This is a genomic window from Caballeronia sp. ATUFL_M2_KS44 (assembly GCF_023630965.1).
In the GTDB taxonomy this organism is placed as follows: Bacteria; Pseudomonadota; Gammaproteobacteria; order Burkholderiales; family Burkholderiaceae; genus Caballeronia; species Caballeronia concitans.
On record NZ_JALQEA010000014.1, the window covers coordinates 1 to 100,659 of the forward strand.

A 100,659-nucleotide genomic window follows, 5' to 3' on the forward strand; every position below is an offset into this window, starting at 1 on the left:
GCGTGAGCGCAAAAATCCTGGATAGATACGACATCTGTATTTGGCCCGCACCCCGACATTTGTATTTGGCCGTGACATAGTAACGGCTGACTACATGACTGAAGCGGCCTCCCAAGCGCGGCCGCCTGCGCTCGAACGCTTTACGCCGGGTTCGTCGGTGTGCGGGTGTTGCCGTCATCGGCTTCGGTGAGCGGCAAGTCTTCGTTGGACTTCTCGGGCGTCGGCGCCGGTTGCTTCGCCTTGTCAGTATCGACGACATCGGTGCCGGGTTCGTTCTGCGGAATCGTCATGATGATCTCCAATCCGTGCGTAAGTGTGACAGCCGCGCTCGATCGCGCACGACACGGACAGCACGAAGAATGCCCGCGACGGAACGCGATTTGCTGAACTGGACCATCCGCAAGCCTTTCACCATGACGTTCAGAAACCGGAGCCGCTCATGTCCGCTGAAAACAGCAATCCGCCTCAGAACCCGATCGATTCGGAAGGCCTGACCGACCTCGGTCCGGCGCAGCCCGAAGATCCGCCGCACCGTCCCGGCGAAGACGCCGAACTGCGCGATCCGCCGAGTCCCGCGGGCGTGCCGCCGGTTGACGAGAACGGCCGCTAGCAAGTACGGCGCGGTTTTCCGTCGCCCGATTGTCCGCACCGAACCTGCGAAACGGGCGCGCAACGCCTTGCCGTTCACGCGCTCGCGCGATTCAAAACGCCATCCGCATGAGATTACGTCCAGTCTCTCGGCTTTTTGTCACCGATTAGGCATGATTATCTGCGTCAAATCCAGCGAATGGTTCAATAAGCATGCAAATCTTTAAAAATTTATTGAGATTTTGTTTTTAGAGTGCAATATCAAAAGAAATTAATAGTACATGAGCATTTCCTCAGTTATCCTCGGTTTGGGGATCGGGATCATCTTCAAACACTCCGTGAGGCCACGAATGAAACAGGGACATGTTCATCACCGCATTCTCATTGCTGAACCGATGCCGATAGTTGCTGAGCCTATAAGGAATCTGCTCAGCGCTGGTTCGCCTGACAGTCTGGTCGAAATTGCAACCGGCAAATCCCAGCTCCTTTCTTGCCTGGAATACAGCATCGTCGATCTGGTGATCATGAATCCCGCGTTTGTACAGCCTGACCTGGATATCGGAAACGTGCAATTGCTCGTTCAGTTTCGACGGCGGTTTCCCACCGTCCCCATTTTGCTCGTTACTACATTGCGAGATCCGCTCATTCTCGAGGAAATCGCCTTGCTGAACCGTATTGGAATCGGAAGCATGAGCGACCATTTAGATGATTTGATCGATCTGGGCAAGCGTTTGTTGGATGGCGCTTTCGGCAGTGTCTCGCCGCAGATCGATGTAATGTTCCGCGCCGCACGCAACATGCGCAATCCGGTCTAGACAAGCACCAGCCTCCGAGCGCGGCGTCCGCCCGGCGCACCGGAGCCCGTGAACGATCACCCTGCCCTCCACACGGTCAGGCGCATAATCCGATAATCGTCAAATTTTTTCGACAATCCATCCCGCAGGTGCAACTCTCCGATCAGCGTGCCATAGTCGCACCTCATCGCGCGCAGCGATTCTTTTCCGGGGTCACACCATGATCGGGCAATACGACGACCTTAATCAAGCGCTTTACGCAGGCAATATCGATGAATGTTTCCGGTTTCTCGATGAACGCCTCGCTTCAGACGGTCATTCCGCCGATTACTGGCATTGGCGCGCCGTTACGCATTTACGCGCCGGTCAGTTTCACAAAGCGCTCGATATATGCTTTAGGCTCACGCATGAATTCGACATATTCGCTTTTCACATTCACTGTCTATGCGACATTTGCGCGCACCTCGGATTAAAGGAAGTCGCGCTTGCTGCCATTGAATCTTTTGCGCAGAAACCCGCCACCGCACCAATCGCCGCCTATTTATGGCGCGTATATGGATGGCATTATCTCGGTGAAGACGACCGGATTATCAGTCTTACGGCCGAAGGTCTCGACGAGCATTCGACTTATGTCCTCGGCCATCATCAGGCGCGCAGTGTCATGCGGCGCGACGGCATTGCGCACGGCGTTTCCGGCATGCATCGATACTGGTCGTCGAACGAATCGCGTCGCGTGCTTTTTCCGCATCTCAATCTGGAGCAATACTGGACCGGCCAGCGCGCCCTGCCCGCACGCATGCACGTCCAGCCGGTCGCATCGGGCTATGGCGACCTGATCAACTGGGCGCGCTATATCGCGGCGCTCGAAGCGATGGGCGTCGAGGTGCATTACGACACGCGCCTCTTTCGCCTCTCGATGCCGCAGCCCGAGCGGGCCGAGTTTGCGCGCGCCATGCACGACGCCGGTTTCACCGCGCCGTCCGGCGATAGCGTCATGTGGACCGATCCGTTCACGCTCTTCACCGCGCTCTTTCCCGCGCTGGGCTACGCGCCATCGCGCCGGTACATCGAGCCGGCCGATCCGTCGAGCGTCGATGCCGTCGTCGATGGCATCTGGCAGCGCGCGCGTGGACGGCGCTGCGTCGGCGTGTTCTGGTCGTCGTGCGAATCGGCGAATAACTTCGCCAATCGCAGTCTGAGTCTGCCCGATCTCGACCCGCTATTCGACAGCCCCGGCGATATCCACTGGGTCATCATGCAGCGCGGCTTCGAGCGCCGGCGCTGGCTGAACGATCCGCGTTCGGCGGATCTCGACCGCTTCGCCACGCTCGATCTCGACCTGACGCTCGGCCAGTCGGCGGCGGTCATCGACAGATTGGATGCGTTCGTCGGCAACGATGGCGGGTTGAGCCACATCGCGGGCGCGCTCGGCAAGCGCAGCTACATGTTCCTGAATCAGGTCGCCGAATGGCGCTATGAGCATGCAGCGACGTCCACGCCGTGGTATCCGAGCATGCGGCTCGTGCGCGCGCCCGAACTGGGCGGTTGGAGCGATGTCGTCGCCACGTTGCAGCGGCTGTTGCATGCAGACGTGTGAAGGGCGGTCCGCTGAAACCGCCGGACCGCCCTTCCCGTTCACCGCTTATTGCTTGACGCTTATTGCCTATGCTTAACGCGCCACGGCCCTGAACCCGTACTCCTCGCGCGCGCCGTAACGTCCCGGCGCGAAGCCGTTGAACACGTGACCGCCGACCTTCGCGCCCACGTTCTCCAGACGGCGCAAGGTTTCCTCCAGTTGCCGCGCACCGGTGCGATCCGCACGCGACACGAGCAGCACCAGGTCGCAGTTCTGCATGGCGATGGATAACGCATCGCTGACCGGCAGCACCGGCGGCGAATCGATCACGATGTAGTCGTAGATGTCGCGCAGCATCGTGAGCGTCTCCTGGAACGCAGGGCGGCCGAGCAGTTCCGCCGGGTTCTCCGGATACGCCGCGCCCGCATCCATGATCGACAGCCCGCCGTTGCCGAGCGGCACGATCGCTTCGTCGACGCGCGCGCTGCCTTCCAGCACTTCGGCGAGACCCGGACCCGTGCGGCCATCGACGAGATGACGCAGCCGCCCTTGGCGCATGTCGGCGTCGATCAACAACACGGATGCGCGCGTTTCGGCCAGCAGATACGCGAAGTTCGACGACACGAAGCTCTTGCCCACGCCTTGCGTCGGACCGGTGAAGAGAATCACCTTGCCGCCGGGCTGATTCGGATCCGCGATGTACGACGGATTCATCACGCTCGTGGTGCCGTTGAACGGCATCGCGTTGATCTGACTGAACGGGTTCATGCCGCCCAGACCCATATGATTCATCGGGACCGGCGCGCCGCTCAGCATCGCACGCACGCTGCTGCGCAGCGACCGCAGCGCTTCGATGCTCGGATCGGTCGGGCTCGTCATCGCGAGCAGCTTGGCGGGCGCGGCGTTGTGCGTGAGCGCGCGCACGTCCTGCTTCAGTTGGGCGGTCGAACGGGCGATGACAGCAAGACGCGGCAGTTGCGAGAAGTTGTCGATTTCTTCCGGACTCCGAAGTTCCTTGCGATTCAACGCGATCAGATAGATCGACACCGTGCTCACGAACAGGCCGCCGAAAATGGAGCCGAGCAACACGATCCATCCGCGCGGCCACGACTGCTTCTCGGGCGCGACCGCCCAGTCGACCACGGCAATGCCCGGCGGCGTGCTGGCGGCGGCGACTTCGAGCTGCTGCGCGTTGGTGAGCACGCTCGTGTAGAGCTGCGTCGTGACGGCGACATCGCGTGCGAGTTCCACGTATTGACGTTGCACGGTCGGCAGGTTCGACGCGATCTTCGACGTCTCCGCGATCTCATGCTTCACCTGATTGAGCTGCGTGAGCGCGCTCTGATAGTTCTCGTTGCCCGGCTGATACCGATGCTGCGCGGCATCGAGCGCGAGCTGCAAATTCGTCTGCTGCTCTTCGAGGCGGCTCATGCGCGTGATGAGCGCGGTGTTCTGCTGCGCGATATCGACGGTGCCGGTCTGCGTGCGGAACGTGTTCAGGCGGCTTTCCGCGGCCTCCAGATCGCTCTTCAGCGCGGGCAGGCGCTTCTTCAGGAAGCCGAGGCTCGTCTGCGCTTGCGCGGCGCGGCGCTCGACATCGCGTTCCTGATAGGTCTTGATGATCGCGTTGACCATCGCCTGCGCGACGAGCGGCGATTCGGCCTGATAGCTGAGGCGGATCAGCGCCGGATCGTGCAGCGTCGAATCGCGCGGCGGAATGGCCGTACGCAGACGCGCGAGCACGTTGTCGAAAGTCGTTTGCTGCGAGTATTTGCGCAGCTCGAAGCTCACGCCGGGACGCGCGCGCAACGTGTCGATGCGCAGCTCGCCGGGCGCGCGTCCTTCGGGCGTATCGACCTGGAAGGACACCGTTTCGCCGACGCTTCCTTGCGCGAGCGCGTTGTCGTCCTTGTCGTAGAGCGTCCAGCGTCCGCCCTGTCCCGCGACCACGTGGAACTTCGCCTTCAGCGCGGCCTCGGGCACCGTGAAGACGCCGGGCTTGAGGCGCTCGCCGCCCCATGCGTATTGATCGAGACCGAACAGCGCGGGCGCGAGTTCGTTGTCGGTTGCGTGGCGCGAAGCCAGGTAATTGCCGATCAGCGGGAAGTGGCTTTGAGTCTCGACGACGGTTTCCGCGCCCGTCGCCGCGATCGCCGCGCTCACGACCGAACGCGAGGTGAGCACATCGCTTTCATCGCTGGCGGAAGCGTCGGCGGCCATGGAGCCGGAGACGTCGGACAGCGCGCTGATCGACGTGCCCGCCTTGCTTTGCACGCGCAACAGCGCTTCGGCGCGGTATTGCGGCGTGGCGAGCAGCACGTAGAGCACGCCCGCTGCGCAACACGTTCCGGTGACAGCGCCCAGCAAGGTCTTGTGACGCACGACGCTGCGCCACAAGTCGGCCAGGCCGTCGCCGCGTTGCGGTACAGGCGTCATGACGGGGCGCATGTTATATGAAAGCATGTTATATCCCTAACAAAGAAATAAAAGACCTGAGACGTCGGTCGCAACCGACGACGGCGCGTTCCCTCGTGCACGCCGTTTGACGCTTTTAATCGACCGTGATGAACACCGGTCCCTGCGCTTCAGTGACTGCCAGCACGTTGCGCTCGTTGCGCCGCGCGCCGTACACATCCGTGATGACCGCGCCGGCCGGTAAGCGCGATACATCGAGATTCATGACATTGCCCGCGCCATAGCACCAGACGACATACTTGGTGCGATGCGCGTCGTCGAGCTTGAGCACCGCCGTTTGCTCTTTCTCGTCGATGAAATACCGCGCGTTCTTCGCGTTGGCCGTGAATGCGAAGAGATGCTTCACGGCGTGATACGCGGGCAGCTTGCCGTTGGCTGCATCGAGCAGACCGAAGTTGTGTTCCATCTCCTTCGGGTCGGTGCCGTCGTTGCGCATGTCGTAGTACGACGTCAGCCCGACTTGCGCGATCCAGTTCATCAGCAGCAGGCGCACCGCATGGTTCGCTTGCCGTGCGCGCGCTTCACTCGAATGACCATTGCCGATATCGGCTACATAGTGATATCCGACGCTCGGGTATGACCATTCGGTTGCCCACACTTGCGGACGTTTCGCATAGCCCGACAAGTCGTGGCGCAACTCGCGATAGTCGGCGAGCACGGTCTCCGGCTCCTCTTGCCGATACGGATGCACGCTTACTGCATCGGGGCCCGTTTGCGTCGCGCTGATGTCGCCGACCGCGCGAATGAAGCCGCGATCGACCTGCTGCACGCCGCCCGTCGCAATGACCACGTTGGGATTCGCCGAGCGCGCCGCTTTTACGGCGCTTTCCAGCAACGCGCGATACGCCGATGGCGATGGCGTCGCGAGCCAGTAATCCTTGTGGTCCTGCTCGTTCCAGACTTCGAAGCGCACCGGCGCATCGCGATAACGCCAAGCCGCCTGGTAGACATACGTGCGGAACGCGGCGAGCTGCGGCGGCGACGTCGGCGGCTGATTCGGGCTATACGCGTAATGCTTGTAGCCGAGTATGAAAAGCGCGCCGAGGCCGCGTGCGCGCAGGTTGTTCACGAGACCGTCGAAGCCCGCGAAATGCCAGCCATCCGGCGCCTGCACGGCTTCCCAGAACAGGTCGGTGCGCACGAACGAAAAGCCCACGTCCTTCACGGCGTCGAGCAGCTTCGTATCGCCGATCTGGTGGATCGCCACGCCCGTGTTCGCCCTCGCCGATGCAAACGCCGGCACCGCGACATACGCACGTTCCAGCGACGATGCGGAGCCGTCAAGCGCGATCGTCGGCGTCGCCGATGCGGGCAGCATGGCGCCGCACATGGCGAGCAACGCGGCCACGGTCAGCCGCCGCCTGAAAGTGCCGCTCGTTCGCATGGCGTCAGAGACCCCGCAGGCCGTCGTGCTGTGTATCGATGACGGTCATGGCCGTCGTGCCCGGCGCGCCCATGTTTCGTGCGCGCCATCCGGCCGGCATGAAGCGCGCCGGCATGCGCCAGATGTGCGGTTGCGTGAGCGTCGCGTTCTCGCGCAGATAGCTGATCGTGATGCCGAGGAACAGCAGGCAGCCGATCGATTCGCAGATGTCGGTCGTCGCGCACGCGAAGAGCAGGAACAGCATCATCGCCCACGACGGCCGGTCGTTGGCCTCGGCGCGCACCATCAGCCGCACGAAGAATCCCACGAGCAGCACCGCGCCGAAGAAGCCGAAGCTCGCGAGCGCATAGAGCACCGTGTTGTCCGCATACGCGACGTTGAAGCCGAACGCGCTCTCGTAATACGTCGTCGCCGATCCGAAGCCGCCCGGCCCGAGCCCGAGCCATATCCGGTTATCTTTCAGCAGCCCTTCGAGCAGGATCGGCCACGTATTGAACATGCGGTCCTGGAACGAAGCGAGCGTCGTGAAACCGGTGCCGGAAAGATTGAACATCAACTCGGCGATGAACGAAGCGAGCGGAAACACCACGGCGAACGCCGCCGCGCACAGGCACGCGCGCTTGAAGGTCATCGTCGAGAAAAGGCAATGCACCGCGACGACGAGCGCGAGCGACACGGGCGCCGTCTTGTTGGTCGTCGCGTGAATGGCCGCGCCGGCGGCTATGAGCAACGCGCACTGCATCCAGCGCTTGGGCGTGCGCATGAGCAGCCACGTGGTGAGAAGGCCGGCCATCAGCCCCGTGGATGCGCTGTCGCGTCCGAATCCCGAGAGCCGCGACGCCATGCCCACATACGACGCCACCGCGGCTCGCACGTTATGGCCGCCGACCGACACGCTCACGCCGACCCAGGGCATCGGCATGAAGGTGTTCGCCAGAATGCCGATGCCGCATAGCGCGGCGAGCACCGCGAATGCCGTCGTCGCCGCGCGCCCGTTCAGCATCATGAGCGCTTGCGGCGAAGCGGTGAGCGCGAAGAGCATCGGCATGATGGTCCATAGCCAGAAGCCGACCGCTTCAGGCGCCACGCCATGCGAAAGCGACACGCACGATTCCGCGAGCATGTACAGCGCGATGAACGCATGAGTCGCTTTGGGACGCCGGAGAAGCGTGTACAGCACCCACGCGAACATCAGCGCCTTGGGAAGATACGCGGCCTGCGGCACGCCTACCATTGAGGTGTAATAGCGGACGACACCCGAGAGCACGTCGCTGCCCACGGCGGCGATGAAAGTCGCCACCCACAGCTTGTCTTCGAGCGAAGCCCTGTTCGATACCCTGTTCATTGATTACCGTCGCATGTCGTTGGGCGCCGTCGTTTGCGAAATGCAAGCATCGACCGCCTCTTGTTGTTTGCACGCTCGGGTGACTGCCGACGAACCTGGCCAGGCTCATCCCCGTTCCCGCAAATTTACCTATGCGGTTCACGGCGATCCGTGCGCATACGCACGAATCTCGTCCGGCGCGAACCCCTGTTCGCGTCCGCTTTGTCCGCTTGCGCGCATATGGAAGCCGCGGCTTGTGCGCACGATCGCCGCTACGAGCGGCAGCGCACATAAGCCGCGCTGAAGACGCAGGAATCGGTGTTTGCACCATGTCGGCGTGACTAAACGCACGTGCGTGCGTCGTCGTACATTGCGGCGCAATCGTCACGCATAGGATTGCCTAACAAATGCGCCGAGACGTGGGAAACCGGTGCGGGCGGGACAAGCCGACAAAACCAAGAACGAGAATCGCCATGAGCGAGACCGGAAGGCACGCGTGGACAACACGGCGGACGTCATGCACGAACGCGCATCGATTCATTTCGACGCCCGACCCGCCCGCCTTCGCATGAGCTTTTCTATCGAGTCTCGCGCGTGAGCGAATCGCCGTTTATCCACGTCATTTCCGAGAGCGCTTTATGAATGCACAGGACCGTGCCGCACTGACGCAGGCATCGCGAGGAGGGATCGCGATTTTCGAATCGATGGTGTCGCAGCCGACGCTCGAAGCCATCAACCGCAATCTCGACGCCGCCTATGCCGCGACGCCGGATCACGAGCAGTTCTTCGGCTACGCGAAGGACATCGTGCGGACGTTGCGCGACGACGTCGCGTTTCGGGAGCTGGAAAGCGAGGCGGTGCGCACCGCTTCGAACTGGCTGTCGTCGACGATGCATGTGGAAGGCACCGTGGGACCGTGGTTCGGTCTGCGCGTGGGAAGCAGCACGTCGCCATCGGGCAGTCATTGCCGGCATTTCGATTCGCAAGTGCTCACGCTCGTGATCGTGCTGCAAACTGCAAGCGACGATGACCGCAGCGGCGATCTCATCGTCTATCCGAAGCCGCGCGGCATTCCGCGACGCCGCGACAACGTCCTGCGCAAGAGCGTGCAATGGGGCGAGCGCGCGCTGCCCTTCCCGCTTCGCGCGGCGCGCACGCAACGTCATCTGGAACGCGGCCAGTGTTATCGCATTCGCGGCACGGCGGGCAGCGTGTATGTGTTCAACGGCTTCCTGATGCAGCACTGCAACCTGGACGTGCTGCAGGGCGAGCGCCGCAGTCTCGTCATTCATTACCTCGATCCGGGTCTCTCGCTCGGACTCGCGCAGGTGAATCGGCTGCGCCGCAACGAGAAGGCGTTACCGAAGGAAGCCGTGCGTCCCGTCGAGCCGGCCGCCGAACTCGACGTGACGTGATGCCTGCTCGTGACGTCTAAACGAGGCGCGTCGCGAGTGTCTGCGGCAGCGGACTGCGCCGCGTGAGCGCGCATGTCGGCGCTTCATGGTGCGGCCCGCGCACGTAGCTTTCGAGCTGATCGATGGCGAACTGCTGCTCGTCGATGAGATGCCGCACCATGTCGCCGATCGACAGCATGCCGACGAGCCGCCCGTCATCGATGACCGGCAGATGACGGATGCGATGGTGCGTCATCAACGCCATGCAATCGTCCGTGCGCGTGGGGAGACTAATCGACGTGACGGGCGACGTCATGATTTCGCCGACCGTCGTCGTGCGCGACGCCTTGTCCTGCAGGATCACCTTGCGCGCATAGTCCCGCTCCGTCACGATGCCGCGCACCGCGCCGTTCTGATCGCCGCTCGCCGTCACGACGAGTGCGCCGACGCCCGCGTGCGACATCATGCCGATCGCCTCGAAGACGCTCGCCTGCGCGCCGATGGTATGGACCGACTTGTCGGTCTTCGCTTTCAGGACTTGCTTCACCGTTGCCATGCCGTTCTCCCGTTGCATGATTTGCGCTGCATCAATCGAAGTCGAAGAGTTCGCCGAGAAAGGACTTCTTGCGGCGCGGATAACCGTGCCGGCCTTTCGAGTCGCCGTAGTGGTGATCGTCGTGACGATAGTGCTGATGCCGGTCGCGATCGCGTGGGTAAGGCTGCGCTTGCTGCACGGAAACCTGCTCGTCGCGCCGGATGAGGTGATCGAGTTCGCCACGGTCGAGCCACACGCCGCGACAGTTCGGGCAATAGTCGATTTCGATGCCTTCGCGCGCGGTCATCAGCAGATCCGTCGCGGGGCAGACGGGGCATTTCATGTCGAATCCTTTCCGATTGCTTTCAATGGAGCCAATCTAACGGAACGATCGACGGCGTGAAATGCACGAATCCGGGTGCATTGGTTCGGAAAAACCGAAGTGTCGGTGCGCGATGCGCAGGCGGCATCTTATGCATCGACTCATGCAACGACTCAGCCAGCGGATGACGCGCACCACTCGCGCCACATGCGGCGGTACGCGTCTTCGAGATGGCGCGTGAAGCGCGGGGCGTTCATCATCGGCGATGCTTCGAGGCGCGCTCTCAGCGATGCGCGCAACTCGGCAAGACGCGGACGATCGTTCGCAAGACGCGTCACGATATCGACGTAGGCGTCGTCGTCATGCGCGACGAGTTCGGGCACGCCGAGGTTCATCAACAGGCTGAGTCCGGCGCGGCTGCACGACGTCTCGCCCGCACGCTACGGCACGGGCACGCCCATCCAGAGCGCGTCGAGACTCGTGGTGTGACCGTTGTACGGAAACGTATCGAGACCGATGTCGATGTCGCGATACGTCCGCAGATACGCCACCCGGTCCTGATAGCCGACGAACGTCACGCGCGACATGTCCACGCCGAGCGCGCTCAGGCGTTCGCCGAAGCGCTCGCGCGGCCCCGCTCCGGCCAGCAGAACGAAGCGCGCATCCGGCACCGCCGCGAGAATTGCCGCCCACATGCGCAACGTGCGCGCCGACGCCTTGCATGGATTATTCAGGAATCCGAACGTTACATGGCCGTTGCGTTCGGCCGGCAATGGTCCGACGCCCGGCGCGTCGGGCGACGTCACACGCGGGTCGAAACACCAGAACGTCTCGGGCAGCCAGACGGATTCCTCGCTATAGCGCTCGCTCGTCGATCGGCCGGGCGGATCGATCCACGGATCGGTCAGGCGATAGCGAATCGCGCGGCTGCCCGTCGTGCCCGGATACGCGAGCCATTGCACCTGCACCGGCGCGGGGCGTCGCGCAAACAGCAGCGGGCGGCCGGACGCCATGTGCATCGTCAGATCGACGAGCACGTCGATGCCATCGTCGCGAATCGTCTGTGCGAGCTGCGCGTCGTCGAGCGCATGGACGTCGCGCCAGACGTCGGCCATCGGGCGCATGAACTGCGTGATCTCGTCGGGCTGCCTGACGCTCGCATAGCAGACGATTTCGAACGATGCATGATCGTGCTGCGCGAGCACCGGCGCCGTGAACATCGACTGGCAATGCGCGCGAAAATCCGGCGCGACGTAGCCGATCTTCAGCCGCCGCGCAGGCGAGCGGTCATTCGCGTAGCGCGCGTGCGCGTCGAAGAGCGGCGCTTCGTGTCGCGCGGCAAAGCGCAGGCATTCGTCGAGAATCTCTTTCGGCGTCTCGGCGTGATAGGTCAATGCATAGTTGAGATTGCGATGCACGCATTCGTTGCCCGGGGCGCACGCCACCGCGCGGCGAAACGCGTCGATGGCTTCGTCCATGCGGCTCATGTCCTTCAGCACGCTCGCGAGATTGTTGTGCGCTTCGGCGGAATCCGGGCAGATGGCGATCGACCGGCGCAGCAGCGACTCGGCCTCGGCCAGCCGGTCCAGATCGCGCACGACGCGGCCCAGGTTCGTAAGCGCATGCGCATGATCGGGGCGAAGCGCGATGACCCGTCGATACGCCGCTTCCGCGTCAACCAAACGCCCCTCCGCGCCCAGCAGCACGCCGAGGTTGTAATGCCACTCGGCGTTGTCCGGGCGCATCGCGAGCGCCGCGCGGTACGCCGCTTCGGCTTCGTGCGGCCGTCCTCGCGCGTGAAGCGTATCGGCGAGGCAGGCGCGCGCGTCGGCATTATCTGGCTGCAAAGCGATGACTTTCCGATCCGCGCGCTCCGCGTCGTCGGGCCGCCCGAGTTCCCGCTGCACGCGCGCCAGTCCCATGATGGCGTCGGCGTCATCAGCGCGAATGGCGAGCGCCGCGCGGAACGCGGCTTCGGCCTCCGCGAACCGGCCAAGCGACGTCAGCGACCGGCCGAGCCCGCAATGCGCCTCCACGTAGTCGGGGCGCAGTTCGGTCGCGCGCCGGTGGAAAGCCAGCGCCCGCGCGTACTTGCCGCTCTGTTGCAGCAGCAGTCCCAGATTGTGATGCGCCAGTTCGAAGCCGGGGCGCGCCCGCACCGCGCGACGCAGCGCCCCGCGCGCCTCGTCCAGCCGGCCCTGTTCGCGCAGCATGTTGCCGAGATTGTTGTGCGCTTCCGCGTAATCGGGACGTGCGGCCGTCGCATCGCGATACGCGGCTTGCGCTTCGGCGAAACGTCCTCGGGCCGACAAAAGGTTCGCGAGGTTGTAATGCGCTTCGGCGAGATCCGGACGACCGCGCAGCGCCTCGCGCAAACACGCTTCGGCCTCGTCCGGCCGCCCGAGCTGGCGCAGCAGATTGCCGAGGTTGTAATGCGCTTCGGAAAAATCCGGCCGAATGAGAATCGCCCGCCGATAAACCGATTCCGCGTCCGCGACGCGCCCTTGCGACATCAGCAGATTGGCGAGATTGCCATAACTGCCCGCGTGATCCGGATAATCGTCGATGGTGCGGCGCCAATGACTTTCCGCATCGTCGAGCCGGTTTAATCGATAGCAGCAAATGGCGGCCAGATTGAGCGCTTCGGCGTTCGCAGCCGATACGGCGATCAAGGGATTCAATGCGTGCAGCGCTTGCTGAAAATCGCCGTTCGAATAAAGGGCGACGGCGGTATCGTAAGGATTGGAATGGAATTGCATGAGCGAAGCGCGAACGACGCGTGTTTCGATGATTGCCAAAGGGTAAAACTAGCAGACGCGCCAGGCGGAATCGTCAAGAACTATAAAGCCGTGCAAAAGGCGAAACAGCGGTGAAACAGCGCGAAAACGCGCCGCATTCGCGCTTCGCCACGTTCAACGACTTGCACATCATCTCAAAACCCCGCAAGCTCTCGATTGGCGGCGGGCGGCTGCTCGCCAATCCGCGCCAATCCGCACTTCAAGGGCCCCCATGTCCGATAAATCCACGATGACCGAAGAACGCGAAGGCTCCGATCGGCCCGACCTGCTCTACCTTTTGCAAGGCGCCGAAGATTTCAGCCGCTTCGTGTTTCCCGACAGCGAAGCGCTCTTCAAGAGCCTCGCGCACCGGCAGACGCCGCATACGCTTTTCATCACCTGTGCCGACTCGCGCGTGTCGCCCGAGATGATCACGCAGACGCGACCCGGCGAGCTGTTCGTGTGCCGCAACATCGGCAATATTGTGCCGGCGTACGGCGAAATGCTCGGCGGCGTCTCGGCGGTGGTGGAGTTCGCGGTGCTCGCGCTGAACGTGCGGCAGATCGTGATTTGCGGCCACTCGGACTGCGGCGCGATGAAAGGCCTCGCATCGGGCGCGACCATCGCCGATGAAATGCCGACGGTGCACGCCTGGCTGCGCAACGCGGAAGCCGCGCGCAGCGTCGTGATGGCGCGAAAGCTGGAAGAAGCGCGCGTCGTGCAGGCGATGGTCGAGGAGAACATCCGGCTGCAGCTCACGCATTTGCGCACGCATCCGGCGGTGGCCGGGCGGCTTGCGCTAAAACAACTTCAGGTGCAGGGCTGGGTCTACGACATCGGGCAAGGTGAAGTGTCGATTTTCGACGAAGGCGGCGGCGGCTTCGAATCGATTCCCGAAGCGCGCGAGCGTCTGCTGCGCCAAGGCGCGGCTTAAGCGCGTTCATCACGGCGCGGCCTGCCGCCGCGCCGTTCACCGGCTGCTTACTGCACGCCCTTCTTGGCCGCGAGATCCTGCGCCATCTTCAAGTGCTGCTGGATGGTCGGCAGCGCCTTCTGAGCCGCCTTCTTCAGGTCGGCGTTCTGGCCGTCTTGCGCTTCCTTCTGGAACGCCTCGACAGCCTTCTGGTGACCCTCGACACCGACCTTCTGGATATAGGCCGTATCGAATTCCTTGCCCTTCAGGCCCTTCAGCGAATCGAGCACGGCGGTATCCGAGTTGTCCTTCGGAACGGTCACGCCATGGGGCGCAGCCATCTTGAGTTGCAACGTGAGCTTGGTGTGATCGAGCATCATGTGATGCGCGAAGTTCTTCACGTCCTTGTCCTGCGACTGCTTCGTCGCGAGCTTGGCCGCATCGATTTCGGTCGAGCCGGACATCGACGCCGCCTGCACGAATTCCTTGTCCTGCGCGGGCAAATCGTTGGCCATCGTCGTGCTGGCCGCCTGCGTCTGCGCGAGCGTGACGGACGGCGCCGCGGCAAAGAGCGCCGATGCCAGCGCGGTGAGCAGAACTGCATTGCGTTTCATTGAGGCCTCCTTTGGCGTTGATTACCCGCTCATTCAGCAATAGCGATGCCACGCATTCGTTCGAGCGGAATGCCTCTTGCTGCGGATACGGCTTGCTACACTGTTCTCATTCCCTTCCGCGATAAAAAAATCCCATGCCCGTTTATGACTACGAGTGCGCGCGATGCGGCACCTTCGAAGCAGTGCGACGCATCGCCGAACGCGATGACCCCGCTTCCTGTCCCGGTTGCGGCGAGATTGCCGGACGCGTGACGATCGGCGCGCCGACCGTGGGCGGCAGCGGCAAGGACTCGCTCGCATCCGAGAACGTCGGCGGCTACGGCATGCGTCACGTCGGCGGCTGTTCCTGTTGCTGAAACGGCCATCGCTTGCGAACGCGCGGCCATGTTTCGGGCGCGGCGGGCATGGCCGTTGCAAACCATCCGGAACGCGCCGCGCGGCGTATCATGCAAATCGGCACTTCGCTCCACGCTCAAAGGCCCGCGAAGACATTGCGCTTCATGCGCCGGCTTGCAGGTTCGTCGCACACACTGCGGTCAGCGTTTCCCCAACGAAAACAGGAGGTGAAGGATGGCGATTGAGTTCAGCGGGCGGCGTCACGTCGTGGCGGCGGCGCGAGTCGCATTCGAAGCAACCGTCGACGGACGCGAAGTCTGGTGCAGCGTTTCTCTCGACGCGCTCAACGATCACTTCGGCAACGCCGGTACGTCGTCGCATTCGATGCTGAGCGCGTTCGAAGGCGGGCGCGTGGAAATCGAGGAAGCCGCGCGGCGGACGCTCGAGCGCAATGGCGGCCAATCCGTCGAACTCGAAACGAACGATTTCAATCGACGCAGTTAACGGCTGTATCGGCCGGACCGCGTTTGGCCTTCGCGCGCCCGTTGCGGCGCGTGATTCAACTGGCCGACGCGACCGGCTTTTTGCGATCGGCGAAACCGCGCTCGCCGATAAGTTCATCTAACGATAGAAAGCGCTATGCAGTAACGCCTTGCTTCAATGCACCGCGCATGCATTCACCGTTGCTTCAGTTCATGCAGTAGCGACAATCAGCCTACCCACACACAAGCGCAATCACCGCGCATAAAACCGCGTCAACACATCCACGAGCCACCATATCGGACACGGCTTGCGGCACACGCCGTCGTAACCGGCTGTTTGCAGCACATCCGGCGGATCGCGCACCTCGTCGCCGCCGAACGCGATGACCAGCCGCTGCTGCGTATCGGCTTGCTCTCGCAGCATGCGCACGAGCGCGTGGTCGAACGTTCCGGGCCGCGCCTGTCCGCCCGCCACCCTGCCGAGACGCGTATCGACGAACACCGCTTGCGGGCGCCACGTCGACGCCAACTCGATGGCACGCTCCTCATCGCTGGCCTGCACGGCTTCGAAGCCGCGCATGGCGAGCAATAGCGCGAAGGAGTCGCCCACGTTGGGTTCCGCGTGCACGATAAGCACGCGCCGCGGCTGAAGCATCCCCGCGGTGCGTTGCGTCCAGATTTCGCGGCGGCCCGTCCGCGCCCAGTTCGATTCTCCATCCATGTTCGTTCGGCACGGCGATGAGCGCCGCTGCCTAACCAACTATGAGCAAGGACGAGGCCCGCCGCGCGCGTCCGGTCGTTTTAGCGCTGTTCAGCGCGAGATCAGCAAGCCGACGATCAGCCCGCCGATCGCGGCCATGGTGATCGCCTTCCACGGGTTGTCGTGGACGAAGTCGTCGGTGCCTTCGGTGACGCGGCGGTATCGCGCGGCGGCGACGTCCTGTGCGCCGGAAATCACGCGCTTCGCCCGCACGCCCGCCGATGCAGCGTCCGGATGAAAGCGGCTGCCCTGCCCTTCCGACGCGGCGGATGCCGGCTGCGCGAGCACGGCGGGACTGTCGCCGCCTTCCAGCGCGCTGCCGTGCACGTGCGCGGGCGAGCGTGTCGGCACGTTCCTGACCGGCCGATGCGCCGCGCCCGGCGCAAGCGAGCTCACGTTGCCGTCGTTGCCGTGTTCCATGCCGGGGCCGAGGGCCGCTTCCATCGCGTTGGTCACCGTGCTGCGCGATAGCGGCGGTTCGGGCGGCTGCGCGGCCGATGTTTCGGCGCTGCCGTTCGGCGCGCTACCCGATGCCATCCCCGATGCGTTGCCGTTTGCTTGAGCCATGACTTCCTCTCCTGTATGCGTCGTTTGCCGCATTGGCGAATCGATGCGCGTCATCACGACGCAAGAGTCGCACCGGAGCGCCGCGCGCGCCAGTCATCCGTTCGGCATAGGCGAAATGCACGGCGCGGCGGCGCGCATATCGCAATTTCTTTCACATACCGGTGAGAATTGCTCGTTTGCCGCGTAACGCCCGCCCGCCTACGATGACTCTCCTGTCAGGCGAAGCATGTTTCGTTTCACGCCGCGCCGAAGCATTCGCGCCGCGCCCGCCCCTACCATGGCTTCGCTCCCGACTCTTTTGCAAAGCCCGCCATGAACCCTGTCAATCTCGCTCAACTGCTCGTTCTCGCCGCGCTGTGGGGCGGCTCGTTTCTGTTCATCCGCGTCGGCGTGACCGATTTCGGCGTTGCGCCGCTGATGGCGCTGCGCGTGGGCATCGGCGCGCTGTTTCTGCTGATCGTGCTGGCGCTGCGCGGCTCGCCGCGTGCGGCCTTCGCGACGATGCGGCAACGCGCGTGGCCGCTCATCGTCGTCGGCGTGTTCAATTCGGCCGCGCCGTTCTGTCTTTTTGCTTATGCCGAGCTGACGCTGTCGGCGGGCGTCACGTCCGTCATCAACGCGACGACGCCGCTCTGGGGCGCGCTCGTCGCCTTCCTGTGGCTGGGCGACCGGTTGAGCCGCCTGCGCGTCGCGGGACTCGCGATCGGCTTCGCGGGCGTGCTCGCGCTCGTGTGGGACCAGATGTTCGTCCACGATGCGAGCGCCTCCGCCATCACGCCTGCGAGCACCGCGCTCGCCGCGCTGGCGGCCCTTGCGGCGACGCTCTGCTACGGCATCGCGGCGAGCTACACGAAGCGGCATCTGATGGGCGTGGATTCGCTGACCGTCGCCGCCGGCACGATGACCGCCGCGACGCTCGTGCTTATGCCGTTCGCGCTGGCGTCGTGGCCGGCGGGGCCGGTGTCGATGAATGCGTGGGGTGCGGTGCTCGGGCTGGGCGTCGCATGCACGGGCGTCGCGTACATGCTGTTCTTTCATTTGATCGCGGTGGTCGGGCCGGCGCGGGCCATCACGGTGACCTTCGTGATTCCGATCTTCGGCATTTTGTGGGGCGCGCTGTTCCTCGCCGAACGCGTGTCGATCGGCATGGCGGCGGCGTGCGGCGTCGTGCTCGCGGGCACCGCGCTCGCGACAGGCGTCGTCAGCCGCGTGCCTTCGTGGCGCGCGCGTCGGCGGGAATGCGTGAAGCAGTGAGCGCGTTCGCCGCGCGCGATACGCCGATCAGCGCCACAGCCGCGTAAGCGGCCCGTCTTCGCCGCCGACGGGATCGCTATCCGGAAACGGCAGCGCCTGCATGGCGCGGAGTTCGTCGTCGTTAAGGGCGCTGCGCCGGATGTCCCATTGCTGATCCGGCGGATACGCGCCGATCACCTGGAAGCGGCGACCGCTCGTCAGCAGGCAATGGCCGGTGCCGGCGGGCAGGATGAGCGCATCGCCGGCGCGCACGGCAATCACGCGTCCGCGCGGACCGCCGATGATCAGCTCCGCTTCCCCCGACGCCACGCCCAGCGCCTCGTGCGCCGTCGAGTGGAAATGGTGATAGTCGAAGACGCCGTCGCGCCACTGCGGCGGCCAGCCGTTCTGCGCGAAGAGCGCTTCGAAGCGGCTGCCGCAATCGCGTCCTTCGGGATCGACCGCGCCCCGCCACAGCAACACCGGCAAGCGCGCGTTGTTCGGCACCCAGTCGTTGGCGGCGAGCATGAAGTGCTCGCAATGGGCGTCGGCTGCCAGAAGCGTTTCGGATTGCACGGCCATGGTAGGTTCTCCGCGAAGGGTTACCGTGGCGCAGCAACGGCTGTTCCCGTCGCGATTCCGCACATTGTTCGAGCGTCGTGTGCGCAAGCACCGACGCACCGACGCCCTCCCGATTACCGCCCGTGCCAGTGCCCGTAACCGCCGAACCCGACGCCCACCGAAACCGACGGCGCGTAATACGCCGGCCCGTACGCATAACCGTAAGCGGGCGCGTAGCCATACGCCGGTGCGGGCGCATAACCGTAAGGCGGCGCATAGACGCAGCCGCCGAGCGCCGCCGCGAGCGCGAGCGTGACCGGCAGCACCAGCAAGCGCCCGACGCTGCGCCGGGGTCGTATCGTTGTTGATCGCTTATTCATGAAAGGTCTCCCGCCTGATTCTGGCTTACCAGTGCCGATATCCATAGCCGCCGTGATGCGCGTACCAGTCGCGGCGGTTCCAGTAGCGCGCGCCGTCCCAGTACCGGTCGCCATGCCAGCCGATGACGATCGCCGGCGCGGGCGCCACGACCACCGGCGCGGGCTGATAGACGACAGGCGGCGCCGGCTGATACACGACGGGCGGCGGCGGAGGCGGCGCGGGTTGCTGCTGCACGTAAGCCGGCTGCTGCTCGACATAAGCCGGTTGCTGCTGTTCGACATACACGGGCGGCGGCGCGGCATAAACCGGCGCGGCGGCGACAACCGGCACGCCGAGATCGACCCCGATGCTCACGTGCGCCATCGCTGCTTCGCAAGCCAGGCCCGCGCACGCAACGATCGAAACCCCGATGAAACCCTTGATTTTCATTTCTTCCTCTGCCGATAAAGCCGCCATGGGAATGCGGCCATGAATCCATGTTATTCGCGGCCCGCCGGGCTTGCGTTACAACGCCTGTAACAGATGTGAACGCTGAAACGAACGGTCGCGCGGAGCGGCGCAAGACGGCATGGAGGGCGCACGGCGTTGCGCCTGCGCATCGGCTCGTGGGATAGTGCGGGCTTCGTCGAAAGCGGATGGCCGAATGGACCTGTTGCGGAGCATGCGGATTTTCACGCGCGTCGCGGAAGCATCGAGCTTCACTGCGGCGGCGCAGCAGTTGGACATCACCACCGCGCAGGCGTCGCGCGCGGTCACGGAACTGGAGACGCATCTGCGCACGCGGCTTCTGAATCGCACGACGCGGCGCGTCGCCCTGACCGATGCCGGCAATCGCTATCTCGCCCGCTGCAAGGAGGTGACGGCGCTCGTCGATCTGTCGGAAGCCGAGGCCAGCAACGCGCAAGTGTCGCCGAGCGGCGTGCTGCGCATGCACGCGCCGATCACCTTCGGGCAGCACTATGTCGTGCCTGCGCTCACGCGCTATCTCGACGCGCATCCGCAAGTGCGCGTGGAATTGACGCTCTCGCAGAACGTGCCCGACATGCTCGACGAAGGCTACGACGTCTTTCTGCAGATCACGACATCCACGTTGCCGGATTCGGCGCTCGTCTCGAACCGCATCTGCTCGATGCCGAGCGTGCTGTGCGCGTCGCCGCGCTATCTGGAGCGCGCGGGCGTGCCGCGCACCATCGACGATCTGCCGAAACACGCCTGTCTTCAACTCGTAACCGCGTTTTTTCCAGTCGATCGCTGGTTCTTCGACGGGCCGCAAGGCAGCGTCGAAGTGGAATTGCCGCCTGGCCGGTTGCGCGTGAATGCCGCCGATGCGCTCGCCGTCGCGGTCACTGACGGCCTGGGCATTGCGCCGCTCCCGGCGCTTTCGGTGCAGCCGTTGTTGAAGAGCGGCGCGCTCGTGCGTGTGCTGCCGGAATGGGAACTGCAGACCATGACGATCTACGCGATGTACGCATCGCGCCAGTATCTCGACGCGAAGATCAGGACGTGGGTGGATTTCCTGCGCGTTTTCGTCGATGGAACGCTGCGGACCGAGCGGGCCTGAAGCATCTCAAGCACCCTTCCCCACGATTCCGATCACCGGCATCAACCGCCCCTTCATCGCCGCGCGCACCGTGCCGACGACCAGCATTCCGATGACGATGTTCGCCGCGACGAACGCCATCGGCGCGATCCACTCGACGGGGCCTTGCGCGCCGCGTTCGAGCATGCGGATGGCCATCGTCGGCAGCGCGGCGGCGCCGAAGCTGAACGCCCAGTAAGACGGCGTGAAATCGCGCTGACGAATCCACGGGACGAGACGCGCGAGCATCAGCGCCTGATACAGCCCGTAGCCGAGCAGCATGTAGGCGAAGAGATCCGGCGCGCCGTGCGTGATCGCGAGATACGACACGCCCCCGACGACCGGCGGCGCAAGCTGGATGCCGAGGGTCGGGCGCAACGCCTCGGGCAGCGGATCGTGCGTCGCCGCGCGATGCAGCACCATCGATTCGATGGCGAGCCACGAAAACACGCCCGCGCCGAAGAACAGCGCGCCGGCTTGCGTCCAGCCGAGGCCCGCGGCCGCCGTGCCCGCGACGAAGCTCGGCGCGACCGTCGGCAAATAGACGGCGGGCGTCGTCAGTTCGGGCTTGCGGCCGCCTTGCCAGAAGCGTCCGTGGAGATACGCGCCGAGCGCGAGCTGGCTCGCCACGCCCGCGAGGAAAAGCGCGACGGCAAGCCCGCGCGAATAGTGCTGAACGGCTTGCGCGGCGAGCATCGTCGAGACCGGCGCGAGCGCCGCAAACGACGATTGCACCGGATGCCGCATCTCCGCGATGGCATCGTCGCGTCGCGTGAGCCACTTGTGCGCGTAGGCGGCCATCAGCAGTATCCAGACGGCGAGCGCGGCCACGGTCAGCAAGGCCGGCACGGATTGCGGAATCGCCCAGACGTTCGCAGCCGCACGCCACGCGCCCGCGAGCGCGAGCGAACCCACCGCGATGCCGAAGAACGCGGCGGGCATCGGTGCCTGATGGTGCGCGGAAAGATCGGTGTTCATGGTGCCCTCTCCTGTTCGAAGGACGCGGCAAACGCGGATGCGTTCGTGCGTCGTTGAAGAGAGCTTAGGGGCGAAGGCCGCCGGCGCGAATGTCGCGGCGTCTCGTTCGAATGCTCGAACGTCTCAATCGCCGCCGCGCATCTTCACCGCGATGTCGTGCCAGTCGCGCACGGCATCTCTGAGTTCGTGGCACAGATCCGCATCGAGCGCGTGAAGCCGCGTCCAGAGGTTCGCGAGCGCGTTCTCGCGCGCCTGATAGACGGCCGCCGCCGCGAGCTTGCTCGCGCCGCGCAGACGCGCTTCGGCATCGACGCAATCCATGTAGAGATGCGCGACGTGCTTATCGGCAAGTTCGGCGGGCCGCAGTTGCACGGCTGTAAAGCGTGGCTTCATGGCGTTCCCCGGTGTCGTGGCTTTGTTTTTATGCGCTTTCGCGGCGACAGTATGCGGGCGGCGCGTTTCGTCTGACAAGCGGCATCGCTTGCGCAGTGTGTGCGCGGGAACGTCAGGCGTTTGGCGTACTCATTTCCGCCGCGCGACACGCATCAGCACCACATACAACAGCGCGCCCGCCGCCGCGCCGATCAGCCAGCCGAGATTGTTCGCGGGCAGAAGTTTCAAAAGCTGCGTCGACAATTCCCAGCCCACTGAAATCACGCCCGATATGACGAGCGCCGCGAGCCCGACCTTGTTCCATCCGCCGTCGTAGTAGAAGCGCGCGCCGGGCTGCATCGTGTAGAGTTCGGCGGCGTTCACCTGCTGGCGCTTGACGAGGTAATAGTCGGCCATCATCACGCCGTACATCGGCGCGAGCACCGCGCCGAAGACCGAAACGAAAATGGTGATCGCCTTCGGGCTGTCGACGAAGATCCACGGACACACGAGCACCGCGAGTATCGACGCGATCAGCCCGCCCTTCTTGAAGTCAACGTGCTTCGGAAAGAGATTGGCGATGTCGTATGCCGGCGAAACGAAGTTGGCGACGATATTGATGCCCATCGTCGCGATGATGAACGTGATGCTGCCGATGGCCACCGCCACCTTGTTCTCGATGCGCGAAACGATTTCCACCGGGTCCATGATCATCGCGCCGAAGACCTTCTCGCTGCCCGCCGTGACGATCACGGTGATGATCGCGAATGCGAGGAAGTTGAACGGCAGGCCGAGAAAATTGCCGATCTTCATCTGCCGCTCGCTCTTCGCGAAGCGCGAGAAGTCGCCGAAATTCAGCAGCAGCGCCGCGAAATAACTCACGACGAGCAGCGTCGCGTTGACCATCGCGTGTAGTTGCTCGTCGCCGGGCAGCACCTTGCCGGACAGCGTGAGATCGAGACTGCCGAGGCCCGCGCGATACAGAATCCAGCCCATCAGAAAGAACATCACGACATACACGGCCGGCCCGCAGAAGTCGATGAACTTGCGGATGATCTCCATGCCGCGCTGAAAGATGATGAGCTGCAGCAGCCACATGAAGAGAAAGCTGATCCAGCCGAGCATGTCGAGCCGCAGAAAGCTCGAATCGCGCAACGCAATGGCCGACGGCACGAAGAGCAGCAGGAGCGTCGCGACCGCCTTGGAAGCGAAATATGTCTGCACGCCGTACCACACGATGCCGACCACGCCGCGAATGAGCGCGGCGAGATTCGCGCCCATCACGCCCATCGAGACGCGCGCCATGACCGGGAACGGAATGCCGTGCACGAGGCTCGGCTTGCCGACCCAGTTCATCAGCACATAGACGATGAGAATGCCGATGGTCATCGCGAGCAGCACTTGCCAGCCCGACAGTCCGAGCAGGAAGAGGCTCGCCGCGAACGTGTAGCCGCCGACGCTGTGCACGTCCGACATCCACATCGCGAAGATGCTGTAGCCGGTCCACGTTCGGCGCGTGCGCGGCACGGGCGCGAGGTCGTGGTTATAGAGGCGCTCGTCGGCATTGACGACTTCGATGTCGGCGCCTGCGCCGAGCGCGGAGGAATCGGCTACGTGCGAAGCTGGCATGACCGTCTCCCTGGCCGAAGCGTCATGCGCGATGCATCACGTTCGGCAGACAAAAGAAGCCGCGATGAACATTCGGAAACCGGACGGCTCGCTCCTTCACGCGCTCACGACTCGTCGCGCCAGCCGTCGATTCAAGAGTAATGCATGACGCCGCAAAGGTGAACGAAGCGCGCGCGCTCAAGTAAAGCCGCGTCGCTGCCGATATGCGGGCTATGAGAAAAAAACGCCTATCCTCCCGCGATTTGGGACCCGCGCCGAAAGAACTGCCACAGGCCGTTCTGGGGGACGCGTTCGCCGCCGCCGCCGAAGCCCTCGCGCTCTTTTGCCGGCTGCGTAACATCGAAGCAGCGGCTCTGCCCGCCGGGGAGATCGATACGCTCCTCGATATCGCGTTCGAAGAAGCCGCGCAGCAGGCCGCCGCGCGCAACACGTCGCAGCAACACCCTTAAGGTCGACTGAAGCCACGCCTCAGGCGCGCAATTTGCTCCGCGACGCACTATCTTTCCCCCAATGAGGCAGGCGGGCAGGACATCGCGCCCATCGCCGCAATAGCGCGCGTCGCGGAGGTCCCATGTCGAAGATTCTCGGCCCCGTGCTCGGGCCTCAGCTTTACAGCGTCGCGCGCGATCCGTTCGGCTTTCTCAAGCGCACGATCAAGGCGTTTCGCGCGAACCAGGGCATGCTGCTCGCGGGCGCGGTCGCGTATTACGCGCTGCTGTCCATCGTGCCGCTTTTGATCCTGATCGTGATCGTGCTGTCGAAGTTCGTCGGGCAGCGCGAGTTGCTCGAAACGCTCGCGCATCTGCTCGAATGGCTCGTGCCCGGCCAGGCGCGCGCCATCGTGAACGAACTCGCCAACTTTCTGACGCATCGCGCGGTCATCGGCTGGCTGCTGCTCGTCACGATGATCTTCTTCAGCTCGCTCGCGTTCACCGTGCTCGAGAACGCGATGTCGGTCATCTTCGTGCATCGCGTGGCCGTCCGGCGACGGCATTTTTTGCTCTCCGCGCTCCTGCCTTACTGCTACATCCTCTTTCTCGGCGTCGGCATGCTGATCGTCACGTTCGTGTCGAACGGCCTTCAGGCGATGGGCGACAACAGCGTCATGCTGCTCGGCGTCGAAGTGTCGCTGAAGGGCGCATCGCGCTTGCTGCTCTATCTGCTCGGCGTCGCGGGCGAAATCTTCGTGCTGACGTCCATCTATCTCGTCATGCCGGTGGGACGGCCGTCGTTCCGGCTCGCGCTGCTCGGCAGCGTGACGGCCGCGATACTGTGGGAAATCACCCGGCACGTGTTGGTCTGGTACTTCGCGACGCTCTCGCAAGTGAGCGTCGTGTACGGGTCGCTGACGACATCGATCGTCGTGCTGTTCAGCCTCGAAGCGCTCGCGACGCTGCTGCTTTTCGGCGCGCAGGTCATCTCGGAGTTCGAGCGCTTCGGCTTGCCTCAGCCTGAAAAACCACAACCGTTCACCACCGATCAAGCGCCGCGATAAACGATGAAATACCATGTCGAGTCTGTGCGGAATGCAACCAAACGCGCGATGCCTGCTCTGAGGAATATCTCGGATGTCCGCTGGCCTGGTCGATGCTACGGTACTATTCGATATTTGCACGAACGCGCATCGCCGGATCTCATAAGCGATGCCACACGTGGCCACGCAGGCCATCACGTTCAGTCATTTTTGCCCTGTTCGAGCACGCTGCAACGAGTCGTTTTTTCCGGCTTGCAACGTGAGTTACACGCGCGAGGCGGAGTCAAAAGCATTCGCTTCGCATCACGTCATTCATTCGAATGGCATGCGCCGCGACACGCTCGCCTGTGCGAACGTTGCCGTCCGGCGCTTCACCTGTATTTTGCGGCGGGCCGCATTGCGCACCGGATGAATCGAGCGCCTGCCGCCGTCGACGAACATGTTCTGGAGCGCTGCCATGCCTCAACACGCTGAGCTACCCGAAGAGCCGTTCGCAGGCGGACTCAGTCCTGCGAACGATCCGTCCGTGCCGGCATCGCCGCCCGAATTCCTCGGCGATTTCGACGAAGACGCCCAACCCGCGCGCACGCCGTTGCGCTTCGGACGGCTCGCGTTGTGGATGGCGTCGGCAAGTGCGCTCGGCATCGGCGTGCTCGGCACCGTCGCGTACAGCATGTGGTTCAACCACGACCAGCGCGTCTACGCCGAAGCGATGACGAGCGCGCGCCAGACGCTCGGCATCGATCAGCCGGTGCTGGCGGCCACGCAATCCTCTGGCGTGGTCGAAGCGGCCGCGACGACGCCGCGCATCGAAACCACCCCGCTCGCCGACAACCCGCCAGCCGATACATTGGACCGGCCAAGGCTCAGTCCCGTCGCGGCAGCGTCGACGGCCATCGCGCAGGACGATGGCGCGCAGCGCCGTGCAACACCGGCGGCCAGTCGCGCGAGCCGTGCATCGGACAAGCCGGTACGCACGGCGCAAGCGAACCACGGCGCCCGGCGTCATGCGCAAGGCGAACGGGCCGAGCCCGGACTCTTCGCGCGCGTGGGCGCGTTCTTTCATCGAGTGAGCTATCGACGCAATGCCACATCCGGTCAGCGAGAGGAATATTCCCGTCCGTGACGACGACGCGTTCACGGCGCGCGCACGGCACGCCCTACGCGCCGCACGCGCCTACGCCCGGCGCGTGCGCATTCCCGGCCCCGCGCCGATAGCCGGCGTCGCGCTGGTCTGTCTCCTGATCGGCCTCTTGTTTCTCGCGTATCAGGTCCGCGCGATCTTCTCCGCGCAACTTCAACAGGAATACATCGGCCTCGTGCTCGAAGCCGTCGAACGCGCGGATACGGCGCGTGCCTCGACGCTCGCGCTGCAGGACGCCCCGCCCGACGATACCCCGCATCGCGCGGCCTATCGCGATGCGCGCGCCGAGTTCGCCGCGCGGCTCGCGAGCCTGCATGCGCTCATCGCGTCGAGTCCCGACCCTGCGCCCGCGCTGCCCGCCGAGGTGCTATTGCCCACATCGGACTTTCAGGCGGCGAGCAGCGCGCTCGATTCCGCGTACCTCTTCTGGCGCAACGAACGCGATCGCGCCAGCGCCGATGTGCGCGCGCGCATCGTCAGCGTGTCGCATACGCTGATCGCGTTGTCGTCGATCGTATTCGGCGTGTTGATCACCGCGCTCGGCATGTATGCGAAGCGCAATCGCCAGCTCGTCGGCATCTCGAGCGAATTCGAGCATGCGTCCCTGCACGATGCGATGACCGGCCTGCCCAATCGCCGCAAGCTGTTCGCCGCGCTCGAAGAGACCGCGGAGCAGCTCGGCCACGGCGCGACGGCCAAGCGCATCGCGGTGCTGTATATCGATCTCGACGGCTTCAAGCGCGTGAACGATACGCACGGCCACCGCATCGGCGATGAGTTCCTGATCGCGGTATCGCGGCGCTTTCGTCAGACGGTGCGCAATAGCGATGTCGTCGCGCGCATTGGCGGCGACGAATTCGCGGTACTGGTGCGGGAGTTTTCGAGCGATCTGGAACTGGCCGCGATCGCGCAGCGCATCATCACGTGCGTGGCGGAAACCGATGGACGCATGGACTTGTCGCTCGTGCGCGCGAGCATCGGTATCGCCACGTATCCGGATCGCGTGACGGATTACTGGCGGCTCGTCGCCGCCGCCGACGACACGATGTACGCCGTCAAACGCAACGGCAAGAACGCCTTCGCGTTCGCATCGCCTGCGGCGGAAGCTGCATGAAGCGGTGTGAAGCTGCTTAGGCCGCCGCGCGCAAGTCCTCTTCGCCGCCGAGCGCTTCCGTAAGCGCCGCAAAGAGGCGCGCGAGTTCGCCCGTCATGAGCAGGAAGTCGGATTCGAAGCGCTCGTCGTCATTGGCCGCGGTGGGATCGGCGGCTTCCTTGATGACGTCGAGCGGCGTCACGCGCTTCAACATGAGCGAAGGCGTGAGCACGAACGACACGCGGTCGTCCCATGTCATCGCGAGACGCATGCACTGCTTGCCCGCTTCGATATGCCGGCGCATGTCCTCGGCCTCCAGCGCGTGGCCGACATAACGCACCGTCGCGTTGCCTTCGCCGGCCGAACGCAGTTCGGTATCGCGATCGAGCGTGAAGCCCGCGGGGGCGTCGCCCGTCAGGAGCCATTCGGTCATCGCCGACACCGGCGAACGCGCGGGCCGCACGCTCGCAAGCGGCAAGTCCGTGACCGACTTCACCAGCAAGCCGATGATGTCGTCCGCGACCGTCGCCGACGCCGCGTCGATGGCGAGCCATCCATTCACCGGATCGATCCACACGCGCGTATCGCGGCGAATGCTGAAGGCGCGCGGCAGGAGTTCATCGGTCACTTGCTCCTTCAGTTCGCGCATCTGCTTGCGGCCCGGCTTGAAGCCCTGCTGCTCTTCGAGTTCGAGCGCGCGTTCCTTGGTGAACTGCGTGACGACCGACGCGGGCAGCAGCTTCTTCTCCGCGCGATACGTGATGAGCATCTGCTTGTTGATCGTGTAGACGAGGGCATCGTCGCCGCGCGGCGAGACCCAGCCGCGCCGCTCGTTCTCGACGCTCGACGCCGCGCTGAAGGCGAGCGGCGCGAGCCATTGCTGCATTTGATCGGCCGTGACGGACCAGTGAGCGGGAAGACGATGAAGCTGAAGATTCTTGAACCACATGGCGGCGCTTTCGATGTTGTTCGGAAAAGCGGGCCATTCTATACGACGCGCGCCGCATCATGCAGCGTCATTCTTCGACACGCCGGCGCGCCGGCACGATGCGCCATTTCAGGTTCACGCCCGCTGCCGCGAGCAGAATGAGCGCCGCGCCCGCCACTTGCAGCCACGCGAGACGCTGCCCAAACGCGAGCCAGTCGACGACGATCGCGACCACCGGATAGATGAACGAAAGCGCGCCGGTCGTGGCCGTCGGCAGCTTCTGGATCGCGCCATAGAGCAGCACGTACATGAGGCCCGTATTCATGATGCCGAGCACGATGAGACACGCCCAGCCGCCGATGCTCGCAGGCGCGGCATCGAAGCGCGCGAAGGGAGCGAGCATCGCGATACCGAGCAACACATGCAACATGGCGATGAGATGCGGCGGCGTGTCTTTGAGGCGCTTGGTGATGATCGACGATATCGCGTAGAGAAAGGCCGCGCCGAGCGCATACGCAATGCCTTCGAGATAGCGCCCCGGCATGGCCAGCACGGCGGGCTCCACGCGCACCACCATCACGAGTCCGACGAATGCAACGCCGAGCCACGCGAGCGTCGATGCCGATATGCGCTCGCGCAATACGAGCGCCCCGAGCGCGACGAGCATGAAGGGTTGCGTGTTGTAGACGGTCGTGGCCATGGAGATCGACGCGCGCGAATACGCCGCGAAGAGCAGCAGCCAGTTGCCGACGATCGCGACGCTGCCGAGCGCGACCCACGCGAGCATGCGCCACGAGAAGTAGCGCTTCTTGAGGAAGCCGAGCATGGCGCACACGGCGACGAGCGTGGCCCCGCCGAACACGCAGCGAAAGAACACGACGTTCCATGTGGACTGTCCCGACGATACGACGAGCCAGCCGATGGTCCCCGACATCAGCATGGCGAGTGTCATTTCGATGGCGCCTCTGCGATGGTCGCTGGCAGTTTGCGTCTGGCTCAGTGCGCGAGTGTTCATGGCGGCGATGCGAATACGGTTTCAATGACATGAAGTCTATCGATGCGCGCAACCGAAAACCATGCCTAAAATAAGGCACTTTGTGTTTATCACCTTGCTTTCGAAGGCCGACATGCAGAAAAACCTCAGTGGGCCGCAACCGGGCATCGACGCGATCGATCGGGCGCTGATCGGCGTGCTCGCAAGCGACGGTCGCATCGCCGTGAGCGAGCTTGCGAAGCGCATCGGCTTATCCGCGCCGAGCACGGCCGAGCGCATGCGCCGGCTCGAAGCGCAAGGCGTGATACGCGGCTTCACCGTCGAGATCGATCCATCCGCGCTCGGCTACACGCTGCAGGCCATCGTGCGCGTGCAGCCGTTGCCGGGCCAGTTGCATCTCGTGGAGGAATCGATACGGCGCATTCCGGAGTTCGTCGAATGCGTGAAGGTCACGGGCGACGACTGCTTCGTCTGCCGCCTGTATCTTCGTTCCATCGAGCATCTCGACGATATCCTCGCGAAGGTCACGGATCGCGCCGCGACGAGCACCGCCATCGTGAAGACGACGCCCATCGAGCGCAGGCTGCCGCCGCTTTGAAGAGATCACATTCGACGCATGGAACGGCGCTACACTAAGGGCTGCCTCATGCTCTAGCGAGGGAGCATCCGATGATCGAGTACGACGCCACGCACACGTTTCGCGGCCTGCCGCTCACGCCCGAGCAGGATGCCGAAGTCAGGCATTACATCAAGAAGAAAAAGCAGCGTGGCGAGCCCTGGGACACGCCCGAACTCGCGGCGATGCTGCACGACATGCTGGAACCGCCCGACGACGACGCATCCGGCGAAGACGCCGACGACGACACGCGCGCTTTCGCGGAGCGCGCGTCCGCATCCATCGATGAAGGTATCGACCCTATCGAACACAGCGAGGAATGGCACGCGGCGATGGAAGCGGAAGCGATGAAAGGGCCAAGACGCTGAACAAAAAAACACGCCGGTGAAAACCGGCGTTTCATGCACGCAAGCCAACTTCGATTCAACGCCTGTGATGCATCCAGTCGCGCGGCGGATGCGTGTCCAGCCAGCGCGCTTTGGGCGGGTGGATATGCGGGTGCCTGTGATGCATGATCAGAATCACGACGGCGCATAGCACCACCACGACTCCGACCATCAGGCTGATCATCGGCTCGGTCATCGCAACCTCCTTCGGGTCCAAGAGGACGACGCTTTCATTGTAGATGCTTCGGCGTCGTCGATGCGCGTTGCATCGGCGCATGCTTTGTATTGCGTAATCCCTTATAAGCGGCCCGGCGCAATCGGCGCGTGCGTGTCCTATAGTGCAGAGGGACCGCTCATTGGGAGAATCGACATGGCGACATGGAAGCCTGATCCGAGCTTCTACCCTTCCCCGCGACTCGCGGCCAAGGCGCCGCGCGAAACGCTCGCCTATGTCGCGACGTTCGATCCCGAACGCAAGACGCCCGACAAGCTGGCCGTCGTCGATGTCGATCCCGAATCGCCGAACTATGCGCGGATCGTGGGCGAACTCGCGATGCCCGATGTCGGCGACGAACTGCATCACTTCGGCTGGAACGCGTGCTCGTCGTGTCTGTGCCCGAACGCGCCGCATCCGCATATGGAGCGGCGCTATCTCGTCGTGCCGGGGCTGCGTTCGTCGCGCATTCATATCGTCGATACGAAGCCCGATCCGAAGAGCCCGGTCATCGTCAAGACGATCGAGCCGGACGAACTCGCGGAAAAGACCGGCTATACGCGGCCGCATACCGTTCATTGCGGGCCGGGCGGCATTTATGTGAGCGCGCTCGGCGACGCGGAAGGCAAGGCGCCCGGCGGCGTGCTGATGCTCGATCAGCAGAGCTTCGATCCGCTCGGCCGCTGGGAAGTGGAACGCGGACCGCAGCGGCTCGCCTACGACGCATGGTGGCATCTCGGTTACGACACCATGGTCACGAGCGAATGGGGCACGCCCGACACGTTCGAAAACGGCCTCGTGCCCGAACTGCTATTGGGCGCGAAATACGGGCGCAAGCTGCATTTCTGGGACTTGACCAAGCGCAGGCACGTGCAGGAAATCGATTTCGGCGACGAGTATCAGCTCGTATTCGAACTGCGTCCCGCGCATGATCCGACCAAGGCCTATGGCTTCGTCAATTGCGTGATCAGCCTGAAGGATTTGTCGTCGTCGATATGGACGTGGTATCGCGACAAGGACAAGTGGGCCGTGAAGAAGATCATCGACATTCCCGCCGAACCCGCCGACGCCTCCGTGCTTCCACCGCTCTTGCAAGGCTTCGGCGCGGTGCCGCCGCTCGTGTCCGACATCGATCTCTCGATGGACGACCGCTTTCTCTATGTGTCCTGCTGGGGCACCGGCGACATGCTGCAATACGACGTCTCCGATCCCTTCGCGCCGAAGCTCACGGGCAAGGTGCGCATCGGCGGCATCGTTTCACGCGCGACGCATCCGGGCGCGAGCAACGGCAAGCTCAACGGCGGCCCGCAAATGGTCGAAGTGAGCCACGACGGACGCCGCGTCTATTTCACGAATTCGCTCTACGGTGCGGTGGATGCGCAGTTCTATCCCGAAGGCATCGATGGCTGGATGGTGAAGCTCGATGCCGGCGCGAATGGCGGGCTGACTGCCGACGAACGCTTCTTCATCGACTGGCCGAAGGGACATCGCCCGCATCAGATCCGGCTGCAAGGCGGCGATTGCTCGTCGGATTCGTATTGCTATCCATGATGCATCGCGCGAGCGCGGCCGCATGAATACCGCCACGCCCGCGCTGTGGCTCACCGCTGCGGGCCTCGGCGCGTTTCATGGCGTCAATCCCGCAATGGGCTGGCTCTTCGCGCTGGCGTTGGGCCTCTACGCGCATAGCAAGCGCGTGGTGTTGCTCTCGCTCGTGCCGATCGCGCTCGGTCACGCGCTATCGGTTGCGCTCGTGCTCGCGGGCGTGCTCACGCTCGGGTCGGTCGTCGGTCACGAAACGCTCGCGCGCGGCTGCGGTGCGCTCTTGATCGGCTGGGGCGCATGGCGTGCATGGCGCGGACATCGCGGGCGGCCGGCTGTCGGCATGCGCACCGGTCTCGCGGGACTCGCGTTGTGGTCCTTCGTGATGTCGAGCGCACACGGCGCGGGCCTCATGCTCGTGCCCGCGTTGCTGCCCTTCTGCGGTGGTGCGGCGGGCAACACATCGGCGGCGCTCGAAGCGGGCGCGCTCGCGCTGTCGATTCATACCGTGGCGATGCTCGCGGTCATCGCCGCCATCTCGCTCTTCGCCATGTCGATGCACGAACGCGCGGGCTTAGGGTTTCTGCGCACGGGCTGGATCAACGTCGACTGGCTCTGGAGTGTGGCCCTCATCGCATGCGGCGCATGGCTCTTCGTATAACGTCGATGCCCCGTTTCGATGCAATCGCGCGTGGCGGACACCGGCAGAAGTTAGGCGGCTAACGCCTACTGCAGGCGATTGCGCAGCGCGCGGCGTCTCGGCAATATCGCCAAAAACGGCCAGCAGAAAAAACATCATTCGATAACGAGTCGATAAAAAACAGGGGACTCCGAATGCGCGAGATTTCATACGAAGCACAGACCGTCAATTCAGGCAATCCGCTCGCGCGTTTCGCGCATCGAACGCGAATGACGATGGCGACCGATCTCGTCACCGGCCTTTGCCCGATGCGCGGCACGGTCGTCGATTTCGGCGCGGGGCCGGGGCTTTTTCTGCATGCGCTCGGCGAAGCGCGGCCCGACATCACGCTCATCGGTCACGACAAGTTCATGGCGCCGACGTTTCCGGAAGTGAAGTATGCGGAATCGCTCGACGGCGTGGCATCGCATAGCGTCGACGTGCTGACGTCGTTCGAAGTCTGCGAGCATCTTTACGCGAGCGAAGTCCACGCCCTCCTCGACGATGCCGCGCGCATCCTCAAGGCGAACGGTACGCTCGTTATTTCGGTGCCGATCATGTATGGCCTTGCGATCGCGCCGAAGGTATCGAACTGGATGATTCGCAGCCGCACGCTGAAGTCCGAATACACGCCCGCCGAGTTGCTGAAGTCGATGATCGGCATCCGCGTGGAGCGGCCCGACAATCCGCGCATCACGCATAAAGGCTTCGATTTCCGCGAATTGCGCGATGTGGTGAGCGAACGCTTTTCCATCGATGCGGCGCATGTGAGTCCAGTTCCAAACGCACCGTGGTGGATTAGTTCGCAGTACTTCATGATCTGCCGTCCGCGCGGGAACGTTTGATAGCAGTTGATAGCTCTCACTCTCGCGCCGAGACTTCTTCGGCGCGAGGCAACTGATCCGTGGTCCATCCTCCGCCGAGCGCCTTCACGAGGGCAACGCTCGCGTCCATTCTGCGCTGCTCGATGCGCACCGCCGCGCGCTGATCCGACAGCACCGTCGCCTGCGTCACGACGACATTGAGATACGTGATCGCCCCGTTTTCATAGCGATTGCCGATCTTGTCGAGCGCACGCTTGGCGGCATCGACGGCCTGGCGTTGTGCATCGCTTTCACGGCGCAGCACGTCGAGCGCATTGAGATTGTTTTCGACCTGACCGAACGCGCTCAGCACCGTTTGCCGATAATCCGCGACGCTCTCGTCATATGCCGCGCGCGCTGCATCGCGTGCCGCCGCACGGCCGCCGAAGTCGAGCGCGGTGAACGCAAGCTGCGGCCCGAGCGACCAGAAGCGGCTCGGCGCCATCAGCCATGAACTGAAATGCGTCGCTTCGAGACCGCCGGTCGCGGCGAGCAGAAGGTTCGGAAAGAACGCGGCAGTCGCGACGCCCACGCGCGCGTTCGCTTCTGCAACACGCCGCTCCGCAGCCGCGATATCCGGCCGGCGTTCGAGCAACGCCGAAGGCACCGCGAGCGGCAACGCAGCCAGCGCCGCGCCGGGATGCGGCACATGATCCGCATTGAGCGGCGCGACATCGAGCGTGAAAGTCGATGGCGGCTCGCCGACGAGAATCGCAATCGCGTTGACGAGACTCGCATGCGTGGTTTCGAGGTCGATCAATTGCGCCTGCGTGGCGCGCAACTGCTCCTCCGCTTGCGCGACATCCGATTCCGCCGCGGCGCCGCCTTCGAAACGGTCGCGCGTCAAGGCAAGCGCCTTTTCGTAGGCTTGCAATGTTTCCTGAAGCAGGCGCTCTTCTTCTACCGTGCCGCGCAGATCGAAGTAGTTGGTCGCAAGCTCGGCCTGCATCGAGAGAATCGCGCTTTGCAAGTCGGCGGCGCTGGCCTGCGCTTCGGCGCGCCCGCCTTCGACTGCACGCGAGATGCGGCCCCACAGATCCGGCTCCCATGAAACCTGTGCTTCGACGAGATAGTCGGGCACGGTCTTCCCCGCGCTCGACCGATACAGCACATTCGACGATACCCGCGACTGATTGAACGATGCATTCGCGGTGATCGTCGGAAAGAACGCGGAACGCGCTTGCGCAACGGCGGCACGCGCGCCGCGATAACGCGCGGACGCGGCGGCGACGTTTTGATTCGAAGCGATCACGCGTTCTTCGAGCGCGTTCAATTGCGGATCGCCATAGACTTCCCACCACGGCGCGCGCGGCTTTGCGTCGGCAGGTTGCGCGGACTTCCAGTCTCGCGGCGATACCGCTGCATCCGCTGGTATCGTCGACTTGTATGAGGCAGGCGTCGCGACTTCGGGGCGCACGTAGTCGGGGCCGACCGCGCAGCCGACAAGGCTCATCGATACGAGCGGCAGTATCCAGCGCGTCGGCTTCATGATCGTTCGTTCGACTTATTATTTTTTTCTTGCCCGACGCGCACCGTCGCACCATCGATGATCGAATCCGGCGGATTGACGATCACGCGTTCATCGCCATGCAATCCCGAAACGATGGATACACGCGTGCCGTAGTCGGTGCCGAGCGTGATCGGCAAGAGCTTCACGCGATTGTTCGCATCGACGCTCGCCGCATGCACGCCGTCCGGCCTGAACAACAGCGCGTTGCCCGGCAGCGTGTACGACGGATTCGCGCTCGTCAAACGGAAACGCACTTGCGCATAGGCACCTGCGAGCAAGTCGCCGGTCGGATTCTTCACATCGACTTCGACGCGCATCGTGCGTGCAACCGGATCGACGGCGCCGGCCGTGCGCACCGTCACGCCGTCGAACTTGCGATTGCGTTCCTCGTTCAACAGCAATTCCGCGGGCATGCCGACCGTCACCATGCGCGCATAGGCTTGCGGCACATCGACGAATACGCGCAGCGTCGTCGCGTCCTGAATGTGAAAGAGCTCGCGTCCCGCCGCGCCGCTGCCCGCATCGATCAACTGGCCGACATCCGTGTTGCGCGCGGTGACGACGCCATCGAAAGGCGCATAGATCTTCTGGAACGACACGAGTTGTTCGAGCCGCGACACGTTCGCCTGCGCGGCGTTCAACGCGGCTTCCTTCGCCAACATGTCGCCGTTCTTCTCGTCGGTCTCCTGGCGCGATACCGAATTGTTCTTCGCCATCTGCGTCCAGCGATCCGCCGTCGTCTTCGCGAGCAGATAGTTCGCGCGCGCCGTTTGCGCATCGGCGCGTGCCTGACGGAGTTGATCGTTGGTTTCGGGCGCATCGATCTCCGCAAGCAACTGGCCCTTCTTCACCTTGCTGCCGATATCGACGGTCCAGCGCTTCAGATAACCGTTCGTGCGCGCGAAGATCGGCGCATCGGAGAACGCGCGGATATCGCCGGCAAGCAAGAGATCCTGCGTCGGCTTCATGCGCATGGGCTTGATGACTTCGACCGTCAGCATGCCGTGCTCGTTGGCATCGCGCACGAGTTCGGCGTGTTGACTATGCCGCGACCAGATGCCTTGCGCGACGATGCCCGCCACGACCAATAGCGCGATCACGAGCCCTATGCGCCCGCGCTTGCCGCTCACCGAACGTTGCGTCAACTGCTCTTCCATTCATGCTCCGTCAATTCAGGACTGTGCTTCGTTCATGCGTTCGTCGCGTTCGTTGCGTTGGTTCCGCGCTTCGATGCGCTTGTAGACCACCGAGAACACCACGGGCACGAAGAACAATGTCGCGATGGTGCCGACCGCGAGGCCGCCGATCACCGCGCGGCCAAGCGGCGCGTTTTGTTCGCCGCCTTCGCCGAGGCCGATCGCCATCGGCACCATGCCGATCATCATCGCGAGTGCGGTCATCAAGACGGGACGAAAGCGCGTGTAGCCGGCTTCGAGCGCGGAACGCACTGCATCGCCATGTTCGGCAAGCGCAGAACGCGCAAAGCTCACCACGAGAATACTGTTGGCCGTTGCAATGCCGATGCACATGATCGCGCCGGTCAATGCGGGAATGGAGAGCGTCGTGTGCGTGAGAAACAGCATCCACACGATGCCCGCGAGCGCGCCCGGCAATGCAGTGATGATGATGAACGGATCGAGCCACGACTGAAAATTCACGACGATCAGCAGATACACGAGCACGACCGCGAGAATCAGCCCGAGCGCAAGGCCGGAGAACGACGTGTTCATCGTTTCCACTTGTCCGCGTATGTCGATGGACGAGCCTTTCGGCAACTGTCCGCGCGATTCGTCGATGATGCGTTGCACGTCGTCGGACACCGCGCCGAGATCGCGCCGCTCGGTGGTCGCATAGAGATTGATCGTCGTCTGCGCGTTGTAGTGATAGACAACCGCATCGCGCGAGCCGCGTGAAAGCGATGCAAGCGCGCCGAGTATGTTCGTCTTGCCGCTCGCGGATGTGACCGGAATATTGGCCACCGATTGCAGTGAGTTCATGTCGTATTGCGGCGCGGACGTGATGACGTTATAGCTCACGCCATTGACCGGATTGAGCCAGAACGTCGGCGTCGTCTGCTGGCTGCCGGAGAGCGTGATGAGTAGATTGTTCGCCACGTCGCGTTGCGTGAAGCCCGCTTGCAAGGCCTTCGTGCGATCCACTTCCACGTTGATCGAAGGAAGATCGGAAGGCTGCTGAATGCGCGCATCGACGAGACCGGGAATGCGGCGAATCTTCTCGAGCAAGTGATTGGCGAACTCGCGGTTTCCCCGAACGTCGCGTCCCGTGATGGCGATATCGATCGGTGCGGGCAAGCCGAAGTTGAGAATCTGACTCGTGATATCGGCGGGCAGAAATGAAAACGTCACGCCGGGAAACTCTTGCGGCAAGCGCTTTCTCAGATCGCGAATGTAATCGTCGGTCGGTGCGTGATCTTCATTCAGTGTGATGAGCACGTCGGCATCGGCTGCGCTCACGGTGCCCGTGTTGTTATACGAGAGGTTGATGCCCGACACCGGCAAGCCCATGTTGTCGATGACCGAATGAATCTCCTTGCGCGGAATCAGTTCGCGTATGCGATTGTCGACGCGGTCCGTGAGCGCCGCTGTCTCTTCGATGCGCGTGCCGGTCTTCGTGCGCATATGCATGGCGATGACGCCCGAATCGACCGACGGAAAAAAGTCTCGGCCAAGAAACGGCGCGAGCGCAAGCGAGAGCAAACAACATCCGAGAAAGATGGCAGCGAAGCGCCCCGGATGCACGAGCCGTGCTTCGAGAAACGCGCGATAGCGGCCGCGCACGGCTTCGAAACGCCGCTCGAAACCGAGGTGAATGCGCACGAACGGATTGCGCGATCCCTTCATCGATTCGACATCGCCGCCCATGTGCTCATGATGACGCAACAGGTACTTGGCAAGCGTCGGAATGAGCGTGCGCGAGAAGAAGTACGACGCGAGCATGGCGAAGACGACGGCCTCGGCCATCGGCACGAATAGATAATGCGCGACGCCTGTCAGCAGGAACATCGGAATGAACACGATGCAGATGGAGAGCGTCGAGACGAGCGTGGGCACGGCGATCTGTTGCGCGCCATCGAGAATGGCTTGTTCCAGTTCCTTGCCCTGCTCGAGATTCTGGCTGATGTTTTCGATCGCGACAGTTGCATCGTCGACCAGAATGCCGACCGCCAGCGCAAGGCCGCCCAGCGTCATGATGTTGATCGTCTGGCCGATCGCCGAAAGCGCGACGATGGACGTGAGCATCGAGAGCGGAATGGAGATCGCGATGATGAGCGTCGCGCGCCAGCTCCCGAGAAAGAGCAGCACCATGGCCGCGGTGAGTCCCGCTGCGATGACCGCTTCACGCAGCACGCCCGATACCGATGCACGCACGAACAACGATTGATCAGCGACGGGTTCGATCTTAAGCGATTCCGGCACCATGCCGTGCAACGTCGGCAAGAGCTTCTTCACGCGCGCGACGATATCGAGCGTCGATGCGTTGCCGCTCTTGTTGATGGTCAGAAGCGAAGCACGCGTGCCGTCGACACGCACGATATTGGTCTGCGGCTGAAAACCATCGCGTACATGCGCGACGTCCTTGATATAGATCGTGCCGCCTGGGCCGGTGCGAATGGGGATATCGTTGAGCCCTTCGATCGTGTTCGGGCTCGCATTCAGACCGACTGAATATTCCATCGAGCCGATCTTCGTCGTGCCGGTCGGCAGGATCAGGTTCTGCGCGCTGATCGCATTGACGACATCGGTCGGTGCAAGGTTCTTGGCCTGCAGCTTTTGCGAATCGATATCGACCATGATCTGCCGCTGCTTGCCGCCATACGGCAACGGCACGGAAGCGCCCTGCACGGTCGCGAGCTGCGTCTTGAGGAAGCTGTTGCCGAAGTCGTAGAGCTGCTGCTCGGTCAGTTCCGCCGACGACAATGCGAGCCGCAGTATCGGCACCGTCGATGCGTTGAAGCGCAGGATGTTCGGCGGCGTGATACCGGGCGGAAGCGAGCGCAACTGCGTTTGCGAGAGCGCGGTTATCTCGGCGATGGCTTCATCGACGTTCGCGTTCGGCTGGAAATAAATGCGAATGACCGCGATGCCCGGCAGCGATTCGGATTCGATGTGCTCGATGTCGTTCACCGCCACCGAAAGACCACGCTCGTAATTGAGCGTGATGCGGCGCTCCATCTGGTCGGGCGGCAAGCCCGTGTATGTCCAGATGACGCTGACGACCGGAATGTCGATGTTCGGAAAGATGTCGGTCGGCGTGCGCAGGATGACGAGCGGACCGATGATCAGCAGCAGCAGCGACAGGACGATGAACGTGTACGGGCGTTTGAGTGCAAGTCTTACGATCCACATCGAATTTCCGCCTGCCCCGTTTGATTTTCGTGTTCGTTATTCGAATGCTGTCCAGCCGTCGCTTAAAAGCCCCGATACGATGACACAGATGAAGCTTACAAAACAAATCGCGCAAACGGTTGCGAGGGTTTATGCGGAAGCTTTTCTTTAGATCAATGGCGTTTTCCTCGGGAAGTGTTGTTGTGACGCGAAAGTCGCGGGAGTCTCATGCGTACGCGCTGGCGATGCCTGGCAAATGCAAGCTGTCGCCCGCGCCATCGGGCAGTCAGTTTGTCGTCAGTTGTGCTGTAAGCGGATGAAGGCGCTTTGTATGCTGCATGCAACATGCAGCACGCAAAATGCCATTCGTTAGTTCGCGGGAATCGTGACAACCGGCGCCTTCGACGTATCCGTCACTTCCGCCAGCGCCATCAGGTTCTGCACCACCGTGAAGGCGTACTTCGAATCGAAGTCGCCCCGGTCGATCCAGTATTGCGCCTTGTCGTAGAGCACGCTCACGTATGCGTCCTGCGGCGCTTTCTCGCCGACCTTCACGACGATCGTCGGGCGCGTTTCGCCGCCGGTCAGACCGATCGTCGGCTTGGTCGCGCCGCTGCCGATCTGCGGGTCGGGCACGGGAATCTGCGCGCCGAGATCGGTCAGGATGCCGAGCACCGAGCGCGTGACCATCGGAATCCGGTCCTTATCGGACGACTGCCCGTACACGATCTCGTACGTCTTCATCTTCGGCGAGAGATGAAGCAACCGGCGCACGAGCGCGAGGTCGTCGGTGGTGGCCTTGTTCGAGCCGCTGCGCGTCGCGGCGAGCGTGATGAACACGCGCGCCGCATGGTCCTCGTTGCGCGATTCCACGTTGAGCTCGCCCGCGAGTTGCAAGCGCCGCAACGCCTGGATCAGCAGAAAGAAGTCGGGCGCGCCCGACGCGTTCGGCCCGCCCAGCGCGTTGCCGTTCTGCAGACCCGCAATCGACTGCGCGGTGATGCGCAACAGCAGATCGATCGGCATGCCGCTTTCCGCGAGCGGCAGCACGAGCGTCGGCGGCAGCGGCCGAATGTACGCGCTTGCGTAGGCGTCGCCGGTGGTCGGCGTGAAGGTGAACGTCGGGTGATTCGAGTACGACACGCTGCCCGTCGCTTGCGCATAGTTCGGCTGCGCGCCCGATCCTGCATTCAAAATGCCACCGCCGGACGCATCGAAGTTGTATGCCGCGATGATGCTGCTGACGGTGAGGAACGACGGCGCATCGGCGAAGCGCAACCCGACGATGGCGGCAAGAATTTCACGCTTCTGGGCATCGCCGAGCGCGCGGGCGTAGTCGACCTGATCGGCTTTCAGCCGCGACGGACCGAGGCTGGAACAACCCGCCGCGAGAAACGATGCGCTGAGAATGGCGGCGGATAAGGCTTTCGTGGGAATCGTGCTGGCTAGTGTCCTGATCATGGGCTCTGAGTGGAGGTAGGCGAGGAGGATCGTCGGCGCGAGGTCCGCGGAACATCCGCGGCGGCGCAGCAATTCCCATACCGTCCATTCACGCGCACACGCGGCGGCGCTCGTTCTTGCTATCCTGAATCGGCCGTCTCGCCATGGACCATCAACGGGAAAACATCATGCTGGAGCTACGACCCGGTTGCGAATGTTGCGACAAAGACCTGCCGCCCGATTCCGCCGATGCACGCATCTGCACTTTTGAATGCACTTTCTGCGCGGACTGTGCGGATCGCATTCTGAATTCCAAATGCCCGAACTGCGGCGGCGAACTCGTGCCCCGGCCACGCCGTCCGGCAGAGAAGCTGGCGAATAACCCTGCATCGACGAAACGGGTTTTCAATCCGGACTGCGCGCGGCAACGTTCAAGCTGAGCGCGCCGCAGTCGATGCACTCATGAAGCGCTATCCGTGCGCTTTTCGGGCGCGCTCGCTGCGGGCGTATCGGAGCGTGCGCGCGCAATATGCCGGCTCGCTTCGGCGTGCTGCGCGACGAGCGCATCGAGTCGATCCTGCGCGAAGCGCGGTCCGTCATCGCGTGCATGAGCGACAGTCGCCCCGAACGCAGCAGCAACAAAAAGAATCTTGGCGAAGTGTTTTGTATTCATCATTCACTCCACGAAAAGACTGTCGTGTGAGGCTTTAGCATCGCATATCGGGGCGTGTCGGGTGCTGTCGTATCGGACAAAGTCGAGCGCGGCGATGCCTTTCGCATCGGCATGCACGATCGCGAGCTTGCATGCCGCACGCCGATTTCCTATCTCTTAGGCAGAAGACCATGTCCAGGAGACCGTCATGACGAAACTCGCCCTCTTCTTCGACGGCACCTGGAACGAACCCAACGACCGCACCAACGCCTATCTCCTCTACAAGCTCGCGCCGGAAACCGACGATCAGGAAACGCTGTACGTGCCCGGCGTCGGCACACAAGGCAACGGGCTGTTCTCGCTCGCCAACAAGTTCCTCGGCGGCGCATTCGGCGACGGCCTCTCCGAGAACATCAAAAGCGGTTATGCGTGGCTGTGCCTGCGCTACCGGCCGGGCGCATCGATCTATATTCTCGGATTCTCGCGCGGCGCCTATTCCGCGCGCAGTCTCGCCGGCCTCATCCGCAAATGCGGACTCGCGAACGACTGGAGCGACGACTCCATCCGTCAGGCGTACGGCATCTATCGCGATCAGAGCGTGAGCGCCGACGACGACTCGGTGAAGGCGTATCGCCAGCAGTTCTCGCGTGAAGTCGATGTCGCGTTCATCGGCGTATGGGATACGGTCGGAGAACTGGGCATTCCGATCGACGGCATCGCCGTGCCGGGCTTCGCGAGCTACTACAAGTTCCACGACACGACGCTTTCGAATCGCACGAAGGCTGCGTATCACGCGATCGCCGCGAACGAATTCCGCTCGCTCTATAAGCCGACGTTGTGGACGCAGGGCGCCGAAGATCGCGGCGCGCTGCCGCTCGAGCAGCGCTGGTTCGCGGGCGCGCACGCCAACGTCGGCGGCGGCTACGTCACCCCGCCGCGCGATCCGGCCGACCTGCTGCCGCTGATTCCCGCCGAGTGGTTGCGCCAGAAGGCCGAATCGCACGGACTCGGGTTCGACAAGCCGATCGCGATTCCCGACGACGCGTACGCGTCCGAGCCCATCGACTCGTATACCGAATTCACGAGCAAGAATCCGCTGTTGCGCGACGTCTGCCAGAAAGCGCCGCGCGCGGCGGGCACGGCGCTGAACGAGACAATCGATCCGAGCCTCTTCAACCGGCTCGATGCACCGGACTTTCTCGATGCCTATCCGGCGTTGCGCGAGCAGTTGCGCGGCTTGCCGCTCGGCGAGTGACGAGCGACAAGCGAAGGCGCGTCGCCGATCAGAAGATATGCGGCGGCGTGCGATCGACCATGTCGCGCGGCAGGGTTTCGTCGAGTTCGAATTCGACGCTCGGGAAATCCTGCAGGCGCCCCGCCACCTCGGCTTCGCCTTCGCTCGTGAAAAGGCCGTCGAGATAATCGAACGTGAGCTTGTCGACGAGCGCCTTCAGCGCAAGCTCGGGACTGCGCTTCGGCTCGACCGCGACGTCGTCCACGTCGAGGCGCGCGCAGAACTGCCCGCCGCTCGAATCCATCGCGCCGATGTCGATCACCTTGCCGTCGACATTCTGCGCGAGCACGCGCTGCTCCACCGCGAACAGCCGGAACGGACGCGCGAGCGCGGCGGCGTCGTTCGGGGCGCGGGTCGTATCGGCGTTGTTCTCCTGCTTCGGGTTGCGTTGCGTCGTCATGGCGATCTCCTTCGATACATTCATCGCGACGATGCAGCAAGGCACGCGCCCGCGCGCGGTGCGCCGCAGCATCGCGCGAAGTTTCCCTTGTGCAGCGCGGCGTCCTACAGTTCGAGCATGGTTCGATGCAATCTCACTCACGCAAAGGAGCAGCCAGTGGACGGATACATGAGCACGAAGGTGGCGGTCATCACCGGCGCGGGCCGCGGACTCGGACGCAGCGCGGCGCTAAAGCTCGCGCAACAGGGCGTCGGCATCATCGGCACGTGGAACAGCGACGCCGCATCGGCCGAAGCGGTGGCCGGCGAGATCGAGGAACTCGGCTGCAAGTGCGCGATGCTCAAGCTCGACGTCGGCCGATGCGACACCTTCCCCGCATTCGCCGATGAAGTCTGCAAGGCGCTCGAACAATCGTTCGAACGCACGAACTTCGATTTTTTGGTGAACAACGCGGGCGTCGGCGTGCATGCGTCGTTCGTCGATACGACACCCGAGCAGTTCGACACGCTGCTCGACATTCATCTCAAGGGACCGTTCTTTCTGACGCAGGCGCTGCTGCCTTTTCTGCACGAGGAAGGCAGCATCGTGAACGTGTCGAGCGGGCTCACGCGCTTCGCTTTGCCGGGCTACGCGGCGTATGCGGCGATGAAAGGCGGCATCGAAGTGCTCACGCGGTATCTCGCGAAGGAGCTTGGGCCGCACGGGATCACGGTGAACACCATTGCGCCGGGCGCGATCGAAACGGACTTCGGCGGCGGCGTGGTGCGCGACGATCAGAGCGTCAACGACTTCGTCGCGCAGAACACGGCGCTGGGGCGCGCGGGCGTGCCGGACGACATCGGCGGCGCGATTGCGGCGATGCTGTCCGAGGGCAATCGATGGATGACGGCGCAGCGCGTCGAGGTATCGGGAGGCATGTTTATCTGACGCTCCGACAGCCGCGCGAGGCCCAGACGCAGGCGCAAAAAAAACCGGACGCCGAGGCGTCCGGTTTTTCTTGAAGCAAGCGCCGCTTAGAAGCGGTGGATGATACCCACGCCTGCTGCGAACATGCTGCGCGATGCGGACGGCGTGGTCTGGAAGCCGTCGCCGATCGTCGCGTTCGCGTTGGTCTGTGCGTTGACCGGGCCTGCAGGCGTGAACGTCGGGTTCGCGAGCGTGCGGCCGTTGGCGCGCTGGAACGCTTCCAGAGCGTACAGACCCGTGCGCTTCGACAGCGAGTAGTACTGGGACAGGTTGAACTGGTGGTACGAAGCTGCGTCGTTGATGCCGTTCGCCTTGCTGGCCCACGTGTAGCTGTAGCCTGCCGCGAAGTCCCACGCGCTCGATGCCTTCCAGTGCAGCACCGTGCCTGCCGTGTTGAAGACGGCTTCGTCGGTGAACTTCGAGGCGATGCCCGGAATGTACTGAACGTTCGTGTACGTCGCGGTGATGTCCCACGCGCTGTTGAACGTGTAGCCGAGGCCCACGGCGAAGCGGTTCTGGGCTTGCGCGCCCTGATAGCCGTTCGTCACCGCCGACACGCCCGACTGGCCGGCCGTGTTCGTCGTCGATGCGTCGCCGTAGACGCCGCCGCCGACCGTCGAGTTGTTGATGCGCGTGAACGCAACCGTGCCGCCGATCGGGCCTTGCGAATACTGGATCGCAGCCGACCAGGTCGAACCCTGATACACGCTGTCAGGCACGCCTGCGAACGAGTACGAACCGCTCACCGTGAAGCCGTACAGCTTCGGCGACGTATAGACGACCGAGTTGTTCGCGCGGTAGATCGTGTCCAGTTCGTCCAGATCGCCCGGGTGCGCGCCGAAGTAGCCCGTCAGCCAGTTCGTCGGGCTGTACGGCGCCATGAGCGTGTAATACGACGTGTACTGGCGGCCCACGGTCAACGTACCGAACGTCGGGTTCGTGAGACCGACCCAAGCCTGGCGACCGAACATCGCGTTCGCGTATTGCTGCGCGCCGTTGTTGATGTTGAAGCCGGATTCCAACTGGAAGATGGCCTTGTTGCCGCCGCCCAGATCTTCCGCGCCCTTCAGGCCGAAGCGGCTGCCCGCCCAGATACCCGATGCCATCTTGACGTTCGAGCGGCCTGCCTGCGACTTCGCCAGGTTCGTCTGGCTGCTTTGATAAACGATCGAGTCGTCGACGATACCGTACAGCGTCACGCTGCTCTGCGCGAAAGCCGGCGCAGCGGCTGCGAACGCGGTCGCGGCGATGGCGGCGGCCTGGGTCATCTTGAAGCTTTTCATTTCTTCTCCTCTTGCATCGTGCGGTATGAGCGAATCGTTCGTGATCGGACTGGAACCGGAACCAGGCAAGGCTCGCCGGTGACATCGACCGTAACTTTTATCGCTGGCAAGTGTATGGCTTACCGATGGAATCCGAAAGAATCGGCTTCACTGGTGTCGTTTTTTTTGCACCGTGTGGTTAACCAGTATTTGCGTCGACGCAAATATTCGGCATTCGGTCGCCAGCATGACAAGAAGCTGTCAGCGACGTGGCGCCGCAGCATGGCGGAGGTTGAGGACGCCCCGTGCCACAAGGCTCTGCGGCAGCACGGTAAAGATTGCCGCAGACGTCCGGCGCGCGATCGCATCGGAAAGAGATGCGCGGAATAACACTCGTGTTTGGCGGCGCAGAATGGAGGAAAAGCGGGCAGGCTGCGAAAGCAACCGGAAAGCATCGGCGTGGGATGCATCGGGACGCGAGCGACGCGTGAAAGGCGCGCGTCGCCCGGAAGGAAGGATTACCGCGACGCTTATTGCTCGATCTTCGCCCGCAGTTCGCGCGCGGTTTCGAGCAAGCCTTCGTAGCCCGAGCGCGCGTGCGACGGCAGATCGGGATCGCCGACGAGCGTGCCGAGCGTCTCGATCAGGCTGTAGAGAATGCCCTTCGCCGCGCCGGCGGCCATGCGTCCCGCCGCGACGGATTCGTCGACGTGCGTGATCGCGGCATCGAAATGCTCGACGTTCGGATGCCGCTCGGAAAGATCGGGCGCGCTCGAGCGTGTGTCGCGCGGCTCGGTCGGGTCGCTGTTCATGATGGTCTGCCTCCGTGGCAAGTGCGAATGTCCTCGTTCCTGTATAGCGCCGCCGCGCGATGGCCGCAATCCGTGCGTGCCGCGCCGTATCGTCGCGCGCCGTGTGTGCTTCGCGAGCGCCCGCGAGCGCTCACGACGCCGGCAACTCCTGCACCGGCACGATGCGATGCACGCGCCGCGCATCGACGTCATGCGCACCCGCCGCGCGATGCGGCACGCCGTGCTCCATCAACAGCGCGCGCAGTTCGTTGATGACCGGAAAGACTTCGTGATTGTGATCCGCGCCCTGCCGGTCATGCGCTTCCTGTTCGCGCTCGACGATCCATCGATCCTCCTTGAAGATGCGCTCCGTGAACCACACGAGCAGCGGCCACGCGGCGTCGAGCAGGACGGGAATCTTCGGGCGGCGGATCGACAGCAGGCCGAAGGTGCGATTGGTGCGCTGTTCGGCATCGAGCGGCACGTAGGCGATCCACAGGTCCATCACCATCGTCTCGTCCTTCGTGCGGATCTTGAGCGTCTGATACGGATACTCGGTGCGAACCGTCATCACGTCTTTCTGCGTCTCATCGGGCTTGGCGCCGCGCTTCTGGCCGAACACGAGCGCCTCGCCGATCGGCTGCTTTCCCGCCTCGCGCGCGAAGGTGTAGTCCACTTCGATCCAGTCCTCGCCCCGCCGCCGCCCGAGCGATCGCGCGCGCATGCTGCCCATCTGCCGCCGATGCAGGAACTGGTGGTTCATGTCCATCAGGTTCTCGTGCATGAACGTGTAATGGCACTTCACTTCCTGGCCGAAGCGGCGCGTCTTGTAGACAGGATCGGTGGCGGAATCGAGCGACGGAAACCGCGCGGTATCGGCGCGAAGCGGATCGCCCGTGAACACGAACACGAGCCCCGCTTCCTCGCGGCACGGATACGCGCGCACGCCGTTGGGCAGGCGCTCGCGTCCGAGATAGGGAATGTCGGTGCAGCGGCCGGTGCAGTCGTAGGTCCAGCCGTGATAGCAACAGCGAATGGATTCGCCATCGACGACGCCCGCCGAAAGCGGCACTTGCCGATGCGCGCAGCGGTCTTCGAGCGCAAAGACCTTGCCCGAGCCCGTTCGCACGAGCACGATGGGATCGCCCGCGAAGCGCACGCCGTGCGCATGGCCGCGCTTCACTTCGCGCGACCACGCGAGCGGATACCAGTGATCGGGATGAATGTCGATGCGGCGCAGATCGCGCGGCTGGCTTGCGGATGTATCGGCGACACCGGTTTCCTGCTCGCCTTGCGGCAACGCTGCGTGCATGTAGGACGCCTCCGGGAGGAGTGAGATCGGATGTGAGCGCCTGTCGCGAATGCGGGCGCAAAGGAACGATCTCTCGCAGTCTACACGGCGTCGCCCGTTTCGGCGCGGGCGAACCGTCGGGTCGCGCTCGTCTGCTCGCGCCTGCTTGCCTCATGCGTCGTCGCGCTTGACGAACACCAGACTGAAGTTGTTCGCGGGCATCGCGATAGCTTCGGCAAGCGTGAATCCGGCCTCGCGCGCGAGCGCCTCGACCGTTTCCATGTCGCGCACGCCCCAGCGGGAATCGGTGGCGCGCAGTTGCGCATCGAAGGCTTCGTTGCTTGACGCGGTATGCGCGCCATTGCGCCGGAACGGTCCATACAGGTACAGTACGCCGCCCGCGCCGAGCCGTTCGGCCGCGCCGCGAACGAGCGCCTCGGCCGCTTCCCACGGCGCGATGTGGATCATGTTGATGCACACGATCGCCGCGACGTTGCCGATGCCCCAGTCGCCGCTCGTCACGTCGATGCAAAGCGGCGCGTCGAGGTTCGGCAGTCCCGCATGCGCGCGCCACGCCGCGATGGATTCGCGCGAGGCGGCGTCCGGATCGCTCGGCTGCCAGACGATGCCCGGCAACGCGCTCGCGCAATGCGCGGCATGCTGTCCGGTGCCGCTGGCGATTTCCAGCACCACGCCGCGCTTCGGCAGCACGCGTGCGAGGACGGCTAGAATCGCATCGCGATTGCGTTCGGCGGCGGGTGCGCGGCGGCGCACGCCGGCGTCGGAATTTGGTGAGGCTTGCGTCATGGATATGGCTCGATAAGCGAAATCTGTCATCGAGACTAAGGGCGCTCAAGCTGCCGCGTCAAGCGACGCCGAGCTTTCAAACGCCATGGCGCGAAACCTGCTGCCTGACGTCCCTATTACAAACAAAGCGACAAACAAAGCGACACGGCGCGATGCAAACGCGGCGCGTCGTCAAACCTGTGTATGCTGCCGATGATTCCCCGCGCCGCGCGCGATTCGCGCGGCGACATCATCGAATGCAAAAGACCACCGGCTTTGCACAGCCGCGTGTCGAACCGGAGCGAAACATGCAAGACACGAGACGCGAAGGCCCCGATGAAGACACCATTGCGTTCGCAACGGAAGTGTTCAACACCGCCCGCCGCGGCGATGCCCCGATGCTCGACGCCCTGCTTCACAAAGGCCTGCCGCCGAACCTGCGCAACGACAAGGGCGACAGCCTCGTGATGCTCGCGAGCTACCACGGCCACGCCGACGCGGTGCGCGTGCTGCTCGAACACAAGGCCGATCCGAACCTGCGCAACGACAACGGCCAGACGCCGATCGCCGGCGCGGCGTTCAAGGGCTTCAAGGACGTGATCGAAACGCTGCTCGCGCACGGCGCGGACATCGAAGGCGCATCGCCCGACGGACGCACGGCGCTGATGATCGCCGCGATGTTCAATCGCGTGGAGATCGTCGACATGCTGATCGCGCGCGGCGCGAACCCGGATGCACGCGATCAGAACGGCTTATCCGCACGCGAGTACGCCGCGCGAATGGGCGCAGCCGATACCGCCGCGCAGCTCGCGGGCCGGCAGCCGGGAACGGACGCATCGACGGGCGCATCGACGGGCGCATGAGCGCATGCGCGCACTGAGACACACGGCCGGACGCTCGCGTCGCCGGTTCACACAATACAAACCAGGAAGGTGGCCCGGACACATGGAGCTTTTGTGATGACAGGCGGTATCTCGCATCGGGGTGATGCGTTGGCCAACAAAGCGGCATTCACGCTGGTTTCCGCGCCGGTTTTAGCGATACGGCACGCCTGGCATGCCGTATGGCGCCTGATCGTTCTGTTGTTCGCGCTGGCACGGTGCACACGCGGCCTGCCGCGTTCGGCCGCCCTCGCCATGCTCGCCGCGTGCGCGCTCTCGGCGTGCGGCATCTTTTCGCAGCAGACGCCCGCGCCGATCGTCGAGCACTCGTACATTCCGGCTCCCGACGAAACCGAAACCGCCGATACCGAAGAGCCCGCGTCGTCCGTCGTCGTCGCGCCGGAACCGGCGTCCGCCGTGAAGCCGCCGCCCCCGCCGAAGCCGAAGCGCCGCATCGTGAAGCCGAAGCCGGTAGAGCCGGTCATCACCGCGCCCGCCGAGCCGCCCGAACCGCCTCCGCCGCCGCAGATCATCTCCACGCGCATCATGCAGCACGACCAGTTGCACGGCCTGCTCGATGCCGAAGTGCAGCGCCCCGACGGCAAGGTCGTGGGCCGCGCGGTGGACATGTATATCGATGCATCCGCGAAGCCGAAACTGCTGATGGTGAATCTCGCGGGCTTCATGGGCGTCGGCGATCGCAAGGTCAATTTCCCGTGGACGGCGTTCCGCTTCGCGCCGAATTCGAAGGCCGCGCCGATCACGTTCCTCCCTCCGCCGCCGCCCGCGAAAGGCAAGCCCGCGGATCCGGTGCCGAAGCCGCAGCCCGTCAACGAGGCGCCGCCGAACTTCACGCCGCTCGTCGATTCGACGGTGACGCAGAAAAACGGCGCGCGCATCGGACGCGTGGTCGACGTGCTCGTCGATTCGCAGGCAGAGCCGCAGGCGCTCGTCGTCGATCTGTCGAGTTCGCTCGCGGCGGACAAGCGTCACGTCGCGGCGAACTGGGGCGATCTGCAGGTCGTTTCACGCAACAAGCAGCTCGTGCTTCAGATGAATTTCAACGACGCGCAGCTCAAAGCCGCGCCGACGTACGCGCCCGAACAGCCGATCAAGATCGTGTCGCCGGTCGTCCCGGCGACGCCCGCTTCGTCGGCGACGGCGACGGCTGCGTCATCGGCGACGGCGACGGCTGCATCGTCGGGCGGCGCGACGGCGTCGGGCGCGGTGGCGGCGCAGGGCTCGTCATCCGGCGCGCGCCCCGCCCGATAAACGGATCACGACATGAATAACCGATTCACGACATGGTAATTGCACGAAGTCTGCGCGCGCTCGACTGGCTGAACTTCTTCGTCGCCAACGTGCAGACCGGCTTCGGCCCGTTCATCGCTTCGTACCTCGCGGCCCACAAGTGGACGCAGGGCGAGATCGGCCTGATGCTGTCCGTCGGCACGATCAGCGCAATGGCGAGCCAGCTTCCCGCGGGCGCGCTCGTCGACGCCATGCGCAACAAGAAGTTCGCGGCGCTCTCGGCGATCATCGCGATCATCGTGAGCGCGCTGCTGCTCGCCGCGAGTCCGACGTTCATCCCCGTGTTCGCGGCCGAAGTGCTGCACGGCTTCGCGAGCTGCATGCTCGTCCCGGCGATGGCCGCGATCTCCGTCGCGCTCGTCTCGCGCGCCGATCTCGGCGACCGGCTCGGCCGCAATGCGCGCTGGGCGTCGATCGGCAGCGCGCTGACCGCTGCGCTGATGGGCGCGTTCGGCGAGTATCTGTCGCTGCGCTCGGTGTTCTTCCTGACGGCGGCGCTCGCGTTGCCGGCCATCGTCGCGCTGCGCATGATTCACTACGATGCGCCGCCCGCGGTGCCGCGCGCGCCTCCCGGCAAGCCGAAACTCACGCCCGAAGGCGAGGAGCGCGAGTCGCTGCGCGAGTTGCTGAAGGACCGGCGGCTGCTGATTTTCGCGGCGTGCGTGGTGCTGTTCCATCTCTCGAACGCGGCGATGCTGAATCTCGCCGCCGGCGAAGTCACCGCGCACATGGGCGACAACGTTCAACTGGTGATCGCGGCGTGCATCATCGTGCCGCAGTTCATCGTGGCGGCGCTGTCGCCGTGGGTCGGACGGCAGGCGCAGAAATGGGGCCGGCGTCCGATCCTGATTCTCGGCTTCTGCGCGCTGCCGATCCGCGCGCTGCTGTTCGCGGGCGTGAGCAGCCCGTATCTGCTCGTGCCGGTGCAGATGCTCGACGGCATCAGCGCGGCCGTGTTCGGCGTGATGCTGCCGCTCATCGCCGCCGATGTCGCCGGCGGGCGCGGCCACTACAACCTCACGATCGGCTTCTTCGGGCTGGCGGCGGGCGTGGGCGCGACGCTTTCGACGGCGGCGGCGGGCTTCGCGGCGGATCGCTTCGGCACGGCGATGAGCTTCTTCGGTCTCGCGGGCGCGGGCGCGCTCGCGGTCGCCCTCGTCTGGCTCGCGATGCCGGAAACGCGCACGGAGCATGTCGCGCCGAAGGTGGAGAAGCCGCCGGTCGAGGCGTGAAAGTCGTTCGCCGGCGGCTTCAGGCGAGCGGCTTCAATCCGCCCAGCAACGTCGGCACCAGTTCGCTCACCGTGGGATGCACGTGCATCGCGCGTTGCAGCGTGGTGTACGGCGCATCGGCGTTCATGATGTCGACGAACGTGTGGATCACCTCGTCGCCTTCGATGCCGTAGATCGCCGCGCCGAGAATGCGCTTCGTGTTCGCATCGACGAGCGCCTTCATGAAGCCGTCCGTTTCGCCGCGTTCGCGCGCACGGCCGACGCGCGTCATGGGCATCGTGGCGATGAGCGCCGCGCGGCCATCCTTTCTCACGTCCGCTTCGCTCATGCCGACGCGCGCGAACGGCGGATCGACGAACACCGCGTACGTCATGATGCGCGTATCGACGCTGCGCGATTCGCCATCGAGCAGATTCGCCGCGACGATCTCGTAGTCGTTCCACGACGTGTGCGTGAACGCGCCGCGCCCGTTGACATCGCCGATTGCCCAGACGCCTTCCGCTTTGGTGCGCAGCTCGCCGTCCACGTCGATCAAACCGTGCCGGTTCACCGCGATGCCCGCGTGTTCGAGCCCGAGATTGTCGGTGTTCGGCGTGCGGCCGGTCGCGAAGAGCAGATGCGATGCATCGATGGTTTCATCGCCCAGCTCGATACGCAGCCCGCCGCTCGTCTTCTCCACGCGCTTTGCTTCGACGCCGAAGCGAAACTCCACGCCCTCGCGCGCGAGCACGTCCTGCATCGCGCGGGCGACGTCTTCGTCCTCGCGCGTCAGGATGCGCTCGCCGCGCACGAGCAGCGTGACGCGGCTGCCGAAGCGCCTGAACATCTGCCCGAATTCGAGCGCGATATAGCTCGCCCCGACGATCACGAGATGCTCGGGCACGTCGGTCAGTTCGAGAATGCTGGAGTTGGTCAGATACGGAACGCCTTCGAGCCCGTCGAGCCCGTCGATATGCGGCACCGTCGCGCGCGTGCCCGTGTTGATGAAGATCATGTCGGCGTGAATGTCGTGCGTCGCGCCGCCGTCGCTCTCGATGGCGAGCGCGCGCGGTCCCGTGAAGCGGCCATGCCCCTTGAACACGGTGACGTTCGGCGTGCCGCGCAGCCATTGTTCGATGCCGTCGCGCGATGCGCCGATGACCTCGTCCTTGCGCGCCTTCACGCGCGCCATGTCGATGGTGATGTCGCCGCCGATATCGACGCCATACTTCGACGCCGTCCGCGCGACATGCGCCGCACGCGCGCTCGCCACATACGTCTTGGTCGGCGTGCAGCCGACATTCACGCACGTGCCGCCGAAAAGATGCCGCTCGATGACCGCCGTGCGCTTGCCGCTTTCGGCGAGCCGCACGGCAAGCGGCGAACCGCCCTGCCCGGTGCCGATGACGACTGCATCGAAATGCTGTGACATGCGTGAGCCTCCGTGGCCGATGCGTGCCTGGCCAAACATCGGACAATGCACGCGTGATGGATTCAACGCCCGGCCATCTTACGCTCAACGCCGCCGACGGGCACGGCGCGTGCTCGCGTCCATTGGATGGCTTACCCATCCTCCCGCTGTTTCCAGGGCGTTCCATGACCGAGACGATCTGGTTTCTCGTCGTCGGCGGCGTGCTCATCTTCATGGGACTCGCCGGTTCGGCGTTCAAGCGCCTGCCGATCAGCACCGCGATGTGTTATCTCGCGATCGGCTTCGCGCTCGGGCCGGGCGCGGCGAATCTGCTGCACATCCGGCTCGACGGCGACGCCACCGTCCTGCGCCTCGTCACCGAAGTCGGCATGCTCGTGTCGCTGTTCGCGGTCGGCCTGCGGCTGCGCGTGCCGCCGACCGATCTCCGCTGGCTTTTGCCGGTGCGCCTCGGCTTCGTCGCGATGGTGCTGACCATCGTGCCGCTCATGTTCTTCTGCGTGTATGTGCTCGGCATGAGCTGGGGATCGTCGTTGCTGCTTTCCGCGATGCTCGCCCCCACCGATCCCGTTCTCGCCCACGACGTGCAGGTCGAGCAACCCGGCGACACCGATCTGCTGCGTTTCTCGCTGACGGCGGAAGGCGGCGTGAACGACGGCATCGCGATGCCCTTCGCGCTGCTCGGCCTCGCGGTGTGCCGCTACGAAGCCTCGCCCGACGATGCGCTGCACTGGGGCTTCCTTCTGCAAGCGGCGTGGGGCACGTTCGCCGCGCTCGCGAGCGGATGGCTGCTCGGCGGGCTGACCGTGCGCCTCGTCGCCTATCTGCGCACGCATCATGGCGAGGCGCTCGGCTCCGAAGGCTTCTATGCGCTGGGGCTGATCGCGCTGTCGTATGGCGTCGCCGAATTGCTGCACGCGTATGCGTTTCTCGCGGTGTTCGCGGCGGGCCTGGCGACGCGTCGCGTCGAGCAGAAGGCAAGCGGCGACAAGTCCGCGCGCGAAGCGGTCGGCACCGTCGATGCCGACGACGTCAGCGCCACCGCCGCCGATCCCCGGCGCGCGCACGCGTTCATGGCCGAGCGCGTGCACGGCTTCACGATCGAACTGGAACGCATTGCCGAAGTGGCGATCATGCTGATGGTCGGCGCGGTGCTCGGCGCGATGTGGCGCGACTTGTTCACGTGGCAGGCGACGCTCCTGATCGCCGCGCTCTTTCTCGTGGTGCGGCCGCTGGCGGTGGAGGCGTCGCTGATCGGCGCGGGCGCATCGCGTCCGCAGCGCCTGCTGATGGGCTGGTTCGGCATACGCGGCGTCGGCTCGTTCTACTATCTGCTCTATGCGATCGAGCACGCGCCGAAAGACGTCGCCGCGCCGCTCGTGCCGTTCGTGATCGCGGCGATCGCGGCGTCGGTGATCGTGCACGGCGTGACATCGACGCCGCTGATGAATCGCTATCAGCGCATCCAGAACAACGACTGAGCAACGACTGAGCAACGACTGAGAGCCGCTCCATGAAGCATTTGATTTTCTTCTGCGGGCACGCGGGCACGGGCAAGACGACGCTCGCCAGGCGCCTCTTCGCGCCGCTCATGCGCGCGAGCGGCGAGCCCTTTTGCCTGCTCGACAAGGACACGCTCTACGGCGCGTACAGCGCGGCGGCGATCGGCGCGCTGACGGGCGATCCGCACGACCGCGACAGTCCGCTTTTCATCGAGCATTTGCGCGATCCGGAGTACCGCAGTCTGATCGATACCGCCGCTGAAAATCTCGCGCTCGGCGTGAGCGCGGTGGTGATCGCGCCGCTGTCGCGTGAAGTGCGCGAGCGGCGGCTTTTCGATCGCGGATGGCTCGGCATCGGCGATGACGTCGCGATCCGCGTCGTGTGGGTGCACGTGAGCGAGGATGTGGCGCACGAGCGCATCGTCGCGCGCGGCGATCCGAACGATGCGTACAAGCTCGCGCACTGGGAGGATTATCGGCAGCGCCTTTTCTTTCCCGACGATGCCCTCGCCGCAGACCTGCTGATGTTCGACAACGCATCCGCGTCCGACGATGACGAGGCGCGTCTGCTTGCGCGCCTCATCGCCCACGATTGAAGAAAGCTCAGGCCGCCGCGAGTTGCCGCGCGGTCGCGAGCGCGTTCGCGCCTTCGTAGAGCTTGCCGAAGCGGTTGTTCAGGAACGCATCGAGCGGAACCTGCTCCTGGCGCACGAAACCGCTCTGCGGCAGCACGCCTTCGCGAAAAAGATCGAGTTCCGCGCACACCGCGCCGGCCGTCGTGATCTGGATGGCGCTCATCGGCACGCCGCAGACTTCCTTCGCGAAGATCTTGCGCGTGAACACGTCCTGCACGAGTTGCCCGCCGGGACCGCCGCGCATGCCCGTCACCGTGACGAAGATAAGCACCACGTCTTGCGTCGTCGAAGGAATCGCGCGCTTGAGCATGGCTTTGAGGCCGTCGCGATCGGTGGACATGCGCAAGTCGTCGAGCAGGAACTTCATCAAATCGCGATGCCCCGGATAGCGCACCGACTTGTAATCGAGCGTCTCGACGTTGCCCGCGAGCGTTTCGCATAGCGTGCCGAGTCCGCCCGATGTGTTGAACGCTTCGTACTCGATGCCATCGAGCGAAAAATGCTCGACGCCTTCGAGCGGCTGCAGCCATTGCGTGCGGCCTTCGCGCACGGCTTCGCACGGCTGGCAATACTCGTTGATGAGCCCGTCGATGCTCCACGTCAGGTTGTATTTCAGCGCGTTGGTCGGAAACTCCGGCAGCGCGCCGACGCGCATCTTCACGTCGCGCACGTTGTGAAGACGCCGCGCGAGATCGTGCGCGACGATGCCGATGAAGCCCGGCGCCAGGCCGCATTGCGGCATGAATGCGGTGTGCGCGTCGTCGGCGATGGCGCGGATCGCGTGCGTCGCGCGCACGTCTTCGGTGAGATCGAAGTAATGCACGCCTGCCGCTTTCGCCGCCGATGCCACGCTGATCGCGAGGTAATACGGCAGCGCGTTGACGAGCGCATCGAAGCCGGTGAGCGCGTGGCGCAACGCGGGCGTATCGGCGGAATCGACGCGGCGCGTCGCAATGCCGAGCGCATCGAGTTGCGCGAGCGCGTGTTCGTCGCGGTCGAATGCGACGACATCGAAGTCGCCCGTTTCGCGCAGCAATCGCGCGATGCTTTGTCCGATCAGGCCCGCGCCGATGAGTGCCACTTTCATTTCTTGTCTCCTGTCTGGGTGTGCATGGACGTCACACATCAGTCTAGGAGCGCGTGAATTTTGAATACAGACACAAAGTGATGCGCATCGACGACCAGTTTCGTCGTTTCGACGGCCCTTCGCTACAATATGTCGAATCTCAACCCGCGCGGTCGATCTTGCGCGCCAGGATGATCGACGTCGTCGTGCGCTCGACGCCTTCTAGCGCGCCGATTTCATCGAGCAGATCGTTGAGGCGGTCGGGCGAATCGGCGCGCAGCCAGGCGACGTAATCGAACTCTCCGCTGACCGCGCAAAGTAAGTGAATCTCCGGCATGCGCGCGAAGCGCTTCTGCACGTCGCGGCCGTATTTCGGCGCGATCTTGATGCCCACGTACGCCTGAATGCTGGCGTCGAGCACGTCCTGTCCGAGCCGCACGCCGTAGCCCGCGATCACGTTGTTCTTCTCGAGACGCGCGATGCGCGCGATCACCGTCGTGCGCGCGACGCCAAGTTGCCGCGCGAGATTGGCGACGCTTTCGCGCGCATTCGTTTGCAGCAGTGCGACGAGATTGCGGTCGATGTCGTCGAGTTGATCGAGGCGCGGCGGTCTCATGTCGTCCTTTGTGAGTGCATCGTTGTTCGCGTCGATTATCGCTTTTGCATGCTGCATTCGGCATGCAACATGCGGCACGCAAAATGCCATCCGCACGCGGAGCGCGAATTTTCCAGAGACGTATCGAATGTAAGCAGTTGTGGCAACGCAGGCGATTCGTCGCTCAATCGTGATACTAATATCAGGCGACGGCGTCAACGCCCGTCTTTGCTGGTCTTTGCTGTCAGCGCATTGTCAGCAAGGCGTGGCTCGCCTCCTTTTTGAATCGATCGAAGGATTCCCCGAATGAAGAAAACACTCGTCGCAATCGTGGCGTCATGCGCCGTCAGCGCGGCCTTCGCGCAAACCTCCGCGCCCACCGCTGCATCCGGCGCGCAAAACGCTGCGCCGGCGGTATCGGCTGCGTCCGCGCCGGGCGCTTCGAAGCGCGAAGCGCGCGTGGAAGAGCGCATCGCTCAACTGCACTCGAGCCTGAAGATCACGTCGGCGCAGGAAGCGCAATGGGCGCCGTTCGCCGACGCCATGCGCGAAAACGCGCGCGCGATGGCCGATCTGTATCGCCAGCGCATCGCGCAACGCGACACGATGTCGGCGCTCGACGACATGAAGCAGTATCAGCAGATCACGCAAGCGAACGCGGACGGCACGAAGCGTCTCGTCGATGCGTTCGAGCCGCTGTACGCGAGCCTTTCGCCGGAGCAGAAGAAGCTCGCCGACACGAGCTTCCGTCAGGAAGGCCGCAATCATGGACGGCGCGAACGCGCGCATCGCCAGCCGCGCGCATCGGGCGCGGACGCGGCATCGACGACAAAGCCGTAAGCGCTGTCATCGGCGTGACGCACCACAGGCCCGCATCGACCGATGCGGGCTTTTTGCACTTTGCAGCGATTGCCGCTAGCATCGCGCTCCTTCATCCACATCGGTCCATCCCATGCTCAAGCTCTCGCAACCCGATCTCGCTTCCGATCCCGGCGCGCGCCGCGTCGTCAAGAGCGAAGTGGTGAACGTCGAATTCGCGGCCGTCGCCGGCGAACTGATGAGCCTCGAAGGGCCGAACCGATATGCACCCGGCGACGCCATCGTCACGGGCGCATCGGGCGAGCGCTGGGTCGTCTCGCGCGACCGGTTCGACGCGAAGTATCTGCCCGAAGGCGGCATCGCGCATGGCGGGCCGGGGATGTATCGCAACCGGCCGAGCGTCGTGCTGGCGAAAGAAATGAACGAAGCGTTCTCCATCGCGCGTTCCGCGTCCGGCGACGTGCTCACCGGCGACGCCGGCGACTGGGTCATGCAGTACGCGCCGGGCGACTACGGCGTCGTCAAGGCGGCGCGATTCGCGAAGGTCTATCGCGACGCGTGAGCCTCAAGCGTCACGCATCACGCGAAGTCCTCGCCCATCTCGATCTCCATTTCGCGCGGCACCGTCTCGCCGTTCGCGTGCATCTCTTCGAGCGAGCCGAGCGTCGCTTCCACATACGCGCGCAGCACCGCATAACTGCGCGCGTGCATGCGCGGCGGCATCGCGCGATAACGCGCAAGCGCGGCGGGATCGAAGCGCACGTCGATGGCGATGCGGCGCGCCGTCGAACCGAAGCGCATCGCGACGTAGTGAATCGTCAGCGACGTGCGGCCCGTGTCGTCGATCCGTTCGGCGAACTGCGTCTGGTCCGGAAAAAGATCGCTGATGACGTGCGCGAGCATGTCGATGTCCGCGCTCGGACAGTCGTATTGGTAGTCGTCCATGGATGTCGGTCGTTCAGGGTTGGCGCGCGTCGATCGGCAGAACGTCCGCGGCGCGGCGATAGTACCGCACCAGCGCCGCCGCGACGATCACGCCCAGCACGAGATAGACCGCATCGGCGGCGATGAGCGGAATGAGGCGCGCCTGAAACAGCGCGGCCGGCAAGCCGACGAGCGCGTGCGCCGCGATCAGCACGCCGAGCGCATGACGCGAACGCTCGCGCAGCATTTGCCACATCAGCGCCGAGAAACCGAGCTGGAACACGAACGCACTCACGCGCTCGATGAGAAAGATGCCCGCCGACACCGGCGACAGGCCGAGCAGGATCATGTGAATGCGCGCGATGGCATCGAGCGGTGCGCTTTCGAAATGCGAATCGAGCGTGCCGTTGTTCGCGAGCACCGCATAGACGATCCATTGCGCCTGAACGAGCACGCCGACGATCCACGCTTCCGCCCCGCCGTGCCCGATGCCGTATCCGAGCGCCGGCCCCTTTCTCTCCAGCGCCGCAGGCTCGCGCTTGATCAGCCATTTCATGCCGATGAAGCGCCCGACTTCCTCGCACACGCCCGCGGCCAGCGCGCCATACACGACGAACGCAACGGGATTCGCGAGCCACGCCGACGTCACCGGATTGCCGAGCATGAAGCCGTGCAGCGCGCGCTCGATGACCATCGCGAAGAGCGCGAACACGGCGATGCCGAGAATCGCCTCGCGCGGCACGAGGGCGAAGCGGCCACGCATGCGCCGATACAGCACGACCGGCATGGCCGCGACGATGAGCGTCACGAGCGCGAGGCTCGCGAGCGTCGGGAGACTGATCATTCCACTTCCTTCACTTTCCTTGCGATGTTTCGTGCGTCGCTTGCGGCTGGCTATCGCCTGTCGCGCGCTGCGTCGAAGCGCGCACGACGAGTTCGCCGGGCAAGAGGCACTCGCGCGCCGGCATCGCCGCTCCGCCGAGACGCTCGTGCAGAAACTCGACCGCGCGCCGGCCGATTTCGTAAGTCGGCTGACGCACCGCTGTCATGCCGGCAAGCTCGGCCCATTCGGAATCGTCGATGGCGAGCAGCGCCACGCTCGCCTGCCAGTCCGCGCCGTAGCGCTCCTTCAGATGCACGGCGACGCGCAACGCCACCGGCCCGTTCGCCGCGAAGAGCGCGACGCGCTTGCCCGCCGCGTGCGCCGCATCGACACGCGCATCGAGTTCGCCGAGCGCGGAGGCGGCATTGGCGAGATCGACGACGAGCGTCGAGCCGCTTGCGCCGAGCGACGCGATGGTCTCACGAAACGCGGCTTCGCGCAGACGCCGCGAACTGACATGCGTCACCGGCTGCACGATGAAAAGCAGTTCGTCGAAGCCTTGTTCGACGAGATGACGCGTGGCCTGCGCGACGGCGGCGGGATTGTCGAGCCCGACCATATCGGTCACGATGCCTTCGACCGTGCGGTCCACCAGCACGACGGGAATGCCGCCTTGCGTGAAGCCTTGCAGCAGTTCTTCTTTCACGCCGAGCGCGTTGACGATCACGCCTTCCACGCGATACGTCGTCAGCAGTTGCAGATAGCGCCGCTCCATGTCGATTTCGTTGGCGGCATGACAGATGAGCGGCATGTAGCCGAGCGCGTGGCACGCGGCTTCGACGCCTTGCAGCACTTCGACGGAATAGGGATTCGTGAGGTCGGCGAGCAGCATGCCGATCAGCCGATTGCGGCCGCGTTTGAGGCCGCGCGCCATCTGGTTCGGGCGATAGTCGAGCTTCTCGATGGCCGCTTCGATGCGTGCGCGCAGATCCCGCGACAGCACGCCGGTTTCGCCGTTGAGATAACGCGAAATGCTGGTCTTGCCGGTGCCGGCTTCGCGGGCGACATCGGTGATGGTGGCGCGGCGGCCGTCGAAGGCGCGCGGCAGACGCGCCTGCTGGTTGGGGTGGTCGGGATCGTCGGACATGTTCGTCATTGCGGCCTGCCTCCTGCGGGTGGAGCGGCGAAGCCATCCCCTGCGGATGGCGTGCGCACGCTCTTCGCATGTTAGCGCATGCGAAGAGCGGTCTCGTCGATGTCAGCGCCCGAGCACTTCGCGATTGACGATGTTCTGCGTGAGCGTGCCGTCGAGCGCGCCGATCAGGTTTTCGGCGGCGTTGCGGTTCATTGCGTGACGCGTCTCATGGGTGGCCGAACCGATGTGCGGCAAGGCGACCACGTTCTTCATGGCGAGCAGCGGAGAATCCGCGGCGAGCGGTTCCTTTTCGAAGACATCGAGGCCGGCGGCGCGGATGGTGCCGTTCCTGAGCGCATCGATGAGCGCGGGTTCATCGACGGTCGGTCCGCGCGATGCGTTGATGAGAATCGCGCTTCGCTTCATCTTCTTCAGTTCGTTCGCGCCGATGAGACCGCGCGTTTCGGGCGTGAGCGGCACTTGCAGGCAGACGAAGTCGGATTGCGCGAGCAGTTCATCGAGCGAGACGCGCCTCGCGCCATAGTCGCGTTCGGCTTGTTCGTTGGCATGGCGATTCGTGTAGAGCACGTTCATGCGAAAGCCGAGCGCTGCGCGCCGCGCGACTGCCCCGCCGATGCGCCCGAGCCCCACGATGCCGAGCGTTTTGCCTTGCACGTCGACGCCGAAGCACGCTTCACCGATGCTGGCTTTCCAGTGGCCTTCCTTGACCCATTCGGCGAGTTCGACGACGCGTCGCGCGCTGGCGAGGATGAGCGCGAATACGGTATCGGCGGTGGATTCAGTGAGCACATCGGGCGTGTGCGTGAGTATGATGCCGCGGCGCGTGAGATCGTCGACGTCGAATTGGTCGAAGCCTACCGAGACGGTCGATAACGCTTTGAGGCGCGTTGCGCCTTCGATCATATCCGGCGAGATCTTTACGCTTGCGCCTATCGCACCGTCGGCGTCTTTTAGCGCCGCTATGAACGCGGCTTTGTCCTTCGGGTCGACGGTCACCACTTCGGCGTGGTCGCGCAAGTAGGCTTCTACGTCGGACGGTAAAGGTTTATAGGCTACGATTTTTTTGCGGTTCATAGATGGTCGGGTTTTTTTGCCCTTGCTCGGGCGGGAAGTTTGTTTTTTGCTTTGCTTGGTTGCTGATGATATGCCCTTTCGGGATGGCTGTAATCGTGTCGGTCTATTAGCTCGCCCCTCCCCGGGGCGGGGGTCACTTTCTTTGCTGCTGCAAAGAAAGTAACCAAAGAAAGCAGCTTTCATTAGGCCCACTGAACTCAATCAGGTCACCATTCTTGACACCCACCCCGGCCCCGCCTAAGTGTCGCCCTCATAGGCCATCACCGAGTTGGTGCGAATAGCCACTGACACATCGCACCCTCATACTTAGTGGTAAGCAGCTCATCCACCCGGCACAGCGCTCCGCGCTGCCGCCCAGTACACAACAAACAAAAAACGAAAGCGAAATCAGGGGCAAGAGCAAGAGCAAGAGCAAGCAGTTAAAAAACTCACTCCCCAATGCAGTGAAAGCGCTACAAGCACCGACTCACTCAGTGATTCGACGAACCTATCGGCCGCGTAGCGGGCCGGAGCTATTTGGTGCTGTGCCAGTGAGTTTGAGGGTGCGATGACACGGTGGCTATTCGCACCAAGTCCGGTGTGGTTTGTGAGGGCGACACTTAGGCGAGTGCCGCTGCAGGAGTCAAGCGTGGGCTCACTGGGCATGCTTCGGGCGGTTTGAAGCTGCTTTCTTTGGTTACTTTCTTTGCAGCAGCAAAGAAAGTGACCCCCGCCCCGGGGAGGGGCGAGCTAATAGACCGACGCGAAAACAAACTCAACGACAAAGCAACCGCCCTAAGACCGTGCAACCGCACCAGTACTAACAAGGCCTTGAGGCTTAACAGCCAAAGTAAGCCAAACAGCCCCGAGCAGCGCAGCGCTCATAAAGACATAGGAGGCCGCCGGCGACCCGGTCGCCCCATTGAGATAACCCACAACGTACGATCCCACGAACGATCCCAACGCTCCCATGCTATTGATGAGCGCCATCGCTCCGCCCGCGACGTTCTTCGGCAGCAACTCTGGCACGATCGCGAAGAACGGCCCGTACGGTGCATACATCGCCGCGCCCGCAATCACGAGCAACGCATAAGAAGCCCAGAAGTTGCTCGATCCAAGCAGATAAGAACCCGCAAACGCAATCGCGCCAATAAGCAAAAACGGCCACACGAAAACCTTGCGCGCCTGAAGCTTGTCGGAAGCCCACGAAGCCAGCAGCATCGCAATGGTGGCCGCCAGATACGGCACCGCCGAAAGCCAGCCCGTCTCGACCATGCCGAGCGTCGAACCGCTCTTCAAGATCGACGGCAACCAAAGCACGAATCCATACACGCCAATGCTCCAGCAGAAATACTGCGCGCACAGCTTGATGACCGCCGGCGACTTGAACGCTTCACCATAGTTCTTCACCGGCTTGATGGCGGCCTGCTCCGCGCGCAACGTCGCATCGAGATCGCGCTTCTCCTGATCCGAAAGCCAGCTCACCTGCGCGGGCTTGTCCTTCACGATGAACCACCAGATCACCGCCCACACCACGGCCGGCAAACCCTCCGCGATGAACATGTGACGCCAGCCGAACGAGTTCACGAGATAACCCGATACCACCGACATCCACAGCACCGTCACCGGATTGCCGAGAATGAGGAACGTGTTCGCGCGCGAACGCTCGGCCTTCGTGAACCAGTTCGCGATGAACACGAGCATCGCAGGCATCACCGCGGCCTCGACGACGCCCAGCACGAAGCGAATCACCATCAGCGATGGAATGTTGCTCACCATGCCCGTCGCCGCCGCACAGCCGCCCCAGAGCACGAGACTCCAGAACACCAGCTTCTTCACGCTGCGCCGCTCGGCATAGATCGCGCCGGGAATCTGAAAGAAGAAATACCCGAGGAAAAACAGCGCGCCAATCAACGACGACAAGCCCTTGCTGATGCCAAGATCCTGATTGATGCCCGCAGCCGCCGCGAAGCCATAGTTCGCGCGGTCGAGATAGGCAAGGCTGTACGTGATGAAAACGATCGGCATGATCGCCCACCAGCGGCGCACGGCGAGCGTGGGTGTCGAGGAAGATTGCATGGTTGTCTCCGAACGTGAGTCGGTTGAGTCTGTCGAGACGGCCTTGGTGACGGTCCGGCTCTGCTTTGGCTCTGCTTTGCCCGACGATCAGGCGATGACTGCGGCTCGGGCCGTCTTGTCGTTGGAATGCTGTGCTTCGAGTGCATCGAGCGCGGCGCGCGTCGGCAAGCCTTCGCTATCGCCGATCACCTGAATCGCCAATGCGCCGATGCGGTTGCCGCGTGCAATCGCATCGCGCACGTCGCGCCCTTCGAGCAGCGCGCTGACGACGCCGACCGCGAAGCCGTCGCCCGCACCGACCGTATCGACGACATTCGACACCGGCACGGCCGGCACGATGCCCTCTGCGTCATCGGCGGTGCGGAAGTACGCGCCGTGCGCGCCGAGCTTCACGACCACGCCTTTCGCGCCGCGATCGAGATAGAACGCCGCGATGTCCTCGGGCTTCGCGTAACCGGTGAGCGTCAGGCCCTCGCTCACGCCCGGCAAAACCCAGTCGGCGAGCGCGGCAAGCGCATTCAACGCGTCGGCCATCGCTTCGCGCGAAGGCCACAGCGTCGGGCGCAGGTTCGGATCGAACGAGATCGTCTTGCCCGCGGCCCGCATTTCGCGGGCCATATGAAAAGCAAGTTCGCGCGATGTCGCGGAGATCGCGGGCGCCACGCCCGTCAGATGCAGATGACGCGCGCCGAGCACGTAGTCGGCGGCAAAGTCGTCGAGCGACAAGTGACTCGCCGCCGACCCCTTGCGGAAGTATTCGACGGAAGGATCGCTGCCGTCGTCGCACTTGCCTTTGAGCTGGAAGCCCGTCGGATAACGCTCGTCGACGGTCACGCAACGCGCGTCGATGCCCTCGGCGGCGAGCACGTCGAGCACGTAGCGCCCGAACGAATCGTTGCCGACGCGGCTCATCCAGCCCACCTTGAAGCCGAGCCGCGACAGGCCGATCGCCACGTTCAGGTCCGCGCCGGCGATGCGCTTCGTGAACTGGCCGACCGTCGCGAGATCGCCGGTCGCGGCAGCGACGAACATCGCCATCGCTTCGCCGTAGGTGACCACATCGAGGGCTGCGTGCTGTGCTTGCATGTCGGATCCTTGTGTTCTATGCGTAATGTCTTGTGCGCGGCGATTGCATGCTGAATTCAAAATGCAGCGATGCGCGTGACTTGAACGGCGGCGTCGGCTTCGTCGCGAAACGGGTATTCGATTGCGCGCGGCACGTTCGACGGCAGGCGCGCGAGGAGCGCGGCGAACGATGCGTCGTCGTGCGCGGGCGCGACGGCGAAGCGGCGCGCGCCCTCGCCTTGCGTCGCCTTGCAGTGGACATACGCGACGTGCGGCGCGAGCCGCTCTGCGGCGTCGAGCGGATCGACATCCGCCCAGCGCCAGTTGCCCGTATCGAACGTCATGGCGAGGCCGCTTGCGGTCGGCAGTGCGGCGAACAGCGTTTCGAACGCGCCCGGCAGGCCGCCCGCTTTCATCTGTCCGTTCTCGACGACGACCTCCGCACGCGAGCCGGCAATTGCATTCATCATGCAATCGATGGTCGCGGCATCGGTGGCGACGCTGCCTTCCATGCCGCCCAACTGCAGCTTGACGATGCGCGCGCCGAGCGCATGCGCTTCGTCGATGGCAAGCGTGAGCGCGTCGCGATCCAGCGTTCCGTCCGCGCGAAAGAGCGTCGCGGGCGTCGAATGCACGGACCAGAGCCCCGCCGCACGGATGCGTTCACCGAGAAGCGCCAACGCATCGGGTTGCATGTCGGCGTCGTCGGCGAACAGTTCACGGCGGACTTCGAAGCCGTCCGCGCCCGCGAGCGCGGCCTTCTCCGCCCAGAACGCGTGGCCGTCACGACGGATCGCATCGACGCCGAATGCGCTCGCGACGATCACCACTTCCATGCTTTTCGTGCTTTCCACCGCGCTCCCTCGTTTCGTCTGGAACCGGTTCCATTTGCTTGTTAGAAAAAAGACGCCGGAGCGCCTTGTCTGAGGACGAATAGTGCGCTCGACGCTCGACGCGGCGCCATAGTGGAATTCCCTAGCCGATCGGATCGGACTGCTCGCAAAGTTCGAGAAATCTCGACGCCGCCCGCGACGGCGCGGCTGCATGCGGCACGAGGATCGAGAACCGGCGCGTCAGCGGCGCCGGAGCGATATGAAGACGGCGCAGCACGTTGGACTCGTGACGAATCGACATCGCCGATACGAAACCCACGCCCATTCCCGCCCGCACGGCTTCCTTCACGCCCTCGACGCCGGCGATTTCCAGCCCGACGCGCATCTCAGCGCCGGCCTCGGCAAACGCACGCTCGACGATCTGCCGCACGCCCGACCCGCGCTCGCGCAACACGAGCGGATGCTCGCTCACCTCGGCGAGCGTCGCGGCGTCGCGGCCATCGGCCAGCGGATGCCCGCTCGGCACGATGGCCACGATCTCGTCCTCGCGCCACGCCGTCACGCCCGCCGTGGGCGGCAGTTCCAGACCCGCCGGCCCTTCGATGATCGCGATATCGAGCGAACCGAGCGCCGCGACGATCTCGGTCGTATTGCCGTCGATGGTCGTCACCGCGACGTCGGGGTATTGCTTGTGGAATGCCGCGATCAGGTACGGCAGCAGATAGCTCGCGGGCGTCGTGCTCGCGCCCACGCGCAAGGTGCCGCGTTCGAGGCCGCGCATCGCATCGCGCAGTGCATGAGCGTCCCGAAACGTTTCGCGCAGGCGTTCGGCGTAGATGCGCAGTTGTTCGCCTGCGGGCGTGAGGCGGATGCCGCGACCGTCGCGCTGATACAGCGGCTCGCCGAATTCATCCTGCAACAACCGAAGTTGACCGGACACCGCCGGCTGCGAAAGATGCAACGCGACCGCCGCACGGCTGATGTTGCCGTGCTCCGCGACGGTCGCGAAAGTTATCAGCTGTTCAGGGGTCATGCATTCAAAATATCAGGTAAGTCGATATTTTGCATTCTAAATCACGATTTCTCATATGCATATATCGAGACTAGGATATGGCCACTGGATCAACTTCGTATGCAAGGACGCTCACCATGTCCACGGTTCAATCGCCCGCCTCGGCCGCTTCGCATTCCGCCACGCGCGGCCAGCTCAACGGCATTCTCTTCGTGGCGCTGTTCGCGGCCGCCGTCACGCGGCTTTCGGCGCTGCCCGCCATCGCCGGACTCGGGATCAGCCCGCTCATCGTCGGCATTCTCGCCGGCGCCATCTACGGCAACGCCCTCAAGGACGGCATGCCGCAAAGCTGGGCCGCAGGCGTCAACTTCTCGGCGCGCAAGCTGCTGCGCATCGCGGTTGCGTTCTTCGGGCTGCGCGTGAGTCTTCAGGAGATCGCGCATGTAGGGCTCGCGGGCATCACCGTGTCGGTGCTCGTCGTGGTGAGCACGCTCGCAATCGGTACGTGGGCCGGCATGAAGCTGATGAAGCTCGACCGCGATACCGCGCTCCTCACCGCCGCCGGCAGCGCGATTTGCGGCGCGGCCGCCGTGCTCGCGTTCGAATCGACGCTGCAATCCAAGCCGCACAAGAGCGCGATGGCCGTCGGCAGCGTCGTGCTGTTCGGCACGCTTTCCATGTTCCTCTACCCGATTGCGATGCACGCCGGCTGGCTGCATCTCGACACGCTCGGCGCGGGCCTTTTCTTCGGCGGCACGATCCACGAAGTCGCGCAAGTGGTCGGCGCGGCGAGCAACGTGAGTCCGGAAGCGACGCACATTGCGACCATCGTCAAGATGACGCGCGTGATGTTGCTCGTGCCGGTGCTGCTCGTCGTCGGATTCTGGGTCAGCCGGTCGCGTAGCGCGAAGGACGAAGCGTCTCAGGCCGGCAAGGGCAAGCTCGCGTTGCCATGGTTCGCGCTCGGTTTTCTGGCGCTGGTCGTCGTGAATTCGCTGCACATCCTGCCCGATACCGCGACCAGCACGCTCAACACGCTCGACACCTTCGCGCTCACGATGGCGATGACCGCCCTCGGCATGGAAACGCGCATCGCGCAGATTCGCGAAGCAGGTCCGCGTGCGATTGCAACCGGCGCGATTTTGTATGCATGGCTCATCGGCGGCGGACTCGCGATCACGATCGGCGTCGCGCGCCTGTTCGGCTGATCGCTGAATCGAGCTGCATCAATAATGCAAAAGGCCGCCTTCAGATGAAGGCGGCCTTTTGCGTTTTGCCTACTGTCGATTGCATGCAGCATGCAGCATTCAAAGAACCAATCAAGCGAGCCGCAGCGCCTGCTCGAAATCGCCGATGAGGTCGTCGATTTCCTCGATGCCCGCCGACAGCCGGATCATGCCGTCCGAAATGCCCATCGCCTTGCGCGTGTCCGCGCCGGCTTCGAAGAAGATCGTCGGCGCGACGGGGATGATGAGCGTGCGCGTGTCGCCCAGGCCCGTTGCCTTGACGGGCAGCTTCATCGCGTTGATGACATCGACCATTCTCTGGGGATTGCGCAACTCGAACGACAGCAGCCACGAACCGCTCTTGAACAGCGACTTCGCGATGCCATGCTGCGGATGACTCTCGAGCCCCGGATAGAACACGTTGCCGATCGCATCGTGCCGCTCAAGAAAACGCGCGAGCGCCAGCGCGTTGTCACTGCACTTGCCGACGCGCAACGCCAGCGTCTCCGCGCCCAGCGCGATCTGATGCGCCTGCTCCGACGACAACGCCGCGCCCATGTCGCGCAGCCCCTTCTTGCGGATTTGCAGCAGCCCCTGTTCCTTCGATGCGGAGCGCCGATAGTCGTCGGCGATGTTCGGATACCGGCTCCAGTCGAAGCGCCCCGTGTCCGTCACCGCACCGCCGAGCGCCGCGCCATGACCGGCGATGGTCTTCGTCAGCGAATTGATGACGAGGCTCGCGCCCACGTCTTTCGGGCGGAACAACGCGGGCGACGTGATCGTGTTGTCGACGACATAAGCCAGCCCACGCTCGCGGCACAACTCGCCGATGCCTTCGAGGTCCGGAATCTGCGTGCCCGGGTTCGCTATCGTTTCGACGAAGACCATGCGCGTGTTCGGCTTGATGGCATCGGCGACGTTCTGGCGCGAGCCGGCATCGACGGTCGTCACTTCCACGCCCAGCGTGCGCAGCGTGCCGAACAGGCTGTTGGTGTTGCCGAAAACGTAACGGCTTGCGACGAGATGATCGCCCGCGCGCAAGAGCGTCAGGAACACGGCCGTGATCGCGGCCATGCCGGTGCTGAAGCAGATGGAGCCGACGCCTTCTTCGAGACTCGTGATCTTGCGTTCCAGCGCGGCGGTGGTCGGCGTGCCCTGGCGCGCGTAATTGAAACCGCCTTTCTTCGTGCCCTGGAACACGCCGATGAGGTCTTCCACGCGCTCGAAGCCATATTGAACCGATGTATGGATCGGCTGGCGCAGGCCGCCGTGCTCGACACCCGTGTTTCTGTCGCCGTGAACGATGCCCGTGGTGAAGCCTTGCTTGTCCATCCCTTCTCCGCTTCTATGTCGATATGTGCTTTTGCATTCGGCATGCTGCATGCAACCGGCGGCATGCAACATGCAAAAAACCATTCTACACCGGGGCTTTTTGAAGGCCGGACCGTTGCGCGTGATGTTCAGGAACGGGAATAGCCGTTGCTCGCGCTACTGCTTTCGCCCAAGCGATCACGCTTCGGATCGTGCTTCAATAAGCAACGATCGCCGCTTGCGGCACGACTGACGAGGACCTCACGCATGGCTTACGAACTCTTTTATTGGGACGGTCTGCAAGGCCGCGGCGAATTCGTGCGGCTCGCGCTGGAAGATGCGGGCGCGGAATACATCGATGTCGCACGCGAACCGAAGAAAAGCGGCTACGGCATGGACGCGATGATGAAGGTGCTGAACAGCAAGACCGAGGCGCATATCCCGTTTGCGCCGCCGTTCCTGAAAGACGGCGAACTCATCGTGCCGCATGTCGCGAACATCCTGCTTTATCTCGGTCCGAAACTGAAACTCGCGCCGAAGGACGAAGGCTTGCGATACGTCGCGCATGGACTGCAACTGACGATTGCCGATTTCGTGACCGAAGTTCACGACACGCATCACCCGCTCGCCACCGATTTGTATTTTGAAGACCAAAAGGACGCCGCGAAGATTCGCGCAAAGAGCTTCATCGAGCAACGCGTGCCGAAATTCTTCGGCTATTTCGAGCGGGTGCTGAAACAGAATCCGCATGGCGACAAACAGATGGTCGGCGACGCGGTCACTTACGTCGATCTGTCGATGTTCCAGCTCGTCGAAGGATTGCATTATGCATTCCCTCGCGCGATGAAGACGCTCTCGAAGCATTATCCGCGCGTGGCCGCGCTGCACGATGCCGTCCTCGCGCGGCCGAACATCGCGGCGTATGTGGATTCCGAACGGCGCATTCCATTCAACGAATCCGGCATCTTCCGCCACTATCCCGAACTCGATCAGAACGCGAAGTAATGCGCGCGTTCCGGTCGATGCCCACTCGTTCATAACAGGAGCCACCATGGTCGAAACGATTCCTTCCTTCGGTCTCGGCACGTTTCGCGTCGATGCCGAGAAAACCGTGCACGCCGTCAAGAGCGCGCTGCAGATCGGCTATCGTCACATCGATACCGCGCAGTTCTACAAGAACGAAGCCGCCGTCGGTCAGGGCGTGCGCGACTCGGGCATCCCGCGCGAAGACGTCTGGGTGACGACGAAGGTCTGGTGGGAGCGGCTCGAGCGCGACAAGCTGATCGCGAGCCTCGAAGACAGCCATGCGCAACTCGACATCGGCACCATCGATCTCGCGCTCGTGCACTGGCCGTCGCCGGACAGCGCGGTACCCATCGCCGAGACGCTCGCCGCGATGCAGGAAGCGCAGAAGCGCGGGCTGATCCGCCATTACGGCGTGTCGAACTTCACGGCGCCGCTGCTCGAAGAGGCGCTGAACGCGCCGGGCGGCCGCGAGATCGTGACCAATCAGATCGAAGTCAGCCCGTTCCTCGCGAACCGCGCGCTCGTGGAAGCGACGCAGCGGCTCGGCGTCAAGGTGACTGCGTACATGCCGCTCGGCGAAGGCCGCGCGCATAACGATCCGACGATCGAGGCCATCGCCGAGAAGCACGGCGCGACGCCCGCGCAGGTGACGTTCGCGTGGCTTTTGTCGCGGGCCATCGTGGTGCTGTCGGCATCGACGAATGCGGAGCATCAGCAGATCAACTGGGACGCGCAAAAGCTCAAGCTCGATACCGACGACATCGCCCGAATCGACGCGCTCGACGAAGGCAAGCGCAACGCGAATCCATCGTTCGCGCCGAAGTGGTGACGCCGCGCGACGCCGCCCGCCGTCACGCCAAAGCCCGGCTCGTTCACGCGAGCCGGGCTTTTTTCTGCACAAGAAGCGGCGATGCGCCCGCCGCGCAATGCTATCCTTTCGGCGCTCTTATTCCGTTTGCTTCTTAGCTATCCACGTTTTCAGCTAAACAACCCGTGCTCTCATTTCTGCTCAAGCTGCGAACGCGCGCCGAACAGTTTCTTCGCCTGTCCGATTCGCACACCATGCTCATCTGGGCCGTGGTCGTCGGCGTGGCGGGCGCGCTGGCGACGATCGTGTTCCGCGAAGGCATCGCGTGGACACAACTGCTGCTCGGCAATCGTTCCGAGGGACTCGTCGCGCTGGCGAGCAGCCTGCCGTGGCCCGCGCGCGTCGTGCTTCCGGCAGCGGGCGGCCTCATCGCCGGCTTGTGCCTGATCGTCGCGCGGCGGCACACGAAGAAAAACGGCAACACCGACTACATGGAAGCGGTGACCATCGGCGACGGCGCCGTGCCCGTGCAGCAAAGCCTCTGGCGCAGCCTGTCGTCGCTTTTCACCATCACGAGCGGCGGTTCCATCGGCCGCGAAGGGTCGATGGTGCAGCTCGCCGCGCTCGCGTCGTCGCTCATCGGGCGCTGGGTCCACTTCGATCCGCCGCGCCTGCGCCTGCTCGTCGCGTGCGGCGCGGCGGCGGGGATCACGTCGGCGTACAACGCGCCGATCGCGGGCGCGTTCTTCGTCACCGAGATCGTGCTCGGCTCCATGGCGATGGAGAGCTTCGGGCCGATCGTGGTGTCGTCGGTCGTCGCGAACATCACGATGCGCGAATTCGCCGGCTATAAGCCGCCGTACGAAATGCCGGTGTTTCCGACCATCGCGGGCGTCGAAGTGCTGCTCTTCGTCGTGCTCGGCCTCTTGTGCGGAACGCTCGCGCCGCACTTCTTGCGGCTTCTGGCGGCATCGAAGAAGCGCTTCTCGCTGCTGCCGCTGCCCTTGCCGATTCGGCTCGCGCTGGGCGGTTTGATCGTCGGCATCATTTCGATCTGGTGGCCCGAAGTCTGGGGCAACGGTTACGAAGTGGTGAACTCGCTGTTGCATCAGCCGTGGACATGGACGGCGCTCCTGACCGTGCTCGCCTTCAAGATCATCGCGACGGCCGCGACGGCCGGCTCCGGCGCGGTGGGCGGCATATTCACGCCGACGCTCTTCGTCGGCGCGGTGCTCGGCTGTCTGTACGGCATCGCCGTTCACACGATCTGGCCGCACGCGACGTCGGCCCCGTTCGCCTACGCGATGGTCGGCATGGGCGCCTTCCTCGCCGCCGCGACGCACGCGCCGCTCATGGCGATTCTCATGATCTTCGAGATGACGCTGTCGTATCAGGTCGTGCTGCCGCTCATGCTCTCCTGCGTGGTGGCATATTTCATCGCGCGCACGTCCGAGCAGACGTCGATGTACGAAGTCACGCTGCGGCGCACGCGCGAGGAAAAGGAGCGCCTGCGCCTGGCCGCCACGCAAATGCGCGAACTCGTGAAGCCCGCCGATACCGTCGTGCCGCTCACCGCGAACGTGAAGGACATGACGCGCGTGTTCCTCGAATATCCGGTGAAGTATCTCTATGTGGTCGATGAAGCCGAGCACTTTCGCGGCGTGGTCGCGCTGAAGGACATCACGTCCGATCTGCTCGACGAACACGATACCGCCACGAAAACCGCCGCCGATTATCTACAGCCGCAATTCGACGTGCTCACGCCCGACATGTCGCTCGGCGAAGCGTTGCAGCACTTCCTCGCGTTCCAGGGCGAACGGCTGCCGGTGATCGAGCGCAAGAGCGAACCGCTTCTGCTCGGCGTCGTGTACAAGACCTCGCTTCTCGACGCATACTTCCGCTTGAACCCGACGCCGCGCTGAAACTGCGCGGCCGTGCAATTTCGTGGCGCATTTCCGGCGCGCGCGAACAGGCGCGCGAAGTCACCGGCTTGTTCGCGAGTTCACGCATTACTCGAAGTATGTTCGCGCGACGCCCGCTCGTCGCGCCCGTACGCGGCGGCGCCCTGAGGGCCGACGCGCGCAAGGCATGCGAGTGCGGCATCGGCATAGCCTTTGCTTGATGCTACTCGCTGCTTAGGTGAGGAGGGGTTACCCGATGAAGACCTCAACGTTGTTGTCGATGGCTCTGGTTTCGGTGTCGTGCTATGCCGCGCCGCTGCATACGAGTTCGTCGGATGGATCGGCGGCCGTTGCATCCGCCACGCGCGCCGCGTTGCGCCTGAACGCCGGGCCGGTCGCCCCGCCCGCGCCAGATATCTCGGCGCAGAGTCTCGATCACGCCCGCTGGCGTCACGTGCCGCTGCCGAAATCGCGCGCGCCGAGCCACGGCATGGCGAGTCAGACGATTCAAGTGCAGACCTGATCCTCACTCGCAGCTTCCGGATTCCAATAACATCAACAGGACGCCACGATGACCGACAAGCCATCCCAGCAACACGGATTGAACGACGAGCCGATCGACGACGAAATCGCGCAGGTATTGCGCAGCGTGACGTATCCCGCGAACAAGGATGCGCTCGTGGACGCAGCGCGCGAAGCCGGCGTCAGCAACGATGTCATCACCGTGTTCGATGGTTTGCCCGAGCAGGACTATCGCGACGCCGATGCGGTCGAGCAGATGCTCGGCAGCAACGGCGGACCGGGAATTTCTGTTTGACCCGCTGATCTTCTGAACGCGCTATCCACATAGCGCGTTTTTCTTATTTCTCTTCGATAGACACGGGCGCACGGACATATGCCGCGCGCCCGCCCTCCCCTCGAATTCCTCAACTTCCGCGATACTGCGCCGCGCTCGCCCCGATCGGCGCGGCCGGCTTCTGCGCCGGCTTCTTGCTCGCGCCGGCAGCCGCACCGCCTGCCGCCGCATCCGACGACATATACGCCGGCGCGGCCTTCGCCTTCTCCTTCATGCCTGCGGGCGGCGCGGTCGGCGCCTTGCGCATGTCGGCGAGCATCTGGTTGCAGGGCAGCGGCTTGTTGTTGCTCGGCGCGATGAGCGGAATCAGCGCGGCGAACGGATTGATGAGACCGAGCCCGACCGCCGCCGCGCCACGCAGCGCCAGAACCGGACTCACGCCGACGTGCGGGTCCTTGAACGTGCCCTTCACGTAAAGCGGCGAGCGCAGCGAGAACACGCGAAAGCCCTTCGTATGCGGATGAATGCCGAGATCCATGTCCTCGCTCTTCAGATTGATGGTGCCGTCGACGTTGATGACCGCGTCGTCCGTATCGAGGGCGAAGACACGCGAATCCAGCACGCCGTCCGTCACGACGAAGTCCGCCGCCGCGCAATTGATGTTCACATCGCGCTTGCCGAAGAGCTTTTCATAGATCACGTTCGCTACGTTCAGACCCGCCGCTTCCATGTACAAGCGGCTCACGGTCCCTTCCGTGACGAGCGCCTTCACTTCGCCATTCGATGTCGCCGCGAGCTTGGCCGGTGAATTGCCCGTCGCGGAGAGCGCCGCGTCGCCGTTGATTTCGCCGAGCGCGGACTGCATCGTCTTGTTGGTCGGGAAAAGCTGCTTCAGCTTCAGATGACGCGCTTCCGCCGAGAACTTGCCCTTCAGCGGCGCGCTGCTGCCGTCCAAGTGAATATTGGATGCAAACGTGCCGCCTGCCACGCCGAACTTCAGCGGTTCGAGCGAGAGCACGCCATCCTTCATCACCACGTGCGTATAGAGATCGGTGATCGGCAGGCTCGGGTCCTTGATGAGCCGCTGGCCGGTGAACTTCACGTCGGCGTCGATGGCCTTCCAGCGGTCCGTCTTGAACTCCTCGGTCGGCAGCGCCTTCGAGGACGGCTGCTTCTTTTCCTCGCCGCGCTTGGCCTTGCTCGCGTTCGAATCCGCGCCGATGATCGGTGCGAGATCCGAGAACTGCAGCAGATGCGAAACCAGCTCGCCTTGCAGCAGCGGACGCGGCTTCCTGCCCGCATACACGAGCGAGCCGTTGATGTCGCTGCCGCCCACGCGTCCGGTGAAGTTCTCGTAATGAAAGACGTTGCCCTCTTCGCGGAACTGTCCGGTCAGCCGGCCTTCGGTCGCGAACGGCGGCGTTTCGGGCAGCGTCACGCCCGTGAACGGATACAGATGCGCCATGCTGACGGCCTGCACCCACAGCCGCAGATCGAGCGCCGCGAGATGCGCCGGATCGGTCACGGTGCCGACGAACGCGATATGCGTATCGCCGAGACGGATATCGGCCTGAACGGGGAACGGGCGCTGCGCGTCCTGCACGGCGAGCACCCCGCCGAGCTTGCCTTCGCCGGATACCTTGCCGCCGTTGTACGTGCCCTTCGCGGTCCAGCCGAACGCATACGGCGGAATGGGCGGCTTCGGCGCGTTCTTCGTGGTGATGCTCTGTTGCGCCGACGTGCTCGCCGGATTCGGCGCCGATGCGTTCGCCGCCGCAGCCGCCGACGCCGCCGATGCCGCCGACGCTTCGGAAGCCGCCGCGACATCCGCCTGCTTTTCGAGCTTCGCGGCGCCGCCCTTGCCGACCATTTCCGCCGACGACTTCGCCGATGCCGCTTCCTGCTGCTTCATCACTTCGCCGATCGGCACGGCCTGCCCGAGCGTATCGACGACGACGTTCATGTCGGCGTTCGTCACTTCGTCGTGCACGTTGATCGTGCCTTTTGCGAGCGAGATGTCGCCGAGTTTCAGGTTCCACGTCGACGGCTCGGTCGACTGCTTGAACTTGAACGTCCAGTTGTTGCGATTGTCCTTGAGCCGTTCGATATCGATGGACGGATTCACGAGATTGATCGCCGGAATCACGATGTCGTGCGCGAGCAGCGGCAGCACGGCCACCTGGAAGTCGATCTCGTCGAGCGTCGCGAAATGCTGCTGGCGCGCCCAATCGGGATTCGCGATGGTGATTTTTTCAGCCGAAAAGCGCGGCCACGGCACCCAGCGTTTCCAGCCCGTTTCGTTGGGCGGACGACGCCAGCCGACCTTCAGGTCGCCGGTGATATGAAACTGCCGGCCGATGGCCTGCGTGACTTTATCGTCCACCCACGGACGCAGACGGTTCCAGTCGAAGGTAAGAAAGATGACCACGAGCACCGCGATCAGGATTGCGAGAATGGCGAAGATCCATGCAACGATCTTCCCGATTTTCCCGGCGGTTCGGGCTTGCGCCATATCGGCTCCATCCGTTTTTGCTGATTAGCTGTGCGCCAGCACAAGCCATGCCCGCTTTTCCCGAAACGCATCGCGCGTAAGATGGCGGCAGTCAAAATTTCCCCACGAAAAACAATGACAAATGCGTCCGTGCCGCTCGTCGCGGCCCATGGCGTCGTGCGCCTCGACGCGGCGCGCGGCACCTTGCTGCTACATCGCACCGACTTCGCGCTCGGCGCGGGCGAGCGCGTCTCGATCACCGGGCCGTCGGGATCGGGCAAGAGCGTGTTCCTGCGCACCCTCGCGCTGCTCGATCCGTGCGACGAAGGTTTCGTGACGTGGCGCGGCGAACGCATCGCGCGGGCGGGGATTCCGGCGTATCGGCGGCGCGTGGCGTATATCGCGCAAAGGCCCGCCATGCTCGACGGCACTGTCGAAGACAACCTGCACTATCCGTACACGCTGAAGGCGTATCGCGATGCCCGCTTCGATCGCGACGCCGCCGCGCGCCTCGCGCATGCCGCCGGGCGCGGCGCCGATTTTCTCGACAAGCCCGCGAGCGAGCTGTCGGGCGGCGAGGCGCAGATCGCCGCGTTCGTTCGCGTGCTCCAACTCGCGCCCGACGTGCTGCTGCTCGACGAGCCGACCGCATCGCTCGATCCGGCCTCCGTGCGCGCGATCGAAGCGCTCGTCGCCGCCTGGTTCGACGACGGCGACCGGAACCTGTCGCGCGCGAGCATCTGGGTATCGCACGATCCGGAGCAGGCGCACCGCGTGGCCGCGCGGCATCTCACGATGACGGCGGGCGTGCTGGCCGAACCGAAGGACGCGCGATGAACGGCTATCAGAACCTGAGCCTCTTCGATATCGGCCTCGCGGCGGCGTTGATCGTCGTGAACGGCGCGCTGTCCGTCGCGCTGAAACTCGGACTCGAGCGGCGTCTCGCGATTGCCGCGGTGCGCACGGTCGTGCAACTGCTGCTGATCGGCTACGTGCTCGGCTGGGTCTTCGCGTTCAGCCGATGGTTCGTCGTGCTGCCGCTGATGGCGCTGATGACGGTGATCGCCGGCTTGGCGGCGTCGAATCGCGGGCGGCGCACCTACGCGGGCCAGCGCGTGGACAGCCTCGTGTCGATCTGGGGCGCCTCGTGGCTCATCGGCGCGTTCGGGCTGTTCGCGGTCATCCGCATTCATCCGTGGTACGAGCCGCAATACGCCATTCCGATTCTCGGCATGATCCTCGGCAACACGCTGACGGGCGTATCGCTCGGCATCGAACGGATGACGGAAGAACTGACGGCGGGACGCGGAGCCGTCGAAATGTCGCTCGCGCTCGGCGCGACGCGCTGGGAAGCGGCGCAAGGGCCCGCGCGCCAGGCGGTGCGCGCGGGCATGATTCCGACGCTCAATCAGATGGCCGTCGTCGGCCTCGTGAGCCTGCCGGGGATGATGACCGGCCAGGTGCTCGCGGGGCAATCGCCGTTGCAGGCGGTGCGGTATCAGATCGTCATCATGTTTCTGATCGCGGCGGCGTCCGGGCTGGGCGTGGTCGGCGCGGTCGTGCTGACTTACCGGCGGCTCTTTTCGCCGGATCACCGGTTCATGGTGGGGAAGCTGATCGAACGGCAGCGCAAGACGCGCCGCTTCTGATCATTCCCCGCGATACGCCCGCTCCAGCGCCGCGATGTCGAGCTTGATCATCTGCCGCATCGCCGTCATCGTGCGATTCGCCTTCGCCGGGTCCGGGTCCTGAAGCATCCCGAGCAGGCGCGGCGGCGCGACCTGCCACGTCACGCCGAAGCGGTCGGTGAGCCAGCCGCACGCCATCGCCTGGCCGCCGTCGAGCAGCGCGTCCCAGTAATGGTCGATCTCGGCCTGATCGTCGCATTTGATGAACATGGAAATGGCCGGCGTGAACTTGAACTCCGAGCCGCCGTTGAGCGCCATGAACTCCTCGCCGTCGAGTTCGAACACCACGGCAAGCAGGCTGCCGACCGGGCCGGGGCTCGCTTCGTTATGCAGCAGCGTCCGCGTGATGCGCGCGTTCGGGAACACGCCGACATAGAAGTCCACGGCTTCCTGCGCGTTGCCGTCGAACCAGAGACAGGGCGAAATCTTGTTCATGCGCTCCTCCTTCGTGACGTTTGCTGGAATGCCCGCGCGTCAGCCGCGTTGGCCGCACGTGGCCTGCTGCATTTCGGCGGGCGTGACATCGCGCACATGCGTCGCGACCGACCATTGATGTCCGAACGGATCTTCCAGACGCCCGTAACGGTCGCCCCAGAACATTTCGGCGACGGGCATGATCACGCGCGCGCCCGCGGCTTCGGCCTGCTTCATGGTGGCGTCGGCGTCTTCGACATATAGATGGAGCGTGACGGGCGAGCCCTTCAGCGCGGTCGCGCCGAGCATGCCGAAGGCGGGATTTTCATCGACGAGCATGAGCACCGAATCGCCGATCTTCACCATCGCGTGCATGAGCTTGCCGTCGGGACCGGGCAGCCGCCCCAACTCGATGGCGCCGAACGCGCGTTGATAGAACTCGATGGCATCGGCCGCGCCCGCGCACACGATGTGCGGGGTCAGCGAATGCATGTCTTCGGGAATGGCTTTGACGGTGGATGCGGTCATGTCGGCTCCGTGCAGGGACAAAGGTGGACGAACGGGTCAAACCTACGACGTGCAAGCATGCCGCCAATCGACATCGTTCCGCGCACGGAGCGCAATTTTTCACATGCCGCTAGCCCGCGAGCTCGTCCGCGAGGGACTGGATCAGCGCTTCGAGCCGCGCGAAGTTGACCGGCTTCGTCAGATGATCGCGGAAGCCTGCCTCGCGGCAGCGGCGGATGTCCTCGTCCATGCCGTATCCGGTGATCGCGACCGCCGGCCGCCCCGGCTGCAGCGCACTCCACGCGCGCGCGATGTCGAGCCCGCTGCCGTCGGGCAGGCCGATATCGCTGACGAGCAGATCGAACGGGCCGCTCTTCGCGCACACGAGCGCCTCGCCGACGGTCGTCGCGACCGTGACTTCGTGGCCGAGCATGTCGAGCACTTCGGCCATTGCCGACGACGTCTGCTCGTTGTCCTCCACGAGCAGCACCTTGAGCGCGTGCCCGTGTTCCTCGCGCGCGGCCTGCGGAAGCGGCGCGGCCTCGTGCGTCGGCTGCACGCGGGCGAGCGGCAGCGTCAGCGTGAAGCGCGCGCCCTGATCGCGGCCGTCGCTGTAGGCGGAAAGCGTGCCGCCGTGCTTCTGCGCGAGCGTGCTCGCGATGGCGAGTCCCAGGCCGAGTCCGCCGAACGAGCGGGTGATGGAATCGTCGGCCTGTTCGAACGCCGAAAAAATGCGCGGCAACGCTTCGGCGCTGATGCCGATGCCGCTGTCCGTCACCGAAACGGCGATGGTCGCGTCGTCCGGATTCCACGTCCGCACCTCGATGCGCCCGCCCGCCGGCGTGAACTTCACCGCGTTGCGCATCAGGTTCCACGCGATCTGCTGCAGCCGCGCGGCATCGCCGGAAACGATGAAGCGCGCCGCGTCGAACTTCGTTTCGAGCGTGAGATTCTTCGCGCGCAGGTCGGCGTCGGACATGTCGAGCGCGCTCGTGAGCAGCGTGTCCAGCGCAACGCTCGCGAAATTCAGGCTCAGCTTGCCCCGCGCGATGCTCGTGAGATCGAGCAAGTCGTCGATCAGACGCGCTTCCAGCTCGACATTGCGGCGGATGAGTTCGAGCGTCGGACTCGCCTCGCGCGGCAGCGAGTGCTTCATTTCGAGCAGGCGCACGGCGGCGAGAATCGGCGTGAGCGGCGTGCGCAATTCGTGCGACAGCACCGCGAGAAAGTGATCCTTCGCGCGATTCGCGGATTCGGCCTGATCCTTCGCGAGCCGCAGCGCGTCGGCGGCCATGTGGGCGTCGGTCGCGTCGCGGACGATCTTCGAGAAGCCGATCAGTTCGTTCTGCTCGGTGCGGATGGCCGTCGTCACGCCCGACGCGAAGAACGAATGGCCGTCCTTGCGCCAGAGCCAGCGATCGTCGGACGCGCTGCCTTCGCGCCGCGCCGTGTCCAGTTCGTTGTCGAACACGCCGGATTCGCGGTCGTCGTGACTATAGAAAATGCTCGCCGACTGCCCGAGCACGTCTTGCGGCGGAAAGCCGAGAATGCGCTCCGACGCCGCGTTCCACGTGCGGATGCGCCCTTCCGGATCGAGCGTGATGACCGCGTAATCCTTGAGCGCGTCGATCAGCAGGCGAAAGTGCGTCTCCGTTTCGCGCAGCGTCCGTTCCACCGCGATGCGCTGCGTGCGCTCCGCGGACTCGCGCATCGCGCGGCGCACGACGGCGGGAAGCCGCTGCAGGCGCTGCTTGAGCACGTAGTCCGTCGCGCCGCGCTTGAGCATGTCGACGGCGTGCTCTTCGCCGAGCAGCCCCGACACGAAGATGAACGGCGTGTCCGGCGCGCGCTCGCTCGCGATGGCGAGCGCTTCGATGCCCGAGAACGTGGGCATCACGAAATCGGCGAGGATCACGTCGAAACGCCGCGCGTCGAGTTCGGCGATGAAACTCGCGGAGTCGTAGACGATCGACGCCTCCACGACATAATCGGCGCGTTCGAGCTGGGCGATGGTCAGCTCCGCATCGAGCGCGTTGTCTTCGACGAGGAGCAGTTGAAGAGGCTGCATGATCTAGACGGCCTCGCAGACGGGCGGGCGCGCGTTCATTGCCCCGCCGGACGGCGAAAGCGCGTCGAGCCCGGCGGCGGCTCGTTGAGGACGGCCCAGAACACGCCGAGGTCGCTGATCGCCTCGACGAATTCCGCGAACTCCACCGGCTTCACCACGTACGCGTTGACGCCGAGTTCGTAGCTGCGAATCAGGTCCTGCTCTTCGCGCGACGAAGTCAGCATCACGACCGGAATGCTCTTCAGCGTGGCGTTCGAGCGGATCATGTCGAGGACTTCGAGGCCGTCGATCTTCGGCAGCTTCAGGTCGAGCAGGATGACGGCCGGATTGCCGGGCGTGCGTTCCTTCCATTCGCCTTCGCTTGTCAGATAGTCGATGGCTTCCTGGCCGTCGCGCGCGACGATCACTTCGTTGGCGAGCTGGCTTTTGCCGAGCGCGACGAGCGTGAGCTCGAGGTCGTTCGGATTGTCTTCGACGAGCAATATGGGTTTAAGCATGGTCTGTTGTTGACTTCGTTACTGACGCGGCGAATGCGGCGCGCCGGAATACGGGCGGGCTTCGCGCCCCGTCACGCTCTGGAACTCGACCGGCAGGGAAAAGTAGAACGTCGCGCCTTCTCCCAGCCGCCCTTCGGCCCACGTGCGCCCGTCGTGTCGTTCGACGATACGCCGCACGTTGGCGAGCCCGATCCCCGTTCCTTCGAATTCCTCCGCGCGATGCAGCCGCTGGAACACGCCGAACAGCTTCGCTCCGTACTTCATGTCGAAACCGACGCCGTTGTCCCGCACGCCGACGATGTGCTCATCGCCGCTGCGGGTCGCGAATATCTCAATTTTCGCCGATTCCCGCGTTCTCGTATATTTCACCGCGTTCGAAATGAGGTTGCGCAGCGCGAGTTGCAGAAAAGCCGCATCGCCGGTCACGCGCGGCAAGTCGCGGATGTCCCATTCGATGCGCCGCTCCGCCGTGTCCGCCTCGAATTCCTGCACGATCGCGCGCACGAGCGGCGCGAGATCGACCGGCGCGGGACGCAGCGCCGCGCGGCCCATTTGCGAGAACGTCAGCAGATCGTCGACGAGCGTGCCCGCGAAACGCGCCGAATCCAGCATGTTGTTGAGAAAGCGCCGGCTTTTCTCCGACATGCGCTCGCCTTCCTGCTCGCGCAGCAGGTCTCCGTATCCGGCGATATGCCGAAGCGGCGCGCGCAAGTCATGCGACACCGAATACGAGAACGCTTCCAGTTCCTTGTTCGCGCGCGCGAGTTCGGTGGCGAGTTCGGCGCGCTCTTCCGCGCGCCGCAGCACGATGTTGAGCAGCGCCCCGCGCAATTCGCTCGCGATTTCCAGCTCGCCCTGCCGCCACGACGCGGAATGTCCGCGCACCGTTTCGAGCCACGGGCTGAAGCTCGTGCGCGGCGCGCTCGCGCCGTCCGCGCCGCGCAGCTTGACCGGCTCGCCGGCCCACTTGAGGGTCTGCATCCGCTCGGGGCGGAACCAGAGCAGATAATTTCGGAAAATTTGCGACACCGGCACCGCGAGCACGCCGCACGCCTTGTCCTCGTGCGCCTTCGCGGGCGGCCATTCGCGCGCGAGCGAATCCGTCGCCCAGACGCCGGACGTGTGCTCCGCGAGCCAGTCGGTGAGCGCGCGCACGGTGTCCTTGTCGGGCGTCGCGCCCATCAGCGTGACCTGATCGTTCACGACGATAGCCGCGCCCGCCGAACGCGCGAAGCCCAGCACGTCGTTCGGCACGCCGCGCAGCCCGGCGACGAAGTTCTCCTGCTCGCCCATCGCGGCGATCAGGCGCGCCATCGTGCGGCGCAATTCGGCGAGATATTCGGCTTCGGCGCGCTCTTCCTTCGCCTCGATCTGCAAGGACAGCATGTGCCCGAGATGCTCGATCGCGAGCCGCGTGCTGAACGGCACCAGGCGCGGGTCGTGATCGTGGCAGGAAATGAGGCCCCACAGCTTACCGCGCACGACGATCGACACCGACATCGACGCGTGCGTGCCCATGTTGCGCATGTATTCGAGATGCACCGGCGAGAAGCTGCGCAGCGCGGCGTAGGTCAGGTCCGTCGGACGGCCCGTGACCGGATTGCGCTCGGGCACGAGCCGCGCGGGAACATAGTCGACATCGGCGACGAGGCGGATACGGTTGCGCAGATACAGCGCGCGCGCCTGCGGCGGAATGTCGGACGCCGGGAAGAACTGATGCAGGAACGACGCGTAGCGCTCGTCGCGATCTTCGGCGCGCACGTGGCTGCGCCCTTCGGCGTCGAAGCTGTAGAGCATCACGCGGCCGAAGCCGCTGATCGCGCGCACTTCGCGCACCGCGAGTTCCGCCAGCTCCTGCACCGTCTCCGCGTCCTGCAGACCGCGCGCGAACGTGCGCACGAGCGGATACATCGACGAAAACGCGGATTCGCCCGACTGCGACGCCGCTTCCATTTCCACGATCAGCGCGCCGTCGTGGCGATGGATCGTCACGTCGAGCCGCGTGGATTCGCGCGCGCCCGGAAGCTTGTGCATCGCGCCGACGTAGAGCGGTGCGTCGTCGACTTCCATCGTCGATGCCGCCTGCGCGATGCGGCGCGCTTCAGCCGTCCCGAGCAGCGCGTCTAGCGGCTTGCCGAGCAGCGTTTCGACGCTTTCGCCCGTGAGCGCCGCGACGTTCTCGCTCGCCTGCACGATGCGCGGGTCGCAGGCTTGCGCGCCGCGTTCGTCGAGCACGAGCAGAAAGCCGTGCGGCTGGATGCCGCCGGGAATGTGGATCGGCTCCGCGCCGCAATCCTCGCCGACGACGCCCGAACTCAGCGTGCGGCGGCGCGCTTCGGCATCGGGCGGACCTGCGCTGCGGGCCTCGGCCTCGTTCGGTGCGCGCGGCGCGCCGGGAAAATCGCTCATGCGGCGGCTCCCGATGCCGCCGGCGTTTCCAGCGACGAGCACAGCCACGCGTGCAAGGTTTCGAACGTGTCGATGGCCGCGCTCACGGCCGCGTCGTATTGCGCTTCGGGAACCGAGGCGGCGGCGGTTTCGCGAAACGCGTTCCACATGCTGCCGGTGCGCGCGCCATAGCCGTCGAAATAGGTATTGCCGATGCCCTGCGGCAGGTCCAGCAACCGCGCGACATGCGGCGCGATGAAGCGGCCGCCGAGCGTCGAGCCTTCCATCACGTACATCGATCCGAACGCGCCGCCGATATCGTCGACGCGCGGCAAGTCGGCGAGCGCGTCGGCGTGCGGCACGGCATCAGGCGCGACGCGTTCGCCCGTCAGCGCGGCGAGATCCGCGATATCGGCGGCAAGCAGCGGCGCTTTGCGGCGCTCGTCGAAAAATGCGCGCAGCGACGCGGGCATGCACGCGCCGATTGCGTTCTCCCACGGCGCAACGTAGCCGTAGAAGCGTTGTAGCAGCGCGATATAGTCGTCGCGCTGGAGGTCGTCGCGCATCAGATCGAGTGCGTTCTCCAGCCGCGCGTGGCACACGGCGGTATCGTTCTTCAGGCGTGACAGAAGAGTGTGTTGCATCGTTCGATTGTGTGGCTTGCATGCCGAGATTCCGTCGATGCAGCGAAAGGCCCGCTGATCGGAAGGGATTACCGGATGGATGCGTGCTTTGCGGCCGGATCGGTAAGAAGAGCGCGGCATCGCGCCCCTTTCATGAATAGAGATTCATTCTACGCAACCGGCCACTGCCGTGTCATGCACGACGCGTGCCTTTCCTTCCAAAACTCACCGTCCGGTTCATTACTTGAGCGACGCGTCGCCGTCGAGATTGCTGCGCCGGTCCGTATCGACGAGGCCGCGTTCGATGTCTTCATGCGCCTGCTTGCCGACATCGCGCGGCGCTTCTTCATGCTGCGACTCCGCGGTCTGATCCGCTTCGTGCGGCAAGAGCGGCTTGTCGGCGTCTTCTCTGCGGCCGTCCTTCGGTGCGTCCTTCGTTTGCTTCATCGTGAACTCCTTAACTTTTATTTTCCGATACCCAGCCGCTTCTTCATCTGCACCGTGAGCCGCTGACGCTGCTTCGCGTAGCCTTCCCACGGATCGGCGGCGAGCGCTTCCATGCGTTCGCGCGCGTTGCCGATGTTCCATTGATCGCCGCTCTTCGTATCGGCGAGTTCGTCCCAACCGATCGGCATCGATACGCCCAAGCCCGGCCGCGCGCGCAGCGAAAAAGCGCACACCGTGCTCGATCCGCGATTGTTGCGCAGATAGTCGATGAAAATCTTGTCGCGCCGGTTCTGCATGCCCATCTTGGCCGAGAACAGTTTCGGCAGCGTCTTCGCCATGTGCTGCGCGACCGCTTGCGAGAAGCCCTTCATCTCGTCCCAGCCGGCCTGTTTCGCGAGCGGCACGACCACATGCACGCCCTTGCCGCCGCTCGTCTTGCAGAACGACGCGAGGCCGAGTTCCTGAAGCAGGTCGCGCGTGAGCGTGGCCGCTTCGAGCATGCGATCCCAGCCGACGCCTTCGCCCGGATCGAGATCGAACACCATGCGATCCGGCTTCTCGATGTTCGACACCACCGCGTTCCACGTATGCAATTCGATGGTGCCCATCTGCGCCGTGCCGACGAGCGCCTGCGCGGACTCGACGGTCAGAAGCGGCGGATGCCCGGGATCGGCGTCGGGATGCTGCGTGATGTGCGGAATGGCGAGTCGCGCGCTGTGCTTCTGAAAGAACAGTTCGCCGCCGATATCGTCCGGTGCGCGCACGAGCGACACCGCGCGATCCTGCAAATGCGGCAGCATCCATTGCGCGATCGACGCGTAATACTCGACGACGTCCAACTTCGTGAGACCCGTCGATTTGTCGATCACACGATGCGGATGGCTGATCTTCACGCCTTCCACTTCGCTCGCGCCGGCTTTCGCGCGCGCCTTCGATGCGGTTTTTGCAGCGGTTTTAGCGGCAGTTTTCGCCGACGCCGTCTTGCGCGCCTTCGGCTTCGCGGCGGTCTCTTCGACTTCCGCTTCGACCTTCTTCGCCGATGCCGGCTCTTCCTTCACGATCTGCCGCGCCGGTTTGTCGTCGCGCAGACTGACGAACGATGCTTGTCGCACGATGCGCTCCTTGGTCCATTCCGCGAAATTGCATTCGGCCACGAGTTCGGGCTTCACCCAATGCACGGGCGTGCGGCTGCGCTCTTGCGGCTCGCGCTCGAAAGGCATGCGATCCGTTTCGCGCTTGTCGAGTTCCTTCTTCACCGCGACGAGCGTCGCGTGATCGAAGCCGCTGCCGACGCGCCCCGCGTATTGGAGCTTGCCCTTCGCGTCGTACACGCCGAGCAGCAGCGCGCCGAACTGCGCGCGGCTGCCCGTCGGCTCCGAATAGCCGCACACGACGAACTCCTGCCTGCGCCGGCACTTGAGCTTGATCCACGAATTGCTGCGCCCCGAGACATACGTGCTGTCGATCCGCTTGCCGATGATCCCTTCGAGCGACATGTCGCACGCGCTCTTGAGCAGATCGTCTGCGCTGAAAGCGAAGTCTTCGGAATAGCGCAACGCGGGATCGTCGACGGGTTCGACGACGGCCTTCAATAACGCGCGCCGCTGCACGAGCGGCACGTTGCGCAGGTCGTAGCCATTGAGATAGACGAGGTCGAAGAAGTACACGACGATGTCTTGCGGACGGCCGACATCGAACGCATTTTGCAGCGCCTGAAAATCCGGCAGCCCGCGATCGTCGAGCACGACGGCTTCGCCATCGAGCCATCCGCTTTCGATATCCAGCTTTTCCAGCGCCTTCACCTGCTTCGGAAACTTGGCGGTCCAGTCGTTGCCGTTGCGCGTGTAGATGCGGATATCGCGCTTGTTGCCCGATCGCTCGATGCGCGCCAGCACGCGATAGCCGTCGAATTTTATTTCGTACACCCAATCATCGCTGGGCGGCGCGGCGTCGACGAGCGTGGCCAGTTGCGGCTTCAGCAGCGCGGGAAGCTTCGCCTTCGTCGCGCCTTCTATCGCCGGATCGTGCGACAGCGCCCGCAGCGATTCCGCATTGCGCGTCGCGACGATATCCGGATGCGCGTGGCCATCGCCCTTCTCGTTCGCGGGACGCGGCGCGGTCCGGCGCGCCGCCGGTTTCGCCTTGCGCTCGGTTCTATCGCGCAGCTCGCCGCTTTCTAACCGCGCGCCGAGCGAATCGGAAAGCACGCTGCCGGGTTTATTCAGGAGTACATCGTATTCGGATTCGGGCCGCGCTTCGTCGTCGCGTTCCTTGATGAGGAACCACTGCTCCTTGTCGCCGCTGCCGCGCATGTGACTGCGCACGAGCGTCCAGCCGCCGTGCAGCTTATCGCCGTCGAGCACGAACTTGAGCTTGCCTTTCTCGTAATCGCGCGAGGCGTCCGCGGCGGTGCCCGTCTGCGGCGCCCACGTGCCGCGATCCCACACGATCACGCTCCCCGCGCCGTAATTGCCCTCGGGGATATCGCCTTCGAACGAGCCGTAGTCGATCGGATGATCTTCGACATGCACGGCGAGCCGCTTCACCGATGGATCGAGACTCGGTCCCTTCGGCACCGCCCACGACTTGAGCGTGCCGTCGAGTTCGAGCCGGAAGTCGTAGTGAAGGCGGCGCGCGTCGTGTTCCTGGATCACGAAGGAAAGCGCCTGCGCTGCGGCCTTTTTCGTCGTCTTCTTCGCGCGCGGCGTCTTGCGCGCGGCGGCCTTTTCGCCCGACGGCTCCGGCGTCTCGTTGAAACGCCGCATGCGTTGATAGGTTTCGAGCTTGCCGGTCATCGTCGTGAATGCTCCTTTGCCGGTGCCTTTTCCATGCGATGCGCCGCGCTTGTCACGCGCGCTTGCGACGCGCCGTCTTGCGGGCCGGGCGCGCGGGTTCTTCGGCGGCATCGTCGCCCGCATCCGCCTTCGACGGCGATGCCTTGCCGCTCTTCGTCGCGCCGCCGCTCTTCAGGCTGCGCTTGAGCAGTTCGGAAAGATCGAGGATGTCGGCGCTCGCCTTCTCTTCGCCGCCTTCTTCGAACTTCATCACTTCCGCGATCTTGCCTTCCTTCACTTTCTGATCGACGAGCTTCATGATGTCGTCGCGGAAGGTGTCGTGATACTTCGCCGGATCCCAGGAATCGCTCATGTCGTCGATGAGGCGCTTCGCCATATCCAGTTCCTTCGTCGTGACGCCGGCTTTCTTCGTGTCCTCGTCGGGGAACTTGAATTCGGTGAAATCGCGCACTTCGTCGCCCCAGCGCAGCGTGTTGAGCGCGAGCGCGGGACCCACGGGAATGAGCGCGGCGAGATGCTGCTTGTTGTGCAGCACGACGCTCGCAATACCGACCTTGCCGGTATCCTTCAACGCATCGCGCAGGAGCGCATAGACCTTCTCGCCCTTGCGATCGGGCGTGAGGTAGTACGGCGTATCGAGCGAGAGGAACGAGATTTCGGGGGCATCGACGAACGAGAGAATGTCGACCGTTTGCGTGGATTCGGGATTGGCCGCGCGAATCTCGGCATCGGTCATCACGACGTATTTGCCCTTCTCGTATTCGAAGCCGCGCACGATGTTGTCGCGCGTGACGTCCTTGCCGGTGTTCTTGTTGATCTGCTTGTAGCCGATGGGATCCATCGAGCGCTTGTCGAGCAGATTGAAGCCGACTTTCTCCGACTGCGTGGCCGGATAGAGTTGCACAGGCACGTGGACCAGCCCGAAGCTGATCGCGCCTTTCCAGATCATGTGCGGCATCGCGATTACCTCGCTATCGGAATGGTCGATGATGCGCCCGATGCGGCGCATTGCGCATCGTGAGGCGTCGCAGGAAGCGTGCCATGTACGTGCCTGCTCGCTGACCCGCGAGCATCGGCGTTTTAGCGTACGGCGTCGAAAAGATTGGGCTTAAAAAATTCGACCGTTAGTTGCATGCTAGCGGTGGACGCAGACGCGCCCTTCTGTCGATCCGATATAACGCGGTGAGTTACTTGCGGCTAGCCGTGACGGTCAATTGCGTGCCGTCATCGAGCGTGACGGTTTTCTTTGAACCGGTGGACGTGGGCATCGAGAAGCGGACGATCTGGCTCAGATGATTATCGGCGGGACATTGCAGCGTCTTGCCGCCCACCGTGACTTTGCTCGTGCCCTTCGGCGCATACGCACGGAAGCTGATCTGCACGTTCGCCACGCCGTTATCCGCGACGACCGGCGCAAAGCGGATCTGCACTTGCCGCACGGCCATTCCTTCCGCGCTGCGCGGCACCGATCCGATCTGCGGACACGCGTCCGGCACCGGCTGCGCCCCGCTCGGCGCCGCGCCTTGCCAGGTGAAGTCATCGGTCTGGCCGGAGCGGATCGTGCGCGTTTCCTGCTCGTTGCCGAAGGTCTTCGACGCCATCTTGACCGTGTACTTGATCGGGCCGTCGTTGGGCGCTTCGGAGAGAACCTTGATGCCGGGCGTCGCATGCGCCGTCGCGAGCACGCTCGTCGCGAGCACGGCTGCGATGGCGTGGCGGCCTGCGTTCGAACGTCGATTCATCCGGCACCTCCGTGATAAGCACTCGATGATGATCCGGCAGAACGCACGCCGGATCGGCTTAAGGCGGAGTCAGTCTAGCGCCGCGCGTGCCCGGCCTTCGTCATGGAAAACCCGAGGCGGACGCGCGGCAAAACGAAGCACCTGATCGTTTCGAAAGCCCGTTTCAGAAGCCGGTGAGCACGAGCTTGCCGATTGCGCGCCCTTCTTCCAGAAGGCGATGCGCCTCGCGCAAATTGGCCGCATCGATCTTGCCGATGTTCTTGCCGAGCGTCGTGCGGATCGTGCCTGCGTCGATCAGCCGCGCCACTTCGGACAGCAGCTTGTGCTGCTCGATCATGTCGGGCGTCTGGAACATCGCGCGCGTGAACATGAACTCCCAATGGAACGCGGCGCTCTTCGCCTTGAGAAGATCGATGGCGAGCGGCCGCGCGTTCTCGACGATCGTGCAGATGGCGCCTTGCGGCTTCACGACTTCGGCGGCGGCGGGGAAATGCTTGTCGGTGTCGTTGAAAATGAGCACGTAATCGACCTGGCCGATGCCCGCGTCCTTCAGTTGCTTCGGGATGTCCTCGAAGTGATTGACGATGCGGTCCGCGCCCAGTTCCGTCGCCCATTTCGCCGATTCGGGCCGCGACGCGGTCGCGATCACATGCAGCTTCGCGACCTGCTTCGCCAACTGAATGCCGATGGACCCGACCCCGCCCGCGCCGCCGACGATTAGCACGGTCTTGCCCGCGTCCTTGCCTTCGGCCGAGACCTTCAGGCGGTCGAAGAGCGCTTCCCACGCGGTGATGGTCGTGAGCGGCAACGCCGCCGCGTGCGTGAAATCGAGCGACTTCGGCTTCGCGCCGACAATGCGTTCGTCGATCAGATGGAATTCGCTGTTCGCGCCCTGACGCGTGATGTCGCCCGCATAGTAGACGGCATCGCCCGCCTTGAAGAGCGTGACGTCCGGGCCGACCGCCTCGACGATGCCTGCCGCGTCCCAGCCGAGCACGCGCGGCGTTTCCTCGACCTTATCCTTCGGCGCGCGCACTTTCGTGTCGACCGGATTCACGGCGATCGCTTCCACTTTCACGAGCAGATCGCGGCCCGTGGGCGTCGGTTTGTCCAATTCGATATCGACGAGCGATTCGGGATTCGAAATCGGAAGATAGCGCGTCAGGCCGATGGCTTTCATGAGTGGCTCCTTGTAGCAATACGTGAACGATGCGCGCATCTTAACTTGCATGCGGTATGCAAAAAACCGCGATAATCGTTGAAACATTTTTCGGAAAATCCATCGAATGGCGGGCGACTTCCTGGCGGCCGACGCGCGAGACAGGCTCGATCTTCTCGACGTGGCGCTTTTCATGCGAGCCGCCGCGCTCGCGAATCTGTCGTCGGCGGCGCGCGAATTCGGTTTGTCGCCGGCGGTGGCGAGCGCGCGCATCGCGGGACTGGAGCGCATGCTGGGCGCGCGGCTTTTGCATCGAACGACGCGACGCGTGAGCGTCACGCAGGAAGGCGAAATCTTCGCGACGCACGCGCGCGGTCTGCTCGACGCGGCGGAAGCGGCGCGCGCATCGGTCGGGCGGGCGCTCGAAGAGCCGCATGGACGGCTGCGCGTGACGATGCCGTCATCGCTCGGGCGGCAGCACATTTCGCCGCTGATCCCCGACTTCCTGCGACGGTATCCCGGCGTTTCCGTGGATCTGCGCATGACCGATCAGATCGTCGATCTCGTGGATGAAGGGATCGATCTTGCGATCCGCATCGGCGCGCTGAAGGATTCGACGCTCATCGCGCGCAAGCTCGCGAGCAATCGACGCGTGCTGTGCGCGTCGCCGGCTTATCTGGAGCAGCACGGCACGCCGCGGCATCCGGCCGATCTCGCGCATCATGAATGCGTGATTCTCGCGGACCAGCGCGACTGGGGTTTCGTCACGCCGACGGGCGTCATGGAAGTGCGCGTGTCGGGCCGGCTCGTGACCGACAACGGCGAAGTCCTCCGCGATGCGCTCGCGGCGGGCATCGGCATCGGACTGAAATCGACGTGGAGCGTGGCGCCGCTGCTGGCGAGCGGCGAACTCGTGACCGTGCTGGATGACTATCCGCTCGCGCAGACCGTCGCGATCTGGGCGGTGTATCCGAGCCGGGCGTTCGTGCCGCCGAAGACGCTGGCGTTCATCGAATTCCTCGCGGAGCGGTTCGGGGAGCCGCCTTATTGGGATCTGGAGCCGGAGCGGGTGCAGCGCTAGCCGCTTGGCATTTTGCATGCGGCACGTTGCATGATGCATGCAAAATGCAATCGGCCACTGCCCCGAGCGATCTCAAAAAGTCACACCGCGCCCCGTACAATAGCCGTTTCCCGCGCACTCACCGCACACCGCACACCGCACCGCCTTCGATGAACCTCGTCATTCAAAGCCCCGCCCCGATCTCCGATGCGCACGTCAAGCCGCTCGCCGCCCTCGCCCGCTCCCGCGAAACGGCGCGCATCGACGATACGCTGCTGCGCTTCATCGACGCCGATCCGCTGCAGCGTCCCGACATCGATGCTTATTGCGGCACGCATGCGCTCGACTATGCGTTCGTGAAACCGCAGTCGCAGCTTTCGGACTTCGGCCTCGTCGCGATGGACATGGACTCGACGCTCATCACCATCGAATGCATCGACGAAATCGCGGATTTCTGTGGTCTGAAAGCGGAAGTCGCGGCGATCACGGAAGCGGCGATGCGCGGCGAGATCAAGGACTTCAACGAAAGCCTGACGCGCCGCGTCGCGCTGCTCGAAGGCCTGGACGCGAGCGCGCTCGAACGCGTCTACGAGGAACGCCTGCGGCTTTCGCCCGGCGCCGAGCGCATGCTCGAAGGCGCCCGCGCCGCCGGTCTGAAGACACTGCTCGTTTCCGGCGGATTCACGTTCTTCACCGAGCGGCTGAAGGCGCGGCTCGGCATCGACTACACGCGCGCGAACACGCTCGAAATCGTCAATGGAAAACTGACGGGCAAGGTCATCGGCGAGATCGTGAATGCGGAAGTCAAGGCGCGCACGCTGCGTGAGACGTGCGAGAAGATCGGCATCGAGCCGCAGCGCGCCATTGCAATGGGCGACGGCTCGAATGACCTGAAAATGATGGCCGAAGCGGGATTGTCGGTGGCGTTCCGTGCGAAGCCGGTCGTGCGTCAGGCCGCGAGCGTCGCGTTCAATTTCGTGGGACTGGACGGGCTGCTTCGCTTGTTCTGACGCAACCCGTCAAGGCGCTCAGCCGAGCGCCTTGACGAGCGCGGCTTCGATATCCGCGCGCAGATCGGCCTCGTCTTCCAGGCCGATATAAAGCCGCACCAGCACGCCTTCATGCGGCCACTGCGACGCGGTGCGCATCGAGCGAATGTTGTACGGCATCGCGAGGCTGTGCGCGCCGCCCCAGCTCCAGCCGATCGCGAACAGTTCCAGCGATTCCACGAACGCATCCACTTGAGCCGCGGTGTAGCGGGCATCGAATACGATCGAGAACAAACCGCCCGCGCCGCCCGCGAAATCCCGCTCATAGAACGCATGGCCGGGACAATCCTCGATAGCCGGATGCAGCACCGCCGATACCTCCGGCCGCGTCTTCAGCCACCGCGCGAGCGCGAGCGCCGAGCGGTCGTGGGCTTCGTAGCGCAGTTTCATCGACGGCAGGCTGCGCAGCACGAGCGATGCATCGTCGGCCGAGACGCCCACGCCCAGCCGCATCCGCGCGCGCTTGAGCTTCTTGTGCAGTTCGGCATCGCGCGTGATGGTCGCGCCCATGAGGATGTCGCTGCCGCCCGACTGATACTTCGTCAGCGCCTGCACCGAAATGTCGACGCCATGCTCGAACGGCTTGAACGCGAGCCCCGCCGAGTACGTGTTGTCGATGGCCGTCACGATGCCGCGCGCGCGCGCAACCGCGACGATTGCAGGCACGTCCTGCACTTCCATCGTGACCGAGCCGGGCGCTTCGAGCCAGATGAGCTTCGTGTTCGGACGGATCGAATCGGCGATGCCCGCGCCTGCCATCGGATCGTAATAGCTGACTTCCAGCCCGAAGTCGGCGGCGAGCCAGTCCGCGTGCTCGCGATTCGGCGAGTACGCGTTGTCCGGAATCAGCACGTGATCGCCCGCCTTGACGAGCCCGAAGTACACGTTCGAGATCGCCGCCAGACCCGACGGCTGCAACAGCGCGTATTCGCCGCCTTCGATCGCGGCCAGCCGTTGCGCGAGCGCGATCGTCGTCGGCGTGCCGTGCAGGCCGTAGCGCCACTTGGAATCGTCGCTCCAGACGAGCGCGCGCATGGTCGCGAGATCGGGGAACACGACCGTCGATGCACGCGCCACCGGCACCGCGAACGACTCGAAGCCGGGCGTGATGCGATCGTCTGGCTGCACGATGCGGGTTTGCAGGTCGCGGTCCTGGCTGCTGGAATCGGTCATGGCGTGAAAAGCGGTGTTGAAGAATGGGGATGAAAAAGACAGGCGCCGCCCGCGTTCCCGGCGGCGCCCGGTCGCATGAAAGACGCCTATTTATTCGCCGATGATCACGTTGCTCGTGCCGCCGACCGCGTTCGGACGAGGCGCAGGCGGCGGCGCGGGTTCGAGCGACGGCGCGGGACTGCGGGGCGAATTGCCAGCAACGCCCGCGGCAGGCAAAGGCGGCAGCTTCGCGCCGGCGACGGCGGGCCGCAGTTCGAACGGCTGCGCGTTGGAATCGTCCGGGTCCATGCGCTCGCCGGACACGCTGCCATCCGCCTCGAACTTGCCGACCCAGTTGCCCGTGATATGCGTGCCGTCGTTCGATTCCTCGATTTCGAGCGTCTCGCCGTCACGGTCGCCGGCGACGAGAATCACCGACGGACTGCCCGCGAAGCGGTATTCGCCATGCACGCCGGACGGCTCGTCGGTTTTCGCGCCGAGCTTCATCTCGATCTGCCTGCCGCCGAGCGTGCCGACATAGCGGGGAAAGCGCGCGTATTCCGGATTCGGCGCGAGCGGCTTTTGCGGCGGCAGGGCGAGCGTGCGGATGGCTTCGTCCGCGCCGTGAGACTCGCCCTTCGGGACGACGCTGCTTCCACTATTCGACGCCGTATCCGGCGGCATCGGCGAATTGCAGCCCGCGAGCGCGAGCATCGCCGATGCCGCCGCCATGATCGTCAGCCGGGCCGACACCGCCCGGCGCTTCCTTGCTTCTTTCATGCTTCCTTCCTTCGATACCACCTCAAATGCGCTCGAAGATCGCCGCGATGCCCTGACCGCCGCCGATGCACATCGTCACCAGCGCGTAGCGCCCGCCGATGCGTTGCAGTTCGTACAGCGCCTTCACCGTGATGAGCGCGCCCGTCGCGCCGATCGGATGGCCGAGCGAAATGCCCGAGCCGTTCGGATTGACCTTCGCGGGATCGAGCTTCAATTGCTGCGTGACGGCGCACGCTTGCGCGGCGAAGGCTTCGTTGGCTTCGATCACGTCGAGATCGTCGACGGTGAGGCCCGCGCGCTCCAGCACCTTTTGCGTCGCCGGCACGGGGCCGATGCCCATGATTTTCGGATCGACGCCCGCGTGCGCGTACGCGACGAGGCGCGCGAGCGGCTGCAGGCCGCGCTTCTCCGCGACGCCACGTTCCATCAGCACGACGGCCGCCGCCGCGTCGTTGATGCCCGACGCGTTGCCCGCCGTCACCGTGCCGTTCTCCTTCGCGAAGACGGGCCTGAGCTTCGAGAAATCGTCCGCGGTCGCGTTCATGCGCACGTGCTCGTCGCGCTCGAAGACGGTGTCGCCCTTCTTCGATGCCAGCGTGATCGGCAGAATCTGGTCCTTGAAATAGCCGGCTTCGATCGCCTTCGCCGCGCGCCGGTGCGATTCGAGCGCGAGCGCGTCCTGTGCCTCGCGCGTGATGCCGTACTTGTTCGCGACGTTCTCGGCGGTCACGCCCATGTGGATCTTGTCGAAGGGATCGTTGAGCGCGCCGAGCATCATGTCGACGATGCGCGTGTCGCCCATGCGCTGTCCGAAGCGCGCGGCAGGCATCACGTAGGGCGCGCGGCTCATGCTTTCCGCGCCGCCGCCGATGGCGATGTCGGCATCGCCCAGCAAGATGGACTGCGACGCCGACACGATCGCCTGCAAACCCGAGCCGCACAGACGGTTGACCGTGAGCGCGGGCGCGTCCTGCGTCACGCCGCCTTCGAGCGCGGCGACGCGCGCGAGATACATGTCGCGCGGCTCGGTCTGGATCACGTTGCCGAACACGACGTGGCCGACTTCATCGCCCGCCACGCGCGCCCGCGAAAGCGCCTCGCGCACGACGCGCGCGCCGAGATCGCTGGGCGTGAAATCCTTCAGCGCGCCGCCGAAATCGCCGATTGCCGTGCGCACGCCGCTTGCCACCACCACTTCGCGCTTCATGTCGTCTCCTTTGCTGTGTTTGTTCAGATTATTCGCCGAGCGCCCGTTCGACCGTCGCCCGGTCCGGAATGGGCGCGACCGCGCCGAAGCCTTGCGTCGATAAAGCCGCCGCCACGTTCGCGTAGCGCGCGGCGGTGAACGGATCGTCACCCGCGACGATGCGCGCGATGAACGCGCCGCCGAAGCAATCGCCCGCGCCGGTGGCATCGACCGCGTTGACGACGCGCCCCGGCACCACGCGACGCTCGTCCGGCGTCGCGATATACGCGCCTTCCTTGCCGAGCTTTAGCGCGACGATTTTCGGGCCGAGCGCGAGCAGCGCGTCGACGATGGCGTCCTTGTCGTCGTGGCCGGTGAGCACGGTCACGTCGTCGTAACTCGGCAGGCAGATGTCGGTCGCGCGGATGGCTTCGAGCATCACCGCGCGGGCGCGCGCGAGCGGCCACAGCTTCAGGCGCAGGTTCGTGTCGAAGCTGACTTTGACGCCGTGCCGGCGCGCGTGGTCGATGGCGGCGAACGCGGCATCGCACGCGGACACGCTGATGGCGAGACTGATGCCGGACAGATGCACGACCTTCGCGTTCGCGATCAGATCGAGCGGCACATCCGACGGTGCATAGCGGCTCGCCGCCGATCCCGCGCGCAGATAGTCGAAGCGATGCCCGCTCTCGCCGTGCGACACGAAATAGACGCCGGTGGGCGCGTGCTGATCGACGCGCACCGCCGATGTATCGACGTTTTCCGCGCGCCACAAATCGAGCAGCAACTGCCCGAACTGATCGTTGCCGACGGCGGACACGAAGCCCGTTGCCGCGCCCTGCCGTGCCGCCGCGATCAGAAAGTTGGACACGTCGCCGCCGAAGCCTTGCAGATAAGCCGGTTCATTGCGCTTCGACTGATTGAACTCGATCATCGCCTCGCCGAGCGCGAGAATGTGCGGGTTCTGCGGCTTATGTGCGTTCAGCGGCGTCATTGTTCAGACCTCGCCCCAGAGATCGTGGCCGTCGGCGCCGGTGATCTTGACCGAGACGAAATCGCCGGCCTTGTAGCGCTTCGACGCCTTCGTGGGCGGTGCGATATAGACGACGCCGTCGATTTCCGGCGCATCCGCCGCCGTCCGGCCGATGCCGCCTTCGGCGCTCACTTCATCGACGAGCACTTTCAGCGTCTTGCCGACCTTCTTTTTCATGCGCTTCGCCGACAGTTCCTCGGCCAGTTCCATGAAGCGCGCGCGGCGTTCCTCGCGCACTTCGTCGGGCAGCGCGCCGTCGAGTTCGTTGGCGCTCGCGCCTTCGACCGGCGAGTACGCGAAGCAGCCGACGCGGTCCAGATCCGCTTCCGCGATGAAATCGAGCAGCGTCTGGAACTGTTCCTCGGTTTCGCCCGGAAAGCCTGCGATGAACGTGCTGCGGATGGTCAGATCGGGACACATCGCGCGCCACGCCTTCACGCGTTCGAGCACTTTCTCGGCGTTCGCCGGGCGCTTCATGCGCTTGAGCACTTCGGGATGCGCGTGCTGGAACGGCACGTCGAGATACGGCAGGACGTGGCCTTTGAGCGCGCCATCGGCCATCATCGGGATGACTTCATCGACGCTCGGATACGGATACACGTAATGCAGCCGCACCCACGCGCCGTATTGCGCGGCCAATTCGCCGAGCGCGCCGACGAGTTCGGTCATGCGCGTCTTGAGCGGCTTGCCGTTCCAGAAGCCGGTGCGGTATTTGACATCGACGCCATACGCGCTCGTGTCCTGCGAGATGACGAGCAGTTCCTTGACGCCGGACTTGAAGAGATTCTCGGCTTCCAGCATGACTTCGGCGATGGGGCGCGAAACGAGATCGCCGCGCATCGACGGGATGATGCAGAACGAGCAGCGATGGTTGCAGCCTTCCGAAATCTTGAGATACGCGTAGTGGCGCGGCGTGAGCTTGATGCCGGCGGGCGGGACGAGATCGACGAACGGATCGTGCGGCTTCGGCAGATGCGTGTGCACGGCGTTCATCACTTCGTTGGTCGCGTGCGGACCGGTGACGGCGAGCACTTTCGGATGCACTTCTTCGATGAGGCCGGTGCCGCTCGCGCTTTTTTTCGCGCCGAGGCAGCCGGTGACGATGACTTTGCCGTTTTCGCTGAGCGCTTCGCCGATGGCGTCGAGACTTTCCTGCACGGCTTCGTCGATGAAGCCGCACGTGTTGACGACGACGAGATCGGCGCCGTCATAGGTGCCGGAGATTTCGTAACCTTCGGCACGCAGTTGGGTGATGATTTGCTCGGAATCGACCAAGGCTTTCGGGCAGCCGAGGCTGACCATACCGATCTTTGGCGCTGGCGCCGCGCTGGCGGTGGATTTTGCTGGAGTATTCACGGGGACATCCGGGATGGGCACGGTTGCAACCGTGCTCGTGCTTTGCCGGCCGCTGGCTCGCGGCGAATTCGCTATTTTAACCGGAATGGGGTTGGCGGCTTTCTTTGCGGGTGTTCTTGCGCCCGCACACTGGGCTCTTGTGCTGAACTTGTTTTCGCGTCGGTCTATTAGCTCGCCCCTCCCCGGGGCGGGGGTCACTTTCTTTGCTGCTGCAAAGAAAGTAACCAAAGAAAGCAGCTTTTTCGCCCGCACTTCGTTTTCTGATGGTGCACTCCGTAGAACCACGTTGGCACTCAGCTTGAATCAACCTTGAATCACCCTCCGCGCCCACTGTGCGCCACGTCCTCCGAGCCCCTCGGCTCGACAAAACCATCGGGGCACTACGCGTCACGCAATGCAGGCTCGAAGAGGCCGTTCACAGTCACCACGGCGGGCGTACGGTCGTGAGCGATCCGGTACGCGCAAATCGTGGCGTCGCTGATTGCGTTGGCCCGTTCTCCCGTGTTGGGCTGGCGTTACGTGTCGCGCCGTACGCCCGTTGGTTTTGGCGAGCCGGGGGCTCGCATGACGTGGCGCTCAGCGGGCGCGGAAGGTGATTCAAGGTTGATTCAAGCTGAGTGCCAATCTGGCTCTACGAAGTGGCCCGGCAATCAGTGCATCGGGCCAGAAAAGCTGCTTTCTTTGGTTACTTTCTTTGCAGCAGCAAAGAAAGTGACCCCCGCCCCGGGGAGGGGCAGCCAAATAGACCGACGCGAATAAAAGCAACCGCCAGGAACCCGAGCGAAAGCAGGAAATAAAACCGCTTGCCTACTTCTTCTCGCCAGAAGAAGTCCCCTGTCCGGGAAAGGGAAACGTATTGAACATCGTCTTCGCCTGATTCTGCATCTGCTCTTGCATCTGCACGAACATGTTCTTCGATTGCTCGATATAGCTCGTCATCATGCCCTGCATCATCGGGGCCTGCATGTTCATGAACTGCGACCAGACTTCCGGATTCAGCGCGTTGCCGTCGTAGATGCCCTTGCTCTGCTCGGACAGCTTCTGCTGAATGTCGATGAACGCCTGAATATTCTTCTCCAGGTACGTACCCATCATGCCCTGCATCGCGTGACCGTAAAAACGGATGATCTGCGAAAGCATCACCGACGAAAACATCGGCAAGCCGCCGCTCTCTTCCTCCAGAATGATCTGCAACAGGATGCTGCGCGTCAGGTCGTCGTTGGACTTGGCGTCGAGCACCTTGAAGTCTTCCTGATCGAGCACGAGCTGCTTCACATCCGACAACGTGATGTAGGTGCTCGTCTCCGTGTCATACAACCGCCGGTTCGGATATTTTTTTATGAGTCGCTCAGCGGATTTCTTTGTAGTCGTAGGGGTGGTCATTGAACGCCTTTAAACGCAAGACTTTACTGCGATGGCAGCAAGCATGTCTTGCGTTGTCGCAAAAAAGCGTTGCTGCCGGGTCGCCGCGTCATTGATATATCCGGCAAGCAGAAGCCGTCCGGACAGGCGCCCCGGGCGCCCATCCGACAGCCGCCGCCCGTCAGCCCATGTGCAAGCCGCCATTGAGCGAGAAGTCCGCGCCCGTGGCGAAACCCGATTCCTCCGAGGCCAGCCACGCAACGATCGAACCGATTTCATCCGGCGTGCCGAGACGCCGGACGGGGATGGTCGCCACGATCTTCTCCAGCACTTCAGGGCGAATCGACTTCACCATGTCCGTGCCGATATAGCCCGGCGACACCGTGTTCACCGTCACGCCCTTGGTCGCCACTTCCTGCGCGAGCGCCATCGTGAAGCCGTGAATGCCGGCCTTCGCCGTCGAATAGTTCGTCTGCCCGAACTGTCCTTTCTGCCCGTTCACCGACGAAATATTGATGATGCGCCCGAAGCCGCGCTCCACCATGCCGTCGATCACCTGCTTCGTCACGTTGAAGAGAGACGTCAGGTTCGTGTCGATGACCGCCGTCCAGTCTTCGTGCGTCATCTTGCGGAACACCACGTCGCGCGTGATGCCCGCGTTGTTCACGAGGATGTCGATCTCGCCGGCTTCGGCTTTCACCTTGTCGAACGCGTTCTTGGTCGATTCCCAGTCGCCGACGTTGCCTTCCGACGCGATGAAGTCGAAACCGAGCGCCTTCTGGTCTTCGAGCCATTTCACGCGACGCGGCGAATTCGGACCGCAGCCCGCGACGACCGTGAAGCCGTCCTTATGCAGACGCTGGCAAATGCTCGTGCCGATGCCGCCCATCCCGCCCGTTACATACGCTATGCGCTTCGTCATTCCCGACTCCCTTTTCGTTATGCGGGCCGCGCCCCTCCGCGCCGCCCGCTTGCCCCTGTGCCGTTCCCTTACGGACGCTCGACCGCCAGCGCGACGCCCATGCCGCCGCCGATGCACAGCGACGCCAGGCCCTTCTTCGCATCGCGCTTCTGCATTTCGTGCAGCAGCGTGACGAGAATGCGGCAGCCCGATGCGCCGATCGGATGACCGATCGCAATCGCCCCGCCGTTCAC

At 64.1% G+C, this 100,659-nt stretch carries 99 protein-coding genes and 2 pseudogenes; 41 read left to right on the forward strand and 60 right to left on the reverse strand.

Features of this window, described 5'->3' with window-relative positions:
* Nucleotides 1-140: 140 nt before the first annotated feature.
* A complete protein-coding gene (locus NCR39_RS07085) occupies nucleotides 141-290 on the reverse strand; it encodes a hypothetical protein (RefSeq protein ID WP_250451562.1) in 150 nt (49 codons plus the stop codon).
* 149 nt (nucleotides 291-439) lie between these two features.
* On the opposite strand from NCR39_RS07085, the gene NCR39_RS07090 reads away from it, so the two are divergent.
* From NCR39_RS07090 to NCR39_RS07100, 3 genes are all read left to right on the forward strand, one after another.
* Entirely contained in the window at nucleotides 440-610 is a 171-nt protein-coding gene (locus NCR39_RS07090; protein ID WP_250451563.1) for a hypothetical protein, read from the forward strand.
* 259 nt (nucleotides 611-869) lie between these two features.
* Nucleotides 870-1,403, forward strand: a complete 534-nt coding sequence (locus tag NCR39_RS07095) for a response regulator (RefSeq protein ID WP_250451564.1) — start codon at nucleotides 870-872, stop codon at nucleotides 1,401-1,403.
* 640 nt (nucleotides 1,404-2,043) lie between these two features.
* Nucleotides 2,044-2,979, forward strand: coding sequence for a glycosyltransferase family 9 protein (locus tag NCR39_RS07100; RefSeq protein ID WP_250451565.1), 936 nt, complete (start codon nucleotides 2,044-2,046; stop codon nucleotides 2,977-2,979).
* A 72-nt stretch (nucleotides 2,980-3,051) separates the two neighbouring features.
* Here the strand turns inward: NCR39_RS07100 and NCR39_RS07105 are convergent, their stop codons facing one another.
* From NCR39_RS07105 to NCR39_RS07115, 3 genes are all read right to left on the reverse strand, one after another.
* Complete coding sequence (locus tag NCR39_RS07105; RefSeq protein WP_250451566.1) at nucleotides 3,052-5,421, reverse strand: polysaccharide biosynthesis tyrosine autokinase; 2,370 nt, start codon at nucleotides 5,419-5,421, stop codon at nucleotides 3,052-3,054.
* 88 nt (nucleotides 5,422-5,509) lie between these two features.
* Nucleotides 5,510-6,817, reverse strand: a complete 1,308-nt coding sequence (locus NCR39_RS07110; protein ID WP_250451567.1) for a cellulase family glycosylhydrolase — start codon at nucleotides 6,815-6,817, stop codon at nucleotides 5,510-5,512.
* Nucleotides 6,818-6,821: 4 nt separating this feature from the next.
* Nucleotides 6,822-8,162: an O-antigen ligase family protein gene (locus NCR39_RS07115; RefSeq protein WP_250451568.1), complete on the reverse strand. Its 1,341-nt coding sequence runs from the start codon at nucleotides 8,160-8,162 to the stop codon at nucleotides 6,822-6,824.
* Nucleotides 8,163-8,779: 617 nt separating this feature from the next.
* Between NCR39_RS07115 and NCR39_RS07120 the strand changes: the two genes are divergently transcribed.
* Nucleotides 8,780-9,556 carry a hypothetical protein gene (locus NCR39_RS07120; RefSeq protein WP_250451569.1) on the forward strand — a complete coding sequence of 259 codons (777 nt, stop codon included), beginning with the start codon at nucleotides 8,780-8,782 and terminating at the stop codon, nucleotides 9,554-9,556.
* 16 nt (nucleotides 9,557-9,572) lie between these two features.
* Here NCR39_RS07120 and NCR39_RS07125 read toward each other — a convergent pair whose 3' ends face one another.
* The 3 genes and pseudogenes from NCR39_RS07125 to NCR39_RS07135 all read right to left on the reverse strand — a co-directional run bounded on the left by NCR39_RS07125 (nucleotide 9,573) and on the right by NCR39_RS07135 (nucleotide 13,151).
* Nucleotides 9,573-10,091, reverse strand: coding sequence for a CBS domain-containing protein (locus NCR39_RS07125; RefSeq protein ID WP_250451648.1), 519 nt, complete (start codon nucleotides 10,089-10,091; stop codon nucleotides 9,573-9,575).
* A gap of 31 nt (nucleotides 10,092-10,122) precedes the next feature.
* On the reverse strand, nucleotides 10,123-10,413 hold the full coding sequence (locus NCR39_RS07130) for a TFIIB-type zinc ribbon-containing protein (protein WP_040048461.1): 291 nt from the start codon (nucleotides 10,411-10,413) through the stop codon (nucleotides 10,123-10,125).
* Between the two features lie 152 nt (nucleotides 10,414-10,565).
* Nucleotides 10,566-13,151: pseudogene (locus tag NCR39_RS07135) on the reverse strand (tetratricopeptide repeat protein).
* Nucleotides 13,152-13,401: 250 nt separating this feature from the next.
* Here NCR39_RS07135 and NCR39_RS07140 point away from each other — a divergent pair.
* A complete protein-coding gene (locus NCR39_RS07140) occupies nucleotides 13,402-14,103 on the forward strand; it encodes a carbonic anhydrase (RefSeq protein ID WP_250451570.1) in 702 nt (233 codons plus the stop codon).
* 47 nt (nucleotides 14,104-14,150) lie between these two features.
* Here the strand turns inward: NCR39_RS07140 and NCR39_RS07145 are convergent, their stop codons facing one another.
* Entirely contained in the window at nucleotides 14,151-14,696 is a 546-nt protein-coding gene (locus NCR39_RS07145; protein WP_250451571.1) for a DUF4142 domain-containing protein, read from the reverse strand.
* A gap of 134 nt (nucleotides 14,697-14,830) precedes the next feature.
* Between NCR39_RS07145 and NCR39_RS07150 the strand changes: the two genes are divergently transcribed.
* Together NCR39_RS07150 and NCR39_RS07155 are read left to right on the forward strand one after the other, a co-directional pair.
* Entirely contained in the window at nucleotides 14,831-15,052 is a 222-nt protein-coding gene (locus NCR39_RS07150) for an FmdB family zinc ribbon protein (RefSeq protein WP_250451572.1), read from the forward strand.
* Between the two features lie 214 nt (nucleotides 15,053-15,266).
* On the forward strand, nucleotides 15,267-15,536 hold the full coding sequence (locus NCR39_RS07155; RefSeq protein ID WP_250451573.1) for a DUF1488 family protein: 270 nt from the start codon (nucleotides 15,267-15,269) through the stop codon (nucleotides 15,534-15,536).
* A gap of 231 nt (nucleotides 15,537-15,767) precedes the next feature.
* On the opposite strand, the gene NCR39_RS07160 is transcribed toward NCR39_RS07155, so the two are convergent.
* A complete protein-coding gene (locus NCR39_RS07160) occupies nucleotides 15,768-16,235 on the reverse strand; it encodes a response regulator (RefSeq protein ID WP_250451574.1) in 468 nt (155 codons plus the stop codon).
* 90 nt (nucleotides 16,236-16,325) lie between these two features.
* Entirely contained in the window at nucleotides 16,326-16,841 is a 516-nt protein-coding gene (locus NCR39_RS07165) for an ElaB/YgaM/YqjD family protein (RefSeq protein WP_250451575.1), read from the reverse strand.
* A 312-nt stretch (nucleotides 16,842-17,153) separates the two neighbouring features.
* Between NCR39_RS07165 and NCR39_RS07170 the strand changes: the two genes are divergently transcribed.
* On the forward strand, nucleotides 17,154-18,095 hold the full coding sequence (locus NCR39_RS07170) for a DMT family transporter (protein ID WP_250451576.1): 942 nt from the start codon (nucleotides 17,154-17,156) through the stop codon (nucleotides 18,093-18,095).
* A gap of 27 nt (nucleotides 18,096-18,122) precedes the next feature.
* Here the strand turns inward: NCR39_RS07170 and NCR39_RS07175 are convergent, their stop codons facing one another.
* From NCR39_RS07175 to NCR39_RS07185, 3 genes are all read right to left on the reverse strand, one after another.
* Nucleotides 18,123-18,656, reverse strand: a complete 534-nt coding sequence (locus NCR39_RS07175) for a cupin domain-containing protein (protein WP_250451577.1) — start codon at nucleotides 18,654-18,656, stop codon at nucleotides 18,123-18,125.
* 113 nt (nucleotides 18,657-18,769) lie between these two features.
* The gene (locus tag NCR39_RS07180) at nucleotides 18,770-19,015 is read right to left on the reverse strand and encodes a hypothetical protein (protein ID WP_250451578.1); all 246 of its coding nucleotides are present in this window, start codon (nucleotides 19,013-19,015) and stop codon (nucleotides 18,770-18,772) included.
* 25 nt (nucleotides 19,016-19,040) lie between these two features.
* Nucleotides 19,041-19,445 (reverse strand): hypothetical protein, encoded by a 405-nt coding sequence (locus NCR39_RS07185; protein ID WP_250451579.1) that lies wholly within the window; start codon nucleotides 19,443-19,445, stop codon nucleotides 19,041-19,043.
* A gap of 214 nt (nucleotides 19,446-19,659) precedes the next feature.
* Here NCR39_RS07185 and NCR39_RS07190 point away from each other — a divergent pair, with 214 nt between their 5' ends.
* The gene (locus tag NCR39_RS07190; protein WP_250451580.1) at nucleotides 19,660-20,577 is read left to right on the forward strand and encodes a LysR family transcriptional regulator; all 918 of its coding nucleotides are present in this window, start codon (nucleotides 19,660-19,662) and stop codon (nucleotides 20,575-20,577) included.
* Between the two features lie 6 nt (nucleotides 20,578-20,583).
* Here the strand turns inward: NCR39_RS07190 and tehA are convergent, their stop codons facing one another.
* From tehA to NCR39_RS07205, 3 genes are all read right to left on the reverse strand, one after another.
* A complete protein-coding gene (tehA, locus tag NCR39_RS07195; RefSeq protein WP_250451581.1) occupies nucleotides 20,584-21,573 on the reverse strand; it encodes a dicarboxylate transporter/tellurite-resistance protein TehA in 990 nt (329 codons plus the stop codon).
* Nucleotides 21,574-21,696: 123 nt separating this feature from the next.
* The gene (locus NCR39_RS07200; protein WP_250451582.1) at nucleotides 21,697-21,966 is read right to left on the reverse strand and encodes a hypothetical protein; all 270 of its coding nucleotides are present in this window, start codon (nucleotides 21,964-21,966) and stop codon (nucleotides 21,697-21,699) included.
* Nucleotides 21,967-22,095: 129 nt separating this feature from the next.
* Nucleotides 22,096-23,574: an NCS1 family nucleobase:cation symporter-1 gene (locus NCR39_RS07205; protein ID WP_250451583.1), complete on the reverse strand. Its 1,479-nt coding sequence runs from the start codon at nucleotides 23,572-23,574 to the stop codon at nucleotides 22,096-22,098.
* A gap of 212 nt (nucleotides 23,575-23,786) precedes the next feature.
* On the opposite strand from NCR39_RS07205, the gene NCR39_RS07210 reads away from it, so the two are divergent.
* From NCR39_RS07210 to NCR39_RS07230, 5 genes are all read left to right on the forward strand, one after another.
* Nucleotides 23,787-24,023, forward strand: coding sequence for a hypothetical protein (locus NCR39_RS07210; RefSeq protein ID WP_250451584.1), 237 nt, complete (start codon nucleotides 23,787-23,789; stop codon nucleotides 24,021-24,023).
* 122 nt (nucleotides 24,024-24,145) lie between these two features.
* A complete protein-coding gene (locus NCR39_RS07215; protein WP_250451585.1) occupies nucleotides 24,146-25,069 on the forward strand; it encodes a YihY/virulence factor BrkB family protein in 924 nt (307 codons plus the stop codon).
* A 157-nt stretch (nucleotides 25,070-25,226) separates the two neighbouring features.
* Nucleotides 25,227-25,460, forward strand: a complete 234-nt coding sequence (locus tag NCR39_RS07220) for a hypothetical protein (protein ID WP_250451586.1) — start codon at nucleotides 25,227-25,229, stop codon at nucleotides 25,458-25,460.
* Between the two features lie 45 nt (nucleotides 25,461-25,505).
* Nucleotides 25,506-26,174, forward strand: a complete 669-nt coding sequence (locus NCR39_RS07225; protein WP_250451587.1) for a hypothetical protein — start codon at nucleotides 25,506-25,508, stop codon at nucleotides 26,172-26,174.
* A gap of 64 nt (nucleotides 26,175-26,238) precedes the next feature.
* A complete protein-coding gene (locus tag NCR39_RS07230; RefSeq protein WP_250451649.1) occupies nucleotides 26,239-27,306 on the forward strand; it encodes a diguanylate cyclase domain-containing protein in 1,068 nt (355 codons plus the stop codon).
* A 16-nt stretch (nucleotides 27,307-27,322) separates the two neighbouring features.
* Here NCR39_RS07230 and NCR39_RS07235 read toward each other — a convergent pair whose 3' ends face one another.
* Both NCR39_RS07235 and NCR39_RS07240 read right to left on the reverse strand, forming a co-directional pair.
* Nucleotides 27,323-28,234, reverse strand: coding sequence for a recombination-associated protein RdgC (locus tag NCR39_RS07235; protein ID WP_250451588.1), 912 nt, complete (start codon nucleotides 28,232-28,234; stop codon nucleotides 27,323-27,325).
* 67 nt (nucleotides 28,235-28,301) lie between these two features.
* Nucleotides 28,302-29,228 (reverse strand): DMT family transporter, encoded by a 927-nt coding sequence (locus tag NCR39_RS07240; protein WP_250451589.1) that lies wholly within the window; start codon nucleotides 29,226-29,228, stop codon nucleotides 28,302-28,304.
* A gap of 112 nt (nucleotides 29,229-29,340) precedes the next feature.
* Here NCR39_RS07240 and NCR39_RS07245 point away from each other — a divergent pair, with 112 nt between their 5' ends.
* Together NCR39_RS07245 and NCR39_RS07250 are read left to right on the forward strand one after the other, a co-directional pair.
* Entirely contained in the window at nucleotides 29,341-29,805 is a 465-nt protein-coding gene (locus tag NCR39_RS07245; RefSeq protein WP_040048580.1) for an Lrp/AsnC family transcriptional regulator, read from the forward strand.
* A 71-nt stretch (nucleotides 29,806-29,876) separates the two neighbouring features.
* Complete coding sequence (locus NCR39_RS07250) at nucleotides 29,877-30,191, forward strand: hypothetical protein (protein WP_250451590.1); 315 nt, start codon at nucleotides 29,877-29,879, stop codon at nucleotides 30,189-30,191.
* A 55-nt stretch (nucleotides 30,192-30,246) separates the two neighbouring features.
* Here the strand turns inward: NCR39_RS07250 and NCR39_RS07255 are convergent, their stop codons facing one another.
* Entirely contained in the window at nucleotides 30,247-30,405 is a 159-nt protein-coding gene (locus NCR39_RS07255) for a hypothetical protein (protein ID WP_250451591.1), read from the reverse strand.
* Between the two features lie 174 nt (nucleotides 30,406-30,579).
* On the opposite strand from NCR39_RS07255, the gene NCR39_RS07260 reads away from it, so the two are divergent.
* From NCR39_RS07260 to NCR39_RS07270, 3 genes are all read left to right on the forward strand, one after another.
* Nucleotides 30,580-31,974 carry a selenium-binding family protein gene (locus NCR39_RS07260; protein ID WP_250451592.1) on the forward strand — a complete coding sequence of 465 codons (1,395 nt, stop codon included), beginning with the start codon at nucleotides 30,580-30,582 and terminating at the stop codon, nucleotides 31,972-31,974.
* 22 nt (nucleotides 31,975-31,996) lie between these two features.
* Entirely contained in the window at nucleotides 31,997-32,626 is a 630-nt protein-coding gene (locus tag NCR39_RS07265) for a hypothetical protein (RefSeq protein ID WP_250451593.1), read from the forward strand.
* A 173-nt stretch (nucleotides 32,627-32,799) separates the two neighbouring features.
* Complete coding sequence (locus NCR39_RS07270) at nucleotides 32,800-33,489, forward strand: class I SAM-dependent methyltransferase (RefSeq protein ID WP_250451594.1); 690 nt, start codon at nucleotides 32,800-32,802, stop codon at nucleotides 33,487-33,489.
* Between the two features lie 16 nt (nucleotides 33,490-33,505).
* Here NCR39_RS07270 and NCR39_RS07275 read toward each other — a convergent pair whose 3' ends face one another.
* The 4 genes from NCR39_RS07275 to NCR39_RS07290 form a co-directional block, all read right to left on the reverse strand.
* On the reverse strand, nucleotides 33,506-34,996 hold the full coding sequence (locus NCR39_RS07275; protein ID WP_250451595.1) for an efflux transporter outer membrane subunit: 1,491 nt from the start codon (nucleotides 34,994-34,996) through the stop codon (nucleotides 33,506-33,508).
* Complete coding sequence (locus tag NCR39_RS07280; protein WP_250451596.1) at nucleotides 34,993-36,174, reverse strand: efflux RND transporter periplasmic adaptor subunit; 1,182 nt, start codon at nucleotides 36,172-36,174, stop codon at nucleotides 34,993-34,995. The genes NCR39_RS07275 and NCR39_RS07280 overlap by 4 nt, the downstream gene beginning before the upstream one ends.
* A gap of 15 nt (nucleotides 36,175-36,189) precedes the next feature.
* Nucleotides 36,190-39,384, reverse strand: coding sequence for an efflux RND transporter permease subunit (locus NCR39_RS07285; protein WP_250451597.1), 3,195 nt, complete (start codon nucleotides 39,382-39,384; stop codon nucleotides 36,190-36,192).
* Between the two features lie 348 nt (nucleotides 39,385-39,732).
* Entirely contained in the window at nucleotides 39,733-40,824 is a 1,092-nt protein-coding gene (locus NCR39_RS07290; RefSeq protein WP_250451598.1) for a hypothetical protein, read from the reverse strand.
* A gap of 167 nt (nucleotides 40,825-40,991) precedes the next feature.
* Here NCR39_RS07290 and NCR39_RS07295 point away from each other — a divergent pair, with 167 nt between their 5' ends.
* The 3 genes from NCR39_RS07295 (at nucleotide 40,992) to NCR39_RS07305 (ending at nucleotide 42,710) form a co-directional block, all read left to right on the forward strand.
* Nucleotides 40,992-41,243, forward strand: a complete 252-nt coding sequence (locus NCR39_RS07295; RefSeq protein ID WP_250451650.1) for a DUF1272 domain-containing protein — start codon at nucleotides 40,992-40,994, stop codon at nucleotides 41,241-41,243.
* An 89-nt stretch (nucleotides 41,244-41,332) separates the two neighbouring features.
* On the forward strand, nucleotides 41,333-41,506 hold the full coding sequence (locus NCR39_RS07300) for a hypothetical protein (protein WP_250451599.1): 174 nt from the start codon (nucleotides 41,333-41,335) through the stop codon (nucleotides 41,504-41,506).
* A gap of 157 nt (nucleotides 41,507-41,663) precedes the next feature.
* Entirely contained in the window at nucleotides 41,664-42,710 is a 1,047-nt protein-coding gene (locus NCR39_RS07305) for a T6SS phospholipase effector Tle1-like catalytic domain-containing protein (protein WP_250451600.1), read from the forward strand.
* A gap of 28 nt (nucleotides 42,711-42,738) precedes the next feature.
* Here NCR39_RS07305 and NCR39_RS07310 read toward each other — a convergent pair whose 3' ends face one another.
* Nucleotides 42,739-43,149: a hypothetical protein gene (locus NCR39_RS07310; protein WP_250451601.1), complete on the reverse strand. Its 411-nt coding sequence runs from the start codon at nucleotides 43,147-43,149 to the stop codon at nucleotides 42,739-42,741.
* 168 nt (nucleotides 43,150-43,317) lie between these two features.
* Here NCR39_RS07310 and NCR39_RS07315 point away from each other — a divergent pair, with 168 nt between their 5' ends.
* Nucleotides 43,318-44,076, forward strand: a complete 759-nt coding sequence (locus NCR39_RS07315; RefSeq protein WP_250451602.1) for an SDR family NAD(P)-dependent oxidoreductase — start codon at nucleotides 43,318-43,320, stop codon at nucleotides 44,074-44,076.
* An 86-nt stretch (nucleotides 44,077-44,162) separates the two neighbouring features.
* Here the strand turns inward: NCR39_RS07315 and NCR39_RS07320 are convergent, their stop codons facing one another.
* The 4 genes from NCR39_RS07320 to NCR39_RS07335 form a co-directional block, all read right to left on the reverse strand.
* Nucleotides 44,163-45,398: a porin gene (locus tag NCR39_RS07320; RefSeq protein ID WP_250451603.1), complete on the reverse strand. Its 1,236-nt coding sequence runs from the start codon at nucleotides 45,396-45,398 to the stop codon at nucleotides 44,163-44,165.
* Between the two features lie 509 nt (nucleotides 45,399-45,907).
* Complete coding sequence (locus tag NCR39_RS07325; protein WP_250451604.1) at nucleotides 45,908-46,189, reverse strand: hypothetical protein; 282 nt, start codon at nucleotides 46,187-46,189, stop codon at nucleotides 45,908-45,910.
* A 130-nt stretch (nucleotides 46,190-46,319) separates the two neighbouring features.
* A complete protein-coding gene (locus NCR39_RS07330) occupies nucleotides 46,320-47,480 on the reverse strand; it encodes a Rieske 2Fe-2S domain-containing protein (protein ID WP_250451605.1) in 1,161 nt (386 codons plus the stop codon).
* A 150-nt stretch (nucleotides 47,481-47,630) separates the two neighbouring features.
* Complete coding sequence (locus NCR39_RS07335) at nucleotides 47,631-48,266, reverse strand: DUF938 domain-containing protein (protein WP_250451606.1); 636 nt, start codon at nucleotides 48,264-48,266, stop codon at nucleotides 47,631-47,633.
* A gap of 287 nt (nucleotides 48,267-48,553) precedes the next feature.
* On the opposite strand from NCR39_RS07335, the gene NCR39_RS07340 reads away from it, so the two are divergent.
* From NCR39_RS07340 to NCR39_RS07350, 3 genes are all read left to right on the forward strand, one after another.
* Nucleotides 48,554-49,108 (forward strand): ankyrin repeat domain-containing protein, encoded by a 555-nt coding sequence (locus tag NCR39_RS07340; RefSeq protein WP_250451607.1) that lies wholly within the window; start codon nucleotides 48,554-48,556, stop codon nucleotides 49,106-49,108.
* 273 nt (nucleotides 49,109-49,381) lie between these two features.
* Nucleotides 49,382-50,398: a hypothetical protein gene (locus tag NCR39_RS07345; protein WP_502800183.1), complete on the forward strand. Its 1,017-nt coding sequence runs from the start codon at nucleotides 49,382-49,384 to the stop codon at nucleotides 50,396-50,398.
* A gap of 32 nt (nucleotides 50,399-50,430) precedes the next feature.
* Complete coding sequence (locus NCR39_RS07350; RefSeq protein ID WP_040048435.1) at nucleotides 50,431-51,669, forward strand: MFS transporter; 1,239 nt, start codon at nucleotides 50,431-50,433, stop codon at nucleotides 51,667-51,669.
* A gap of 19 nt (nucleotides 51,670-51,688) precedes the next feature.
* Here NCR39_RS07350 and NCR39_RS07355 read toward each other — a convergent pair whose 3' ends face one another.
* On the reverse strand, nucleotides 51,689-53,080 hold the full coding sequence (locus NCR39_RS07355) for an FAD-containing oxidoreductase (protein ID WP_250451609.1): 1,392 nt from the start codon (nucleotides 53,078-53,080) through the stop codon (nucleotides 51,689-51,691).
* A gap of 164 nt (nucleotides 53,081-53,244) precedes the next feature.
* Here NCR39_RS07355 and NCR39_RS07360 point away from each other — a divergent pair, with 164 nt between their 5' ends.
* A complete protein-coding gene (locus tag NCR39_RS07360) occupies nucleotides 53,245-54,558 on the forward strand; it encodes a cation:proton antiporter (protein ID WP_250451610.1) in 1,314 nt (437 codons plus the stop codon).
* Between the two features lie 32 nt (nucleotides 54,559-54,590).
* Complete coding sequence (locus NCR39_RS07365) at nucleotides 54,591-55,175, forward strand: P-loop nucleotide/nucleoside kinase family protein (RefSeq protein ID WP_250451611.1); 585 nt, start codon at nucleotides 54,591-54,593, stop codon at nucleotides 55,173-55,175.
* Nucleotides 55,176-55,182: 7 nt separating this feature from the next.
* Here NCR39_RS07365 and NCR39_RS07370 read toward each other — a convergent pair whose 3' ends face one another.
* Together NCR39_RS07370 and NCR39_RS07375 are read right to left on the reverse strand one after the other, a co-directional pair.
* Nucleotides 55,183-56,301 carry a saccharopine dehydrogenase family protein gene (locus tag NCR39_RS07370; protein WP_250451612.1) on the reverse strand — a complete coding sequence of 373 codons (1,119 nt, stop codon included), beginning with the start codon at nucleotides 56,299-56,301 and terminating at the stop codon, nucleotides 55,183-55,185.
* 139 nt (nucleotides 56,302-56,440) lie between these two features.
* Complete coding sequence (locus NCR39_RS07375; RefSeq protein WP_250451613.1) at nucleotides 56,441-56,896, reverse strand: Lrp/AsnC family transcriptional regulator; 456 nt, start codon at nucleotides 56,894-56,896, stop codon at nucleotides 56,441-56,443.
* A 285-nt stretch (nucleotides 56,897-57,181) separates the two neighbouring features.
* On the opposite strand from NCR39_RS07375, the gene NCR39_RS07380 reads away from it, so the two are divergent.
* Together NCR39_RS07380 and NCR39_RS07385 are read left to right on the forward strand one after the other, a co-directional pair.
* Nucleotides 57,182-57,715 (forward strand): Spy/CpxP family protein refolding chaperone, encoded by a 534-nt coding sequence (locus NCR39_RS07380; RefSeq protein WP_250451614.1) that lies wholly within the window; start codon nucleotides 57,182-57,184, stop codon nucleotides 57,713-57,715.
* Between the two features lie 112 nt (nucleotides 57,716-57,827).
* Nucleotides 57,828-58,256: a PGDYG domain-containing protein gene (locus NCR39_RS07385; protein ID WP_250451615.1), complete on the forward strand. Its 429-nt coding sequence runs from the start codon at nucleotides 57,828-57,830 to the stop codon at nucleotides 58,254-58,256.
* A 17-nt stretch (nucleotides 58,257-58,273) separates the two neighbouring features.
* On the opposite strand, the gene NCR39_RS07390 is transcribed toward NCR39_RS07385, so the two are convergent.
* The 8 genes from NCR39_RS07390 to NCR39_RS07425 all read right to left on the reverse strand — a co-directional run bounded on the left by NCR39_RS07390 (nucleotide 58,274) and on the right by NCR39_RS07425 (nucleotide 66,660).
* Nucleotides 58,274-58,639, reverse strand: a complete 366-nt coding sequence (locus NCR39_RS07390; protein WP_250451616.1) for a DUF3022 domain-containing protein — start codon at nucleotides 58,637-58,639, stop codon at nucleotides 58,274-58,276.
* Between the two features lie 13 nt (nucleotides 58,640-58,652).
* Complete coding sequence (locus NCR39_RS07395) at nucleotides 58,653-59,462, reverse strand: YhfC family intramembrane metalloprotease (RefSeq protein ID WP_250451617.1); 810 nt, start codon at nucleotides 59,460-59,462, stop codon at nucleotides 58,653-58,655.
* A gap of 10 nt (nucleotides 59,463-59,472) precedes the next feature.
* The gene (locus NCR39_RS07400) at nucleotides 59,473-60,588 is read right to left on the reverse strand and encodes a LacI family DNA-binding transcriptional regulator (RefSeq protein WP_250451651.1); all 1,116 of its coding nucleotides are present in this window, start codon (nucleotides 60,586-60,588) and stop codon (nucleotides 59,473-59,475) included.
* Between the two features lie 111 nt (nucleotides 60,589-60,699).
* Nucleotides 60,700-61,671 (reverse strand): 2-hydroxyacid dehydrogenase, encoded by a 972-nt coding sequence (locus NCR39_RS07405; RefSeq protein ID WP_250451618.1) that lies wholly within the window; start codon nucleotides 61,669-61,671, stop codon nucleotides 60,700-60,702.
* 774 nt (nucleotides 61,672-62,445) lie between these two features.
* Nucleotides 62,446-63,729 carry an MFS transporter gene (locus tag NCR39_RS07410; protein WP_250451619.1) on the reverse strand — a complete coding sequence of 428 codons (1,284 nt, stop codon included), beginning with the start codon at nucleotides 63,727-63,729 and terminating at the stop codon, nucleotides 62,446-62,448.
* 87 nt (nucleotides 63,730-63,816) lie between these two features.
* Nucleotides 63,817-64,815, reverse strand: a complete 999-nt coding sequence (locus NCR39_RS07415; RefSeq protein ID WP_250451620.1) for a sugar kinase — start codon at nucleotides 64,813-64,815, stop codon at nucleotides 63,817-63,819.
* A gap of 56 nt (nucleotides 64,816-64,871) precedes the next feature.
* Nucleotides 64,872-65,630 carry a sugar phosphate isomerase/epimerase family protein gene (locus tag NCR39_RS07420; protein ID WP_250451652.1) on the reverse strand — a complete coding sequence of 253 codons (759 nt, stop codon included), beginning with the start codon at nucleotides 65,628-65,630 and terminating at the stop codon, nucleotides 64,872-64,874.
* Nucleotides 65,631-65,769: 139 nt separating this feature from the next.
* Nucleotides 65,770-66,660 carry a LysR family transcriptional regulator gene (locus tag NCR39_RS07425; RefSeq protein WP_250451621.1) on the reverse strand — a complete coding sequence of 297 codons (891 nt, stop codon included), beginning with the start codon at nucleotides 66,658-66,660 and terminating at the stop codon, nucleotides 65,770-65,772.
* A gap of 116 nt (nucleotides 66,661-66,776) precedes the next feature.
* Between NCR39_RS07425 and NCR39_RS07430 the strand changes: the two genes are divergently transcribed.
* A complete protein-coding gene (locus NCR39_RS07430) occupies nucleotides 66,777-67,847 on the forward strand; it encodes a YeiH family protein (RefSeq protein ID WP_250451622.1) in 1,071 nt (356 codons plus the stop codon).
* A gap of 111 nt (nucleotides 67,848-67,958) precedes the next feature.
* On the opposite strand, the gene NCR39_RS07435 is transcribed toward NCR39_RS07430, so the two are convergent.
* Nucleotides 67,959-69,197 (reverse strand): cystathionine gamma-synthase family protein, encoded by a 1,239-nt coding sequence (locus tag NCR39_RS07435; protein ID WP_250451623.1) that lies wholly within the window; start codon nucleotides 69,195-69,197, stop codon nucleotides 67,959-67,961.
* Nucleotides 69,198-69,443: 246 nt separating this feature from the next.
* On the opposite strand from NCR39_RS07435, the gene NCR39_RS07440 reads away from it, so the two are divergent.
* The 5 genes from NCR39_RS07440 to NCR39_RS07460 all read left to right on the forward strand — a co-directional run bounded on the left by NCR39_RS07440 (nucleotide 69,444) and on the right by NCR39_RS07460 (nucleotide 73,728).
* Nucleotides 69,444-70,181 carry a glutathione S-transferase gene (locus NCR39_RS07440; RefSeq protein WP_250451624.1) on the forward strand — a complete coding sequence of 246 codons (738 nt, stop codon included), beginning with the start codon at nucleotides 69,444-69,446 and terminating at the stop codon, nucleotides 70,179-70,181.
* Between the two features lie 46 nt (nucleotides 70,182-70,227).
* On the forward strand, nucleotides 70,228-71,031 hold the full coding sequence (locus NCR39_RS07445) for an aldo/keto reductase (RefSeq protein ID WP_250451625.1): 804 nt from the start codon (nucleotides 70,228-70,230) through the stop codon (nucleotides 71,029-71,031).
* A gap of 164 nt (nucleotides 71,032-71,195) precedes the next feature.
* Nucleotides 71,196-72,932, forward strand: a complete 1,737-nt coding sequence (locus NCR39_RS07450) for a ClcB-like voltage-gated chloride channel protein (protein ID WP_250451626.1) — start codon at nucleotides 71,196-71,198, stop codon at nucleotides 72,930-72,932.
* Nucleotides 72,933-73,167: 235 nt separating this feature from the next.
* Nucleotides 73,168-73,434, forward strand: a complete 267-nt coding sequence (locus NCR39_RS07455) for a hypothetical protein (RefSeq protein WP_250451627.1) — start codon at nucleotides 73,168-73,170, stop codon at nucleotides 73,432-73,434.
* 48 nt (nucleotides 73,435-73,482) lie between these two features.
* On the forward strand, nucleotides 73,483-73,728 hold the full coding sequence (locus NCR39_RS07460) for a DUF2795 domain-containing protein (RefSeq protein ID WP_250451628.1): 246 nt from the start codon (nucleotides 73,483-73,485) through the stop codon (nucleotides 73,726-73,728).
* Nucleotides 73,729-73,837: 109 nt separating this feature from the next.
* Here the strand turns inward: NCR39_RS07460 and NCR39_RS07465 are convergent, their stop codons facing one another.
* Nucleotides 73,838-76,219 (reverse strand): AsmA family protein, encoded by a 2,382-nt coding sequence (locus NCR39_RS07465; protein WP_250451629.1) that lies wholly within the window; start codon nucleotides 76,217-76,219, stop codon nucleotides 73,838-73,840.
* A 114-nt stretch (nucleotides 76,220-76,333) separates the two neighbouring features.
* On the opposite strand from NCR39_RS07465, the gene NCR39_RS07470 reads away from it, so the two are divergent.
* Together NCR39_RS07470 and NCR39_RS07475 are read left to right on the forward strand one after the other, a co-directional pair.
* Nucleotides 76,334-77,035 carry an ABC transporter ATP-binding protein gene (locus NCR39_RS07470; protein WP_250451630.1) on the forward strand — a complete coding sequence of 234 codons (702 nt, stop codon included), beginning with the start codon at nucleotides 76,334-76,336 and terminating at the stop codon, nucleotides 77,033-77,035.
* Entirely contained in the window at nucleotides 77,032-77,847 is an 816-nt protein-coding gene (locus NCR39_RS07475) for an ABC transporter permease (protein WP_250451631.1), read from the forward strand. The genes NCR39_RS07470 and NCR39_RS07475 overlap by 4 nt, the downstream gene beginning before the upstream one ends.
* Here NCR39_RS07475 and NCR39_RS07480 read toward each other — a convergent pair whose 3' ends face one another.
* The 11 genes from NCR39_RS07480 to NCR39_RS07530 all read right to left on the reverse strand — a co-directional run bounded on the left by NCR39_RS07480 (nucleotide 77,848) and on the right by NCR39_RS07530 (nucleotide 90,547).
* Nucleotides 77,848-78,321: a VOC family protein gene (locus tag NCR39_RS07480; protein ID WP_250451632.1), complete on the reverse strand. Its 474-nt coding sequence runs from the start codon at nucleotides 78,319-78,321 to the stop codon at nucleotides 77,848-77,850. It lies immediately after the preceding gene.
* Nucleotides 78,322-78,360: 39 nt separating this feature from the next.
* On the reverse strand, nucleotides 78,361-78,828 hold the full coding sequence (locus tag NCR39_RS07485) for a VOC family protein (protein WP_250451633.1): 468 nt from the start codon (nucleotides 78,826-78,828) through the stop codon (nucleotides 78,361-78,363).
* Between the two features lie 109 nt (nucleotides 78,829-78,937).
* Nucleotides 78,938-80,875 (reverse strand): hybrid sensor histidine kinase/response regulator, encoded by a 1,938-nt coding sequence (locus tag NCR39_RS07490; RefSeq protein WP_250451634.1) that lies wholly within the window; start codon nucleotides 80,873-80,875, stop codon nucleotides 78,938-78,940.
* Nucleotides 80,876-80,910: 35 nt separating this feature from the next.
* Nucleotides 80,911-81,372, reverse strand: coding sequence for a response regulator (locus NCR39_RS07495; protein WP_040048409.1), 462 nt, complete (start codon nucleotides 81,370-81,372; stop codon nucleotides 80,911-80,913).
* 18 nt (nucleotides 81,373-81,390) lie between these two features.
* The gene (locus NCR39_RS07500) at nucleotides 81,391-83,781 is read right to left on the reverse strand and encodes an ATP-binding protein (RefSeq protein WP_250451635.1); all 2,391 of its coding nucleotides are present in this window, start codon (nucleotides 83,779-83,781) and stop codon (nucleotides 81,391-81,393) included.
* On the reverse strand, nucleotides 83,778-84,404 hold the full coding sequence (locus tag NCR39_RS07505) for a biliverdin-producing heme oxygenase (protein ID WP_250451636.1): 627 nt from the start codon (nucleotides 84,402-84,404) through the stop codon (nucleotides 83,778-83,780). Before NCR39_RS07505 ends, NCR39_RS07500 begins: the two co-directional genes overlap by 4 nt.
* Nucleotides 84,405-84,623: 219 nt before the next feature.
* Nucleotides 84,624-84,830, reverse strand: coding sequence for a hypothetical protein (locus tag NCR39_RS07510; RefSeq protein ID WP_250451637.1), 207 nt, complete (start codon nucleotides 84,828-84,830; stop codon nucleotides 84,624-84,626).
* Nucleotides 84,831-84,847: 17 nt separating this feature from the next.
* Nucleotides 84,848-87,625 carry a DNA ligase D gene (gene ligD / locus NCR39_RS07515; RefSeq protein ID WP_250451638.1) on the reverse strand — a complete coding sequence of 926 codons (2,778 nt, stop codon included), beginning with the start codon at nucleotides 87,623-87,625 and terminating at the stop codon, nucleotides 84,848-84,850.
* A gap of 52 nt (nucleotides 87,626-87,677) precedes the next feature.
* Nucleotides 87,678-88,583 carry a non-homologous end joining protein Ku gene (gene ku, locus NCR39_RS07520; RefSeq protein ID WP_250451653.1) on the reverse strand — a complete coding sequence of 302 codons (906 nt, stop codon included), beginning with the start codon at nucleotides 88,581-88,583 and terminating at the stop codon, nucleotides 87,678-87,680.
* Between the two features lie 229 nt (nucleotides 88,584-88,812).
* Complete coding sequence (locus NCR39_RS07525; RefSeq protein WP_250451639.1) at nucleotides 88,813-89,367, reverse strand: DUF6013 family protein; 555 nt, start codon at nucleotides 89,365-89,367, stop codon at nucleotides 88,813-88,815.
* Between the two features lie 163 nt (nucleotides 89,368-89,530).
* On the reverse strand, nucleotides 89,531-90,547 hold the full coding sequence (locus NCR39_RS07530; protein WP_250451640.1) for a zinc-binding alcohol dehydrogenase family protein: 1,017 nt from the start codon (nucleotides 90,545-90,547) through the stop codon (nucleotides 89,531-89,533).
* A gap of 106 nt (nucleotides 90,548-90,653) precedes the next feature.
* On the opposite strand from NCR39_RS07530, the gene NCR39_RS07535 reads away from it, so the two are divergent.
* Both NCR39_RS07535 and serB read left to right on the forward strand, forming a co-directional pair.
* Nucleotides 90,654-91,607 carry a LysR family transcriptional regulator gene (locus tag NCR39_RS07535; RefSeq protein WP_250451641.1) on the forward strand — a complete coding sequence of 318 codons (954 nt, stop codon included), beginning with the start codon at nucleotides 90,654-90,656 and terminating at the stop codon, nucleotides 91,605-91,607.
* A 149-nt stretch (nucleotides 91,608-91,756) separates the two neighbouring features.
* Nucleotides 91,757-92,596, forward strand: a complete 840-nt coding sequence (gene serB / locus NCR39_RS07540; protein WP_250451642.1) for a phosphoserine phosphatase SerB — start codon at nucleotides 91,757-91,759, stop codon at nucleotides 92,594-92,596.
* A gap of 18 nt (nucleotides 92,597-92,614) precedes the next feature.
* On the opposite strand, the gene NCR39_RS07545 is transcribed toward serB, so the two are convergent.
* The 5 genes from NCR39_RS07545 to rimO all read right to left on the reverse strand — a co-directional run bounded on the left by NCR39_RS07545 (nucleotide 92,615) and on the right by rimO (nucleotide 98,088).
* Nucleotides 92,615-93,808 (reverse strand): cystathionine beta-lyase, encoded by a 1,194-nt coding sequence (locus NCR39_RS07545; protein ID WP_250451643.1) that lies wholly within the window; start codon nucleotides 93,806-93,808, stop codon nucleotides 92,615-92,617.
* 90 nt (nucleotides 93,809-93,898) lie between these two features.
* Complete coding sequence (locus NCR39_RS07550) at nucleotides 93,899-94,567, reverse strand: hypothetical protein (RefSeq protein ID WP_250451644.1); 669 nt, start codon at nucleotides 94,565-94,567, stop codon at nucleotides 93,899-93,901.
* 22 nt (nucleotides 94,568-94,589) lie between these two features.
* Complete coding sequence (gene bktB / locus NCR39_RS07555) at nucleotides 94,590-95,774, reverse strand: beta-ketothiolase BktB (protein ID WP_250451645.1); 1,185 nt, start codon at nucleotides 95,772-95,774, stop codon at nucleotides 94,590-94,592.
* Between the two features lie 28 nt (nucleotides 95,775-95,802).
* Nucleotides 95,803-96,747 carry a sugar kinase gene (locus NCR39_RS07560; RefSeq protein WP_250451646.1) on the reverse strand — a complete coding sequence of 315 codons (945 nt, stop codon included), beginning with the start codon at nucleotides 96,745-96,747 and terminating at the stop codon, nucleotides 95,803-95,805.
* A gap of 3 nt (nucleotides 96,748-96,750) precedes the next feature.
* Entirely contained in the window at nucleotides 96,751-98,088 is a 1,338-nt protein-coding gene (rimO, locus tag NCR39_RS07565; RefSeq protein WP_250451654.1) for a 30S ribosomal protein S12 methylthiotransferase RimO, read from the reverse strand.
* On the opposite strand from rimO, the gene NCR39_RS07570 reads away from it, so the two are divergent.
* A complete protein-coding gene (locus NCR39_RS07570) occupies nucleotides 98,039-98,455 on the forward strand; it encodes a hypothetical protein (RefSeq protein ID WP_250451655.1) in 417 nt (138 codons plus the stop codon). The two genes, rimO and NCR39_RS07570, sit on opposite strands and share 50 nt — an antisense overlap.
* A 494-nt stretch (nucleotides 98,456-98,949) precedes the next feature.
* Here the strand turns inward: NCR39_RS07570 and phaR are convergent, their stop codons facing one another.
* The 3 genes and pseudogenes from phaR to NCR39_RS07585 form a co-directional block, all read right to left on the reverse strand.
* Complete coding sequence (gene phaR / locus NCR39_RS07575) at nucleotides 98,950-99,525, reverse strand: polyhydroxyalkanoate synthesis repressor PhaR (RefSeq protein WP_040048397.1); 576 nt, start codon at nucleotides 99,523-99,525, stop codon at nucleotides 98,950-98,952.
* A gap of 160 nt (nucleotides 99,526-99,685) precedes the next feature.
* On the reverse strand, nucleotides 99,686-100,426 hold the full coding sequence (locus NCR39_RS07580) for a 3-ketoacyl-ACP reductase (protein WP_250451647.1): 741 nt from the start codon (nucleotides 100,424-100,426) through the stop codon (nucleotides 99,686-99,688).
* 68 nt (nucleotides 100,427-100,494) lie between these two features.
* Nucleotides 100,495-100,659: pseudogene (locus NCR39_RS07585) on the reverse strand (acetyl-CoA C-acetyltransferase); the annotation flags it as partial.

Coding starts and splice junctions, on each gene's coding strand:
- NCR39_RS07345 (WP_502800183.1), top strand. CDS start 49,382: ATGCTCGCCGCGTGCGCGCTCTCGGCGTGCGGCATCTTTTCGCAGCAG.
- NCR39_RS07090 (WP_250451563.1), top strand. CDS start 440: ATGTCCGCTGAAAACAGCAATCCGCCTCAGAACCCGATCGATTCGGAA.
- NCR39_RS07245 (WP_040048580.1), top strand. CDS start 29,341: ATGCAGAAAAACCTCAGTGGGCCGCAACCGGGCATCGACGCGATCGAT.
- NCR39_RS07270 (WP_250451594.1), top strand. CDS start 32,800: ATGCGCGAGATTTCATACGAAGCACAGACCGTCAATTCAGGCAATCCG.
- NCR39_RS07150 (WP_250451572.1), top strand. CDS start 14,831: ATGCCCGTTTATGACTACGAGTGCGCGCGATGCGGCACCTTCGAAGCA.
- NCR39_RS07480 (WP_250451632.1), bottom strand. CDS start 78,321: ATGAACAAGATTTCGCCCTGTCTCTGGTTCGACGGCAACGCGCAGGAA.
- NCR39_RS07390 (WP_250451616.1), bottom strand. CDS start 58,639: ATGGACGACTACCAATACGACTGTCCGAGCGCGGACATCGACATGCTC.
- NCR39_RS07395 (WP_250451617.1), bottom strand. CDS start 59,462: ATGATCAGTCTCCCGACGCTCGCGAGCCTCGCGCTCGTGACGCTCATC.
- NCR39_RS07495 (WP_040048409.1), bottom strand. CDS start 81,372: ATGCTTAAACCCATATTGCTCGTCGAAGACAATCCGAACGACCTCGAG.
- NCR39_RS07550 (WP_250451644.1), bottom strand. CDS start 94,567: ATGAAAGAAGCAAGGAAGCGCCGGGCGGTGTCGGCCCGGCTGACGATC.
- NCR39_RS07320 (WP_250451603.1), bottom strand. CDS start 45,398: ATGAAAAGCTTCAAGATGACCCAGGCCGCCGCCATCGCCGCGACCGCG.
- phaR (WP_040048397.1), bottom strand. CDS start 99,525: ATGACCACCCCTACGACTACAAAGAAATCCGCTGAGCGACTCATAAAA.
- tehA (WP_250451581.1), bottom strand. CDS start 21,573: ATGAACACCGATCTTTCCGCGCACCATCAGGCACCGATGCCCGCCGCG.
- NCR39_RS07470 (WP_250451630.1), top strand. CDS start 76,334: ATGACAAATGCGTCCGTGCCGCTCGTCGCGGCCCATGGCGTCGTGCGC.
- NCR39_RS07120 (WP_250451569.1), top strand. CDS start 8,780: ATGAATGCACAGGACCGTGCCGCACTGACGCAGGCATCGCGAGGAGGG.
- NCR39_RS07525 (WP_250451639.1), bottom strand. CDS start 89,367: ATGAATCGACGTTCGAACGCAGGCCGCCACGCCATCGCAGCCGTGCTC.
- NCR39_RS07200 (WP_250451582.1), bottom strand. CDS start 21,966: ATGAAGCCACGCTTTACAGCCGTGCAACTGCGGCCCGCCGAACTTGCC.
- NCR39_RS07215 (WP_250451585.1), top strand. CDS start 24,146: ATGTCGAAGATTCTCGGCCCCGTGCTCGGGCCTCAGCTTTACAGCGTC.
- NCR39_RS07330 (WP_250451605.1), bottom strand. CDS start 47,480: ATGCACGCAGCGTTGCCGCAAGGCGAGCAGGAAACCGGTGTCGCCGAT.
- NCR39_RS07145 (WP_250451571.1), bottom strand. CDS start 14,696: ATGAAACGCAATGCAGTTCTGCTCACCGCGCTGGCATCGGCGCTCTTT.
- serB (WP_250451642.1), top strand. CDS start 91,757: ATGAACCTCGTCATTCAAAGCCCCGCCCCGATCTCCGATGCGCACGTC.
- NCR39_RS07180 (WP_250451578.1), bottom strand. CDS start 19,015: ATGAATAAGCGATCAACAACGATACGACCCCGGCGCAGCGTCGGGCGC.
- NCR39_RS07425 (WP_250451621.1), bottom strand. CDS start 66,660: ATGACCCCTGAACAGCTGATAACTTTCGCGACCGTCGCGGAGCACGGC.
- NCR39_RS07240 (WP_250451589.1), bottom strand. CDS start 29,228: ATGAACACTCGCGCACTGAGCCAGACGCAAACTGCCAGCGACCATCGC.
- NCR39_RS07365 (WP_250451611.1), top strand. CDS start 54,591: ATGAAGCATTTGATTTTCTTCTGCGGGCACGCGGGCACGGGCAAGACG.
- NCR39_RS07405 (WP_250451618.1), bottom strand. CDS start 61,671: ATGAACCGCAAAAAAATCGTAGCCTATAAACCTTTACCGTCCGACGTA.
- NCR39_RS07340 (WP_250451607.1), top strand. CDS start 48,554: ATGCAAGACACGAGACGCGAAGGCCCCGATGAAGACACCATTGCGTTC.
- NCR39_RS07510 (WP_250451637.1), bottom strand. CDS start 84,830: ATGAAGCAAACGAAGGACGCACCGAAGGACGGCCGCAGAGAAGACGCC.
- NCR39_RS07175 (WP_250451577.1), bottom strand. CDS start 18,656: ATGGCCGTGCAATCCGAAACGCTTCTGGCAGCCGACGCCCATTGCGAG.
- NCR39_RS07110 (WP_250451567.1), bottom strand. CDS start 6,817: ATGCGAACGAGCGGCACTTTCAGGCGGCGGCTGACCGTGGCCGCGTTG.
- NCR39_RS07460 (WP_250451628.1), top strand. CDS start 73,483: ATGACCGACAAGCCATCCCAGCAACACGGATTGAACGACGAGCCGATC.
- NCR39_RS07190 (WP_250451580.1), top strand. CDS start 19,660: ATGGACCTGTTGCGGAGCATGCGGATTTTCACGCGCGTCGCGGAAGCA.
- NCR39_RS07360 (WP_250451610.1), top strand. CDS start 53,245: ATGACCGAGACGATCTGGTTTCTCGTCGTCGGCGGCGTGCTCATCTTC.
- NCR39_RS07350 (WP_040048435.1), top strand. CDS start 50,431: ATGGTAATTGCACGAAGTCTGCGCGCGCTCGACTGGCTGAACTTCTTC.
- bktB (WP_250451645.1), bottom strand. CDS start 95,774: ATGAAGCGCGAAGTGGTGGTGGCAAGCGGCGTGCGCACGGCAATCGGC.
- NCR39_RS07475 (WP_250451631.1), top strand. CDS start 77,032: ATGAACGGCTATCAGAACCTGAGCCTCTTCGATATCGGCCTCGCGGCG.
- NCR39_RS07335 (WP_250451606.1), bottom strand. CDS start 48,266: ATGACGCAAGCCTCACCAAATTCCGACGCCGGCGTGCGCCGCCGCGCA.
- NCR39_RS07485 (WP_250451633.1), bottom strand. CDS start 78,828: ATGACCGCATCCACCGTCAAAGCCATTCCCGAAGACATGCATTCGCTG.
- NCR39_RS07095 (WP_250451564.1), top strand. CDS start 870: ATGAGCATTTCCTCAGTTATCCTCGGTTTGGGGATCGGGATCATCTTC.
- NCR39_RS07155 (WP_250451573.1), top strand. CDS start 15,267: ATGGCGATTGAGTTCAGCGGGCGGCGTCACGTCGTGGCGGCGGCGCGA.
- NCR39_RS07165 (WP_250451575.1), bottom strand. CDS start 16,841: ATGGCTCAAGCAAACGGCAACGCATCGGGGATGGCATCGGGTAGCGCG.
- NCR39_RS07385 (WP_250451615.1), top strand. CDS start 57,828: ATGCTCAAGCTCTCGCAACCCGATCTCGCTTCCGATCCCGGCGCGCGC.
- NCR39_RS07125 (WP_250451648.1), bottom strand. CDS start 10,091: ATGGCAACGGTGAAGCAAGTCCTGAAAGCGAAGACCGACAAGTCGGTC.
- NCR39_RS07255 (WP_250451591.1), bottom strand. CDS start 30,405: ATGACCGAGCCGATGATCAGCCTGATGGTCGGAGTCGTGGTGGTGCTA.
- NCR39_RS07290 (WP_250451598.1), bottom strand. CDS start 40,824: ATGATCAGGACACTAGCCAGCACGATTCCCACGAAAGCCTTATCCGCC.
- NCR39_RS07445 (WP_250451625.1), top strand. CDS start 70,228: ATGGTCGAAACGATTCCTTCCTTCGGTCTCGGCACGTTTCGCGTCGAT.
- NCR39_RS07105 (WP_250451566.1), bottom strand. CDS start 5,421: ATGCTTTCATATAACATGCGCCCCGTCATGACGCCTGTACCGCAACGC.
- NCR39_RS07380 (WP_250451614.1), top strand. CDS start 57,182: ATGAAGAAAACACTCGTCGCAATCGTGGCGTCATGCGCCGTCAGCGCG.
- NCR39_RS07235 (WP_250451588.1), bottom strand. CDS start 28,234: ATGTGGTTCAAGAATCTTCAGCTTCATCGTCTTCCCGCTCACTGGTCC.
- NCR39_RS07140 (WP_250451570.1), top strand. CDS start 13,402: ATGTCCGATAAATCCACGATGACCGAAGAACGCGAAGGCTCCGATCGG.
- rimO (WP_250451654.1), bottom strand. CDS start 98,088: ATGGTCAGCCTCGGCTGCCCGAAAGCCTTGGTCGATTCCGAGCAAATC.
- NCR39_RS07545 (WP_250451643.1), bottom strand. CDS start 93,808: ATGACCGATTCCAGCAGCCAGGACCGCGACCTGCAAACCCGCATCGTG.
- NCR39_RS07185 (WP_250451579.1), bottom strand. CDS start 19,445: ATGAAAATCAAGGGTTTCATCGGGGTTTCGATCGTTGCGTGCGCGGGC.
- NCR39_RS07160 (WP_250451574.1), bottom strand. CDS start 16,235: ATGGATGGAGAATCGAACTGGGCGCGGACGGGCCGCCGCGAAATCTGG.
- NCR39_RS07465 (WP_250451629.1), bottom strand. CDS start 76,219: ATGGCGCAAGCCCGAACCGCCGGGAAAATCGGGAAGATCGTTGCATGG.
- NCR39_RS07410 (WP_250451619.1), bottom strand. CDS start 63,729: ATGCAATCTTCCTCGACACCCACGCTCGCCGTGCGCCGCTGGTGGGCG.
- NCR39_RS07170 (WP_250451576.1), top strand. CDS start 17,154: ATGAACCCTGTCAATCTCGCTCAACTGCTCGTTCTCGCCGCGCTGTGG.
- NCR39_RS07260 (WP_250451592.1), top strand. CDS start 30,580: ATGGCGACATGGAAGCCTGATCCGAGCTTCTACCCTTCCCCGCGACTC.
- NCR39_RS07225 (WP_250451587.1), top strand. CDS start 25,506: ATGCCTCAACACGCTGAGCTACCCGAAGAGCCGTTCGCAGGCGGACTC.
- NCR39_RS07455 (WP_250451627.1), top strand. CDS start 73,168: ATGAAGACCTCAACGTTGTTGTCGATGGCTCTGGTTTCGGTGTCGTGC.
- NCR39_RS07325 (WP_250451604.1), bottom strand. CDS start 46,189: ATGAACAGCGACCCGACCGAGCCGCGCGACACACGCTCGAGCGCGCCC.
- NCR39_RS07085 (WP_250451562.1), bottom strand. CDS start 290: ATGACGATTCCGCAGAACGAACCCGGCACCGATGTCGTCGATACTGAC.
- ku (WP_250451653.1), bottom strand. CDS start 88,583: ATGCCGCACATGATCTGGAAAGGCGCGATCAGCTTCGGGCTGGTCCAC.
- NCR39_RS07315 (WP_250451602.1), top strand. CDS start 43,318: ATGAGCACGAAGGTGGCGGTCATCACCGGCGCGGGCCGCGGACTCGGA.
- NCR39_RS07295 (WP_250451650.1), top strand. CDS start 40,992: ATGCTGGAGCTACGACCCGGTTGCGAATGTTGCGACAAAGACCTGCCG.
- NCR39_RS07440 (WP_250451624.1), top strand. CDS start 69,444: ATGGCTTACGAACTCTTTTATTGGGACGGTCTGCAAGGCCGCGGCGAA.
- NCR39_RS07370 (WP_250451612.1), bottom strand. CDS start 56,301: ATGAAAGTGGCACTCATCGGCGCGGGCCTGATCGGACAAAGCATCGCG.
- NCR39_RS07285 (WP_250451597.1), bottom strand. CDS start 39,384: ATGTGGATCGTAAGACTTGCACTCAAACGCCCGTACACGTTCATCGTC.
- NCR39_RS07560 (WP_250451646.1), bottom strand. CDS start 96,747: ATGACGCCGCTGAACGCACATAAGCCGCAGAACCCGCACATTCTCGCG.
- NCR39_RS07205 (WP_250451583.1), bottom strand. CDS start 23,574: ATGCCAGCTTCGCACGTAGCCGATTCCTCCGCGCTCGGCGCAGGCGCC.
- NCR39_RS07275 (WP_250451595.1), bottom strand. CDS start 34,996: ATGAAGCCGACGCGCTGGATACTGCCGCTCGTATCGATGAGCCTTGTC.
- NCR39_RS07420 (WP_250451652.1), bottom strand. CDS start 65,630: ATGGAAGTGGTGATCGTCGCGAGCGCATTCGGCGTCGATGCGATCCGT.
- NCR39_RS07570 (WP_250451655.1), top strand. CDS start 98,039: ATGATTTGCTCGGAATCGACCAAGGCTTTCGGGCAGCCGAGGCTGACC.
- NCR39_RS07500 (WP_250451635.1), bottom strand. CDS start 83,781: ATGAGCGATTTTCCCGGCGCGCCGCGCGCACCGAACGAGGCCGAGGCC.
- NCR39_RS07580 (WP_250451647.1), bottom strand. CDS start 100,426: ATGACGAAGCGCATAGCGTATGTAACGGGCGGGATGGGCGGCATCGGC.
- ligD (WP_250451638.1), bottom strand. CDS start 87,625: ATGACCGGCAAGCTCGAAACCTATCAACGCATGCGGCGTTTCAACGAG.
- NCR39_RS07250 (WP_250451590.1), top strand. CDS start 29,877: ATGATCGAGTACGACGCCACGCACACGTTTCGCGGCCTGCCGCTCACG.
- NCR39_RS07535 (WP_250451641.1), top strand. CDS start 90,654: ATGGCGGGCGACTTCCTGGCGGCCGACGCGCGAGACAGGCTCGATCTT.
- NCR39_RS07300 (WP_250451599.1), top strand. CDS start 41,333: ATGCCGGCTCGCTTCGGCGTGCTGCGCGACGAGCGCATCGAGTCGATC.
- NCR39_RS07265 (WP_250451593.1), top strand. CDS start 31,997: ATGAATACCGCCACGCCCGCGCTGTGGCTCACCGCTGCGGGCCTCGGC.
- NCR39_RS07305 (WP_250451600.1), top strand. CDS start 41,664: ATGACGAAACTCGCCCTCTTCTTCGACGGCACCTGGAACGAACCCAAC.
- NCR39_RS07130 (WP_040048461.1), bottom strand. CDS start 10,413: ATGAAATGCCCCGTCTGCCCCGCGACGGATCTGCTGATGACCGCGCGC.
- NCR39_RS07375 (WP_250451613.1), bottom strand. CDS start 56,896: ATGAGACCGCCGCGCCTCGATCAACTCGACGACATCGACCGCAATCTC.
- NCR39_RS07415 (WP_250451620.1), bottom strand. CDS start 64,815: ATGCAAGCACAGCACGCAGCCCTCGATGTGGTCACCTACGGCGAAGCG.
- NCR39_RS07100 (WP_250451565.1), top strand. CDS start 2,044: ATGCGGCGCGACGGCATTGCGCACGGCGTTTCCGGCATGCATCGATAC.
- NCR39_RS07530 (WP_250451640.1), bottom strand. CDS start 90,547: ATGAAAGCCATCGGCCTGACGCGCTATCTTCCGATTTCGAATCCCGAA.
- NCR39_RS07115 (WP_250451568.1), bottom strand. CDS start 8,162: ATGAACAGGGTATCGAACAGGGCTTCGCTCGAAGACAAGCTGTGGGTG.
- NCR39_RS07430 (WP_250451622.1), top strand. CDS start 66,777: ATGTCCACGGTTCAATCGCCCGCCTCGGCCGCTTCGCATTCCGCCACG.
- NCR39_RS07490 (WP_250451634.1), bottom strand. CDS start 80,875: ATGCAGCCTCTTCAACTGCTCCTCGTCGAAGACAACGCGCTCGATGCG.
- NCR39_RS07435 (WP_250451623.1), bottom strand. CDS start 69,197: ATGGACAAGCAAGGCTTCACCACGGGCATCGTTCACGGCGACAGAAAC.
- NCR39_RS07210 (WP_250451584.1), top strand. CDS start 23,787: ATGAGAAAAAAACGCCTATCCTCCCGCGATTTGGGACCCGCGCCGAAA.
- NCR39_RS07310 (WP_250451601.1), bottom strand. CDS start 43,149: ATGACGACGCAACGCAACCCGAAGCAGGAGAACAACGCCGATACGACC.
- NCR39_RS07505 (WP_250451636.1), bottom strand. CDS start 84,404: ATGCAACACACTCTTCTGTCACGCCTGAAGAACGATACCGCCGTGTGC.
- NCR39_RS07355 (WP_250451609.1), bottom strand. CDS start 53,080: ATGTCACAGCATTTCGATGCAGTCGTCATCGGCACCGGGCAGGGCGGT.
- NCR39_RS07400 (WP_250451651.1), bottom strand. CDS start 60,588: ATGTCCGACGATCCCGACCACCCCAACCAGCAGGCGCGTCTGCCGCGC.
- NCR39_RS07280 (WP_250451596.1), bottom strand. CDS start 36,174: ATGGAAGAGCAGTTGACGCAACGTTCGGTGAGCGGCAAGCGCGGGCGC.